Origin of the sequence: Streptomyces sp. NBC_01006 (genome assembly GCF_045162725.1) — a bacterium.
Lineage (GTDB): Bacteria > Actinomycetota > Actinomycetes > Streptomycetales > Streptomycetaceae > Streptomyces.
On the sequence record NZ_CP108700.1, the window covers coordinates 8,377,348 to 8,490,731 of the forward strand.

A 113,384-nucleotide genomic window follows, 5' to 3' on the forward strand; every position below is an offset into this window, starting at 1 on the left:
GTAACCGAAGATCCCCAACCGGTAGTTGACCGTGACGACGACCGTGTCACCCCGGACCGCCAGCTGTTCGGCGCTGTAGTCGCTGCCGGAACCGCCCAGGAATGCACCGCCGTGCATCCACACCAGCACGGGCCGCTTCTGTCCGGCCGGCTTTGGCGTCGGCGCGGTGACGTTGAGGTAGAGGCAGTCCTCCGATCCGAGGACCGCGCTCGTACCTGGTGTCGGCATCTGCACGCAGCGTTCAGCTGCCTTCGTCGCATCCCGGACACCGCGCCACGTGTCGGCGGGCACCGGCGCGCGCCAGCGCAGCGGTCCGGTCGGCGGCGCAGCGTAGGGAATGCCGTCGAAGGTGGTGTACGAGCCGTGTGACACGCCGCGTACCAGGCCGTGGTCGGTTCGTACGACGGTACCGTTCTGCTTCGCGGAATGCGGGGAACCGGGTTGTGCGGCGGCCGCCGGCACGGCGGTGGCGGTGAGCAGTGCCACCGTGCAGAGCACGGGGAAGAGCACCCCGCGGATCCTGGCTCTTCGGCATGGAGGCGGTGCTGTCATGGTCGGGGACATACGTACCACCGTTCTTGGTCGGGGGACGGGATCGGAAGGGCCGCACGAGGCCGCTCGGGCCGCAACGAGGCATGAGCGGCGGGAGGCTGGTGCGGACCGGCCCGGTCAGTGCTCAATACGCTAGGACCTCCCGCGCGCTGGAGGTTCAAGAGGCTGTGACGCAAGACACGTGGAGCATCGGTGAACTCGCGGCCGGAACGGAGGTTCCGGTGAAGACCCTCCGCTACTACTCCGACAGCGGTCTGCTGCCCGTGGCGGGCCGAAGCGCCGGTGGTCATCGGCGCTACGGTCCTGAGGCGTGGGAGCGGATCCGTCTCATCAGACGCCTACGGGCGCTGGACACCCCGATCGCGACCATCACCCAGGTGGTCACCGGTGAGTGCTCCCTTGGTGAACTGGTGGCAACCGAGCTCGAAGTGGTGCAGGAACGACTGACCGAACTGCGGTGGCGCCAGGCCACGCTCAAGTCCCTGGACGAATGCACGAGCGAGGAGCGGCTCCGGCGTCTGGAGATCCTCTCCCGCGTGCAGCGGCTCCCACAGGCGCACCGCACTCTCACCGATCACTGGTATCGCGAGCTGTCCGCGGCCATGCCCAAGCGCCGACTCGACATCATGATCGCCATGCTGTCACCCGCCCCACCGCAGGACCCCGATCCCGCTTCGGCCCTGGCCTACGCAGAGCTTCATCTCCTCATCGCCACGCCCAGTTTCACCCGCTGGACTCAGGACCACGACGAAGAGATGAGGGACGCCCCGGCCTTCTACGGGGAGATCGACGATGCTGCCGTTCTGACGGCCGCCGCTCTGGCCCAGGGTCTCCCGCCCAGCGCCGGGGATGCGGTGAACGCGTTCGTATCCGCCCACGCGCGAGCCCGGCGGGAGTCGGACACCCCCGCCTTCCGCGAATACCTGCACGGGCTGGTGTCGAAGTCATCCGGCTTCGACCCCCGCCTGGAACGGTATTGGGCCCTCGTCGGCACCGCCACCGGCGGGCGCGTGCTGAACATGACGGTGGCTCATCGATGGCTGACCGACGGACTGTCGATCTCGATAGCCGAGAATGGGCCTTAGGCGTCGAGGGGCCCGAGCTCCAAGACGAGCCACGAGGGCGGGCGCGCTGACCTGCGCGTTTTCTGGCGCTCTAGGTTTCCATGTGACCAGGTGGAGTCCTGCGACTCGCAGGGGCTGCACCGGGGATCAGCCGTGTTCGAGTGCGCGGAGCAGTTCTTCCGCGCGAGGCCACGGGCCATGGCCGGAGGCGGGGTTGAGGTGGCCGACAGCACCGAGTTCCACGAGACGGCCGCCCCAGTTCCGGGCCGGCTCGGCGACTCGCTCGACAGCGCCCAGCGGGTCGTTCGAGCTGGCCGCGACGATGCTGGGGAAGGGCAGCGGCGAGCGGGACACCGGGATCCAGCCGTTCTCGTCGATCACCTCGGGGGTGGGGTAGCCCTCCGGCAACGGCTGCTCGAAGTCCGGCGGCGTCACCAGCAGCGCCCCCTGCACCTGCACCTGCGCCGGGTGCCGCCGGGACCAGTGGACGGCGATGACAACGCCGGCGCTGTGGGCGACGAGTACGACGGGCCCCGCGATCTGCACCATCACCTTGTCCAGTGCGGCGACGCGGGCTTCGCAGCTCAGCCGGTCCTGCGTCAGCGGGGGAACGGTGCGGACGCTGCGCCCGGCCTCGGTCAGCCGGTCCGCCAGCAGGGTTTGCCAGTGCTCGTCGACGTGGTCGCGCAAGCCGGGGACGATCACGACAACCGGCTCGGTGGTACCGCTCATGAGGGCACCTCCGTCTTCTGCGGCTCCGCCTCCGGGGCGACCCCGGTCAGGCGGCGTAGATCACGGTCGTAGGAGTGGCGGCCGATCAGGAAAGCCGCGGTGGCCGCGATCGCCACGAGCGGGACGAGCCGGAGAGCGCCGAGCAGACCGAGCCGGTCCGCGAGCATTCCGGTGACCGCGGGGCCGGGGGCCAGTCCGAGCAGGCTCTGGGCCAGCGTGAGCGTGGCGAACGCGGTCGCGGCGATGGCCGCGGGGGTCAGGTTCGCCACCATGGCGGCCCCCGGCCCGGCCGTTCCGGCGCACAGCAGGGCTCCCAGCGCCAGCACCAGCAGTTGTACGGGACCGGCCGGCAGGCGCAACGCGGTCATCAGCAGGACGAGGGAGCCGACGCTGCAGCTGATGGCGACGGCCCACTTGCGGATCGGGACGCGTCGGCTGATCCGGTCCGAGGCGATGCCTCCGGCGATCATGCCGATTCCGATCAGCAGGGCGAAGAGCCCGGCCGTCGAGCCGGCCTTCGCGGTGGGCATGTCGTAGTAGCGGTTGAAGTAGCTGGGCAGCCAGGCGATCAGGGCGCCCGCGATGAACAGCTGGAGACCGCTGCCGATGTAGGCGCTGACCACCGAGACGGAGGAGAACAGCCGCGGGAGGAGAACGCGGAGACGGTCGCGTTCATCCGGGCCGACCCCGTCCTCCGCCGGATCCTGCCGCGGGGCCAGTCGCTTCTCCGTGACCACCACGGCGTAGATGCCCGCGAGCACCAGGCCGAAGACGCCCATCACGCCGAACGCCCAGCGCCAGCCGTACGCCTGGGCCACGGCGCCGCCGACGGATATGCCCAGGACCGAGCCGAAGGCCCCGCCGGCGATGAAGGCCCCCGAGAGCGTCGCCCGCAGGGCTCGCGGGAAGACGCTGAGGACCACGGCGATGCCGACACTGCCGTACGCGGCCTCGCCGACGCCGACGAAGAGCCGGCCGGTGAACATCTGGTCGTAGCTCGCCGCCACCGCGCAGCCCAGGGTTGCCAGGCTCCACATCGTGGCCGCGAAGACCAGGGACCTCACCCTGCCCCATCGGTCGGCCAGCAGCGAGAGCGGGAGGGTGAGCAGACCGACCGCCAGCGCCACGATGCCGCTGAGGGAGCCCAGTTGGGCGTCCGAGAGCAGCCAGTCGGCCTTCAGCATCGGGAAGACGACGTTGAGGACCTGCCGGGACATGTAGTCCGAGAGCAGGAGTCCGAAACTCAGTGCAAAGACCACCCAGGCGTAGCGCCGGGACACGGGCCACTCCGAGGAACCGGAAACGGTTCTGCCCGGGGCGGGTTCCGCGGTGGTGAGAAACCCCATTGTCATCACCTCAACTGCTCTTGGCGGAAAAGGAAAGGGTCAGAACGGTCTGTCGCCGATGATTCCGGCGCGCTCCATCCTGCGGACGGCGGGCCAGTAGTCCTGGACCGCGTAGTGCTGGGTGGAGCGGTTGTCCCAGATGGCGACGCTGTTCGGCGTCCAGCGCCAGCGCACCTGGTACTCGGGGACGGCGGCCTGACTGATCAGGTAGTTCAGCAGGAGGCCCGCGCCGGGGGCGTAGTCCGTCCCGAAGCGCACGTTCTCAGGGGTGTGGTAGTTGACGAAGTGCGTGGTGAAGGCATTGACGAAGAGGATCTGTTCGCCCGTCTCGGGGTGGGTGCGCACCACCGGGTGCTCGGCGTCGGGGAACTGCGCCCTGAGCGCGTGACGTTTTTCCTGCGGCATGACGGCGCCGAAGGTGGCTTCGATGCTGTGCCGGGCCCGCAGCCCCTGGATCTGGTTCTTGATGTGCTCCGGCAGCCGGCGGTGTGCCTCGGCCATGTTGACCCAGATCGTGTCACCGCCCACCGGGGGTGACTCGATGCAGCGCAGCACGGCGCCCATGGACGGGTTCTCGCGCCAGGTGCCGTCGGTGTGCAGCGCGTTCTCGTATTGCTCGGGCGGGCTGTCCAGGTCCTTGTAGATCCGTACCAGGCCGGGGTTGTCGGGGTCACTGCCGGCGACCGGGTGGGACTCCAGCGGGCCGAAGCGCTCGGCGAAGGCGACGTGTTCGGCCCGTGTGATGTCCTGGTCCCGCAGGAACAGCACCTTGTACTGCACGAGCAGGGCTTTGATCTCGGCGAACAGCTCGTTGTCGCGCAAGGCGTCGCCGAGGTGCACTCCGGAGAGTTCGGCGCCGATGGTGCAGGTCAGCGGCTCGACCTTGATCGAGCCGCGGGAGTGGGCGCGTACCGACGCGGGCGCGCCTTCCGGCGAAGCGACAGTCTTTTCCATGGTGCTTCCTCCTGGAGAGGGTGGAGATGCGCGTGATCCGGCAGGGGCTCAGAGGACGAAGACGGACGATCCCGTGGTCCGTCCCGACTCCAGCTCACGGTGTGCCCGTACGGCGTCGGCGAGCGCGTAGCGCTGGTTGATCTCGATGGAGATGCGTCCGGAGGCGACGTGGTCGAAGAGCTCGCCCGCCAGTGCTGCCCGCTCCGCAGGGTCGGCTATGTAGTCGGCGAGTGCGGGACGGGTGACGAACAGGGAGCCGCTGACCGCCAGTTGCATGGCGTCGATGGGCGGGACCGGGCCGGACGCCGTACCGAAGCAGACCAGCAGACCGCGGCGCCGCAGCGAGGCCAGCGAGGCGGCGTAGGTGGACCTGCCGATGCTGTCGAAGGCGACCGGGACGCCGGCACCGTCCGTCAGTTCGCGGACCCGCTCGGCCACGTTCTCGCGCTGGTAGTGGATGACGTGGTCGCAGCCATGGGCGCGGGCGAGCTCGGCCTTCTCCTCGGTGGAGACGGTGCCGATGACGGTCAGCCCGAGCAGCTTGGCCCACTGACAGACGATCAGGCCGACGCCTCCCGCCGCCGCGGTCAGCAGGATGGTGTCCCCGGCCTTCAACGGGTGGATCCTGCGCAACAGGTAGGCAGAGGTGAGGCCGCGCATGGTCATCGCGGCTGCGGTCTCGAAGGATATGCCGTCGGGCAGCCGGATCAGGGAACCGGCGGGCATGACCCGCTCGGTGCTGTAGGCACCGAGCGGGCTTCCGGTGTACGTGACCCGGTCGCCCTCGGCGATGTGGGTGACGCCTTCGCCCACCGCCTGGACCACTCCCGCGGCCTCGACGCCCAGTCCGGCGGGCAGAGGCGCGGGATACAGGCCGCTGCGGAAGTAGGTGTCGGCGAAGTTGAGTCCGACGGCTTGGTGCCGGATCCGTACCTCGCCCGGGCCGGGGTCGCCGACGACGACCTCTTCCCGGCGCAGGACGTCGGGACCGCCGGTCTCCTTGAAGCGAATGGCGTGAGCCATGGGTGTGCTCCGTTGTTCGGGGGAGGTGGGGAGAGGAGGAAGGGGCCGCCGGTACCCGCCGGTGCAGACCCGGCAGCCCCGTGGGTTCGCGGGGACCTGCAGACATACGGGCGTACGGACGCGTGGACGCGCGGCGCCGCGGTGGTCCCGTGCGGCGATCAGACGAGGCGCAGCATGGAGCCGCGCTGACCGGGACGGCGGTTCGGCACCATGCCGAGACGGGCCAGCGTCTCGTCGGCCCCGGAGTAGTACTCGCCGAGCTTGTAGATCTTCTTGGCCTCGGCGCCGGTCGCGATGTCGCGGCCGAGCGCCTCGGAGATCTGCACCATCTGCTCGATCTGCTCCACGGTCGTCATGCGCTCGCCCTTGCGCCGCCACAGATTGTCCTCGTTGCCCACGCGCACGTGCACACCGAGCGCGATGCCGATGGCGTTCATCGGCGCCACGGCGCGCATGGAACTCTCGATGGTGAGGACGGCCCCGTCCGGGGTGCGACGGACGAACTCGATCAGGTCTGCCGGGTGCCGGCCCGCGAAACCGCCGCCGATGGCCACGTAGTTGAGGATCAGCGGGCCGGTGTGGACCCCGGCTCGGATGAGCCGCTCCACGGTTTCGAGCTGAGCCAGCGTGGCGAGCTGGAAGTGCGGCTGGATGCCGTTCGCGCGCAGGCGCTCCAGGTGCTCCAGGTAGAAATCGGGGCCCGCCTCGACGACCATGTCGCGGTAGGCCTTGTAGTACTCGGGCTTCGCGATCGAGGTGCCTGCCAGGTCGTCGTCGGTCATGACCTCGACGATGTTCATCTGGCTGGTGTTGATCGCGATCGTCACCTGGTCCGGCGCGGGGTCGAGGTCGGCCAGCAGGTGACGGGTGTCGTAGCTCAGCCACTTGGCCTCGCTGCCCTCGTCTTCCGGAGCGAACGAGATCGAGCCGCCGATCTGCAGGACCATGTCCGGCACGGCCTGACGCAGTCGGCCCAGCAGCTCGTTGAACATGGACATCCGCTTGGAGCCCTTGCCGTCGAGCTCTCGCACGTGGATGTGGAGCACGGTGGCCCCGGCGTTGTAGCAGTCCACGGCCGCCTGTACGTGCTCGTCCATCGTCAAGGGGAGGTCCTCGGCGTCCCCGGGCAGCCACTCCGGCCCGTAGGGAGCGGCCTGGATCACCAGCTTCTCCTGGTTCTCCGGGAAAAGTGAGTCGTCGTGAAAATGCACGGTCCGTCTCCTTCGTGCGATCGGTGATCACTCGCCGGAAGCTCGCCGCGTGTGGTGCAGGGGCGGCGATGTCCGGCGAGGAGGGATGCGGGTCACCGGGGGACAGCGGGTGCATGGTGGCCCTCGTACGATCGACCGGTCCGGAGGAAGCGTGCATAGGAGCCCGCTCCCTCCGGTGGCCGACCGCGTCTCTGCGGTGGTGCCAAGGTAGGGGCGGGCAAGGGCGATCGCTTGACTGTCCGGGACAGATAATTTGTCATTTGGGGACATCGTGTAAGCCGTGCCGAGTGAGCCACCCGGCGTGGCCGGGCCCGACGCGCCTTGTGGTGTCAGTCCTGGCCGGGGAGCTGGTGTCGGCTCCTGGCGATGCGCCATGCCCTGGGGCTGCACCCGAACTGCTCGTGGAACCAGCGCGAGAAGCCGCTCAGCGACGAGAAGCCCAGCAGATCGGAGATCTCCGTGAGTGAGCGGCGCGGGTTCGCGACGAACTGCTCCGCGAGGTGCCTGCGGGTGGCGCCCAGGAGCGAGGAGAACGTCTCGCCCGAGGAGGCCAGGTGCCGGTGGACGGTCCGCCGGTCGACACCCAGGCTGCGGGCGACCTGCTCGATCGAGCAGCGCCCCGTCGGCAGCAGGACCTCGATCAGCTCGCGCACCCGGTCAGCGGCTGTGGTGTCCCTGGGCACCGTGATCGCCTCGAAGTACTGGTGGGCGTACTCGCGCAGCAGCGGATCGGCCATCGCGTTGGGTGCGTCGAGATCGCCCGCGTAGAAGACGATGCCGTCGAACTCGCGGTCGAACTCCACGATGGGGCCGAACGTGCGCCGGTGCGTCGAGAGGTCCGCCGGCGCAAGGTGCCTGAACCACACGGAGAGCGGCTGCCACCGGGTGTGCAGGAAGTCGCGCAGGATTCGGTGGTAGGCGGCGATGGCCAGCTCAGTTGCCTGCCGGGTGCCCATTGCTTCACCGAGACGCAGGTCGACCTTCAACGTGGCCAGCCCGTCCCCCTCGGACAGCCGGGTGTCCAGGACCTCGTTGTACATGTGCTGGTGGCGGATCAACAGCCCCAGTGCGCTCCGCACATCGGGTTCCTCGCGGACGACCAGACTGATGGGGCCGAGGTTGGAGAAGCGCCGGAACTCCGCCATGCGCACTCCGAAGTCCTCGTGACCCGAAGCGGCCGCCGACAGCTCCAGCACCTGGACCACGGCGGCGCCGGAGATCCACCGGTCCTGGACCGCGAGGGCGGCGGTGTCCAGGCCCACGTGCTTCATCAGCGGTTGAGGGTCGATACCGAGCGAGCGGCACAGCTCGACGTAGCCGCTGAGGGCTGCGGTGCGGACGAGGGGCCTCATGTGCACGCTCCAAGACTGTCCCGAAAAGAAAAGTCTCATGTCACGCCAGGGCAAGCGCGGCGATGGGTGGGCAACCTAGCATGGCGCCGTGAACGGTGGGACGGACGCGGGTGAGCCGCGGCACGCGCCCTGCTCGGGCCCGTCGCCGTGGCGGAACACCCACACGATCACGCACGCGCGAGCCGACTTCGAGGACCACGACCGGCCCGAACCCGAGCGCCATCCAATTGCGGCCCTGGTCGGCCCAGCCGCTCCGTCCCGGTACCGGCCGTTCCCGCGACGGACACCCTTCGTGACGTGATCCGCCCTCGGGCTGCCTCGGCGCAGACCGAGACGAACGCAAGGAGATTGCCCACATGGCCAACCTCGCCACGTTCCTCGTGCACTCCGCCGCGGCCCAGGGTGATCGCATCGCCATCCGCCACGACGACAGCACGCTCACCTACGCCCAGTTGGACGACGCGAGCGCCAGGGTCGCCGCCCTCCTGCGCGACCGGGGCGTCCAGCCCGGCGACCGCATAGCGCTGACCATGCCCAATGTGCCGCTGTTCCCGGTCGTCTACTACGGCATCCTGCGGGTCGGGGGCGTGGTCGTGCCGATGAATCCGCTCCTCAAGGCCCGTGAGGTGGCCTTCACCCTGCTCGACTGCGGGGCACGGATGGTGCTGGTGTTCCCTCTGTTCGCGGACGAGGTCGCCAAGGCCGCCGCCGCGACCGGAACCGAATGCCTGGTGACGGAGCCGCTGGATTTCAACGGCATGCTGCGGGCCCACGAACCGATGCCCGGCATCGTAGAGCGTACCGATGGCGACTTGGCCCTCATCCTCTACACCTCGGGCACGACCGGCACACCGAAGGGGGCCGCACTGTCCCACCGGAACCTGGCCACCAACACCGCCACCGCGGCCGAGACGCTGCTCCAGGTCGGACCTGACGACGTGCTCTTCGGCGGCCTGCCCCTCTTCCACGCCTTCGGCCAGACCTGCGCGCTCAACACGGCCGTCGCCGCCGGCGCCACACTGACCCTGTTGCCGCGGTTTGAGCCGCAGCGCGCCCTGGAGATCATGGCCCGCGACGGGGTCACCGTGTTCCTCGGGGTGCCGACGATGTACGCGGCGCTGCTCCATGCCGAGCTCCCCGAAGGCTTCGACGGCCGCGGGCTCCGCCTCGCCGTCTCGGGCGGCGCCTCGCTTCCGGTCGAGGTGCTGCACGGCTTCGAGCGGCGCTTCGGCGCCACCGTCCTGGAGGGATACGGCCTCTCCGAGACCTCACCGGTCGCCGCCTTCAACCACCCCGACCGTCCGCGTAAGGCGGGCTCGATCGGACAGCCCGTCCGCGGAGTCGTGATGAAGCTCGTCGCCGAGGACGGCGGCGCGGTGCCCCCGGGCGAGGTCGGCGAGATCGCGATCCGCGGTGAGAACCTCATGACGGGCTACTGGAACCGCCCCGAGGAGACGGCGGAGGCGGTCCGCGACGGATGGTTCCACAGCGGTGATCTGGCCCGCGTCGACGAGGACGGCTTCTACTTCATCGTCGACCGGAAGAAAGACCTGATCATCCGCAGTGGCTACAACGTATACCCGCGAGAAGTCGAGGAGGTCCTGTACGAGCACCCGGCCGTCGCCGAAGCCGCCGTCGTGGGCGTGCCGCACTCGTTCCACGGCGAGGAGATCGCAGCGGTGATCACCCTGCGGCCCGGTGCCCGGGCCACGGCCGAGGAGATCCGGGACCACGTCAAGGAGCGGGTGGCGGCGTACAAGTACCCCCGGATCGTCACGTTCGCGGCCGAGCTCCCCAAGGGCCCCACAGGCAAGATCCTCAAGCGCGAGATCGTGGTCCCCGGTCGGTGAAAGAAGAGGAACGGCATCTCGATGCCGTGCGCCGCACTGTAGGGCAAGCCCGGGTTCGTCGGCAGACCGGTGAGGACAGGAGTCTCCGGATCCGTGAACTCGTAGCCGTAGAGGGGAAGTCAGGCTACCAGGGTGGCGCAATGTGAGGGGTCGGCCGATCGCAGGAACGGTTCGCGGCCGCCGACGTACGGGCAGGGGTCAGGACTTCGGCACGGTGTTGATGTAGTCGGTACCGGCACTGTAGAAGCCGTCCACCGTTTTCTGGACATCCGCCTGGGAAACAGCCTCGCCGGCCTTGTAGTAGAACCAGTTGACCTTCATGTCCCAGGTGCGCGTAACACCGTTGAAGGGAATGTCGATCAGCCAGTTGCTGAAGTGGATGTCCATCTTCTCGCGCGGCACGTACTTCCCGGAGCTGGTGAACAGCTCCTTTCCGTCAAGGGAGTAGGTTACCTTTCCGTTCATGGCGGTGATCATCATGATGTGCCAGCCCTCAAGGTGTTGCTTGAGCGCGTGAGTTACCCGGTCCGGCGGATCGGCCTTGTACCAACTCGTGGTGTCGAGTTGCGGACCCACCGAACCCCAGCCGCCGTTCGGCATGTACTCGTAGTCGAGTTCGCTGTAGTTCGTCGAGGAGTCCGAGGCGGAAATCGGGTAGAAGGTCTCGACGACGTGGTCGCCGTTGCGACCACTCGTGGGCTTGTCGCTGAGGTGGACCCGAGCGGCGAAGGTGCCCGTGAAGAGGGCGGTACCGGTGCTCTGCACCTCGACCTGCTTGGTGCCCTGCTTGGTGCCGTCGGTGGAGGCCTGCAGCCGCAGGACCCTGCCCCCCTGGGCGGTCGTGTCGGAGGGGAAGCCGGCACCGGCGGTGGACCAGGTGTCCTTGATCCCCGGGCCACCCCCACCGGTACGGACCTCCCAGCCGTGGGCGGCGAGCGAGGGGTCGTCGGGGCCGCTGTAGTGGAAGTCGTCGAACAGGGTTCCCGGCGGTCCGGACGGGGTCGGCGAGGCACTGGGGGCGGGCGCGGCGGCATCGTCGCCGGGGCCGCCGGAACACGCGGCGAGTACGCACAGGAGGGCAGGCAGGGTGAGCGCGGTCCACGCGCGGCGACGATGGGTGCGGCGGGGCTGGCTCACACGGGCTCCTTGGGGCGTAAAGGCGGTACCCGGACACGCCCTTTGCATGAGGATCAACGGCTGATCACATGAGGGGGTCATCTTAAGGTTCAAGGCGACCATCGGAGTGACCATAGCCAGCTCCGTCATCGCCGTCCCGGCGAAACGGCTCCGGCTGAATACGCGCCGATCAGCGCCCGGCGACCGTGGGGGCGGTCCTACTGGTCGGTACCGGCAATTGGTATTCCGATCCGATTACGACGCCTGAGCAGATCGCGCCAAATGCGTACATCGAGCCCAAGTCGATTCAGGCCTGTGCACTAGCGTTCGCCCTGCCTGCGATCTCGCGGTCTAGGTACTGCAATGAAGGCAATGAAAGGCAACGCAAGGTGCGCTCAGTGATCAATTCCGTCGAACGCGGATCGGCGCACCTGGCACAACCTGAAATTTCCGAGTCGGGCTTTGAGGAGCCTGCTCCCGCACCGATATTCGTCGACCGGTCGGGTCTGCGCGGGCGGCTGCTGCGGGGCTTCGGCTGGCCGGTCTCTGTGGTCGGCGCGATCCTGGCGGTCGCCATGGGCAGCAGCCTGATCGGTGTGCAGGCGGACGCCCCGGCGATGGGCATACCTGCGCAGCCCACGTGGGCGCCGGCCCCGTCGCCCTCACACGCGCCGTCGCTGTCGCCCACCCCGTCGCCCGTGCCGTCTTCGCCTCGGACGGCCAGGCGATCTGCCACACCCCAGACGAAGACCTCGGCCACCACGGCGAAGCTCACGGCCACCACGGCGAAGCCCACGACCACCGCGCCGCACGGGGCAAAGCCTTCGGCCAAACCGGCCAAGCGCCCCTGATCGCCCGCACCACCCATCTCCAGGAGCGTCATTGTCCCGCCACCAGCGCCGCCGGCAGTCCCTGCTGAGGCCGCGCCGACTGGCCGCGCCGCCGCTGCGCTTCTTCATGCCGCTGTCCCTGCTGGCTTGCCTGCTTGCGCTCCTCGTCCTGCGAGGCCTGGCGACGAACGAGGCGTTCCACGACTCCCGGATCGCGATCTCGGTCGACAAGACGACGGTGCCGGCCAACCTGCTCAAGGGTGGTCCGGTCATCGACGCGCGTGGCTCCAAGAACGCGAAGCCCGTGAGCTATCACATCCCCGATCACACTGCGGTTCTGAGTTTCGACGACGGTCCCTCGCCGCAGTGGACTCCGAAGATCCTGGAGGTGCTCGCGGCCCGCAAGGTCCGTGCGGACTTCTTCGTGACCGGCGCCATGACCACGCGCAACCCGGAGCTGATCCGGCAGATCGTCGCGGGCGGCCACGAACTCGGCGTACACACCTTCACCCACCCCGATCTGGTGTACCAGTCCCACGCCCGGATCAGCTGGGAGATGGCGCAGACGCAGCTGGCGCTGGCCGGCGTCGCGGGTGTCCACAGCGCGCTGTTCCGCCCGCCGTACTCCTCCGACGCCTCGGCGCTGGACGACTGGAACTACCCGGTGATCAAGTACGTGGGCGCGCGCGGCTACCTCACCGCGTTCATCGACCGCGACACCGACGACTGGAAGCGTCCCGGAGTCGAGGCGATCGTCAAGGCGGCGATGCCGTCCAAGCCGGGTGCGGGCGAGCTGATCCTGCTGCACGACGCGGGTGGCGACCGCACCCAGACCATCACCGCGCTCGGGCAGATCATCGACAAGCTGCAGGCCCAGGGCTACCGCTTCACCACCATCTCCGAGGCACTCGGCGCCTCCAGCGCCACCGTGCCGGTGCAAGGATTCCAGCTGTGGGCGGGCAAGGGATTCATCTGGGCCACCCACGTCGCCGTGCTCACCCTGCCGGTGCTGGTCGGGCTGCTGGCCGTCGTCGGCTTCCTCAACTTCGGCCGGTTCGCGCTGATGCTCGTTCTCGCACCGATCCACGCCCGCCGCTCCAAGCGGCGGGACGCCTGGGGACCGCCCGTCACCGAGCCGGTCACCGTACTGGTCCCGGCCTACAACGAGCGAGAGTGCATAGCCAACACCCTCGACTCCCTGGCCGCCAGTGACCATCCGATCGAGGTGATCGTCATCGACGACGGCTCCACGGACGGCACCGCGGACATCGTCGAGGAGATGGACCTGCCGTTCGTCCGGTTGATCCGCCAGGTCAACGGCGGCAAGTCCAGCGCGCTCAACACCGGTGTCGCGGCCGCCTCGCACGACATCATCGTGATGATGGACGGCGACACCGTCTTCGAGCCGTCCACCGTGCGCGAGCTGGTCCAGCCCTTCGGCGACCCGGCGATCGGCGCGGTCGCGGGCAACGCCAAGGTCGGCAACCGGGAGAGCCTGATCGGCGCCTGGCAGCACATCGAGTACGTCCTCGGCCACAACCTGGACCGCCGGATGTACGACATGCTGGGTGTCATCCCGACCATCCCCGGCGCGGTCGGTGCCTTCCGCAAGGAGGCCCTGCAGCGGGTCGGCGGGATGAGCGACGACACCCTCGCCGAGGACACCGACATCACCATCGCGGTGCTCTGCGACGGCTGGCGGATCGTCTACGCCGAGCACGCCCGCGCCTGGACCGAGGCTCCCGCCAGCCTCCAGCAGCTCTGGTCCCAGCGGTACCGCTGGAGCTACGGCAGCATGCAGGCGATGTGGAAGCACCGCGGCGCGGTGACCTCCCGCGGCCCGGCCGGGCGCTTCGGCCGACTCGGATTGCCGCTCGTCGTGCTGTTCGGCGTGGTCGCCCCGCTGCTGGCACCGCTGGTCGACCTGTTCCTGCTGTACGGCGTGCTGTTCGGGGACGCCCCGATCACCCTCACCAGCTGGGGCGGCTTCATCCTGCTCCAGGCCGCACTGTCCTGGTACGCCTTCCGGCTCGACCGCGAGAAGCCCTGGCATCTGATCAGCCTGCCGATCCAGCAACTGGTCTACCGGCAGCTGATGTACATCGTCCTGTTGCAGTCCGCGATCACGGCGATGACCGGCGGCCGACTGCGCTGGCAGAAGCTCCGGCGCACCGGCGAGGTCGCTGTACCGGTGGAGGCCTGACCATGACTGCATCCGTCGACCTCGGGCGCACCCAGGACACCGTCCAGTTGAGAGTCCCCGCCGTACTGCGACAGGAGCGGGCGCCGGAGCCGGAGGCACCGTCCACACGCAAGGGCGGCCGGGACCGCTATCTCGACCTGCTGCGCGCGCTGGCGCTGGTTCGCGTGGTGTTCTACCACAACTTCGGCTGGTTCTGGCTGCCCCTCGCTTTCCCGTCGATGGGCGTGATGTTCGCGCTGGCCGGCTCGCTGATGGCCCGCTCGCTCAGCCGTCCCGCTCTCGGCGTGATCCGCGGCCGACTGCGCCGGCTGCTGCCGCCGATGTGGCTGTTCGGCGCCGTCATGATCGCCCTCCAGATCCTCGACGGCTGGGGCCCCCACTCCGACGGCCACCCCACCTGGTGGTGGACCAAGCTGGCGTTCTGGATCCTGCCGCTGAGCACTCCGCCGTACGCGGACGACCTGCCCGGTTTCCACCACCACGTGGAACACGTCTGGGCCGCGCAGATCACCGTCCCGCTCTGGTACCTCCGGGCCTACCTTTGGTACGTCCTGCTCTCACCGCTGATGCTCCGGGCACTGCGACGGTTTCCGGTGGTGACGCTGTTCACGCCCCTGGCACTGACGATCGTCATGAACACGTTCTTCGCCGACCAGGAATTCATCTACAGCCGGGTTTGGGAGACCGTCAACGACTTCACCATGTTCGGCTCCTGCTGGATCCTCGGCATGGCCCACCAGGAGGGGCTGCTCAAGAAGATCCCGCAGTACGTACTGCCGTCCATCGCGCCGCTGATCATGGTGGCCGGCCTCTGGTACCTGCAGACCCGGCCGGTCGATCCGACCGAACCGACCGACATCGAGTCCTGGCCGATCGCCCAGGCCCTGTGGTCCCTCGGCTTCGTTGCCATCCTGCTCCACGTCAGCCCGTCCTGGGAGCGGTGGCCCAGGCCGCTGGAACGGTGGAACGGCCTGGTCAGCCTGCTCAACGCACGCGCTGTCAGCGTCTACCTCTGGCACGAGACCGCGCTGGTGGTCGCCGTCCCGCTGATCGACCCCCTCTGGAGCGTCCACTTCATCTACAAGAACCTCCAGTGGCTGTTGGCCAGCCCATGGTTCACGCTGCTGGTGGCGATCCCGCTGCTCGGCCTGCTGGTGCTGACCTTCGGCTGGGTCGAGGACGTGGCCGCCAAACGGTCACCACGGCTCTTGCCGTACCCGCGCCGTCGACGGGGCAGGCGCCGGGCCGCGGACTGACGGCGGCCGCGGCTGGATCCAGGGGCCGTTTCGGAGTGATCCGAAACGGCCCCTGGTCGGCGGGTGGACAGAGTTCCTCACCGATCCACGCCTCTGCGCGGCCGTCGTCGACAGCCTCACCTTCAACGACACATCATCGAGACCGGCACCAACTCCTACCGGCTCGTCTCAGGGCCGCCCTGAGGAGGAGTCACTTTCGCCAGAGCAGGTGGTGCGTCACCCCGCTCGGACTGGGAATGACCTCCAGGTGGAACCGTTCGCGCAGCTCATCGGGGGATTCCCAGAGCCGTAGTCCGGACCCGAGCTTCACCGGCGAGACCGCCACGTGCAGGGTGTCGACGAGGTCGGCGTCGAGGAACTGTCGGATGGTGGTAACCCCGCCGCCGAGTCGGACGTCCTTGCCCTGCGCCGCCTCCCGGGCCTGTTCGAGGATCGTGGCCGGGTCGCCATCGACGAAGTGGAACGTGGTGTCGGACAGCGTGAGCGACGGACGCTTGTGGTGGGTCAGGACGAACACCGGGGTGCGGAACGGGGGCTCGTCACCCCACCAGCCCTGCCACTCATGGTCCTGCCAGGGCCCGCGCTGGGGACCGAACTTGTTGCGGCCCATGATCTCGGCGCCGATGTTGCGTGCGTAGTCCCGCGTGAAGTAGTCGTCCAGGCCCCGGCTCCCCCCGGGGTCGGTGCGCATGGGCCAGCTCGCCGTGGCACCGGCCCAGGCGAACAACCTTTCGGGCTCGACATGGCCGAACGGCCTCTCAAGGGTCTGGTCCTCACCGGCACCGATCCCGTCACTCGAGACGCTGAAGTTCTGGACTCTCAGTAGCTGCACCACGTGCTCCTCCTGTGTTGTCGACAACGATGGTGAGACTTGCCGGGCCGGGAAAACTCATCGCCGCGTCCGTGATCGGTCAGAGACTGGGCTACCCAGCGTCCCGAGCTGTGAGGCTCGCCCATTCGGGGAGGCCCCTGTGGTGACGGCGTCCGTCCCTCCGTGGTCCTTCACCGTCTGCTCGGTCATGGAGGAGGCTGAATCAGCTGGCACAGAGACCTGAGCCGCAGACGCTTTGCCTGCGCATTCCGCTGGGCGAACTCGGCCCGGCGGATCTGCGAACCCTCATCTCGCAGCAGGTCGCGCTGGCGTACGTCCTTCCGCTGGCCGTGCGCTTGCTGCTCGAGGAGCCGCTGCTCGACGCCTACTTCTACGCGGGTGACCTCCTGCTCGCCACCGCCAACGCCCCCGCTGTGGCCTGGTCCCTGCTGCCCGACCTCGCCGCGCGGCTCCGTGCCGTGATCACGGCATTGCCGGAGGAAGTCGTGGCAGGCCTGCCCGGCCGCGCCGCCGAGGAACTCGCCCGATTCGTCGCGCGGGCCGAATCGCTTCGTTCATGAAGGCGCGGTGAAGGAATCCCCGTCCCCGCTCTTGAGGATCAAGGCGGAGGTCATGACGGCGATCGTAGGGCCCTCCGTCGGTGGGCGCTCACGTCGGCCTGCCGCGGCGGCCCTCACCCTACAGAACGGCCGCCGACCGTGTTGAACGCCGTCATTGGCGACGGCCAGGCACCGGGACCGGGCCGGATACGGCCAGTTGATCGATCGTAAACGGCAATCGCTCGCGGTTCCGGCCATCCACGTGGCGAGGGGTGCGGCCTCGTCGTCGGCGTGCTGGTGGTGGCCCCGGTGTTCTCGGGAACGGTTGATGCGGAACCGCGGGCCGCGGCCGCGAGCGATTCGGGTGGGCTACCTCGGGCTGATCGTGACCTTGTAGGTGGCTCCGGCCCTGCCGTGGGTACTCACGGTGACGGTCTGGGCGTGGCCGTCCCAACTGGCCTTGCTGCCTTGGATATCGACGCGGTAGCCGCCTGGGTACGTGTCTCTCGGCACGGTGATCTGGGTGGGGCCCTCGGCGTTTTCGCGGGTGCGGAAGGTGAGCGTGTAGGTGCGTGTGGCCGGGTCGTACGCGAACGCCAGCGGGTCGCCCGCCACGGCCCGCGCGTACGGCTGGACGAGCAGCCGGGCGTTGGGCTTCGCGGCGCCCGTCTGGTCCAGGAAGCAGTAGCCGCCGCCCCGGCACCACTGCCACCACGTCCAGCCGCTGGAGAAGCGGTCCATGGAGGCGGTCATGTCGGTGACGAACTGGCTCGCGTGCGGAACGTAGGGGTTGCCGCCCCACTCCCCGACGATCACCGGCATGCGGTTACGGGTCGGGTAGTCGCTGATCGCGGCCTCGTAGGCGGGGACGAACGTGCCGTTGGGGTCGTAGTCGGAGCCGGTTTCCATCGCCGTCTCGTAGAAGTGCGGCGCGTAGCCGGCGTGCGGGTCGTCGATGCGGCCAATGCGGGTGGGGACGCCGAGACCGACGATGACGGTGGGTTCGACGAAGACCCACGACGCGTGGTCGACCAAGCGGATCGCCCGGGCAAGGCGGTTCCACAGTTCCGTGAGCTCGGTGGCCTCGAAGCGGGCCGCGGCGGTGGGGAGGTCCTCGCCTTCGAGGAACTTCGCGAACGGCTCGTTCATCAGGTCGTAGCCGAGCAGCGCCGGGTGCCTGCCCAGGGCGGAGGCGACCGTCATCCACATGCGGGCGTGCGCGGCGCGGAGGTCGGCGTCCTTGTACAGGTGGTCGAAGGCGGTCTGTACGGAGGGCTCGAAGTATTCGGAGAACCAGTCGTCGGGTATCGGCGTGAACGGCAACCCCTCGTCGCGGGTGGCCCAGTCGGGGACGCCGCGAGAGCCGAAGTGGGGCCCGTACACGTCCTGGTGGGCGTCGAGGATGACCTTGATGTGGTAACGGTCGGCCCAGTCGAGGATGCGTCGCATCTTGGAGAGGTAGCCGCGGTCGTAGTGCCCGGGGCTGGGTTCGAGGTCGTCCCAGAAGAACGCGAGACGCGCAAGGTTGAAGCCCCGGGCGGCCATGCCTTCGAGGTCGCTCTCGTGGATGTCGGCGAACGCGTTGGTGCCTCGATTGCTCTTGTCGGCGAGGTTGAATCCGCGCCACTGGAGCGCGCGGCCTTGGCCGTCGGCGATGAAGGTACGGTCACCGACCGTGACCCGGTCGGGGGAGCGGCCGGGCCGGGCTTGAGCCTGCGCGGGGAGGACGCCGAGCAGGAGGGCGGCCATGGCCACGGCGAGGGTGACGGGGGCGACGCGGGAGGTCAAGCGCATGCAGGAGACCCCTTCGAGGGTGGCTGCTCGGACAGCGTGCTACTGGCCGGTCGGATGTTACTGGCGAGTGGGTCAACTTCCCAGCAGTGAGTGGGAGTTGACGAGACTTCCTTCGGGCGGAGCAGGCCGTTTCGGGTGAGCACCCGGTGGAGCGGGATCCGTGGTACGGCCGCGCTCCCTTCAGGGGGCGGTTCGCGGGCGCCCGCCCCGCGCCCTCGACCGTCGACCGGACGGCGCAGCACCGGAGTTGCGCGAGACCGCTCGCCGGACGGGGGTGGTTGCACAGGGCGCCGCGCCGGTACTTCCCCACGCACCGCTCCTTGCTGTCCGCGGTGGCCCGCCGCGGCCTCGCGGACCACGCGCGGCCGGGGTCAAAGGCCGAGATCACCGGCACGCATTCCCCGCGGGCCCAACTCCGCGCCATTGCACAGGTGTACGTCGGGCGACCTGCAACTCACCTTCGGCACCCCGGAACCGGAGAAGGCACCGGGTGGCGACCCGCTGGACCTGATCATCACGGCGCGCCGAGCGCACATCCGGGACCGGTCCGTGCTCGCCGCCCACACACAGAACAGGTGACATGAAGCCCCATCCCGCAGTCGACCACAGCACCGCGTGCGACCGGTCGCCGACCGAGGGAGTTCCTGATGCAGATACCGCTTCACCGCGCGCCCCGGTCCGGTGCAGCACACCCTCCCGGCCGGGTCTGCCTCCTCCTTACCACTGCGGTGGCGAGGTGCTGCGGTTACGGTCCGTCCCCCCGGCGGTTCTGGGAACTGGCGGTACAAGGTCGACGCCGCCTGGAACGCCGGGCGAAGGCGCTGCTCAAGGCGGACGGCGCCGACGAGCCGGTCCGTTACGAAGTGCGGGAGTTGGCCCGGGGCGGGTCGTTCCACGACATGGATGACCCCGAGCATGTGATCCGCGAACGGGGGATGAATCAAGCCTGCCTCGCCGGCGCGCAGTCTCGCGATCGGCTTGCTCCTCGCCGGCGGCCCGGCTCCTGCCTGGCCTCTGCCCGTCGAGCTGCCCACGGCACCGCGGCCTGCGCGGTGCCGTGGTCCCCTTCGATGCAGGCCACGCCGACATCGAATGCAGGGTGGATTCTGCTCCTAGCGCTGGGCCTCGGCCTCGGTCTCGGCGTCGGCGACAGCGATGGCGATGCCGAGGGCCGAGGTGAGGTTGCCCGCCGCCGTCATGACGCGGGCGGTGCCCACGATGGGGGCGATGGCGACCAGGACGTCCTGTAGCTGCTCGGAGGTCACGCCCGCCCTGAGGGCGGGGTCGATGTGGGCCAGGTAGGAGATCGGCGGAGCGTCCGAGGCGGCGAGGGCCGCGATGCGCGTGAGCATGAGCATGTCCGGGGCCAGCCCGCACCGTTCGATCGAGTCGATCGTCATGGCGGCAAGGGTGTCCAGGACCGGGGTTTCTGATGCAGTGGCCATGCGAGATGCCTTCCGGTGTGCCTCCGACGCCGAGTCGGGATGATGGCGGAGCATCGGGCGTCCGCGAGCGCCGGGCCTCCCTTTCACCCTAGATCCGCCCTGGGCAGCCCGCATGGCAGCGAAGGTCCCCCAGCGCCCCGGAGCGGCGCAGGTGCCGGGCGCGGCCCTCCCGCTTCCCCGGAACCCTCCCTGAGGCCCTGGGCTCCCGGAGGCCCGGATTCACGGTCGCCGCAGCGGTGGGCGAAGGAACCGAGCCGACAGCCGTGCAGCAGGACGCTGAGGCCGATCGCGACCGACAGGAACGGTGCGCCGCCCTGGAGCTGGACGGTCGCCTGGCTCGTGACGCTGTCCGGGACCGCCGGGTTCGCCCCGACGCTGGTCAGGAAGGAGGACGTGAGCGCGGCGATCATGATCGATTCGGCGAGGGCGGTACCGATCGAGGCGCCGAGGTTGGTGACGGCGTTCTGTACTCCGCCGACCTCCGCGCTCTGTGACTGCGGTACCGCGGAGACGGTGACGATCGCCGCGTCGGCGTCCGCGTCGAGGGCGGCCATCAGAACCACCGCTCCCGCGAGCAGCGCGAGAATTCCGAGCCGCACCACGTGCCGGGGGTAGACGTCCGGGAGGTAGCGCGGGATCAGGGTGGCGGCGGCCAGCAGGCTCACCGAGAGCGGTAGGAGGCGGACACCGGTCGCCAGCGCCGACAGCCATCATGCCAAGTTGAGGGACGCGTTGTAGAGCCACCCGAGCCCGCGTGCTCGACCGACAGCATCGTCTTGCCGACTCCAGCCGGGTCGACTCCGCGTTCGGAGCTTCGGCAGCCGCACGCTCGGCGTGGCGGCCCGTGTGGGTCCGGTCAGGCGTAGCGGCAGACCGTCACGCCGGCTGCAGCACCGCACCCCATCTTCGTGTAGTTCTTCTGGACCATGTTCCAGTAGTGACCCCAGTTCCTGTAACTGGGGTCATCCGTGTTCCAGTTCGGGCCAGCCGCGTCGTAAGCGGCCTTCTCACCGGCCCATTGCGACACAGCCTGGGATGGCTCGGCCCCCGACATGTTCTCGGCGCCGTTGTTGAAGCTCTCGTCGTGCTGGAGGCCACCGGCGAGGGAAGCGGGATTGTCGGCCCATGACTGCGAGCCGGAGGCGAGGGCCGCGTCCCAGGCGATGGGTGGCGCGCCTTCCGTCTGACGTATTGCATTGGTGTCGTTCAGCATGGCCGTCTGGTCGGCGGGGCTGACCTCGGCGGGAAGGCCGGACGACACGGCGGCGGACGCCGTTGAGCCCGCCCCCAACACCATTCCTCCGGCCATCAGTGTTGCCGCAATGGCAACGGCCCGACGGCGTGTACGAGAAAGTCTTCTCATTGCGACTCCCTGGTCGCAGGGAAATAGCGGAGAGTGCCGGCGCGGTTCACCACCGTCAACCGTCAGGGGAGGGGCAAACACGGCCGGCGAGCGCGATGGTGATTGAGCCATCGGCAACGCGGTGCTTCTTGTAAGGGCGGCCCAAGGCCGCCTGCCCTACGGTCAGCGTATGTCCAGGTGACGGGGGTAGCGACCGGGGCTGCGGGACAGGCACCGGGCAAAGACGAACGAGACTGCGCAAGTGGAGTGAGGAAGGGCTATCGGCAAGGCTTCGCCTCGACGGAATCAAGAGCATGACTGCTCTTGCGTTGGCGGGCCCGTCAGAGGCTTCACCGAGGTACGCCAGAAACAGGTGCATGTCCCGCCGGGCCCCGGCGCCACACCGCTCACGGGGAGGCCGCGCTTGTGACCTGTACGGTCACCGTCGGCTGGCCGCTTGGCCGTCTTCCGGCTGTGCTCACTGGCGGCGGGCTGGCCCAAGCCCCCGGGCAACTGATCGCGGCCCGCGCCGGTCAGGGGATGGCTGCCGCCGCGGCCGCCCCGGCCGCGCTGGGGATGCTCACCAGTCTGTGGGAGAGCCCATTGGCACGACCTCAACGAACTGGACCAGTTGGGTCTCCGCTACTACTTGTTCTTCGCTCAGATCCTTCTCGGAGCCGGGCTGGCGGTCTGCCGGGCAATCTGGTTCGGACGCGTACGCGCCATCGCCGAGCTGGTTCATCCCCGTCGCGAACCTCTTCCTTCCCAAGCAGATGGCCAGCGACATCTGGCAGACCTCGACCCTGCCCGGCGAGGGCGAGGGCGGGGGGCGTCGGTCAGCGGCACCGGCACGGCCACTGCACAGCTCCCCAAGCAGCAGACTGAGGAGCCTGTCCTTGATCCGGTGCAGCAGCAGATCCCCACCGTCGCCGCTTGGCTCGCCGAAGCCGGAGACAAGTGGAGTAAAGCTGTCCGGAGCAGAGGTGGCACGCCGCCTGGGAGTCTCACCCAAGACCGGCCGGCGCCGAGTGATTGACGCAGGCAAGTACCTCACCGAGCAGCGCCGGCAGCAGGGGCGCGCCCACGTCCGCTCGGTCTGGAGCAGACCGCCCCGCGTGACTGCTCGATGCTTGGTGACCGGTGAGCGGTCACAACCTGGCCGTCCTGGGCGACGTCGTGACTTGTGGGGGCGCCTTGGGATCAGACAGGAGCGAAAGGGCGGACGCAGCAGCGGGCCACCCGTCGCTCGGCCTCAACTCACCTTCCTTGCTGAACAATCCATAGTCCACTGCAATGCGATAGCAGATCGCATTGACCTTGAAGCGAAAACCGCGGTCCAAGCAGCCTTGAAGTCATTCTGGGCGATCCGCAAGAAAGCCCTGGAGCGGCCGGCGGCACACCGGACCAGAACCGCGCCCCGTATGCCGTCGGGCCGGTGCCATGGCGGGGCGGTGCGCCCCGTGGCCCCGAACCTGCTGTTTGGTCGCTCAGCCGACGCGTTCGATGCGGGCGCGGCGGATCAGGTTCTTGCCGGGTTCGCGTACCTTGTCGAAGGCGGCGTTGTTGAGGAGGGCGCAGCTGCCGGACGGGCCGTTGACCGTGACGGTGGTTGCTTGGCCGTTGTCCAGGTTCGTCACCTTCAGTTTCGTTCCCGGCGGGAACGTTCCGCTGGTCGCCGCCGGCGGTCCCGCTTCACCCGACAACGTGACCGTCGACCCCTGACACACCACCTCCCCGGTGGCCGGCGGCGCCTGTCCCCCCGCCGCACCGGAGGTCCCCGCCGCACCGGAGGTCCCCGTCGCGCCGGTCTGTGCGTTGCCGCCGCCCACGCGTTCGATGCGGGCCCGGCGGATCAGGTTCTTGCCGGGCTCCCGTACCTTGTCGAAGGCGGCGTTGTTGAGGAGGACGCAGCTGCCGGACGGGCCGTTGACCGTGACGGTGGTTGCCTGGCCGTTGTCCAGGTTCGTCACCTTCAGCTTCGTACCCGGCGGGAACGTTCCACTGGTCGCCGCCGGCGGCCCCGCTTCACCCGACAACGTGACCGTCGACCCCTGACACACGACGTCGGGGACCGAGGCATTGCCGGTCGCCACCGTGGCGATGACCACTCCGGCCACCATGGCTCCCGTGGTGACAGAGAGCACGAGCTTCTTCGTAGAACTCATAGTCCGTTTCCGGGACATTGGAACTCCTCGATCCGAAATTCGATGGATGCTGTACCCCGCGTCCTGGATACGCCCTATGTCACGAGCGAGTTCAGTTCTTGTCGCGGCATTACAAATCCGGCGGTGAAGAGGATTCGCCTGCTGCGTGGTGTCCTGCCGCGGTGGCTCACGGTCTCCGGAGCGCGTTCGAAGGTGCAGGTGGGGGCCCCGCAGATCGGGGTGATCGACGCATCCAGCGTTCGGTCCGATCGTCTCGACCGAAGCATGGACCATAGGGAGCCTTAAGGTTCCGTTGATCCACCCTTAAACTCTGATTCGTCAGCGTGGTTCAGCCGCGGCCCCGCCGGTACCGAGGGCCCTCGGTACCCGAGGACCCCGCCCCCGGGGAGCGCCGTCGAGGGATCCGGCCAGACCGTCAGGCCATCAGCAGGCAGTCCCAGAGCCGCACCGGACGCACCCGTGAACAAACCGGCGTCGCGGCTGTCAGAGCCCGTCCGCCGCTCCCGTGCGAGCGGGTGCGTGGTCCGTTCGGCGGCCGCGCCGGCCAGCTCCGTACAGCGGACGCGCAGCGCGGCCTGGAGCACACCGGCGGCGACGTGGCAGAGGCCGGAGCCGCGTGCGTCCCACGAGTCCGGATGCCGGTCCGCGAGCGCATGGAGGGAAGCGTGGCAGGCGTCCGTGTACCGGTCCCGTCCGACGGCGGACGCGGCGAAGTCCAGGGCACGCGCGATGCACGGCGTCGATGGTGATGCCCTCGACGGAGGCGTCCGCGGAGGTGGTCAGCCCCGGGGTGTCGTACGGCGGCCCGGGGGAGGGGCCAGAGCTGCTGGGGGTGTGTGGCAGAGGAGGCCGAGCCCCTCTCGACGCTGCCGACCTGGACGGTGGGCGGAGGGTTCCGGCTGTCGAAACCGCAGTCCAGTCCGTCGAGGTCCGGCCCGGAGGCCGCCGCACCGGCCATGAGGGAGGCGACGAGCGCGACCGTGGCCGCTGAGGCCTCGGTCAGGCGGGCGTGAAGACCTCCTCGTGCGCGTCGTCCAGGATGAGCCCGAGGTCGAAGCGGACACGGACCGTGACCCGCTGCCTCTGCTCCTGATAGGCGATCCACTGCGGTTCCAACGAGGCGATCTGCTCTTCGAGTTGCTTCCTGCTCCCCGGAGGCATGTCCCGGCCGAACGCGTCGAGCAGCGACGAGAGCCGTTCGTACTCGCGCGCCTCCTGGCTCTGGTACTCGTGCTCGATCACGCGCTCGACGGTGCCCTCGATGCCCGCCGCCAGCAGGAGAGATCCGGCCACGACCCCCGGCGACGTCGGGGAGTCCTGCGTCATCGCAGCCCAGTCGGTGAGTCTGGTGTCCGCGGCCAGCTTCACCCGCTGGCCTTCCTTCAGCGTCATGGACTCTGCTCTTCATCTCTCGGATCGGTACGGGCCTTCGCACGCGGAGGCCCAGGGGTGGTGCCATTATCCGCGTCGGCCCCGGTCTCCTGACGGCCTCTGCCGCCCGTCATCCGCCGTGTCACGGTGAGCGGTACCGAGTGACCGGGGACCGTGGCGGACCCGAGGGGGGGAACAGACGCCTCGGGCGGCGGCCCGACCGGCGGGCCGGTAACGCGCCCGTACGTTGCTGAAGTCCGGTCATCTGCGCGGCCATCCATCGCTGGTGTGCCTGGCGGGCTACGGCGAGGAGGGTCCTCTGAACCCGGTGTCGGTAAGTCGCCGACCAACGGACGGCGGCGGGCTTCCTTCGCGAGCAGGGCCGGCGCGGACGCACGGACCGTGAGACCGCTCAGGGGGCAGCCCGTCGTCCGGCAGGCCGAGGACCCCTTCGCGCGACTTCCGTTGCTGCCGGGGCAGTGCCCCGGGCAGGCCTCTTTTCGTCCTCTTGACGATATGAATCGGGGCTTGTTATCGTCATCTTGACGAAATGAAGGGGGTTCGCCATGGCCGACATCACCCGGCGCTTCGGCTGGCGTCATCTGCGCTCCGCGCCCACCGCCCACATCCGCCACCACAAGCGCGGACGACTCGCCCACGACGGGCTTGGGCTCAGTTTCTGGTACCGGTCGCTCTCAGCGGCTCTGTCCGAAGTGCCGGTCGATGACCGGGAGCTGGCCATGGCGTTCCACGCTCGTACGTCCGACTTCCAGGACGTCGCCGTGCAGGCCACCGTCACCTACCGGATCAGCGACCCGGCCGAAGCCGCGGCCCGACTCGACTTCTCCGTCGACCCGGACACCGGGAGCTGGCGCGGAGCCCCCTTGGAGCAGATCGCCACTCTCCTCACCGAGACCGCGCAGCAGCACACGCTGGACGTACTGGCCCGGACGCCGCTGGCCGCCGCCCTGGTGGACGGCGTCGCCTCGGTGCGGGGGAGCGTCACCGCCGGTCTCGCCGCAGAGCCCAGGCTTCCGGCCACCGGCATCGATGTAGTGGCCGTGCGGGTCGTGGCGATCCGCCCGGAGGCCGAGGTGGAGCGTGCCCTGCGCACCCCGGCCCGCGAGCAGATCCAGCAGGAGGCGGACCGGGCCACCTACGAACGGCGGGCTGTCGCCGTCGAGCGTGAGCGTGCCATCGCCGAGAACGAGCTGGCCAGCCAGATCGAACTGGCCAGGCGCGAGGAGCAGCTGATCGACCAGCGCGGCACCAACGCCCGTCGCGAGGCCGAGGAGAAGGCGGCGGCGGACGGCATCCGGACCGAAACCGAGGCGGCCCGCAAGGTCCGCCTGGCCCGTGCGGACGCCGAGGCGGTGCGCGAGACGGGCGCGGCGCGCGCCGAGGTTCAGGCTGCGTGGCTGCGCGTCCACGACGAAGCCGGCCCGGGCACGCTGCACGCCCTGGCGGCGACCCGGCTGGCGGAGAACCTGCCGCGGATCGAGAGCATCACGCTCTCTCCTGACGTCCTCACCGGGCTCCTCGCCAAGCTCGGACGTCCGGAAGGCGGCGCGGGCGCGTGAGCCTGGCCCCGCGGGCGGTGCTCGTGCACCGCAGGACCGAGTACGAGGAGTTGCTCGCCCGGCACGGAACGCACGGGCAGGCCGCGTTCTTCCTCTCCAGCCGGGGCCGGTCGATCGACGAGGTGGTCCGCCGCCACGAGCGCACGCGGCAGGCGCTGCGGGAGGTGGCGGCGGCGGTGCCGCTCACCTGGCGCAGCGCCCGGGTGGAGCGGGCGGACCTGGACCGTTTCCTGTTCGCCCCGGAGGACGTGGTGGTCGTGGTCGGCCAGGACGGCCTGGTGGCCAACACCGCGAAGTATCTGCGCGGACAGCCGGTTGTGGGCATCGACACCGATCCGGGGCGAAACCCGGGGGTCCTGGTCCGTCATCGCTGCGCCGACGCGGCCTCGCTGCTGCGTGCGGCAATCGCCGCCGGGGGCCGGGCGGAGGAGCTCACCATGGTCGAGGCCGTCGCCGACGACACCCAGCGACTTCTCGCCCTGAACGAGATCTATCTGGGCTCGCCCGGTCACCAGACGGCCCGCTACCGCCTGGGTTCCGACGGCGACATGGACCCGGGTGAGGCCCAGGCATCCTCCGGAGTGCTGGTGGGCACCGGCACGGGCGCCACCGGCTGGCTGCGTTCCCTGTGGCTGGAGCGCGGCAGCTCCGCGGGGCTGCCCGCACCCTGCGAGCGGAGGCTCCTGTGGTTCGTGCGCGAGGCATGGCCCTCCCCAACGACCGGAACGACGAAGGTAGCCGGTGAGCTGGGGCGGGGGCAGGGGCTGCAGCTGACCGTGGAGTCGGACCGGATCGTGGTCTTCGGCGACGGGATGGAGGGCGACGCCCTGGAGCTGACCTGGGGACAGAGCGTACGGCTGGGCATCGCGGGAACGTCGCTGCACCTGGTGACGTGAGAGCCCTGCCCGACCGGCTGCCGCCGCTGCAGACCCACGAAAGGGCAGGTGGGCGTGGGCCTGTAGCGGCCGCGGCCGCCAAGTCGCGGAGGCTGCCGGCGAGCTTCTTCGTGGCATCGGCCGGCCGTACGGTACCGCTGCGCCCTGTCCGGTTCGGCCGACTGGTGAGCAGCTGACCGCAGTCGACCCCGGGCTGGCCTGGACGGGGTGCGGTACACGGTGGCGTGGGGAGTCGTGCGTCCCGGGCGATTTGAGTGTCGACGGGGCCGTTGCCGGCGCTGCCTGCCCGAACCCGCGCCGCCGCTGGTGACGCCTCGTCCCACTCTTGAAGGGAGGGCCGGGGGAGTGGGTGTACGGGGCGGTGTTCCGCTCCTCGCCTTTTGCGACGGCCCGGATTCGTTGTTCAGCTCTTGCGGGCCAGCGGTTGCCCGGCGAAGCTCACCCCTGTCAGGCCATGGGCCATGAGGTTGCGAATGTTGCCGTGATCAGTGTCGGTCGGCGTCGCCAGCACACTGCGATAGTGCTCACCGAATGCCTGCAGCGCCTCTTGGTCGCTCAGCCCTTCCAGCAGGGCCAGTCCCAGCGTCTTGCAGGAACCCTCGTTCTCCCCTGCGGCATTTTCCAGTTCCCCGTTGCGGAACGCCTGCGGCTGATACTCGTAGTGCGCGGAGATGAAGGCCAGGGTGTCGGCGAACTCGTGCTCACCGGTCGCCAGGCTCGCCCGCAGCGAGTTCAGATCAGTCATGGTGGTTCCCCTGGGTTGAACGGACGATCCCATTGCCGTCCGTGACCGGACGACGATATCTCCCTATGGCCGGCCGGTAGGAAGCCGGCCACATGTCGGAACGGCGGTATCTCCGCAGGTCACGATGTGCGACTGGGCGATCCACCGGGAGCTGGTTTCGGTCCGGGCGATCGGCCGGGAGGGTGGTGCCGATCAGCAGCTGTTGCCGTTCCGGCCCTCTATCGCGGGGCGGATCGGTTGTGTGCCGCGGCAAGGCGGGGTCGGGCGGTGGCGTTGTCAGTCCGGGGCAGGATGATGACCTGCATGACCGAAAACAGTGCCCTGCTCTCTCCTGCCGCCTACGTCGAGGCCGTGACCACCGCCGCGGCGGCGTCGGCCGCGTACTACGGCGACGGGACCACCCCGCTCGGTGACGACGAGTACGACGGGCTGCTGCGCGCCATCGCAGCCTACGAGGAGGCCCACCCGGACGAGGTGCTTGCCGAGTCGCCGACCGGGAAGGTGGCGGGCGGGGCTGTGCAGGGTGACGTGCCGCACTCGGTGCCGATGCTCTCCCTCGACAACGTCTTCGACGCCGACGGGCTCGCCGAGTGGGCGGCAGGGCTGGAACGGCGTCTCGGGCACCCTGTGGCCGGGTGGTGTGTGGAGCCGAAGCTCGACGGCCTCGCGGTGGCCGCCCGGTACCGGGGTGGCCGGCTCGTTCAGGTCCTCACCCGTGGCGACGGCTTGGCCGGCGAGGACATCACCCACGCCGCCGACGCCGTCCTCGGTCTGCCCCCGGTACTCACAGAGCCGATCGACGTCGAGTTGCGCGGCGAGGTACTGCTGACGACCGCGCAGTTCGAGGAGGCCAACCGGATCCGGCTCGCCCACGAGGCCACGCCCTTCGCGCACCCGCGGAGCGGAGCGGCCGGCACCCTGCGGGCCAAGGACCGCCCCTACCGGATCGAGTTGACCTTCTTCGCCTACAGCGCGATCGGCCTGGACGACCTCGGCCACGTCGCTCTGCTGGAGAACCTGGCCGCGCTCGGCGCGAAAACGGCCGCCAGCACGGCCGCCGCCCCGATGCGATGCGAGACCGTGGAGCAGGTGCAGGAACGTATCGACGTGATCGCCGGCCTGCGCGGAGACCTGCCGTTCGGGATCGACGGTGTCGTCGTCAAGGCCGACACGGCCGAGGACCAGCGGCAGGCCGGCAACGGCTCGCGCGCCCCGAGGTGGGCGGTGGCCCGGAAACTGGCGGCCGAACACAAGGTGACGCGCCTGCTGGCGGTGGAGTGGAACGTCGGCCGGACCGGAATCATCGCCCCGCGCGCTGTCCTGGAGCCCGTGGTCATCGACGGGGTGACGGTCACCTACGCCACGCTTCACAATCCGTCCGACATCACCCGCCGCGGGCTCATGATCGGCGACCAGGTGTTCGTGTACCGGGCCGGCGACGTGATCCCCCGGGTCGAGGCACCGCTGGTCGACCAGCGCACCGGCGCCGAGAGCCCGATCGTCTTCCCCGAGGCGTGCCCTCGATGCGGCGACGCGATCGACACCTCCGAGCAGCGGTGGCGGTGCGTGCGCGGCCGGAACTGTCAGGCCGTGGCCTCGGTGATCTACGCGGCCGGCCGGGACCAGCTCGACATCGAAGGCCTCGGCGGCACGCGCGCGATCCAGCTGGTGGAGGCCGGTCTGGTCAAGGACGTCGCCGACCTGTTCACGCTGACCCGCGAGCAGCTCCTCGGTCTGGAGCGGATGGGTGAGACCAGCGCCACCAACCTCCTGGCCGCGATCGAAACCGCCCGCGGGGCTGCGTTGAGCCGCGTGTTCTGCGCCCTCGGTGTCCGCGGCACCGGGCGCACGATGTCCCGCCGGATCGCCGCGCACTTCGGCTCGATGGCCGCGATCCGGGCCGCCGACGCGGACACGCTGGCCGGGGTCGCCGGCATCGGCACCGAGAAGGCCCGCGTCATTGCGGCCGAACTCCTTGAACTCGCCCCGCTCCTCGACAAACTCCAGGCCCAGCAGGTCGGCACGCAGGTCACCGAGCCGCAGAAGCCCGCGACCGACGACGGAGACGACGGCGAGCACTCGGCGGGCGGCCCGCTGGCCGGACAGGCCGTCGTGGTAACCGGCTCCATGACCGGCCCCCTTGCGGTGTTGTCCCGGAACGAGATGAACGAGCTGATCGAGCGAGCCGGCGGAAAGGCATCGTCGTCGGTGTCCAAGCGCACCACCCTCCTGGTGGCGGGCGAGAAGGCCGGCGCCAAGCGCACCAAGGCCGAAGAACTGGGCATCCGCATCCTCGACCCCGAGGAATTCGCCGTCCTCGTCGCCGGTCTCCTCCCCACCACCTAGGCATCGCCGCCCGCCAGCCCTCGGCGCCACTGTCTCTTCCGACCCCAGACCCGCTCAAGCTCGTGCAGGCCGCCAGGGTCCTGCGCAACGAGGCGATCGCCGTCCTCCTGGCCCGCCTCGTCGGAGGCAGCAACCCGCCGCCCCCATCGCGTCGGGCATCCCCCGCCTTCATCCCCTTCGGCAACAACGGCTCCAGCGTTGCCCACTGCTCGTCCGTGGGATCTCCCCGACCCATGAACCGTGATCATTCACAGCCCAAGATCCACTTTCCATGCACGGCCTAGGCGGAACTGGTGGTGCTGGTCGGCAGGGCCTGCTGATAGAGCGCCACCAACACGCCGTGCACGGGCTGGTCCTCTGCATCTTCCTCGGCCTCGTCGACCAGTTTGGCGAGGGTCTCGCCGAGTTCTCTTGCCTTCGCGGGGCTGAGACGCAGGTGGCGCAGTGTCAGGTGGGTCTCGGCGGGTGAGAGGTCCAGCTCCTGGGCGAACGCGGTGAGCATCGCGGTCGTGCCTGCCGCCTGAGGTTGGGCGACGACCATGTGGCGGGCCGTGCGCTGGTAGTACTGCTCGGTGCCGCCGCGGACCTGGCGGGTCTCGGCGATGTGGACCAGCCCGGCTTCGCGGAGGACTTTGAGGTGGTGGGCCAGGTTGCCCTTCTTCGCGTCGAGCTGCGCCGCAAGCTGGCTGGTGGTGGCAGGCCGGTGGCCCAGGGCGAAGAGCAACCGCTGACGCAACGGGTGGGCGAGTGCTGCGAACTGCTCAGGCGCACCGATCTCCAGGACGTCCTCAGGGGGTGGCAGATAGGGAGTCTGATCGCGCATACCGAAAGTGTCTAAATTCGTTGACGCTTTTGCAAGGGCAGTGCTCTACTCCCTGCCATGACGACTCCAACGAAGCTTCCGTCGGCCCCTGTCATCAACGAGACGGCCCGGCTCCTGACCGAGCACTACGTCTTCCCCGAGATAGCCGAGCAACTCGCCGGCCTGCTGCAACGGCGCCTCGCCGAGGGCGCCTATGACGTCGACGGCGCCGAGGAGCTTGCCCGGCTGGTCACCACGGACCTGCAGTCCGTCAACGACGACCGGCACCTGAGGCTGAAGCACCACGCCGACCCGGTGTCCCCGGAGCAGGGGGCGGCCACCTTGGAGGCCATGCGTCGGGACTTCGACACCTCGCTGGGCGGTGCGCCCCGGGTGGAGTTGCTCGACGGAGGGGTCGGCGTGGTGGAGCTGGCACCGATGTTGTTTCCGCTGGAGTGGGCTGCCGAACCGCTGGGCGCCGCGCTCACCCTGGCTTCCCGTGCCCAGGCGCTGATCGTGGACCTTCGTGCCAACCGGGGCGGCGATCCGGACACGGTCGCCTTCGTCTGCAGCTACCTACTCGACGAGCGCACCCACCTCAACACCATGCACTGGCGTGGCGGCGGGCGCAGCGAGCAGTCCTGGAGCCTGCCGCATGTTCCCGGTGCGCGCTTCGGTGGCAGCAAGCCGTTGTATGTGCTGTCGAGCGACAGCACCTTCTCTGCCGCTGAAGAGCTGGCGTACGACCTTCAGCAGCTCGGCCGCGCCGTAGTCGTCGGCGAGCGCACCCGCGGCGGTGCACATCCGTGCAAGGGCTGGACGGTGCACCCACACCTGGAGGTCACCGTCCCCGTTGGCCGCGCCGTCAACCCCGTCTCCAACACGAACTGGGAGGGCACCGGTGTGCAGCCGGACATCCCTTGCGCTGCTGCCGACTCCCTCGCCCACGCACACGCGCTGGCCCTCGCCCGACTGGCAGGCTGACCCAGTCCAGGGTTTCGTGGCGGGCTTCGGCGGGGTGGCCCCGCACGGGCGTTCCTCGGCTCTGCGCTGGGGTGCCGGCTGGGCGTGCCCGGCTTTCGCCGGATGCCTGCCGGGTGGCCGCCGCGCGGCGAGGAGCGGAGGCAGGGACCAGCGGCGCTTGCCGCCACCGTGCCGCGGCCGGCCCCGGCACTGGCCCCGACGGCCCCGCCGGGTCCTCAGATGGGCGGCTGCGACGCCCGTTCCGCCGGGCGGCCTCGGGCTGTCCCGGCCGACCCTGGAAGGGGGCCAGCCATGCGGAGGCCCCAGGATGCTCAGGCCGCCGAGTCCGTGCCGGGTCCGGCCGCGCTGAGGGCGGGGGAGGTGTCCGAGCAGAAGCTGGACGCCCACTGGGCGCTCGTCTTCACCGCGGCCGACCCGGACCGTCCCCTTCTGGCCGTGAGTTACCAGACGAGCAACGTCACCGCCCGGTGGGGACTGCGAGCACCACTGCGCGCGCTACCTGACCAGAAGGGTCCTCCAGGACTATGGCGAGCGCTACGGTTCGCCCACCATCCCAGAGAACGCCGTCCCGACCGGAGGCTGCCACCGATGACTTCCCGTCCCGAGACCGCCCGCGCCCTCGACCTGGAACCTCACCCCGAGGGCGGCTGGTACCGCAGGATCTACACTTCTCCCGTCACCGTTCCGCATCCGGCCGGCCGCGGTCAGCGGCCGTCGGCCACCCTCATCCACTTCCTGCTGGCACCGGGGGAACGGTCCCAGTGGCACACGGTGGCCAGCGACGAGATCTGGCTCTGGCGCGACGGTGGCCCCCTCACCCTGTACATCAGCCCGCCCGGGCCGACACCGACGACGGTCACCGAGTACCGCCTGGGATCGCGCCGTTCCCCCGGCACCGAGCTTGAGGTGTGCGTGCCCGCCGGCCACTGGCAAAGCGCCTGCCCCGCCAGTGATGAAGAGGTCCTGGTGAGCTGCCTGGTGACACCCGGGTTCGACTTCGCCGACTTCACACTCCTCACACCGACGTAGGACTCGGCAGGGCCCTCTGGCCGTATCCACGCGCCATACATGCCAGGCCCCGAGCGGCGGTAAAGGAGGCCATCCCCGGTTGGTCACCCCGCCCTTCGAGCCGATGCTCGCGCAGGCCGCCGAGTACGTCCCCGGCTCCGGCGTCCTGGCGAGCGGCTTCGCGGCGGAGCCAGAAGCTCGACGGCCACCGGGCCATCCTCTTCACCCTTGCCGGTCCGGACGGCCGGCTGCTCCAGATCCGGCGTGGCTACCTGGTCCAGGACGGCTTCCCGGCCTGGTCGCAGCCGCCGAGCAGCTGCCCGATGGCCTGGTCCTCGATGGCGAACGCGTCGTTTGGGACACCGCAGCCGGACGGCTGCCCTTCGAAGCGCTCCAGCGCCGAGCCGCTGCCCGCGGCCACGCCTCCGCCGCACTGGCCGCGAAGACCCCAGCCTTCTTCATCGCCTTCGACACCCTCCGGCAAGACGGCACCGAACTCCTCACCCGCCGAATTTCGACACCGGTTCCGTGATCGGCTCGCGCGCAGCCCGGAAGGCCATCTGCAGCCTCGGCAAGAAGGCGGCATCGCAGGGGCCGGCGGCCTGGCCCGTCGGCTCGGGGATCATGCCTCCGACGCTATGGCATTCCATCGACAGCACCCAGCCTGGACGGTCTCCTTTGATCATGCCTGACCGGCGCCGCCCGGCACGGTCGGACGAGTCGGCTCAGGCCGTCTGCCGCCAGCCGCCGCTCTCCACGGCCCAGCCTGTGATCTCTGGCTTGACGGGAGGGAGCGCCCACGGGTCCAGGGCTCCGTCGCAGAGCTCCGCCAGGAACTGGACCATTCCACCCTCGTAGTGCCACCAGGGGCCGTTGCGGGAGCAGATGGTGACTGGCCAGTGCTCCGGATCATCCCCGAGCACACTCCAGAAGAACCGGTCACCCTCCGCCGAGTCCCCCCAGGGCATCAGGCTCGTCGACACGAGCTCCAAGGGACGCAGTTCGGCGGGGTAGTCGGAGTCCCATCCCTTCGATTCCGTGCCCTCCGCCTTGGCCCGGCCGATGTCCTCCCCAGGCCAGGGGAGCATGATGGCCAGGAAGTCGTCCAGGTCGAAGGCCGGGTACCACTCGGCGAGCGACTTGAAGTCGGACGGCAGAGCCCTGCCGGCTCCCTCCTCGACCGCCCGCCAGTCGAAAACGGCCGGCTCCTGCCGGCGCAGTGCCACCAGCCCGGGGACAGCGCGTTCCAGTGCGGCGATCGCCTCGTCGGGGTCGAGGATCCTGCGCATCGGCTTCTGGGTTCCTATGAGCTCTTCCACGGACGCAGCCTGCCAGACGGGCCCGACGATCTCGCTGCTGGGTGATCCGCTGGTGCGAGCCACGACGCGGAGGCAAAAGCCACCCTTCGGACCCCACCTCGCCGCCATCTCGATCGGCCCAGCGGGGTGATCCGAAGGAAACACCCTTTGGCCCAGAGCCACCTCCACCGGCCGTGTGGGCTGAACCCCTCCTCCCTCCATCGCTGCGGCGGCTACCGTGGCGGTACAACCTGCCTGGAGGAGCCCGTGAGCGCTCAACCCGCCGACCACGTACCCGTCCCGCCGTACGCGCCCGCGCCGGGCGCTGCGGCCGAACTGCTCGCGCAGCTGCGCGCCGACCGCCGCGCGGAGCGGTGGGTGCCGGCGTTCGAGCGGGACTGGGTCAAGGCCCTGGAGGACGCCCGCGACTCCTTCAGCCTCACCCCTTTGCACGAGGTGGTGCGTACCTGGCAGTTGCGCGTCGCCGCGGCCCCGGCCGTCGACGCCTTCATGGACTCCGGCCGCGACGAGTCCGGCTTCGTGGACCTGGACGACGTCCTCGGTCGTCGCCGGTGACCGGTCAGCCGTGGGCGGTGCGTCTGTCCCCGCAGGCCGCGAAGACGCTCGCCGAGCTTCCCGACCCGGCCAGGGAGATGGTCCGCGACGTCCTGGACATCGCGGTGCGCTCCCCGTGGGGCTGGCCCCAGTGGAACGCCGGCGATCCGGAGGGCGAGGACGTCCGCGCCGCGTCCGTCGGGCAGCTGTCAGTCGTCTACGTGGCCAACCGCCTCACCCGGCACCTGTCCGTACTGGACATCGTCTGGCTCGGGTAGCAACGCCTTGCCCTCGGCCGTATCAAGGGTCAGCCGATGCGGACGGTGGTCTCGGGGAGGGGTATGTCGGAAAGGTTCAGCTGGAGCCCGGTCAGGGTCAGGTAGGTCTGCGAGTCGGTCAAGGCGGAGGTGTTGGACGGCGTCTGGGTCTTCCCGCGCGTGCTCACCAGCAGGTACCAGCCCCCGCGCTTGTAGCTGCGGGAGGCATCGGGGCGGTCGCCGTTCGGGTTGAGCGTCCAGCCCTGGCGCTCCAGGTCGGCGCAGATCGCGTTCATCTCCGACTGTGCGGCGGTCTTCTCGCGGACGGCCATCCAGCCCGTCCTGTTCGAGTCGGCGCCGGCCGCGCCGGTCGGGCGGCCCTGCGCCGGGTCGAGGCCCGCCGCTCTGACCGCGGTCCGGATCACCTCGTCCACGGCGTCCCGTGTGAGGGGCGGTGACGTGGACTCCGGTGTGGGCGCCGCCGTGGATGGGGACGGCGTGGGCGCGGGCGCGCCCAGGTGGATGCGTCCGTCGTCGTTTATCTGGATGCGGTCCGGCAGGACCATGGCGGCCAGACTCACGATCAAGGTCGCGGCCAGCCCGATCCACACCCTCTTCAACAGCGCGTTCAACGCGAAACTCCCCCCGAGTGATCATTCAGAGGGAGTCTCACACATGCTGCCCGGCGCCCGGCAGCCCTTAAAGGGCGGGGCCCGATACCTCGTCTTCTCGGAGACTTGCGGGTCGCTTTGCCCCACCCGGTCGGGACGAAGGCGGCGGCCGCTCGCTCGTCGTCCGTCTCTCCGCCCCAGGTGCCCCAGAGCCCTCGCACCCGCACCCGCGCCTGCCCCGGCTCCCGGACCGCAGCCGGCCGCCCCGGCACCCGCTCCCGCCCCGGTGCCGGAGGCGGTGGGCCGGAGCGAGGATGGCAAGCGGTACTACGGGCCGCTGACCGAGGGGTTGGTGGGGGATCCGTCCCCGGGGCGAGGCCGTGCGGCCACTGCCACTCGGACGGATCAAGCAGTCGGGCATCGGCGAGCTGGCGATAGGGGCGGCCCGGGCTCTCGTGGAGGCCGACGGCCTCCCGCGTCTCTGCCCTCTCCATCAAGGCGAAGAAGGGCCTGAAGGCGGGGGCGTGCCATGCCAGGGCTTCGGCACCTTCAGGATCGCCGGCCGCCTTCCGTAGCCGTGCCAAATGGGCCAGTGCTTGCGGGTCTCCGGCGTCCGCGGGTTCCTTGAGGAGCTCTTCGGCGGCCGCGAGGTCCGCGGTCTTCTCCCGCTGCCGCGCCACGCGGAGCAGACTGTTCAGTTCCCCAGCGGCGGCGGCTTGAAGGGACACCTGGCTTTATTCACGGGTTGCGAAGCCCGTTCTTCATGACTTCGGGTTCTGGCTCAAGTCCTGTGGCCCTGTTGAACCGGTTGCCGGTGCTGGGAAAAGGGCTCGCTGCGCAGAGGACGATCCTCTACCTTGAGCCGGAGCGGGATGGCGCGCATTCCCGCAGGCTGCGGTGCCGTGGCAGAGCGGTCCATTGCGATCGACGTGAGCGAGGTCCCGCTCACGTCGACTGACGGAGACGGGGCGGGCCTGCCCCTATCTGTCCGCGGGTTCAAATCCCGTCGGTACCGCAGCCGACCTGGAACTTTGTCCAGCGCAAGCACTGCGACGTCGGTCCAGGTCCGCAGAAGTTGAGCCAGAACCTGACTTCGGGGAGGCACCCGCAGAGGCGGGATGTCGATGTTCACGAGAACGGAAGCAGCGAACCACAGCGGGCCTCGAGACGGCGTCGAAGCCGTGCCTCCGGCGTCCGCCGGATCCAGCCGTCCTCGCAGGCCGGCTCTCGGCGCGACACACCCGGGCCGACCGCTGGTGGAGCGGGCGGCCCGGGTAAGCCGGCCCGGCATCAGCCGGGCCTGTCGTGAGACTCGTGGTGCGGGGTCGTCGTGAGCCCGTCTCAGTTGCCGATGCCGGAGCTGCCGAGGCCCGAGTTGCCGATGCCGTGGCTGCCGACGCCCGTGTTGGCGATGCCCGCGTTGCCCAGACCCCAGTTGAGGATGCCGGCGTTGCCGACGCCGTCGTTGAGAGCGCCCGAGTTGCCGACGCCCGAGTTCCCGAAGCCTGAGCTGCCCACTCCGTCGGCGCTGGCAGCGCCGGCGCCGCAGATGGCCAGCACTGCCGCGGCTCCCAGCGCGGTCGTCACACGGAGAAGAGTTGTATGCATCGTTAGATACCTCCTGTTTTGGTGGTCTTTGCCCGCTATCCCTAGCACACAGTCGCCCCCGTAGGCCGGACCCCGGCCCCTAGGGCGTGTTCGCAATGTCAGGTCGGGAGCCATAGCCGCAGGCAGGCGAGGGTGACCAGGGCCTGGTAGTGGCGGGCTCGGTTGTCGTTGCGGGTGGCGAGGGCCTTGTTCTGCTTGAGCTTGTTGAAGCAGCGTTCGACGAGGTTGCGGCGGCGGTAGGGCTCGCGGTCGAGGCGGCAGAGGCTCTCGCCGCGTCGCAGGCGGCCGCTGATCTGGTCGACGCGTTCGGGGATGGTGCAGGCGATGCCGCGTCTGCGCAGGTAGGCGCGGATCTCCCGGGATGAGTAGCCCTTGTCGCCGGTCACCCTGGCCGGGTGGGTGCGGGGCCGGCCGGGCCCGCACCGCTTGATACGGATGCGGGCCATCACGGGCTCGAACTGGGTGCGGTCGTTGACGTTCCCGCCGGTGACGGTGAACGCAAGAGGGCGTCCCTGGCCGTCGCGGGCGAGGTGGATCTTCGTGCTCAGCCCGCCGCACGAGCTGCTCGGCGTGCTCGGCGAGGACCTCAAGCGGTCGGCGGGTAGAGGGGCCCTGTGCTGACCCCGCGGCAGTGTGAGCAACGGGGGTCGCCTCATCGGGGGAGCGTATGCCACGGCCACGGCCACGGCCACGGCCACGGCCACGGCCACGGCCACCGGCGACCAAGGGAGCGACCAAGCCGCCGGCGGCCGTGCCGCAACGGGACGACCATCGGCGCCGCCATCGGCCGCACGCCCGACCCCCACCCGGCCCTGTCGGCAGTCGTGTTGGACCACTGGTAGGAAACTTTCCTATCCGATACGCTCCCGACGGCGGCTTGGCGCGGTGCCCGATGACAAAGGAATGGCATGGGCATGACGTGCTCAGTGAGAGCTCTGACCCGGCCGCCGTGACGCTGTCCCCTGCACGCCCCCATGCTCCCGGGGAAGGGGGATGGCGTTCTCCGCACCGGTGTCCAGCTCTCGCCGTCCCCAGGCCAAGGAGTCAGGCATGCACCTGCACGCCTCCACCCCACCAACCCCCACCACCAGTCGTCTTCGGCCCGTCCTCCTCGTAGTGACCGCGGTGCTCGCACTCGTCGCCGGGCTCCTCCTCGCCTGGCCCGGCCGGGCGGGAGCCGCGGCCGACCCGCTCATCTCACGCGGCAAGCCCGCCACCGCCTCCTCCGCGGAGAGCTCCTCGCTCGGCGCCGCCAACGCCTTCGATGGCGCCGCCTCGACCCGCTGGGCCAGCGCCGAGGGCAAGGACCCGCAGTGGATCCGCGTCGACCTCGGGGCCGGCGCCACCGTCTCCCGGGTCAAGCTGACCTGGGAATCCGCCTACGCCAAGGCCTACCGCGTCGAGGTCTCCGCCGACGGCACGACCTGGACCAGGATCGCAGAGGAGAAGGCCGGCAACGGCGGCACGGACGACCTCGCCGGCCTCTCCGGCAAGGGCAGGTACCTGCGCGTGTACGGCACCGCGCGCGGCACGGCGTACGGCTACTCCCTCTTCGAAGCCGAGGTGTACGGCACCGTCGACGGCGGTCCGCCCCCCGGCAGCGGCGCCTTCACCGTCGTCGCGGCCGGTGACATCGCCGCCCAGTGCACGGCCTCCGACAGCGGCTGCGCACACCCGAAGACCGCCGCCCTGGCCCGGCAGATCGACCCGAAGTTCTACCTGACGATGGGCGACAACCAGTACGACGACGCCCGGATCGCCGACTTCCGCGCCTACTACGACAAGAGCTGGGGCACCTTCAAGGACAAGACCCACCCCGTGCCCGGCAACCACGAGACGTACGACCCGGCCGGCTCCCTCTCCGGATACAAGGCGTACTTCGGGAACATCGCCTACCCGCAGGGCAAGAGCTACTACAGCTTCGACGAGGGCAACTGGCACTTCATCGCCCTCGACTCCAACGCCTTCGACCAGGCCGCCCAGATCGACTGGCTCAAGGCCGACCTCGCCGCCAACGGCAAGCAGTGCATAGCCGCCTACTGGCACCACCCGCTGTACTCCTCGGGCGGACACGGCAACGACCCCGTCTCCAAGCCCGTCTGGAAGATCCTCTACGCGGCCAAGGCCGACCTGGTCCTCAACGGACACGACCACCACTACGAGCGGTTCGCCCCGCAGAACCCCGACGGCAAGGCGGCCGCCGACGGGATCGTGGAGATCGTCGGCGGCATGGGCGGCGCCGAGCCTTACCCGATCGAGCAGGTGCAGCCCAACAGCCAGAAGCGCATCAGCGGCCAGTACGGGGTCCTGAAGCTCGACTTCACGGACTCGGGCTACAGCTGGACCTACGTCGCCGCCGACGGGGTCAAGGACACCAGCCCGAAGTACAGCTGCCACTGATGTACCTGGCCAACACCGGCCGCCCGGACGCGCCGCCCCGCCCTCTCGGGGCCCGGCGGCGCGTCCCCGCAACCGTCATCGCACTGGGCGCGGTCAGCCTCGTCACCGATGTCTCCTCAGAGATGGTCACGGCCGTGCTGCCGCTCTACCTCGTCCTGGGTCTCGGCCTCTCACCCCTCCAATTCGGCTTCCTGGACGGCATGTTCAACGGAGCCACCGCGCTCGTACGACTCCTGGGCGGCCGACTCGCCGACCGCGGCGGCCGTCACAAGCGGGTCGCCGGCGCGGGCTACCTGCTCTCCGCGCTGTCCCGGCTCGGCCTGCTCCTCGCCGGCGGCGCCACCGCCGGAATCGCCGCCTCGCTCGCCGCCGACCGACTCGGCAAGGGCGTGCGCACCGCCCCGCGCGACGCGCTGATCTCGCTCAGCGGCCCGCCGGAGACACTGGGCCGCGCCTTCGGCGTGCACCGTGCCATGGACACCACCGGCGCACTCCTCGGTCCGCTCGCGGCCTTCGCCGTCCTGTGGGTGACCGCCGACGCCTACGACGCGGTCTTCGCCGTCAGTTTCTGCGCGGGCCTGCTCGGCGTGCTCCTCCTCGTCCTGTACGTCCCCTCCGCCGCCCCCGCACCACCGATCCGGTCAACGCCCCTCCACCGTGGTGCACTTCGGGACCTCGCCTTCCGCCGGATCCTGTTCGCCGCCTCCCTGCTCGGAGCCGCCACCATCGGCGACTCGTTCCTCTACTTGCTCATCCAGCGCGGCCTCGACCTGCCGCCCGCCCTCTTCCCGCTGCTGCCGCTCGGCGCCGCCGCCGGATACCTGCTGCTCGCCATCCCGGCCGGCCGCATCGCCGACCGCTTCGGGCGTCGGCTGCCGTTCCTGGCCGGACACGCCGCACTGCTCGGCGCGTACGCCGTCCTGCTGCTCCCGGTTGCCTGGCCGACCGCGGTCGTGGTGCTGGCACTCCTCGGCGTTTTCTACGCCTCCACCGACGGGGTCCTGATGGCGCTGGCCGGTCCGCTGCTGCCCGCCCACCGCCGGGCCGGCGGGCTCGCGGTGCTCCAGACCGGGCAGGCACTGGCCCGGCTGCTGGGCGCGGCGGGCTTCGGGGCCGCCTGGACCTTCTGGGGGCAGGGGCCCGCCCTGTGGACGGCGGCGCTCGGGCTCGCGGGCGCGCTCGCGGCCGCCTGGCACATCCTGCCCGCCTCGGCTCCCGATCCGGCTGCCGCATCCCCCGTCGACGCCCTGGAGGCGCCGTGAATCACCGCCCGTCACAACTGCGCCGCCTCGCCCTCGTCGTGCTCGCCGTCCTGCTGCTCGGGGGCGGCTCCCTGGGCTACGTACTGCACGCCAGGCACCGCGACCTCCCGACGGCCGCCGGGGACGGATCGTTCAGCCTGGCCGCCCCCGGGCTCTACTACCGGGACTCGGCCACTGGACACGTCGCCCGCCGGAGCGGCACCGGCGGGCCGCCCGCCACAGGAGGACCCGCCTGCGAGCGCTTCTACACCGCGGGGGAGCGCGCCCTGTGCCTGCGCAAGCTGCCCGGCATCCCGGCCCGCACCCAAGCCCTCGTACTGGACCGGCAGCTCCGCGAGGTCAAACGCGTGACCGTACCCGGAATCCCCAACCGGGCCCGCGTCTCGGCCTCGGGGAACGTGCTGTCGTGGACGACCTTCGCGGTCGGCGACTCCTATGCCACGACCGCGTTCTCCACCCGGACCTCCATCCTCGACCTGCGCACCGGCTACCTGATCAAATCGATGGAGGAGATCCCGCTGACCATCGACGGCACCCGCTACCACGCCCCCGACGTCAACTACTGGGGAGTGACCTTCGCCCGCGACGACAACCGCTTCTACGCCACGGTGTCGACCAAGGGCCGCACCCACCTCGTCGAGGGGGACCTGCGCAACTGGTCGGCGAAGGCTTTGCGCGAGAACGTCGAATGCCCGTCGCTGTCACCGGACAACACCCGCATCGCCTTCAAGAAGAAGGTCTCCGACAACCCCGCCGCACCCTGGCGGCTGTACGTCCTGGACCTGGCGGACATGCGCGAACACCCGCTGGCGGAGACGCGCAGCGTCGATGACCAGGCGGCCTGGCTGGACGACAAGACCGTCGGCTACGCCCTCCCGGGAGGCGAAGGCCGCGCCGACGACATCTGGTCGGTCCCGGCGGACGGCACGGGCGCCCCCCGCCTCCTGATCCCCGGCGGCTCCTCCCCGGCCGCCGCGAACTGACCGCAACCACATCCGACGCCCGGTCGATCCGCTCGCGCCGGAGGAAGCCGGCCTTGGGCAGCGCTTCAAGGACCAGGTTCCTCCAGGCCACGGGGACCGAAGATTTGTTCCTTGAGGCCGGAGGAGCATGTGGATGCGTGTCTGCGGGATGGGGTCGGGCATACCACCGAGGTCGAGGCCACCTCCATTCCCCTGCCCGGGGCGCCGGGCACCATCTGACCCCGCCACGGTCCGCGGCCGCGCCCACCGGTGAGTCGGCCGGGCTCGGTGGTGCAACAGGCGCAGACCCGTCCTGGCGAGCGCGATGCCGTGCTCCCGGCAGGCGTCTTCCTCGGTCTTCAGGCAGCCGAGCACCCAGGGTTCGGCCGCCGGCTCGGCGAGGTCGAGCGCGTCGCGGTTGGCGAGCCGATGCCCTTGCGGCAGTACGACGTGCAGGGGGTCTTCCAGGAGTGGCGTCCACGCCAGGCTGGAGCTGGGGCCTGGTCCTACGGGCAGCGGCCGTCGAAGTGGTAGGCGAGGGCGAGGTCCACGGCGCCCCGGCGGACGAGCGGCAGGGTGTCCTCGGGTTCACGGCCGGCCTGACGAATCCTTCGGACGCCTTGCTCAGCGTCGGGTCCAGATGAGGAGGGCAGCCAGGTGGAGGGCGGCTTGGTAAGCGATGGCGAGCTTGTCCGTCCGCATGGCGAGACCGCGCCACTGCTTCATGCCGCCCGCTTCCAGGCTGGACGACACGAAGTTGGTGCAGTTGCCGGAAGCCCCGTGGTCCAGGTCGTCCCTCTTGTCCCAGTGGTCGAGTGCGTACCGCACCATCTCGACGCGGTCGATCTTGCCGTCGGGACCGCGGAGTTCGCGCCCGACTTCGGGTGGCAGGCCTTTGAGGTCGGCGAGGGTCTTTGCCAGCTTGTCCAGCTCGGCGGAGGCCTTCGCGTCAGCCTGCGATGCCTCGCGCAGGGCCTCATCTATCAGCCCGTTGACCGTGCCTATATGCCCCTGCTCCTCGGTGCAGGCGTCGCGCACGTTCGGGCGTGGCTCGCTCACCTGGTCGAGGAGGGTGTCCAGCAGATCGAGTGTCTCTTTCATGCCGGGATCAACGCCGTTCACGCCCGTACGTCACCTTGGCCGGATGCGGGGCTGTTCAGAGCGCGTTGAATGACCAGAAGACGCCGACCTCGTCCGCGCTCACTGCGATCAGGCCGAGGTCCATCATGTAGCCGGTGAAGGCGCGACCGCCGGCGAGTTCGCCGGCCAGGAAGTCCGGCGAATCGGAGGTCAGGGCCAGGTCGGAGGAGGTACGGAAGGCGGCGCTGGGACCGAACCGGCCGAGTACCGTCCGGGCGTCGGCCACCACCTCGTCCCGGTTCGCCCGCGCCCGGACCGGGGAGGGCTCGAAGAACCACTCCTGGGCCAGCGAGGCGAGCAGCTCGCCGGCGGCTCCTGCCGTGACAGGGTGGGTCCAGGCATGCACCTCCTCGGCCGTCAGCGGCAGGAACGGGTAGGAGGGATGGCCGTTCTCGCGCCACTCAGTGCCGAAATGCGACTCCCGCACCCGCCAGCCCCGGGGATCGGCGACCGCTCGGTGCATGAGGGCCAGGACGTCTCGTGCCCAGTCTTCGTGCAGCCGTGGCCCGGTCATCGCGAAGGTGTGGACGTCTTCGAGGAGCCGCATCAACGCGACGTCCCAGGTACTGCTGTCGAGGGGTTTCATCTGGCTTCCGGTTCCGTCGGTCACAGAGCGGGCGCGTCCGTCCGCGCAGGGCGGGTCGATTCCGGCCTCGTACGGCAGGGCAGTTTTCACGCGGGGTCCAGGACGTCGTTTTCGGCGAGAACCACTGGGACGCCCAGAGGGGGTTCAACGCAGGGGTAGGGCCGGCCCGTTGGGACGGCCCTTCGCTCAGTCACCGTCCACGGACCGGCGGCGTGTCCCCGCCTGCCGGTCGGAGTCGAGGTATCAGTCGCCTCCGCCGCCACCGCAGGAGGAGTCTCCACCGCAGGACGCACCGTCCCCGCAGGAGAAACTGACGCCGTCGTTCTTCCATGACCGGGAACGACGTTGGCGCTGAGATGGCCTGCCGCCGAACGCGCCGCCGCGCCAGGCCTGGAAGAGCCCCCAGGCGAGACCGATCCCCACGACTACCAGGTATTCCATGTCCATTACCCCCGTTCCCTTCCATTCTCGCCTGTGCGGGGGATCCGGCGCTCCGGTCGGCACGGCGGATGGCGCGGGCCGTCGGCCTCCGCGACGAGGCGGCAAGCCGTCGCGCAGCGCTGCACACCGGACGCCTTGGCAGGAGCCCGCGCGTCGGTTCACCCGGCCTCAGCCACCGCCCTGATAGGCCCACAGTACGAAGGCCACCACGTACAGAGTGAAGGTCGCCAGGTGCGCGTATACCAGGGCCACGAAGGCGCCCACCCCGCCCAGGACCAGGCCGCGGGCCTTTGCGTGCGTGCGGGACGGTGGCCGCCAGGAGGCTGCCACCAGTGCCGCCGGAACGATGTACGGCAGGGCCAGCCACGCCGAGGTGTGAACGAACGGGGAGGAGAGGTAGCCCCACGCACCGCCCAGTGCCGCTGCCACGGTGAACAGGGCAGGGGCCAACCACCACGGCGGGGCAAGGATTCGCGCGGCCGGAGGCCTCGGGGGAGAAGTCGCGTTCATGGGCCCATTGCACCGGCCGGGGCGCCCCGTTCGCATGGGCGCACGTACTCAGACGGCCTGGTCCGCGTACCCAGCACAGTGCTTCGGGGCACGACCTCTCGGCCCCAAGGCGTCGACGTCGCCTGCGGTGCGGGGCCCGGCTGGGCAGCCCCCCGGGCCCCGCTTGTGGCCGCGGGCCAGAACGACTCGGGGAGCTTCGTGTCGCTCTGGCCGCCGTACCCGTACGGGTTCAGCACCTTGCTCGTGGCACCGACGACGAGCTGCACGCTGCTGTGCGACGACGGCGTGTCCGCCGAGGCGGTGGCTACCGCGTTCGGGCCCACCTAGGCCGTCTCTTGCGGATCTTGCCTGACCAGCGGCGCCTGGCACTGCATGCTTAACCGGCCTGATCCGAAGGAGACGGCCTAGCGGATCTGGTCGGCCGCCCACGCGGCCCACTCGCGGCGCATCACGTTGAAGCGGAGGCCGTACTCCAGGGCGATCTTGCCGTTCACCGAGAGCGGGTCGTCGCCCCAGTCGATGGAGTCGGCCAGTCGGCGCAAGGCCTGGTGCTCCTGCTCCGACAGCTCCATGAGTTCGGTGAGGTAGCTCCGCGCCTGGTCCGGCGTGACCACGTTGAGGAAGAACACCCGCAGCAAGATGTCGCTCCGGGTGTTGCGTTGGGGCTTGATCTCCGTCAGCCAGTGGCGCAGCTCCGCCAGTCCCTCGTCGGTGAGGGTGTACTCCTTGCGGCCGCGCGGGCCCTGGGCCGAGACGCTGATCAGCCCGTTGTCGGCGAGCTTGGACAGCTCCGTGTACATCTGGCTCTGCGTGGCGGGCCAGACGTTGGCCAAAGAGGTCTCGAAGCGCTTCAGCAGGTCGTAGCCGCTGGCGGGGCGCTCTGACAGGAGTCCGAGGAGGGCGTGTCGAAGGCTCATGCCATCACTTTACCTTCCACTGTTGACATGTCGAGGGTGGAGATTCTAGTTTCTACATGTCAGAACAGGAACGTCAGTAACTCGGGGGTCTTCGATGTCGTACTTACGCACCTTCCTTCCGTGGATCGTCTTCGCGGTGGTCCCGTCCGCCCAATGGCAGTGGGGGGCGCTCGCTGGTCTGCTGGTGGCGGTGGCGGTGATCGCCCAACAGCGGCGTACGGGAGTCGGCTTCGACGCGCTGATCATGGAAGCCGGCTCGGCCGTCTTCTTCGCGGTCCTGGCGGCCGTCTCCTTCGCAGACCCCCATTCGGCCGTACACGCCTACTCGGCTGCGCTCTCCTCGGCCACCCTGGCCCTCATCGCTGGGGCCTCGCTGGTCATGGGCAAGCCGTTCACGCTGGGCATCGCCAAGCGCACCACCCCACCCGAGGTCTGGAGCCTCAAGCCCTTCGTCCGGGTCAACGTGGTCATCACCACCGTGTGGACGGCCGCCTTCGCCGTGACGGCGGGCGCCCTCGCGGCCCTCGCCCACGCCGGCCAGGACCACTCCACGACGGCGACACTCGTCCAGGCCGCCGGGTTCGTCGTCCCCATGCTGTTCACCGTGCGCTACGTCGCCACCGTTCAGGCCAGGACCAAGGCCAACGGCTAGGACCAGGGCCAGGCCCAGGACCAGGGCTACGACCAGGGCCAGTCGGTACCTGGTACTCGGCGCCGGACGTTCCGCTCAGTCCATCGCCCGTCACGGATCGGCCATCCGGGGGGATCGTCATGACCAGGACCGCTCGCTCGACCACTGCCGTCGCCCACTCGCTGAACCTGCCCGTTGGCTCAGGAAGACCGGCCGGGGCGGCGAGTCGAGGCCCACCAGGGGGTTCACGGGCGTACTGCCCACACGCACGCCGACCGGCATCGGCATCCCACCTGCCGGGGGCCGGTGGCGGGGGTGGCTGACTGCCACTCACCTTCGCGGCGCGGACAACGCGCTGGAACATCCCCGCCCTGAACCGCACCACATCGCACCGCATGGCGCCGTATTGCACGGCCCCGCACGGCCCCGCACCGCACCGCATTGCCTCGTAGCGAAGTTGACCCCCGGCGCCGGCTCGGGGCCCCGGCCCTCGGCCCCGGCTGTCATTCCGCCCCTGGGGTGCAAGGTCCACCACCGGCCTCCGGCGCGCCGCCGAACGGGACGTACCCCCGACTGAACCCCTGAGAGCGGCAGTCGGAGTCCCGAGCCGAACCCCGGCCCGACGAGCCGCCCCGCGCCGCGCCCTCCGCACGGCACCGCTCCGCGCCCACCGCACCGCCAGATCGCCGCGCCGCCCGTGCGGCAGCGATCCCGTTCGCCCTCTTCACGGTTTCAACCCCTGGTCCTCCGGACCCGGAGAACCCCTGCGCTTCCACCTCATCAGGAGAATGTCATGAACATGATCACCCGTCTCGCCCTGTCCGTCGCCGTCGTCGGCGCGGTCACCGCCACGACGCTGGGTCAGGCCGTCGCCGACACCCCGGCGCCGTCCGCCGCCGCGTCCAGTGCGGCGAACCCGGGCTTCCTGACCCACTTCACCCCGACTGTGCCCAATCCGACCACCGCCTCGGCGGCGCAGCTGGCCGCAGGCCGGCCGGTCGGTGCCTTCGCCACTCTGACCGGGGATTCCTCGGCAGGGGGCAGCATCAGCAGGGCGGAGGTCATTGCCCGGGCCCAGTCATGGGTCGACGCGGGCGTGCCGTACAGCATGACCAGCTACCGCACCGACGCCAACGGCAAGTACCGCACCGACTGCTCCGGCTTCGTCTCCATGGCCTGGCACCTGGACTCCTCCAGTGGGAACAACTGGGGCGAGACCACCGGCACTCTGCTGAACTACACCTCCTCCATAGCCAAGGAGTCCCTCAAGCCGGGTGACGTCCTCCTCAACCCCGACTCGGGCGCCAGCGGCCACGTGGTCATCTTCAACGGATGGACCAGCTCCGATCACTCCACGTACGACGCGCTGGAGGAGTCCGGCAGCAGCGGCGCCGTCCACCACAGCATCCCGTACCCCTACTACAGCGGCCACGGCACCTTCAGCCCCCGCCGCTACGACAACATCCAGGACACCAACAACCGCGCGGACGTCACGGGTGATGGCAAGGCCGATCTGATGGTGTTGAGCACCGACGGGACGATCGGGCTCCGTCCGGGTTCGGGGACGAGTTTCGGTGCCAGCACCACGGTCAGCGCGGGCTGGCAGAACTTCCTGGGCGGCGCCGGTCAGGGCCGCCTGTACTACGCCGACATCAACGGCGACGGCAACAAGGACCTCCTGGTCCAGGGCACCGACGGCACCATCGGCGTGCATTTCAACAACGGCTCCGGCACCAGCTTCGGCGCCAACGTCCCCCTCTCCTCCGGCTGGCAGAACTACCTCAGCCAGCCCGGCCAGGGCCGCCTCTCGTTCCCCGACATCAACGGTGACGGCAAGGCCGACCTTGTCATCCAGGGCACCGACGGAACCATCGCCACCCACCTGGGCTCCGGCACCAGCTTCGGCGCCAACGTCCCCCTCTCCTCCGGCTGGCAGAACTACCTCAGCCAGCCCGGCCAGGGCCGCCTCTCGTTCCCCGACATCAACGGTGATGGCAAGGCCGACCTTGTCATCCAGGGCACCGACGGAACCATCGCCACCCACCTGGGCTCCGGCACCAGCTTCGGCGCCAACCAGCCCCTCTCCAGCGGCTGGCAGAACTACCTCAGCCAGCCCGGCCAGGGCCGCCTGACCTTCCCCGACATCAACGGTGATGGCAAGGCCGACCTGGTGATCCAGGGCACCGACGGAACCGTCGCCACCCACCTCGGCTCCGGCACCAGCTTCGGCGCGAACGTCCCGCTGTCCTCCGGCTGGCAGAACTACCTCAGCCAGCCCGGCCAGGGCACCCTCTCCTTCGAGTAGCGCGGCCCGTGCTCCGGGGGGACCGCATCGGTCCCCCCGGAGCACCGCCATGCCTTGAGCCACCCCGCGCACTGCTCTCTGATGGGAAGACCCCGTGTCCATATCACCCCGCGTCCGCACCACCGTATTCACCCTCGCCGCTGCTCCGCTCGCCTTGCAGCTGCTCCTCGGCACCTGGACCGCGCAGGCCGCGTCCGTGCCCACCTGGGACAAGGTCGCCAGCTGCGAGAGCGGCGGCAACTGGTCCATCAACACCGGCAACGGCTTCTACGGCGGGCTGCAGTTCACCGCAAGTACCTGGAATTCCTACGGCGGAACGAACTACGCCGCCCGCGCCGATCTGGCCACCAAACAGCAACAGATCCTCACCGCCGAGAAGGTGCTCGCGTCGCAGGGCCCCGGAGCGTGGCCCACCTGCGGCCCCCTGGCCGGACTCGGCAACGACCACGCGAACCCGTACCCTCCCGCCCCCATCCGTGCGGACGTCACGGGTGATGGCAAGGCCGATCTGATGGTGTTGAGCACGGACGGGACGATCGGGCTGCGTCCGGGTTCGGGGACGAGTTTCGGTGCCAGCACCACGGTCAGCGCGGGCTGGCAGAACTTCCTGGGCGGCGCCGGTCAGGGCCGCCTGTACTACGCCGACATCAACGGGGACGGGAACAAGGACCTCCTGGTCCAGGGCACCGACGGCACCATCGGCGTCCATTTCAACAACGGCTCCGGCACCAGCTTCGGTGCGAACGTGCCGCTGTCCTCGGGTTGGCAGAACTATCTGAGTCAGCCGGGCCAGGGTCGCCTGACCTTCCCGGACATCAACGGTGATGGCAAGGCCGACCTGGTGATCCAGGGCACCGATGGGACGATCGCCACCCACCTCGGCTCCGGGACCAGCTTCGGTGCGAACGTGCCGCTGTCCTCGGGTTGGCAGAACTATCTGAGTCAGCCGGGCCAGGGTCGCCTGACCTTCCCGGACATCAACGGTGATGGCAAGGCCGACCTGGTGATCCAGGGCACCGATGGGACGATCGCCACCCACCTCGGCTCCGGGACCAGCTTCGGCGCGAACGTCCCGCTGTCCTCGGGTTGGCAGAACTATCTGAGTCAGCCGGGCCAGGGTCGCCTGACCTTCCCGGACATCAACGGTGATGGCAAGGCCGACCTGGTGATCCAGGGCACCGATGGGACGATCGCCACCCACCTCGGCTCCGGGACCAGCTTCGGCGCGAACGTCCCGCTGTCCTCCGGCTGGCAGAACTATCTCAGCCAGCCCGGCCAGGGCACCCTCTCCTTCGAGTAGCGCGGCAGAGCAGCTACGCCGTAGAGGGCCCAGGTCGTTTCCTTCGGATCGTCGGATCGTTGGTTGATGTGTGTCGTTGACTGATGCCCAGTGGGCACGGATCGAGCCGTTGATGCCGGATCGGGCGCCCAAACGGGGTGGGCGGTGGCGGGATCACCGGCAGGTGATCGACGCGATCGCGTTCAAGTACCGGACCGGGACACCGTGGATGGACCTGCCCCAGCACTTCGGGTCGTGGAAGGGTGTCCACGATCGGCTGCGGAAGTGGGCCGCCGACGGGACCTGGGAGAAGGTCTTCACCGCGCTGCTCGCCCAGGCCGACACATCGAAGGCGACCTCGACTGGGTCGTCGCGGTCGACTCCACCATCGTCCGTGCCCACCAGCACGCCGCCAGGGCCCGGCCAAAGGGGGCCCAGGCCGGCGAGCCCAACGACCATGCCCTCGGACGTTCCCGCGGCGGACTGACCACAAAGATCCACCGGGCCGCCGACAGCCCTTGCCGACCGCTGGCCTTCGTCATCACACCTGGCCAGACCGGTGACGCACCCGCATTCCCCGAGGTCATGGCCCGGTTACGAGTGCCCCGGCCGATCGGCCGGGGCAGGACCACACCGGACGTGGTCCTGGCAGACAAGGCGTATTCGTCTCGGGCGATCCGCAGTCACCTGCGACGGCGCGGAATCCGGTCGGTGATCCCACAGCCGGCCGACCAGGCCGCGAACCGCAAGCGGCTCGGCCGGCGCGGCGGCCGTCCGCCAGCCTTCGACCGCGATACCTACAAGCGGCGGACACGGTCGAACGGTGCATCTACAAGATCAAGCAGTGGCGCGGTCCGGCCACCCGATACGACGAGACCGCCACCATCTACGTCGCCGGACTCCACATCGCCGCCATCTTCATCTGGTCGGAAAGGTGATCCGAGGAAGACGGCCTAGTCTTGCGGTGCCAAGGTGCGCAGGACGTCGAACTCGTTGCCCTCGGGGTCAGCCATGACCACCCAGTTCCGGTCTGGGCCCTGCCCCACGTCCACCTTAACGGCGCCGAGACCGAGCAATCTGGTCACTTCTTCCTCGGTGCTGCCGTCGATCGGGCTGACGTCGAGGTGAAGCCGGTTCTTGACGGTCTTGCCCTCGGGCACACGGATGAACACCAGGGTGGGTGGCATCTGGCGGGCCCGGACCTCCTCGACGGTCGGCATCCAAGAGCCGATCTCGACCTTGCCCTCGCTCCGGTCGATCACCTTGAAGTCCAGGACCTCGCACCAGAAGGCCGCGAGCCTCTCCGGATCATGGCAGTCAACGGTCAACTCGGTGAACCTGCTTGTCATGCTTCTCCCAGATAGTGCGGACGGGGCCAGCGTAGGTCGCCCGCCCGACAGACCCGAGAGCTTTTTGACCAGGGACGTCAAACGGGCTTGATGCGGAGGAAACCGCGTGGCGGCGTAGGTGTTCCAGGGCGGTCAACGCCTCTGGGCGAGGTCCATATGGACGAGCCGAATAGCCCGCACGGCTGCGTGCGCTCCTCCCGCCTCATGAGGACCGGGTGGGCTCGAGGAACAGCAAGGGCGTACCCACGAGCAGCACCACGACACCGAGAACGGCTCCCCATCCGGCGTGGAAGAGGCTGGACCAGAGCACCCACAGGCAACTGAGCCCGAAGAGCGCAGGGGTCACCGGATAGAGAGGCACCCGATAGTGCGGCGCCGCGCCCGGCTCCCTCCTGCGAAAGACGTAGAGCGACAGGGCCACCGGGAACATGAAGAACCAGAACACCGGCGCGGTGTAGGCGACCATCGCTCGGAACCCCACGCGCGTGACGGCTCCGAACACGACCAGCGCCGCGGAGACCGCGCCCTGCAGCACGAGCGCGTTCGCAGGGGTCGAACCGCGCTCCTTCCAGGTGCCGATCGAGCGCAGTGCGGCCACGTCCCGGCCGAGCGCGTAGTACGAGCGGGCCCCGGTGATCATCAGGCCGTTGAGCGTGGTCAAGGTGGAGAGCATGACGACGACGCTGAGGACCGTCGCCCCCGCGTCGCCGGCGACGGCGCGCATCATTTCGGCGCCGACGGCATCGCTGTCACGGACCCCTTCGAGCCCCAGCACGTGCAGATAGGCCAGATTGATCGCGAGGGTCACGGCGATGACGACGAGCACGCCGAGGACCAGGGCGCGGGCCATGTTGTGCCGGGCGTCCTGGAGTTCGCCCGAGAGGTAGGCGGCCTCGTTCCAGCCGCCGTAGGTCAGGAGGATGTACATCATCGCGAGGCCGATACCGGCCACTGACGTCTCCTGCGGGGTGCTCGGGCGAGGCGCGGGAGCCGTCGTGGCGAACGCCGAGACGACGATGGCGATGAGCGCGAGGACGACGACGACCTCGACGAACCGCTGGGTCAGCTTTCCGGGTGTGATGCCCACCCGGTTGACGAGGGTGAGACGGTGATCGCGACGAGGGCGTACAGGCCCGGACCGTACGGTCCGAGCGGCAGGGCCGTGTTCGCGTAGTCGCCCATCACGAAGGCGGCGGCCGCGATGGCACCTGGTTGGATCACCGCGCAGCGCGCCCAGGCGAACAGCAGGGCGACCTTCCGCCCGTAGGCCTCGTTCAGGAAGGCGTACTCGCCGCCCGCGTTGGGGCGCGCGCTGCCCAGCTCGGCGTAGCAGACCGCACCGATCAGCGTCACCAGCCCGCCCAGCAGCCACAGCGACACGAACACGGCCTCGTCGCGCGAATACTTCGCGACCAGCGCCGGGGTCGCGAAGATGCCGAAACCCAGGACGATTCCGACCACCATGATCGCGACGTCCGCGGGTGTCAGCGCGGCCCGGGGGCCCGCGCCGGAGATTTCGGACATGGCACACCTCGGGACATCGCAGGCCGCGGGAGGGCAGAACAGGACATCGGGGACGCCCCTGACGGGATGCCAGGCGAAGTAGGGCCGGGCGGCGATGACGCGGGCCAGCGCGTGTCTCTTTGATGGGTTGGTCAGTTGATCGGATGTGTCTGCCCGAATAGTGATCACTGATGCGATGTGGGACCGGATCGAGCCGCTGATGCCGGCCGATCCGGTCCGCGGACGACGATGGGCCGACCACCGTCGAACGCTTGAGGTCATCGCGTGGAAGTAGCGCACCAACTCGCCCTGGCGGGACCTGCCCGACGAGCTCGGCCCGTTCCAGACCGCTCACAAACGGCTGATCAGGTGGGGATTCGACGGCACTTGGGAGGTGATCACCGCCGCTGTCCTAGCAGCGGCAGACACTGACGACGAGATCAACTGGACGGTTTCGGTCGACTCCACGATCGTGGCGCGTGTGGTGGTGGAGTCGATGCTGACCAGGGACAGGTCCACCTCGCCCCGCTTCGCCGCCTCCGCGATCAGGTCCTCCAGCCGAGCTTTGAACACTCCGGCGTAACGCCACTGGCGGTAGCGGTTGGAGACGGTTGACCAGGCACCGAACTCGCTCGGCATCTCCCGCCACTGCCCGCCGGTCCGGAACCGTCAGATCACGCCCTCGAACTGCTGCCGCAGGGTCTTGGGGTACGGGCCGTACTCGCCGATCGGCAGGTGCGGCTCGATGAACTCCCACTCTTCGTCCGTCAGTTACGCGCGTGTCACGCACGACGGTCTACCGGGCCAGGGCCTGGGACGGGGCGAAACCAACGGATTGATCACGGCCCGATCCGCGCTAGGCGGGCTGCGGGGCGGGCGTTTCCGGAGCGGACGCGACGTTGCGGGTCTCGCGCATGATCAGCAGGCCGTTGACCACCATCAGTGTCGCGGTCAGGCAGTGGACGCCGAGCGCGGTGGCCACGGAGCCGTGGTGGGCCAGCACGTTGGTCATGTCGCCGTACGCGGCGAGTGCTTCCACCAGCAGCACCCAGCCCAGCGCCCGGCGGTGACCCGTCACCAGCAGGATGCCCAGAACCAGGGCCAAGACGACGTCGCGGATTCCCTTGATGATCAGGAAGCCGTCGCCGTCGCCGGACGGCCAGCTCGGCAGGCCGTAGCCCGGCGCCGGCGTCTCCGGGCTCAGGATGTACTCCGTCCCGAACCAGAGGATGAAGAGGATGAAGGCGGCGGTCAGGACAGTGTTGATCTTCTTCAGCGACATTGTTCTTCTCCATGCGAGTCTTTGGCAGCTTGGTGAGCTTCGTGGAGCTTGCTGAGTCGTGTGGGGCCTGATCAGGCCGCGTGGACGCGGCAGATCGAGGGGCGCAGCTTGCCGGGATCGCAGTTGTGGGATCTGAGCGGCAGCTGCATTCCCGAATGCCGGGATTTCGGTGGTCGGCCGCCCCCGAGGATTGAGGATTGGCCACCAGCGCGGCCTCGGCCTGCGGGGTCAGAAACCCGATGCCCTTTCCGGCGCACCCCGATGGGGCAAAAGCCGTCGATATGCAGGGTCGAACGAATGCATGTCGGGGCAGCGGTGGTATCAGGTGAGGGCGGTGACCAGCAGGGTGAAGGCGGCGATGATGACGGCGACGCGGATGTGGTGGTAGCGGTCCCAGCGGTTCATCTGCTCCTTCCAGTCGGCGGGCCGGTTCTCGGGGGTCCAGGTCTTGCTCTGGTTGTTGATCGGGACGAGCAGCAGGATCGACATGATCACGCTGAGGATCAGCAGTCCGGCGGCGGTGATGACGAGGCCGGTGCCCGGGTGGTGCCATCCGGTGATGGCCCAGGCCGCGGCGAGGACGAGCGAGGTGATGTACCAGAGCGGCATCACGGCGCCGAGCATCCGGCCTCCGTGGGCGCGGCCGAGCTGGCCGCTGTCCCCGGGGAGTGCGTTGAGGATCCGGTTGATGACGAAGGCGACGGAGAACTCCACCCCCACCATCACGCCGACGACCACGGTGGTGATGACCTGGAGTGCGTTGGGCATGATGACCCCTCCTGGGATCTAGCGTCGCTAGGTGTTGAGGCAACGCTAGTACTACTGCCGCTCGATTGTCTAGCGGTGCTAGGATCGATTCATGTCGGTACAGGAACGCAAGCAGCGCGAACGGGCGGACCGTGAGCGCCTCATCGTGGCGACGGCCCGCGAACTCGCCGAGCAGCAGGGCTGGGACGCGGTCACCACCCGCCGGCTCGCCGAGCGCATCGAGTACAGCCAGCCCGTCCTCTACAGCCATTTCCGCGGCAAGCGCGAGATCATCGGCGCCGTCGCCCTCGAAGGTGCCGCCGAGATGGCCGGGGCACTGCGGGCCGCGACCGCCGCCGCGGACGGCCCGCGTACCCGGGTCACCGCCCTCGCCCGCGCTTACCTCGACTTCGCGGAGCGCAATCCGGCGGTCTACGACGCCATGTTCCAGCTCGACGGCGGCCTGGCGTTCGCGCACGAGGACACTCCGGAGCCGTTGAAGGACGCCTTCGCCGCCCTGCTCGAGTGCCTCGCCGAGGTTGCCGGGGACGGCGTCCACCCGGGACTGTTCACCGAGGTGTTCTGGGCGGCCCTGCACGGCCTGGCCACCCTGACCCGGGCGGGACGGCTGCCGCCGGAGGACACCGAGCGGAGGGTGGAACTGCTGGTGGACCGGCTCGCCATCATCTGACACACCAGCCCGGCGGGCACGCAGCCGGGGCCCGCGGGCCCCGCCGCCGCCTGCCTGCAGCAACGCCTCTGGAGTGCGGCAGCCAGCGCGGCCCACACTCCGATCCGGGCCGGACGCGGCCCGTGTGGGAGGGAGCCGCGGACCGGAACCGTCTCGGGACGCGGGCGGCGCAGCGGCTGCGTGGCCGCCGAACGGGATGCCGGCCGGACGCGGCGGAGGGGGACAGGAGTCATCGGGGTGCCTTCCGTGGGGTGCTGGTTGTGCATGCACTCCACGGAACGGCCACCGCCTCACCGCCCGGCTCACCGTCACCAGCCCTGCGCCGTCACGGGACGGCAACCCTTTTGACCGGTGAACTCACCGGTGACTCACCACTGCCGTGGTGGAACCTCTCCACCGCAGGTGACAGTCCGGAACGCGGGAGAATCGCCAATTCCTGTTCCTGGAACGGCGGGACTTCGCCGCCGCACTCACCGGTTGCAGCCAGCTCGGTGAGGGCTTGCAGGCAGTTGTGATCAGAGGGTGGTGCGGTGCTGTCCGGCGGCCTGTCCGGTGCGTCGCGGCACAGGGCGGTGAGTTCGAGGTCGGCAATTTTCGGGGCGATCTGCCGTCGGCCGCGAAGCGGGTGGCGAGGAATTGTCCAGGGCCCGCAGAGGCTCGCTTCGGCGGAGGCGGAGTTGGCGGCAACGTGATGGAGCTCGCCGGGGCTAATCGGTACAACGACGGCAGGTCCTTCTCGGGCTGTCGGCCCGGCTGCAGGCGTCCAGCCCCCGGCCCGTCACTCCGTCGAGCAGCACGCCCAGCTTGCGGTAGTCATACAGGCCCTGGATCTGCTGCCCGCGCTCGCCGTCGCCGCTGCGGCCCCGGCGGGACGAGCTCGGATGAAAGCACGACCTGCCGCCCTCCCGCCGTGCGCCCCCCTGTGGCGCCGGTCCCACCGAGGGGTCGCTGTAGCAGAACGAGTCCTAGCCCGCGCCGCCGAGCGAGGCTCCTACGCCCGGGCGAGGTCGAAGTGCGATCGGACCGTGCCCAACCTCTCCAGGTCTGTCACGGAGGGGCAGAGGCCGCGGGGGTGGTGGGCGGGGGCGGCTGCCGGGTGATGTCGGCGGTCATCCAGGTGCCCGAGCCGCCCAGGCGTGCGGCGAAGCGGCGTAGGCCGCCGTCGGCGTCGATCCAGTAGCGGGTGCGCCCCGGAGTCCCGGGTGCGGACGGTGCTGCGGTGGCGGGCACATCGCCGGTGCCGGTGCCGGTGCCAGTGTCAGTGCCGGGGCCGGAGAAGACCGTGACCGGCACCCCGGAGAGCTTCTCGTGGCCGACCACGCGTGCGCTGCTGCGGACGAGCAGCTGGGCGTTCTCGGGCCGGTCGGAGCCGAGCGAGAGCAGCAGGATCAGGGTGCTGTCCACGGTGGCCGAGCGGGGTTGCAGGAGGCGCTCGTTCCAGCCGTCGGCCGGCGGCTTGTCGGGGCGCGGGCCGGTCCAGTTGAAGCGGGCCGAGACCGTGGTGCGGTTCCAGCGGAGCAGGTGGCGCCAGTGCGTGGCGGCTCCGGGGGTCTCGTCGCGCAGCTCCGCGTAGCCGGTGTGCGCGCGCCAGTCGAGTCGGCCGTCGAGCCGGAGGGTCCGGCCCGGCACCGGGATGGTGGCACTCACGATTCCGGCGGCGCTGCGGTAGTTGGTGAACCGGGCCAGCGCGAGGAGCTCGGCCTGCTGTTCCGTCAACAACGCCCGGTCCTCGGCAGGCCGGTCGGCGGCGGGCCCGGTGCAGCCCGCCGAGGCGAGCAGCACGGCCAGCAGGAGGGCAGCCCGGACGGGCATGCGGGGGGCGCGCGGCGTCATCGGGCGGCGGTCGTCGGCCGGCTGCGGTCGGCGAACAGGTCTGCGCCGGGCAACGGCACCCGGTCGGGATCGACGGGCCCCGGCAGTCCGTCGGCGGGGGAGGCGGGCGCGGTCGCGGCATCCGGGAGCTGGGGCTGGTCCGGCGGCGGGGCAACGTCCAGGAAGGGGATGCCGGGAGGGGCCGGATCGGTGCGCGGGGACGGGCCGGCCGCTTCGGGCTGGCCGTCCGGGCAGGCGGCGACGGCCTCCAGGTCGGCGGGAAGGGTACTGCTCAGGGTGTTGCCGTCCAAGCAGTTCCCGCGCCCGGGCGCTCGGACGGAGGCGCGGTAGGCGACGTCCACGCCGTTGCCGGTGAGCGTGTTCTCGCGGAGGCTGTTCTCCCGCGGGGCGAGGTCCTCGTTGGAGGCGAGTTCGACGCCTGCCCGGGGGTTGCCGGTGATCCGGTTGCGGAGGAGTTGGTTGCGCTGCCCGCCGGCGATGCCGATGCCGATGCCGAAGGCGCCGTCGGCCTGTTCGGGGGTGGCGGGGTCCGCGTTGTCGGCGATCAGGTTTCCGGCGATGGTGCCGCCCTGCTGGGGGACGTACGCCTCCAGGTAGTCGGAGTTGACCGTCAGCCCGACCCGGTTCCCGGAGAAGCGGTTGCGCAACACCCAGATCGGCCCGCTGGCGTTGGTCCCCTCGTAGCCGATGGCGTTGTGCTCGGAGACGTTGTCGCGGACGAGGATGTGGCACGGCTTGCACTGGCCGACGTAGAGCCCGGAGTCGGCGCTGCCCGAGGCGTGGTTGTGCTCCAGGACGCCGTGCTGGGCGTTGAACGCGTAGATGCCGTAGAGGCCGTTCGCGTGAGCGGTGACGTAGCGAACCCGAAAGCCCTTCAGCGGGGGGAACTCGGCCGGATCGAGGTGCCGATATCCGTTGCTGCCCCGGGCGAGGCCGCCGTTGCCGTCGCTCATACCGGTGACGAGTACGCCGTTGAGCAGGTGGTTGCGGACGGTCAGGTTCTCGACCGAGACGCCGGGAGCGGTGACCGTCACGCCGTTGGCGCGCCGGCCCTGGCCGTCGATGACCACTGATCCCCGGTCGGTGCCGCGCAGGATCACTCGTTCGGTGCGGATCCGGACGCTCTCGTGGTAGACGCCGGGCGAGACCAGGACGAGGTCGCCCGGCCGGGAGCGGTCGAGCGCGGCGTTGATGGTGGCTGCCTGGGACGGCACCCGGATGGTCGCGGGAGCGGTGTTCTTGGCCGATGTCGGGTCCGTTGGCAGAGCCTGGCAGCCCGCGCACAGCAGCGCGGTGGCCAGCACGGCGGTGGCCGGGGCGAGGCGGCGGCGGCCGGCGGAGCGGCGGCGCAAGCGTGGCATCACGAGGGTCTCTTCCGGTTGTTTGCGGAGTCGATGATCACCCTAGAGTGCTCGTGTGGACACTGATCGTGACGATGTGATGGATCCGGAACCGTCGCCGTTGGTCCGGCGCCGGCTCCTGGGGGGCCTTGCGGTCGCGGTACCGGCCGTGGCGGCGGGGTGGGCGGTCGCGGGCCGGGACCGGCGCCCGGCCGCCAGGACCCCGGAGACGATCGCGGGCGCAACCGGGGCGGCAGCAGCTGCGGCCGTACCGACCGAGGGGCCGCGGCAGGCGGGAGTCGACCGCCCGGCGCAACCCCAGCAGAACGCGGCCCTGGCGGTCTTCGACCTTCCGCCCCCGGGCGGTGCGGCAGCCTGGACCTCCGGCGAACAGCCCTTTCTCGCACGGCTGCTGTCCGATCTCGGCCGTCGGATCACCGCGCTCTGCTCCCGCACGGGACCGGAGCTGGGCGGGCTCGCACCGGGGGACCTGAGCGTCACCGTCGGAGTCGGCCCCCGCCTGGTCGCGTCGGTGGATGGCCGGCTGCCCGGGGCGGCAGGGCTCCCGGAGGATCTCGAGCGGGCCGTGCCCGACCACGCACGTCAGGGGGACCTGATGGTGCAGCTCTGCGCCGCGGATCCGCAGGTGGTGGCGCACGCCGAGCGGGTGCTGACCGGCTGGCTCGGCGAGCGGTCGGCGCGAGCGCGCTGGTCCCAGGGCGGCTTCCGTCCGCCCGCCCGCGAACCCGGCCCCGTTCGCAACCTGTTGGGCTTCCTGGACGGTGTGTCCGTCCCGCGGACGGAGCGGGAGCTGGCCCGGGAAGTCTGGCTGGCCGGGCCGGAGCGGGTCCGCGGGGCCACCATCGCCGTGGTCCGAAGACTGCGCCTGGACGTGGCGGGCTTCCTCGCCCAGGACATCACCGGGCAGGAACGGGTCATCGGCCGACGGAGGTCCGACGCGGCGCCGTTGAGCGGCGGCGGACCTACGGCGGCCGTCGACCTGGGAGCCAAAACGGCGGACGGCAGATACCTCGTTCCGTTGATGTCGCATGTCCGGCGGGCCCATCCGGCCGCGACCGGGAGCGGGCTGATGCTGCGCCGCGGCTACAGCTTCTCCAACGGAACCGGGGACCAAGGCCTGCTGTTCATCGCCTTCCAGCGGGATCTGCGGACGTACGTGGAGACCCAGCGGCGGCTTGACGACGGCGACGAGTTGTCCGCCTTCGCCACGGCCACTGCCTCCGGCACCTTTCTGGTGCTGCCCGGGTTCTCGGCGGGGCGCCCGCTGGGCTCTTCGGTGTTCGCCTGACGGCCGCGCTCCGGAGAACTGCCGGGAGGGACCCGTCGGGCCCCTCCCGGTCTGCCGGTGCGGTGTCGGTGTCGGTGTGCGGTACGCGCTCACCGGGTCATGGGGTCACGGGGTCAGCTGGCGACCCACAGACCCGCGTCGATGTCGTGGTTGATGGTTCCGGGCGGGCCGGTGGTGACGGCTGCGGTCGCGGTGTCCGCCTCGGGGTCGCCGCCGTCCGGTTCCGCGTCGGAGTTGGTGACCTGGTTGGGGCGGCCGTGCGGGGTCCACTGGAGATCGGCCGGACCGTAGTCGTTGGTCGGGTCGGCCGTCGACTTGTCGAACTCCAGCGTGTACGCGGTGTTGGGGCGCAGCCCGTCGCGGTGGTCGAAGTAGTACTCGCCCTTGGCGTCGGTCTTCTTGCGCGCGATCTCCTGACCCGTCGCGTCGCGCAGGATCACCGTCACACCGGGGATGCCCGCCGTCTCGTCATAGCTCTGGGTGCCGTCGGCCTTGTCGCGCCACACCCGGTTGCCGATCTGGACCGGAGGCTCGTCGCAGAGCAGCTCCAGGTCGCCAAGGCCGTTGGCCTTGCCGAAGCCGCCGTCGTTGGCGTAAGCCAGGCCGAGCCCCTGCTGTGACGGGTCGGCGCCGCGGTCGCCCTGCCAGCGGTCGAAGAAGGCGACACCGGTGGAGTTGACCGACCGGACCGGGTCCATCGCGGTGGCGGCGAGGCGGTCACCGCCGAGCGGCAACGCCAGGGCGCCCTGCACGGTCTCCAGGTGTCCGCCGCCCGTGTACCACTCGTCGCCCTTGTAGAACTCGCTGCCGGTGCGCGGGCAGGCCGCGCCGCCTTCCCACTCGTACGTGCCGGTGGTCGTGCGGCAGACCCTGTAGAGGTCGCCCCCGGTCGCGATGCTCTCGATGACGTTGGCCTTGGCCGGGTTGGCATTGGGGATGACCAGTCCGGACTGGTCGCCCATGCGGTCGCGGAAGCCCAGGACCAGTGATCCGTCGCGCTCGATTTCGATGTCGCTGAGCATCGGTTGCGGGTAGGCCCACTGGGCGTTGCCGCCGTCGGGGAACTGCGTCAGGTCGTCCTTGGTCCAGGGCTTCCAGTTCCCCGGGGTCGGGGCGACAGCAGGGTCGCGGGGGAAGTCCAGCGGCTCGTTGACGACCGGCGCGGCGCCGAACGTGCCGGTGGCCGGGTTGAACGTCCAGACCACGGCCCGCAGTCGGGTGACGTCCTGGGTGCTCTGTGCGGAGCAGACACCGCCCACGTACAGGACCCCGTCGCGCATGCCCAGGCCCATGGGCCGCCAGTCGGCCGCCGGGGTGCAGGCGGTGTCCGGGATGGGCAGCGGTGCGCCGACGGGCGCTGCCGTGGTGGTGTCGTAGGTGTAGAGGTTGCGGTCCTTCATGTTGACGACGTAGAGCCGGGAGCCGTCGGCCGAGATCTCGATGTCGCCGAGCGACTCCTGGCCCACCGTCGCCGCGAAGTCCGCGTCGACTCGGTCTGTTTGGTTGTGGGGGGTGGTGCCGGCGTTCGGAACGATGGCGAACTGGGTGGTCGCGCCGGTGCCCCGGTCCGTCACGTAGATGGCGCCCGGACCGCCGGGGCCGTAGTCGCCGTGCCGCTTGGCGTACGCGCCGGTGAAGATGCGCCGCTTCTTCTTGTCGTACGCCAGCCCGTAGGCGGTACCGGTCTGCGTGCCGTTGGCGAGCTCCGTGGGGTTGTTGGGGTTGCCCTGGGTGTCGCCGCGGGAGGTGTACGGGAACGTCACCAGGGTCTTGCCGCCGGGCTTGGTGGCGGCCTGCTGGCAGGGCGTGGCCAGGTCTGGGTTGTCCTGGCAGTAGTCGTCCGGGTTCCACACCCCGAAGTCGAGGGTGGCGTCCTGGCCGGCCCTCAGGTCGACGAAGGCGAGGTGTGACGAGAGCCCGGGTCCGGCGAAGGCCGGCTGGAGGAAGCCCTGCCCGGTGGCGGGATCGTACTTGTCAGCCCAGTTCAGCAGTTCGACGCTGTACCGTCCGGGGGAACCGGTCCACGTGGTGGTGTCGATCTCAACGGTGCCGTCGGCGCCGATCTGGTAGGTCCGGCACGGCGCAGGGCGGGTGAGCCGCTCGCAGAGCCTGACCGTCCCCGGGCCGTGCGGTACCTGGATATTCGGGTTCCGGTCGCCCTTGGCGGCGAAGTCCCGCAGGAGGTTGACGGTCAACTTGCCTTCACCTGGCGCGGCACCTGCGGAGCCCGGAGCCCCCGTCAGGGTGAGCGCGCAGGCCAGGGCGAGCGCCCCCAACCACTTTGTCTTCCTGATCACTTGCATCCCCATGCTCGTCGGAAGTGTGGGACGACGACCGTGAACCACTGCCAGTGCCAGGGCAGCCCGACGGACCCGCTGACCTGCGTGCAGTCATCGTCCATGACACAGAGTAGCCAGTTGATCGCGTGGCGCGCACGCCTGTTGGGGGCCGGACATCCCGGCTGACGCCTGATATCCGGGGCTTCTGCAGGGGCGCGACGGGCGCGGCGGTTCACTCTCGTCGGGCACCGGCGGAGTGGAACACGGCTCAGGGGCGGCCGTCTCGGCGGGTTGACCGGGCGGGCGATCCCGCTTCCGCTGTGCGGCACAGCCGGGGGTCCGGTATCAGGCCCTGGGGGGTGTTCGTTTCTGGGGAATGACGAGGCGGCGCGCCCGAGTTCGCCGCGCAGCGAGGCGAGGCCCCTCACCCCCGTATCTCCATGCTGCCGTCCGGGAGGCAGCCCGTTGCCGCCGGCCCGGCCGCACGCCGAGCTGGGCGCGGGCGAGCCCCGCGCCGGCTGGGTGCCCCGAAGTGGGCTACTTGAGGGGCACTTCGGGGCCAGTGGCCGGAGCGGTGCTCGCCCAGACCGTCGGGGCCTCGGCCGCCATGGCGGTGGGGTCGGACAGTGCCCGGTGCTGACACGGAGCCGTGGGGTGCCGCTGAATACGGAGTGATCGTTTCGGCAGGTGAAGGTGTGGGGCCATCCGGGTGATGGGTGTGACTCCGGCTTCCTTCCTGTAACGGTGTGTGACTACAAATGCGCTGTGGCCCCGGTTCGTGGCCACCGTCGCGTGTGTCGTAACTCCCGTCCGCTGTGGCTGTGATGCGCGGTGGTGGCGGCCGGCGGTCGAGTTCGGCCGCCCTTATCCGGAGTTGCTCTTCTGTGGCGATCACGACGCCCCGACGTCTTCTTGCCACGGCCGCGGTCGCTCGGGCGGCCCTTGCTTGTTCGACGGTGTCGGGGCAGGCGCACGTCCGCGACTCCGGCCGCCGCGGGGGCCGACGCCATCCGGGGTCGGGCCGCCCGCAGTCACGGTGTCATCGAAGCCCTCGCCGACGCCGGCGTGAAGTGCTGGGCCGACAAGGCGTACCTGGGCGCTGGCGGTACGGTCCGCGCCCCTTGGCCAGTTCTTGGCCTCGGCTGTCCTGGGACGGCGGAGGCTGATGCCCAGTTCATACCCGGTGCGAGGTGAGGCGAATGACGGCTACGTCCGGCTGGAAGACGTGGATTCCGATGAACTCCAGGCCTCGGTCAAAGGCCTCGGCGTTTCATATCAGCGGCTCCTCGAAGGAGCTGGATCCGATGAACGTGAACAGCCACTCGCAGTAGGGAAGGTCGAACTCCCGTTCGGGTTCGTCCGCCCCGTCGGCCACCCCTCGCCTTCACTCAACACGGCCCTCGCGGAATCACACTGCGTGACATCATCACCAAGGCGCTCCGCCGCGCCCGCTAGAGCTTCGCGACGTCCTTGTGCATCACGCCGTTGCTGTCGGCGTGGTACGAGGCCAGGCGCACCTTGAGCGGGTGGCCCGCCGGAGCCTTGATGACGACGTTGAGCGTCTCGATCAGGCCGATGCCGTGACAGGAGGGCTCGGAGTCGAGGTTGGTCCAGCCGTCCCCGGTGTTCTTCGGGTCGTTCCACTGCACCCAGGCGCAGTCGGGTTCACCGCTGGTGACGTCCACCGAGATGATCTTGACAGTGTTCACGGCGCCGTCGACGCGCTCGTAGGTCACTGTCGCGGTGTTGTGGTGGAGGTTGAGACCGGCGTCCAGGGTGACCACGTTGGCCGGGGTCTCGGCGGCGGCTGGGGCCGCCGCTCCCGCGAGAGTCGCGGCCGTCAGGACAAGGGCGGCGGGCAGGGTGGATATGCGCATCTTCCGTCTCCATGAGGGTAGTTGGGGTGGTCGCACTCTATCCCGCCGGCTGGACCCCCTCCCGTCCGCGGCCTGTCAATTCGGGTTGTGGACAGGGGAGTTGGCGCGAATCAGCGCTTGAGCGTGAAGGTGAAGCCACCGGACAGGATGCCGCCCAGTCAGACGGCCTGGACGAGACTTCCCTCCGAGATCAGCCGCTCGACCTCGGCACGGGAAAGCCCGCAGCCCCTCCGCGACCAGACGCACCGGCCGCACCGGGACCCGGGCCACGGAGCGGACCGAGGTGTGGCTGGGTCGCGCAGCGGTTGGAGGGCGTTTGTGTGGAGGACCGCGTCCAGCAGACTGCGCAGATCGTGGTCGGGCGGTCGGCCGATTTCCAGGCCGCGGCCGCGGCGCTCGGACTGCCACGTGGTCAGGACCGGCTCGATCAGCTCCCACCTGGCATCGGACAGATCGCTCGGGTATCGGCGGCGTTCAGGCATGATTCCGGGCTACCCAGCCGGCCCAGGCGGGCGGACAGGCGCCCGAAGCACACGGCGCGAAACCCGGCGCCTTGGGATGAAACAGGAGGAGGCAGAGCAAGACGCCTGCCTGGGAGCCACTTTCACATCATGAACCACACCAACCGCAGCAGCCTCGAACGACCACAAGCCCATACCAGCTCAAAGGCCGCAATAAAGCGCTATACACCCTCTTGGAGCATGTATCGAAAGTGCTGCCATGCGTCTGAGCTGTGTGGCGAAGGCTGAGCGTAACTCGGTGGCGTCTGGGGTGGAAGTGAGGAAGGCTCGCGCGCATGGTTTCGGTATTGCAGAACGTGGCGATTGACTGTGCGGATGCCTACGAGCTGGCTCGGTTCTGGAGCAGAGTGACTGGCCGTCCACTGCATCCGGAGGACAAGCCGGGTGACCGGGAGACTCAGGTGCTGCTGGCGGAGGGCCCGGTGCTGTACTTCAACCAGGTGCCCGAGTCTAAGAAGGTCAAGAACCGGATCCATCTGTGTTTGCGCCCTGAGACATCGCGTGAGCTGGAGGTGGAACGGCTGCTCGGCCTCGGTGCCACCTTTGTCACCGATCACCGGAATCCCGATGGCTCTGGCTGGGCAGTCCTTGCTGACCCCGAAGGCAACGAATTCTGCGTTCTTCGCAGCGAGTCCGACCGAGCCGCGATGGGTTCCTGACGCCCATGCGCCGTCCTGGCCGGTTTCGTATGACCGCTGGTCACAGCCACTCGCTGATGGCCGCTACGAGGACGGTCGCCTCGTAGTGGACCGCGAGCCTGTCGTACCTTGTGGCCACGGCGCGGTGCCTTTTGAGGCGGTTGATGCCGCACTCGAGCGCGTGGCGGGCCTTGTAATCCTTCGGGTCAAACTTCGGCGGACGGCCGCCGCGGCAACCAAGCTTCTCCGGTTGCGGGCTTGGTCGGCCTTGTCCGGGATGGTGCAGCGGATTCCTCGGCAGCGCAGGTAGGCGCGGTTCTTGCGGGAGGCGTACGCCTTGTCGGCCCGAACGTGGTCGGGGCGGACGAGTGGTCGGCCCGGCCCGGTGCGGGGCACGCGGACCTTCTCCAGTACTGGTTCGAACTGCGGCGAGTCGCCGCGCTGCCCGGCCGTGACCACGATCGACATGGGCTTCTGACCCTGCTCAACGGCCAGGTGCAGCTTGGTGGTGAACCCGCCGCGCGAGCCTCCCAGTCCGTGATCGCGGGGCTCGTCAAAGGTGCCGCCCGGTGGTTTCTTCTGCAGGTCACCCTGCTTACGGACCCGCTGCATGCTGATGGGCTCGGCACACCGTTGAGTCGACCCTCAAGTCCCACGTGATCGCACCCTTCGCGTCGGCCAGGGACTGGAGGTGGGTGAGGATCCGGTGCCAGGTGCCGTCCCGCTGCCAGCTACGGAATAGGTCGTAGATCCGGCCCCACGGCCCGTACCCGCCGGGCACGTCCCGCCACGGAATACCAGTCCGGACTGGAACGTGTGCCGTCGATCGACTGCCGCCGAGGCCGGACGGACGGCCGCCCCACCTTCGTCCCTTTCGGCAACAACGGCTCCAACACCACCCACTGCTCGTCCGAGAGATCTCTCCGACCCATGAACCCTGATCATTCACAGCTCAAGATCCACTTTCGATACACGGCCTAGCGCCGAGCATCCCGCGTTAGGAGACGGGACGTCTCGTCGTCAGTGCCGGCGAGTAAGTTCTGTTCGTTCGGCCCGACCGGCGGGCCACCGAACCGGGGGACTCGTCGCGGTGAGCATCCACCTACACCTTCGCGCGTCGCGGATTCCGAGATCAGGGACGACCACACCTGGCTTGCGACGTTCATGTCAGAGGCTTGGGACAACCACCCCGACGAGTACGCGGCAGGTATCGCCGACTCGATCGAGAAGGTCTTCAACTCCGTCAATGACCTCTACCCCGCGACCGACGTCCTCGATGCAGGTGCCGACAAGCCCTGGACGCTGCCGATCTACGGCGGCCGCCCCGTGGCACACCGCGCTGACGCCGCCCCTCCAACCCGCCCCTGATGATTCTGGAGCCGCCTGGGGTGTCACAGGCTGCAGACTTCCTCGCGACTGTCTATTTCGACGAGCTGTGGAACGTTGCTGGCGCCAGGTTCGGCGGCCGCGGCCGTGAGGTGGTGCAGGCCAGGCAGGAGTTCCTCGACCATCACAGGGACCTCCAAGGGTTCTACGGGCGGGCGGCTTCGGCGGGCCACGCCGTGGTCAATGCGGTGTGGGCTTGAGACGTGGTTACGTGCCGGTTGCCCGGACCGCACGGATGCGGACCGCACCGAACGGGACTTCGAAAAGGCCCTTATGAGAGGAACCCCTGTGGCCATCGGAATTCGGCTGCCACGCGGCTTAGCTGCCATGAACACCGTTCTGCTCGCCCTCGCCCTCGCCCTCGCCGCCGTCGTCCCGCTGACGGCGTCCAGCGCCGCGGCTGCGTCGCCCATCTGCCTGAGTGGCAAGCTCCAGTTCGACTACCAGTCGGCGGAGGCCGGCCGGGGCAAGCCCACGCTGACCAAGCCGGTCCGCAACGCGAACGTCCAGCTGTGGGGCAAGGAGAAGTCCACCGACGCCCCGCGCCAGCTCACCGCCGACTACCAGTACACCGCCGTCGCCGACGTCGGCTTTGGTGACCTCAATCATGGGCTGCACTCCTTTCTGGTTCGCTGCCCCAGATGACGAGTCGCGTGAAGGTGGCTATCATGGATACAAGACGGACGCAACTGCGAGATCCGCACTCTGGCCCGCAGCGATGCACGAGGCTTGAGAATTTGCGTTCCAGTCCAGAATGTCCGTGGCCCGACGAGGTCACGTTGACGGCGGATACGCGCACATCACATTCATCTGGCGACCGGAAAGCTCTGTCCACGTTTTGCGAGAGGAGGCAGAACGACTTCGTGCCGCAGTGAGTGGCACAACTGCGAGAAGGGTTCTAATCATGCAGGCAATCAGAGTGAAGCGGCTCTTCGCGGTGTCCGCCATCGGTGTCCTGATGGCCGGTGGCGCCGCGCTCGGCGCCGCGGGTACTGCCTCCGCGGCCATGCCCACACACCCCGTCACCTCCGTCACCTACGTCCACGGCGGCGGTTGGGACGACGACGACAACGGCTACGGACACAACGGCGGTGGGTACGACAACGACGACGACTGGGGCGGAGGATACGACGACGGCTGCTGACGCGCCGAATCATGCTGTGTGGTCCGCCGATCCGGCGGTCCGCACAGCGTTACGTTCGCCGGGGGATACGAGGGATCGGGCAGGAGCAGTTGCACAACGCACTAACCGTATAGCGGTGCCGACGGAGGCGCGGGGCGGGGCTGGGTGCGAACCCGGCGGTCGCTTGCATTGGCGTGGGCAGGCAGTAGACGGGCGTCAGGGCACTGCTACAGGGCGGGTTCGTAGACGACGGCGGTGGTGGGGCAGTCCTCGGGGAGGCCTGGGACTCGCTCTCGTCTACGGCCAGGTCCCAGCGCGGCTTTGTATCAACCCAGCTCGCGGCGTAGGTGCAGTGGTAGGAGCCGTCCGAGGGCAGCCACTCCGCCGGGTCCTTGCCGGCGGTTTCCCGTCAGCTGCAGGCCCTCGGCCTGGGCCCGGGCCACGAGCTCGTTCAGGAACCGGTCATCGACAGCCGTCGGCGAGGCCCCCGCCTCAGACGCCATGGCTATGTTCTCGCTGGTCACAGGTGCAATCCTTCGTGATCGGAGTTACACCGTTCCTTTACAGTCCCACCAGATGCCTCAGACTCCCCCAGTGATGGCGCTGAGAACGTCGATTGTGCGCCTTACGTTTCGTCCGAATGCGATGAGGAAGGCAGCAGCCAGTACGAGGGTGTAGACGTACGGTTCGGCATTTTCTGGGACAACGCCTGTGAGTGCCAGCCCGGTCACGCCACCAGCGCCAACGGCGTAGGCGGTGAGGAGCCGTACCACGTCCCAGTTGCGCTGGGGCTCGATGTCGTTGAGTTGATCCTCGTCCAGCAGCTCGCCGAGACGGGTCTGGCAGTATCGGTCAGAGATCGTTAGGAGCGCTTCAGCGATGTCGTGCAGTGCTTCGTTCGGGGCATGGTCCAGTTTGATTTCAAGGACGCGCAACGCCCCGGCGACCTGCCGTTCGTGGCGCTTCAGGGGCTTTGTACGGTGGGACCAGCGGGTCACGGTCCCGCGGCTGTGGTGCGCGTCCAGCACGCCGCGCTGGACAATCTTCAGCTCCTTGGAGAGCTTTCTGAGTCGGGCCGGCCTTTGTTCCCCGCTGCGCCGGGCCTGTGCACAGGCGTGAATGGCCGCGGCGCACTGCGTGACGAGGGCATATCGGCGCGCTACGAGGAGCCTTGATGCCCGGGAGGCGACGCGCATGGGCTCAAGTAGCTGATCGGCGTACAGCTCCAGCCCTCCGAGAAGCAGGAAACCAATCAGCGCTGTCAGAGTCAGGATCGACACGGTCTGCTGCCAAGGATTTGATGCTGTGAGGTCAAAAGACCATACGGATCCCTCCTGCGCCGGCCGCGGCCTCCATCCAAGTCTCCACTGCAGCAGGGTCATGCCCCACGCCAAGCCGCAAAGAGGAGGGAGGAGAAGCAGCAGTATGAGGGCGTTGCGCTTCCAGCGCTGGAGGTGGAGACGTCGTCTGAGCGCGACCCTGACCCGGAGAGGTACCTTGCGTTCAATGCCGAGCGCGGTGCAGTCCTGTATGAGCCGACGCACCGCCTCCTCGAAAGGGCGGTCTGCATCTGGCAAGGCGTCAGAGCTCCCAGGCCTTGCATGTAACGACGTGATCTCCAACTGTTCTGATCGGGTAGTCATGGCGGAGCATCCTGCCAGATTTGCGTTAGGTGATGCCTGTGCCTGCTGCTACCGACGTTGGCCTCACCGATACGGGGAGAGGACCAGGTGGTGGCCTGCGCTTCGCACACTACGACGTTCCGCTCGGTCTCTCGGCGAGGCACACGCCCGCGCGGCCAAGCATGGGCTGCCGTTGTCACTGAAGACGCGGTGAATGGGTACCTTTGTACGCTCCTCCTCCTCGGCCCTGGCGTGGGGCGGTGAATGACGAGAAGGAGAAATGACGATGGCGACGATCCACTGCCGCCCGGGAGTCGGCCTGCGGCCGTCGGCCCCGCCGCTCGCCGCGCTGGACGTGGGGAAGCCCCGCGCTGGCTGGGCGAGCCGAAGTGGGCTCCTTGAGGGGGCACTTCGGGCCCTCCTTCGGGATCCACTTGGGGGCCCGGCGCCCTCCACGACCAGCCAGGTCCAGCTCACGGCGGATCGGTGCAGCTGGTCGCGCGCGGCGAAAGGGTGGAGGTGATGGCTGGCAGGCGGCTGACTAATCCGGCGGAGTCCTCGAACGACCTGCGGGGCGATGTGCTGCGCGTGCTCGGGGTACTGAAGGTGGCCACCGTCGACCAGATCCAGCGGATCGCCTCACCCCATCTGACCTACCGGCACACGAGTAAGCCGACCGCCTCAGAGCGGAAGACCGAACGTACCGCGTCGCACGTGGGTGCGCTCTCCGATCTGCGCAAGCACGGTCTCGCCGAGAACGGCGGCACCAGCCGGGCGGGGGAGTCGCTGCGCTACCTGACCACCAAGGGCCTGGAGGCCGCCTCCTGCGAGCTCGGCCGCCCCCTCACGGAGATGGGCTCCACCGCGCGCGGTGCGGGCTCCAGCGGGGCCACCCACCCCATGGCCGTCAACGAGACTGTCATCGCTAGGCTCCGCCCCAAGCCCGACCTCCGGCTGCTCACCGGGGAGCCGGCGGAAGCGAAGGCGGCCGCGCAGGCGGCTGTCGAGGCTCCGGCCGGTGTCGGCACGATCGCCTCGTACGCGACCGAGGTCCCGCTGCCCGCCACCGGCACCTGGGCACGCCGGACAAGGGCGGCGCCCAGGCCGACATCGTCCTCACCGCCCCGCAGGACGGGATCCCGCTGTTGTTCATCGAGGTCGACAACTGCCACGAGACCGCAGAGGAGATCGCGGCAAAGCTGCTGAAGTACTCCAGGTTCTTCAAACGAACGATCAAGGACACCGACGGCAAGGACAAGCCGATGTGGCGCACCCGCTGGATGGCCCGCGTCGCGGAGTGAAGGGGGGCCCCGCACCCGCCCGTGCTGATCGTCTTCAACCGCATCGGCGCCCGCGACCCCAACCGCACCGTCCCACGGCTGCAGGAGCTGACCCGGCCGCTGTGGGCGGGCGAGCCGGCCGATGGGTTCAGCAGCTACGACCGGAAGACCCCGATCATCGCGACCGGCCTGCGGAAGACGGTCAGCCCCAGCCCCAAGGCCGGCTTGGGCGCCGCAGGCGACATCAACGGGGCGTGCCGGCGCTGGGAATCAGCGCGCGGGTCCTTCACCCGGTCAGTTCGGGTGAGGATGAGAGTCGCAGGATGGGCGTGGCTCCAAGTCGGGGAAGAGGTCGCGCCATTGGTCCGGGGCGACCCCGCTAGGGTGGTTGGCGCACATCCGCTGGTAGACCTTGTCCGGGTCGAGTTCCACCAGGTAGGTCGAGTAGTACGCGCCGCCACCGGTATCCATCATCTTGAGCGCCGCGTAGGTCTGACCGGGGAGGAAATCGATCCCCGCCGCCTGACCGAGCGTGGCGAAGGGCTGAGCGCCCCAGCGGCCGTCCTTGCCCACTTGCCACAGTTGGAAAGGCTGGGACGTCACCGCCCACCTGTGGTCGGAGTTGTCGGTGAGGGTCTTGACGCCTCGGTCCAGCCTGCGGCTGTCGTACTCAACGGGAGCTTGGGGATCGCGGACGTCCCAGAACTGGATCAGTCCGCTGCCCAGTGCGGTGACCAAACGGTGGCCACCTGCCTGGTAATAGCCGCCGCTCGCGGCGGGGAGCCGCTTGGCCTTGCGCGGATGGGTCATGTCGGACAGGTCCCACAGCTGCAGGTTGCCGCCTCCGGCCTCGGTTATCAGGATGTGCGCGGACCGGAGGTACGCCGAACCGTCCAGCCCGCCGCCGGGGACCACGGCAGCTTCCTTGGGATGGGAGGGGTCTGAGAGGTCCCAGAGTTGCAGGTCGTTGTTCTTCAGAGTGGCCAGGGTCGTGGCGTCCAGGAACCACAGAATGCCTTTGCTCAGTTGGAGCGGCACTTGCATCTCGGAACGGCGTACGGGGTGCAGCGTGTCATGCAGGTCCCAGAGCTCGACATGTCCCGTGTTCTGGTCTCCGATGGCGAGGAGCCGGCCGTCCTCGCTGACGCCGGTGAGGACGTCGGAAGCGGTGAACGGGATGTCCGCACCGGGTACGGGCTCCCGTTCGGGGTTCTCGAATTCCCATACTCGAAAGATGTGGTCCTTGGTGTCTTCGGTCCAGCGGTGGGCGAGGAGGGCGGACTTGGAGTGTTCCGGCAGGAAGTAGCGGGCCTCCCAGGGAGCAGGCACTTGGAAGCGCAGGCGCGGGACGTCAGGGTGGCGGACGTCCCATACGCGGGTCTCCTCGCGCGTCGTGGGCAGGTAGGTGCGGGTGATGAGCAAGGAGCCGTCGTCGCTGAAGGGGCTGGTGCCGGGGTCGGGCCTGCCGAGCTCGCCCGGCAGGAGAGTGGCATCGGGTCGTGTGGGCCAGATCCTCACTTCTCCCTGGAAGTCGCCTGCGGCGAAGGCAGCGCTGTCCGGGCTGTAGGCCACCGATTGCACTTCGTCGCCGGCCTCGGGGTCCTCCTCCCCGCTGCAGATGTCTTTACCCGCTTTCACCGCCTCCTCGGCAGAACAGGTCAGGACGTGCCCGGTCGCCGTGTCGGCGGCCGCCAGGGTCAGCCCGTCGGGTGCGAAGACCATGGACGGGATCTTGTTGTGGGTCCACCGCCGCCCAGGGATCTCGGGAGGAGGTATCTGCTTGAGCCTGTGGTCCGCGTCCAGGGTCCAGGCGTACAGCCCTCCGGCCCCGGCAGCCGCCAGGATGTCGCCTTTGGGGTGGAAAGCTACGGTCATCACGGAGTCCGCAGTCCCCGTGTCGAGGAGGACCGGTTGCGCGGGGTCGCCGACGTCCCAGAGCCGCACCTCGGCGGGACGGCCGTCAGCCGGGATGCCGTTTCCGGCTGCCAGCAGCCTGCCGTCGTGATGGAAGGAGATGGAGATCAGGGTCGTGTCGACCGCGTCCCGCGTGGCGCGGAGTACCGGGTGTGCCGGGTCGGCGATGTCCCACAGCCGCAGCGCGCCGTCCTCGGCGCCAGTGGCGAGCAGGGTGCCGTCCGGGCTGATCCGGGCGTCGTAGACCTGCCCGCCGGCCGTGGGAACGTCGGCGAGCTGACGTGGCCGGGCAGGGTCGGCCACGTCCCACAGACCGAGCCGCGTCCGGGTCTGCGCAACGAGCAGCGGACTTCGCGGGTGGAAGGCGATGGCGGCGCTGGCGTCGAGGCGCAGGGCGGCGGCTCGTACGGGCTCCTGCCCTGTCCCCGCGCTGCTCCCCAGACGCCACAACGCCACCTCGCCGCCTTGCAGGCTGGTGGCCAGGGTGCGCCCGTCCGGGCTGTAGGCGATTTTGAGGACGGGCTGGTGGGTGCCCTGGAAGGTGGTCGGCGTGCGGGCAGTGTACGCGGTGTACAGTCCCGATCGTGTCTCGGGGATCTTGGCGAGCCGGTAGGCGGCCAGGCTGAGGCGGAGCGCCGTCTGTGGATCTTTTGCGCGGAGGTCGTCCGCCCTGGCCACGAGCTGCCGGGCAAGTTCCACGGTCTCCTTGCGGCGAGCCTCCGCATCGACCCGGCCGCCCCACACCAGCGCCCCCGTCAAGGTCATCGCCAGTACGGCGACGACCGCGATGACAGCCTGCGCCCAAGTGCGGCGGTGCCGCTCTGCCGTGATGCTCGCGGCCAGGAAATCACGGTCGACCTGCCGTAGTTCGCTCCCGTGGGGGTCGGTGGCGGTGACGGCCCGCACGGCGGCCAGGTGCTTGCGGGAGTACAGGCCGCTGCTGGACCCGGCTGCAGCCCACGCGTCCGCAGATTCGCCCAGGCGGCGGCGGACCAGCAACGCGTCCAGATCCTCTTTGATCCATTCGTTCAGGGTGGACCACGCATGGAGCAGCGAGTCGTGGCAGAGCTGGGCCCGGCCCATGTCGTCGACGACGACGAGCCGTTCCTCCACCAGCCTGGTCAGGAGCGCGCTGTGGCGACGTCGTCCTTCCTGGTCTGGGGCCGCCGTCAGGTCGTCCACGCTCATGCGGCGGCGTACCGCCTTGCCCTCCTCGTCGACCAGACGGACCATGCGCAGCAACAGGCGGCGCAGGGCCTCCTTTTCGTCAGCGGTGGCGGAGGCGTGGATGCGGTCCGCGGCGCGGGCGACCGATCCGCGGATGCCGCCGGTGGCGTGGTAACCGGAGAGGGTGAGCCTGCCTGCCTGGCGCCGGGTCCAGGTCTGCTGGAGCGCGTGGGCCAGGAAGGGCAGGGCCACGACCTCGGCCGTGTCGGCGTTCTGTGCCCGTAGGTCCCGCAGCAGGAGTTCGGACAGTCCGGGCTCCAGCGTCAGGCCGGCCTGGCTGGCCGGCCCTTCTATGGCCTGGCGCAATTCGGCGTCGCTCATCGACGGCACGGTGACCTGCCCCTTGCGCAGGAGCGGGCCGAGGTGCGGGTTGCGCAGGCAGTGCGCGTAATAGTCGGCACGCAGGGCGAGGACGACACGGGGCGTGTGCGCGGAGTCCTCGGCGGCAGTGACCGCGCGTACGAAGAGCCCGTACTCCTCCGCTTCCTCGCGGTGGGTGAACAGTTCCTCCACCTGGTCCACCACGAGGACCTTCGGGGCCCTCCTGCCGTTCGTGGGCGGGGGGAAGCGGCCCGCGCCCAGTTCGGAGGCCACTTCGCCGAAGGGTCTCCCGACGGCCCCCGCCCAGTGCGTGACCAGTTCCCGGAAAGGACGGGCGCCGGGGGCCGGGACGAAGAGGACCGGCCCGCGTTCCTCGGAGGGAGCGGACAGAGCCGCTTGGAGCAGCGAGGACTTGCCGACACCAGAGGGGCCGACGAGGATCACGGGGCCCGGGGGCGCGGTGGGCCCGACTCGGTCCCTCAGCGCGCGCACGAGGTCGTCGCGGCCGAAGAAGAGGCCGCTCTCCTCCGGGAGGAAGGGCCGCATTCCCGGGTAGGGGCACGGGCTCTCGTCCGCTGCCACGACCGCCGGGACCACTGGTCCGGGCGATGGGGCGTACCCGGGGTTCGCGGCGAGGACCAGGTCTCCCATCCGGCCGACGCTGTCGGCGTGGGGGCGGCCGCTGCTGTGGCGCAGCCGCTGGTCGAGGTGGCGGTAGACGTCAGCCAGGGTGAAGCGCGGTGGTCCGTCGGCGGCACCTTCGGTGAGCAGCCGCAGCAATTCCCCGGTGAAAAGTGTGTAGGGGGCGCCCTCCGGCGCGAAGGAGCTGGCGTAGTGCGTCGCCGAGGTGAGCAGGTAGCTGCCCGAAGGCCGGGCGGAGACGTACGGGTCTCGGCGCTGGCCGTGTGCGGTGGCCGCCTCGGCGAGGCCGGAGAAGCAGCAGTCGAGGATCACGACAGGGCGCGCGGAGGCCGAGCTCAGTTGGTTGCGGATCTCGGCATACGGAACGGCCCGCACGGTGTCGTCGGCGGAAGTCGTCGAGGAGGTGGCCAGATACAGATGGTCCTCGGGGCCGAGCAGGCCGTGCCCGACGAAGCAGAAGAGGACAACGCCGCGCCCGGCGTTCTCGATCGCCTCCTTGACGGCGACCAGTACCTCGGTCGACGCGGCGGGGTCCAGCAGCAGCTGGATGTTCTCGCGGGGCATGCCGCAAACCGTGTGGAGCGTTTCCGCGACAGTTTGAGCGGACCGGCCGGCGGCGGGCAGCCGGAGCAGTGTTGCGTCCGTAGGGTGTCGGCCGGTCCCGATCACGACGGCGCGGCAGTCCGGACCGGACAGGCTGCCGGGCGTCCTCTCCAGCGGCGCCACCGCTCAGACCGTACCTTGGGCAGCCTCCGGGGACTGTTGCCCTGTTTCCGGAGGGGCCGGGATGGCCTGCGACCCTCCGTTGTGCAGGGCTGCGGCGATCTGCCGGGCGACGTCGCCCGCGTCCTGCGCGCTCAGTCCGCAGACGTTCTCGGAACTCACCGTGATCTGGGTGGAGTCGGGCAAGGTGACGGTGACGGTCTGATTGCCGCGCCGATTCTGCAGCCATGCCACGAGTGCGGCACCCAGGGCCGCCGTCAGGCCTCCCGGTGCGAGCAGGACGGGGAGCAGTTCGCCGACCGCTCCCATCTCGCCGGCGGCCGGCTCTGCGGAGTGCATGCGGCCGAGCCGGTCGCGTAGCTCGGGGTGACGCTGCAACCAGCGACGCAGGTCGGCGAGCGCGGCGGTGGACGCTGTCTGGCTGCCGGTGCCGTCCAAGTCCGATGAGGTCACCGATAACGCGAGCTGCATGCTGCCCCTCCACCCCTTGGAACGACCGTCCACCCGGGCGCGAGGTTACATCGGCAACGCTCTGTCCGTGGCCACATTGCGAAGGCTCGTGAGAAGCCGGCGTTCGCCGCAGCGTGCGACGTGGTGTCCGCCCGGACCGCTCAGCGCGCGGGGCGTCGTCCGTCCCGGTCCCCGCCGGAGCGGCGTCCCGGCGGTTCCTCGGGCATCTGCGGGCGTTATGGCGATGACGAAGGCCGCCGAGGTCGGCATTACGACCGGATGGTCTACCAGCGCGGCCGCCGCGATGCAGGCCATCCCCATGGCACGAGGCACAGTGCGGTGACGCAGCCGAGAAACTCGTCCGGGTTCGGATCACGATTAACCAGTCTGCGGCTGATCTGATGAGTAAGTAGAAGGCTCCGCGAGTATCTCCTCTGAGGGTCGCGAGCGGCCCGCTATGCCCCGGCGGCGGAAAGCCCTGTGGGGGCACAGGCTTCGTCCTGGTCAGGCCCGAATTTCGTTGACGAGCATGCGCAGGGTCAGGCTGTGCTTCCCGGGTGACAGGGCGTCCATGGCGGCGGTGCCGTGCGATCCCGCCGGTCTTGTCGCCGGAGCGGGCGAGCGTGAGTCCTCGGTGGAGTTCCAGGTGCGTGGCGAAGCGGGGCAGGCTCGCGGGGAGCTCGGCGAGCGCCTGGTCCTGCGCGTCGGATGCGGCCTTCTCTTCGCCGAGGCGGGCCAGGAGCAGGGAGCGGAACACGTTGAGCCGCCACCGCGGCACGGCGTAGTCCGAGGTCTGCTCGTACGATCCCGCCGCGTCGAAGATGCGCCGGCCTTGCGCGTCGAGGGTCAGGGCGGTGTTGCGGTCGCCGCGGAGGGCGGCGGCGTGGGCTTTGCCGTAGATCGCGTTCAGCAGGCCGAGGGACGTTTGTCGGAGAGGGCGAGGGCCTGGTCCGCGAGGACGTCCGCGACGCCGAGCGAGGCCCCCTCGTACCCGAGGGCGATCGCCGCCCGTCCCCGCACCCACACCCGCGCGCCCGGGTCTTCCGACTGGTCGGCGGCGCTCGCGGCCATCCGGTACCAGCGCACGGCGGCGGCGCCGTCGGATCCGGGGAACGTTTTGGCGTACAGGGTCATGAGTCGGGCGGCCGCCGACCACAGCCGCGGCCGGTCCAGCTGCTGCTGGATGACGACGAGCTCCCCGGCAACACGGCGCTGGATGTCGGCCGCGCCCATGGACATGTAGTCGCTCCCGTACGCGTCCAGCTTCGCCTCCCACGCGTCCGCCGAGGGCCCGCCCGCGAGGCGGGCGGCGAACCCGCGCGCCAACAGGTCGGAGGCGATGACGGGGGCTATGGCGGCGCCGGTCACGTCGGTCAGGAACTCGCGTCGCATCATGGGGTCCTCCAGGACGGCTAACGGCACGTCGAGCGCGCTCGACAGTGCGGCGAGGTAGAAGCCGCGCGGGGTGATCTTCCCGCGCTCCCACCGCGCGATGTACTCCCTCGTGAGTGTCGTCCCGTGGCGAGTGTTGATCTCGTCGGCCAGACGGGCCTGGGACCAACCGTGCGCCGTGCGTAGCTCCCGGACCAACTCCCCGATGTCCATGACCCCCATCTAGCCGCTTGTTGTCACTGGCCGTGGAGTGCCGTTCGTGCTGGTGATGCTCGACGTGGCGGGCTGGTGACAGGTCGTTGCGGTTTTGATGGTGACAAGCTGCGATGCGCCGGTTTGGTGTCAGTGCCGGTTGTCGGTGACGGTTCGTCAGTTTGATGGTTTTGTGCTGGTCGCGTGTGGTGGTGGCGTGAGTTTCCATTGACGCGGACGTGGTCTGTGGGCGGTTGCTGCTGTCACGGGCTGTTACACCACCTGGTGTCGGGCGCTGCTACGAAACCGGTACTTTGCACCCCACGGACGACGGTTCAGGAACCGTAGGTGATGGACACCTGCGCCGATCCGGTGGCGGGGCCGGAAGTGCCGCCCGCCGGGACGAGGTTCGACCCGCCACCGCCGCCGCCGGGCCCGGCGGTGCCGTCGGCGTTGACCAGGAAGCAACCGCCGCCTCCGCCGCCGCCGTGCCAGCCGCTGCCACCACCGCCCCCACCGAATCCGCCACCGCCTGTGCCGCCGGTACCGGGCGTGCCGTCGGTGCCGGCCCTGAAGCCCTCGGGGCAGGCGGCTCCGCCCTTGCCGCTGAGGGTCTGGGTGCCGCCGCCACCCCCGCCGCCGCTGTCCGGTCGCTCGCCGCCGGGCTTCCCGGTGTCGCCCGCGTCTCCGCCGGTGGCCTCGCGGACGGGGTATCCGGTGAAGCTGGAGCCGCCTCCGCCGCCTCCGCCGCCGGCGGCGACGATGAGGCGGGGGTCGGTGCCGGGAACGCCGGTCAGGGCACAGCTCGCGCGCGCCGAGCTGCAGGTGCGGACGTCACTGGCGCCGCCGCCGCTGCCGCCGGGGCGCTGACCGGTGACGGCTCCGCCGCCCGTGTCGACGTTGACGTAGTAGATGGTGCCGGGCACCACGGTGAGGGTGCCGGTGACGGTGGCGCCGGTCCCGCCCGCTCCGCCCTCGATGGCGGACCGTCCCGGCTCGCCGGTGGCGGTGACGGTCAGTCGGGTGGCGCCGGCCGGGACGACGAACCGCTGGTTGGCGCCGGCGTTGAAGGTCTTGGTCACGGGCGCCGCTGCGGCGGGCGCCGCGGGCACCACCAGGGCCGCCGGCAGCGCCGCGGCGGCGAGCAGGAGCGCGGCCCGTCGGGCCGTGCGCCGAGGGCGTTCGGATCGCTGTGGGGTCAAAGTCACGATGGGGACTCCTGGACAGGGCCGTGGCACCCACCCCCCGGGGCGCGGGCGGACGTAGGTCGATGGTCCGGCCCCTGCGCGGGACCGTCCGCCGCGGACCGTCCGGGCCGCAGCGGTCAGGCGTCACGCTCTCCCTCAGTCTCCCCGTTTCCCGGTCCGCCCGCCTCCCGGCGTCCCGGTCCGTCCCGGCGTCCCGGCCCCCCGCAAGGACGGAGCGAGGACGCTCCAAGGACGCCCCTCTCTACGTTGATCAAGTCCTCGGCTTGGCGCCCATGCGTATTCCGACCGGCAGAGGTCGGCTGCGATCTCTCGGTTTCGTGTCAGTGAGATGGGTGTCAGTGGTGGTTGGACCTGAGAGTGGGTTGCGGCGCCAATCGGAGTGATGTCGTGCCTCCCGCGCCACTGTCGTGGACGTGAGAGATCAGGCCGAGGTCGCCTGCACCGTGCCACCGTGCCACCGAGCACCCGCATCTGGCCGCTGAGCTGGCGACCGCGGTGTTCACCGCTGCCTCCACCACCCAGCTGTCCACCGCCCACGTCCACGACCTGGGCCCCGAGGCCTCCACCATCACGCTCCACGACGACGGACTCCGCCAGGGCTGCATGACCCACCACGTGGGCGCGTCCGTTGCTGATGGCGGCTCGCCGCTGCTGGGACATCGCCACCGGCACCAGCGGTCCTCTCTTCACCGACCCGCTGGGCAGCACCGGCGCCTTCCCTATCTGACCGCCTTTGCCGAAAGCTGCAAGCTCCTGCCTCCCCAACCGCCCCGGCCGGCACCACGCAAGCAGAAAACGGGTACGGCCCCGCGCCCGACACAGCAGCAGAAGGCCGTCTGGCCGGTGTGCACCGTCCACTACGGACTCGCCTGGGCGATGCGCGAACCCGACCTGATGCGAGGCTGCCCGTACCCGCCACCCCACACCTCCAAGACCATCGCCAGGAGGAAGAACGGGTGGCTGCCACCGGACTATGGCCTGCGCGAACTCCAGCCCCCACGCTGAGAATTAGGGCATGTTTCGTAAGTGGATCAAGGTCTGCCGTGATCCACTTATGGGGCGTGGAGATCTGGCGAGGGAGCAAGGGGCCAGGCTGGAGCCACTGTTGCCGGTGGGCAAGAAGCCAGGGCGGCCTCCGGTCTGGTCCAAGCGGCAGCTGATCAACGGCATACGCTGGCGGACGCGGACCGGTGTGCCCTGGCGTGATGTCCCCGCACGCTATGGAGAGTGGGAGACCGTTTACGGTCTCTTCCGACGCCGGCAGTGCGACGGCACCTGGAGTCGGATCCTCACCCAGTTGCAGGCCGAGGCCGACGCGAAAGGACTGATCACCTGGTACGTGAGCGTGGACTCCACCGTCGCGCGAGCGCATCAGAATGCGGCCGGCGCCCGCAAATGGGGGATCTGCAGCGGGACAAACCAGTCGGAGTCGTGGTCGAGCCCGCCGACCACGGGCTCGGACGCTCACGAGGTGGACTGACCACGAAGGTGCATCTGGCGGTCGAGCACGGGCAGAAGCCGCCGTCCTTCCTGGTCACCGCCGGCCAGCGGCATGACAGTCCCCAGTTTCAGCCGGTCCTGGAGCGCATCCGGGTGCCCCGCGTAGGCGTCGGCAGGCCACGCTGTCGACAACGAGTGGCTGTGATCGTTACGACGATCCGTGAATCTCTGGGCCAGCGTGTGACCCTCCAACCCGGAAGGCCAGCGCCTTCTGTCTCCCTCCCAGCGACCGCCGCATCGCATTGACCAGTCGCATCTGCGCCTGAGCCACCCCCGCGCTGGCCTCCCGGAACTCCTCTTCGCCCAGTGGCGTACGGACTGGATCGACTTCTCGCGCCACGCGGTCCCAAAAGCGGTCGACCGACTGACCAAAGCTGTCGACCTCTGCCGCAACCTCTGCGGGAGCGATCAAGCCGACCCGTGTCAGAACGGCGCTCCACTCGGCCCAGTCGTAGTCCCAGCCGCAACGGTCGGCGTGCGCGCGCTTGATCACCATCGTGAACTTGGCGTAGTGGCTGAGGAGTTCCTGGTAAGCAACCAGCTGCTGATCCCGCGACCACTGATGGTCCTGGCCTCGTCTGGTGACGATCCCGCCCACCAGCACTCCCACGGTCGCCGAGGCCGCTCCCGTAACGGTCGTGATCAGCGCTTCCAGCAAAGCCACCCCAGCCCCGTGCCCAGCAACTGCCGTTCGATCCGCGATGGGAACATAGCATCGGTGCTGTTTGAGCGTCAGAGCATGCGATGGCCTCGTAGCAGACGATGACGTCGGTGGCTGGCCGACGCTTCTGAAACATGCCCTGGTTCGCCCTCCCGATGCTGACCGGCGGGCTGCGCGTCCGGCGACCGTGAAGCATCACGTCGACATCCGAGTCTGACGCACGTCCGCGAGCGCGCGGGGACCTGCCGCGGCGAGCCTCCCGCCCCGTCGACCCCGACGGCCCGCGGGACGCCTGGGGTCGCCTGGGCCGGCTCGTTCCCGAATGGGCCTTCATCAGGACCGGCCCCGGGCACACGACGGCGTGGGCCGCCACCGGGTGTGGTGGCGGCCCACGCTGGGGTTCGTCAGCTGTGGTCTCTCAGACGGAATGCCGCAGGCGTCCTTGAGGAACCGGGTTCGGGATCGGGACGCCAAGCCCTGCCCCTCACCCGCAACACCGCGAGAGGCACTGCTCGGCTCACGTCAGGAGCAGGGCGTGGTGATCGAGCTCGCGTCTGACGTGACGTTCCCCGAGTAGATCCAGCCGTACGGAGCCGCGCCTCCGACGCTGACGTAGTACCACTTGTTCCCCGATTCGTTGTACGTGTAGCACCAGCCGCCGAGTCGTGTGCCCACTGTGAGCGTGTAGTTGCTGGCGTTGCCGCAGCCCGACCCGGGCCCGTTCCTGAGCCAGATGGCGTTCTTCACGCTGGTGCCCCCAGGACCGTTCACGACGTTTGCGTCCCAGCAGCTCATGGTGGTGCCGCCGATGTTCGACGGTGTCCAGTTCGGCGCTTCGCTCGCCGACGCGTCCGCCGATGCGGCGGGGGCGGCATTCGCGGACATGGGCTGCACCGCCAGTACGGCGATGACGGCGGCACTGCCCATGAGGATGCGTTTGATGTTCACGGTTCTCCCTGATCTCGTAGATGACCTCGTCGCCGCGTCGGCGACAGGACTGTGCGGCGTTGCTGCGCGTCGTCGTCAGCCTCGCCGCGTTTCGGTCGCGAGGCCCTGGTGAATACACATGGGTTCTCCTTCTTGCGGTGGCGATGGGGTTCCGGCGGGATGTAGGTCGTGGCCGGGGCTGAAGCATCTGCCTCAGCCCCGTCCCTGCCTGGCCTCGTGCCACCAGCAGGACCTCTCCGGAGCGGCCCCCCGCCGCTCACATCACCGATGTTCAGCGGTTGCCGCATTGTTCAGCAGGGTCGTTGCGGGGGCCGAACAATGGCCGGGACGCGTTCTTTCCAGGGCAGTGAGGGGTGCCTAAGTTGGTCGCCGGGTCCAGGCAGCCGTGGGGGTGGGAGTGTGGCGGGACGTCGTGAGGTGCCGGTGGATCCCGGGGCCGGTCCGGTACAGCGGTTCGCGTCCGAGCTGCGCAAGTTGCGCACGGAGGCGGGAGGCATGACCTACCGCGTGCTGGCGCAGCGGGCGGGGTACTCGGTCACGACGCTCTCACAGGCGGCGGCAGGTGAGCTGTTGCCGACGCTTCCGGTGGTGCTGGCCTACGTAGCGGCGTGCGGAGGCGACCCCTCCGAGTGGGAGGACAAGTGGAAGGAGGCGGTGGAGAAGGCGGCCGCCTCGGCAACGGGGGACGCCGGCGAGGACGCGGATCCTCCGTACCGTGGTCTGGCACGGTTCGAGGCGCATGATGCCGACCGGTTCTTCGGTCGTACCGGGCTCACGGCCGATCTGGTCGACCTGATGCGCCGCCGCAGGTTCGCGGCCGTGTTCGGCCCGTCCGGCAGCGGCAAATCCTCCCTGCTGCGCGCTGGACTGGTCCCCGCTCTCCGGGCCTCCCGGGACCCGGCCCTACGTCCTTCCGCGATCCGGATCCTGACCCCGGGCGAGCGACCGGCACGGACCCGCGGTCCTCTTCTCGCCGCCGACACCGATGGTGGCGACATCTCCGGCAGCAGCGACGGCGCCGGGCAGGACACGTTGGTCATCGTCGACCAGTTCGAGGAGGTCTTCACCCTCTGCCGGGATCCGGCCGAGCGCGGCCGGTTCATCGACCTGCTTCTGGCTGCCCGGCATCCCGAGAGTCGATTACGGGTCCTCCTCGCCGTCCGCGCCGACTTCTACGGTCACTGCTCTGCCCATCCGGGGTTGGCCGCCGCGCTCCGCGATGCCCATCTGCTTGCCGGTCCGATGAGTCCGGCGGAGCTGCGCGACGCCATCATCAAACCCGCCTCCGCTGCCGGGCTGACCGTGGAGCGCGCGCTGACCGCCCGGCTCGTTCAGGAGATGTCGAGTGCCCCGGGCGGTCTCCCGCTGTTGTCGCACGTGCTGCTGGAAACCTGGCGGCGGCGCCGGGGAAAGACGCTGACTCTGGCGGGCTACGAGGCGGCCGACGGGCTGGAAGGGGCGATCGCGAAGACTGCCGAAGCGGCCTACGCCGGCTTCACCGAAGCACAGGCGGCCGCGGCCCGCCTGGTGCTGCTGCGTCTCGTGGCCCCCGGGGAGGGGACGCCCGACACCCGGCGGTCGGTCCGCCGTTCGGAGCTGGAGGCCTCCGACCTCGACGAGGAAGCCGCGCACGTGCTTGAGGTGCTCACCCGGACACGCCTGATCACCCTGGACGACGGCAGCGTCGAGCTGGCCCACGAAGCGGTGCTGACCGCGTGGCCGAGGCTGCGCGCGTGGATCGAAGAGGATCGCGAACGCCTGCGCGCACAGCGCAAGCTGACCGAGGCGGCGCGGGCCTGGCACGAGTTGGGCCGAGATCCCGGCGCCCTCTACCGTGGCAGCCTCCTGGAGACGGCTGTCGACCACTTCGGCTCCACAGGGACCGGGGGCAGGGGCGGGGGCGGTCTGACCGGCCCCGAACGAGCCTTCCTCACCGACAGCATCGCCCAACGTGACCGGGAGGCCCGGGCGGCTGCTCGTACGATCCGCCGCCTGCGACGGATGAAGGCCGGCGTGTCCGTCGTCGCGGCGCTCGCGCTCGTCGCGGGCCTGCTGGCGTGGCAGCAGAGCACATCCCAGGAGCGGGAGCGGCTACGGGCCGAGGCACGCCGTGTCGCGGCACTGGCCGTCAGCCTGCGCGGAAGCGATCCGATCGCCGCCCTGCAGCTCAGCATTGCCTCGTGGTCCTTGGCCGACCTTCCCGAGACCCGTTCGGCATTGATGAGCGCCGCGGCGCAGAAGGAGCAGGACGCCTTCACCGATCCCGACGCCGATCCCTCGGCCGTCCGGAACCTCGGCCAGGGAGGTCGCAGCCTGCTCAGCGTCGGCGCACGGCAGACCGTGCAGTGGGACGTACGCAGCCACCGGCAGACGGCGTCGTACCCGGGGCTCGGCGACCGCCTTGCCCAAGCGGCGGTGTCGAGCCCCGACGGGCGCACGGTGAGCCTGGTACGCGAGGACCGGCGGGTCGAACTCTGGGATACGGAGGCGGGCCGGGTCCGAGAGGGCCGCCAGTGGGACGGCGACGGGGTCGAGTGGAGTCCGAGCGGACGCATCCTGGTCCTGTACCGCATGACTGACGGCCCGGACATGGTGGTGGAGCTGCGGGACGTGGAGACCGGAGGGGTGCTGTGGGAGCAGCAGGCGGAGCGCCACCTGCCCCTGCCCGGACCCGGGGAGTCGTTCGAGATCCCGTCCTGGACGAACCGACGGCTGCGCCTGCAACGCAGGCTGCCCGGCTACCCCTTTCCCGACGTCCAGGTCAGCCCGGACGACGCCAAGGTGGCGCTCTGCCTGCCCGGGGCCGCTTTCCAGCTCTGGGACGTAGCCCGGCACCAGCTGCTGCCCACACCGTGGGCTCCCACCCCGACCGCGGACAACTGCGCCCAAGAGGACTTCCAGTTCACCTCTGACAGTCAGCAGCTCGTGCTGCGAGATCCTGCCGGCGTCCGGAGGTGGGACATCGCCTCCGGGACCGAACTGCCGAAGATCCTGCACGAGGGGTTGAGGGAACTCCGATTCAGCCCGGACGGACGTTTCATGGCGGCGAACGACACCGATGAGGTGATGCTCTGGAGGGTCGACGAGCCGGCCCTGCCGATCTTGCGCAATCCGGCCTCCGACGAGGTGGTCACCGACCTCGCGCTCGACATGGACGAGCGCCGGATCCGCTACTTCGCCGGCCGGTCCCAGACGGTGGTGCGGTCCCTGTCCCTGGACGGGGTGGTGGATGCCCCCTGGCAGAGCAGCGCGGCCGCGGCAGCCTCCTTCAGCCCGGACGGCGCCACGCTCGCCCTCGCCCACCGCGACACCCCCGACGGCGATATCCGCATCCGGTTGCACGACGGCCGCAGGGGCGTCGTACTGGCCGATCTGCCTCCTGCTCACTGCCCGGTTCACGCCGGGAGACCGAGCGCGCAACCATGCCCGGTCCACATGGCCTTCCACCCCGACGGAGGGGTCTTCGCCTACGGGGTCAGCGACCCCACAACGTCCATACCGCCGGAAGTAGTGTCCCTGTGGGACGTCGCCGCCCGTCGTGTGACCGATTCCCTGGACGTGACGCGCACCAACACCGCCCCGGCCGGGGCAGCGGCGGACGTCGTACCCTTCAACGCCGTCAACGCGATCGTCTTCCATCCGGACGGCAGGTCGTTGATCGCCTCCCGCATACCCGAGGGCGAAAGGATCGAATTCTGGAACGTGCGCGACCGGACGCTGGCACACGAGGTCCTGCGGGTCGGGGGCCAGGCCCTTGCGGTGAAACCCGGTGGACGGATCCTGGCTACCGACCACGGCCAGTTGCTCGACCTCCAGACCGGACAGGTCACACGACGGACCCTCACCCCGGATGCGACGACGGCTCTGGCCTTCAGTCCTGACGGCAAGTACCTCGCCGCCGGCGACGAAGCGGGCCAGGTCACCGTATGGGACAGCGCCGCCCGCCGATCGCTGGGCGGCCTGCCCCCGACCGCCGTCGGAGACGGCCGCGCCGCCCGCCGCGTCTCGGCGCTCGCCTTCTCCCCGGACGGGCGAACCCTGGCAGCAGCAGGGAAGGACGGCACACTGCGCCTGTGGGACACCGGCTCCGCCAGTGCCCTCGGCTCCTCCCTCCCCACAACGGGAGGTCCGGTGCTGTCCCTTGCCTTCAGCAGCGACGGCGCGCAGCTCTACGCGGCCGCGGAACACGTACCGCTGCAGACCTACGCCGTGGCCCCGGAACAGGTCGCCGCCCAGGTGTGCAGGCGCGCAGGAGCGCCCCTGCCCGCCGATACGTGGCGGGCCCTGGTCCATGGCGAGCCTGACCGGCGCGTCTGTCCTTGATCGGCCGGCCGGATGCGGCTGCCGCACGCGTGGCACGGACGCTGTTCGATCTGGTGCAGCACTGGGCGAGGGCCGCCGCTCCTGGGCCGCCACCGTCGCCGCAGGGCCTGCCGCCGCTCGCCCGGCCAAGTCCGCATCAGAGGGCGTACCGGCTGCGCCCCGGGAACGCGAGGCCCTGCTGGCCTGGTTGGCCGCCTCGACGCAGGCGCTGCTGGACGCGCTGCGGGAGGCCAGTGCGGGTGGAGTGGCTGCCGCCGGTCTTCTACCGCGTGTGGCGGGATGTGGGGGTGCGGGGTTTCGATGGGGCGGGCCCGATCGGCCGACGGCTCCTGCGCATACGCGACTCCTGACCATGCGGGCCTACCAGTCACAGGCCGGGATGGCGCCCCGCAATCGGCTGAACCCGGACAAGCGGTCAGCGCCGCCCCCTGTCCACAAGATCCCTTGTCGCTAGTTGTCGTCGGTTGTCCTCCCTAAGGGGGAGGGGACTACGAGTGGACGGGCGGGTCCGTCCCGGAAGCCCCGGCGGATACGCGGATCTTGGGGATGAGTCTCGGCCACGTGTCCGGGATTTCAGGTGGTACGTGCGGGGGACGGAAGGTCGTTCTTGGGAGGGTTCCGGTCTGACCCGCTCGTCCAACACAGTCGAGGCGCAAGCGATTTCACCCGACGAAGAAACGGGATCACGCGCATGAAACGTCTCGCACGACTGCTCGCCACCTCCGGAGTCCTCGCCGCCGCCCTTCCCGGGCTGGCGACGCCATCGGCCTCCGCCGCCCCGACCCCCGCGTACCTGCGACAGACGCCGGCCTGGCACCGCTGCAGCCCCGATCGGCCGGCGGCGTACGAGTGCGCCACCCTCAAGGTACCGCTCGACTACCAGCGTCCCGAAGGGCGCACCCTGAACCTCGCCATATCCCGGATGAAGAGCGAGAACCCCGCCAAGCGGCGTGGCGTCCTCCTCCTCAACCCCGGCGGCCCCGGAACCTCGGGGCTCTACCGGCCGATACGGACGAATGCCGAGATGCCCAAGGACGTCCGCGACCGCTACGACCTCGTCGGCTTCGACCCGCGCGGCGTCGGCGAGAGCAGCCCGATCGGCTGTGGTGATCTGAGCGAAGCGGAGGTGGGCGTCGGCGGGGCGTACCGGCCCGAGACCTTCGCCTCGGACGTGTCCTGGGCGCGCGGAATCGCCGACAAGTGCCGTGAGAAGTCGGGCGATGTGATTCCGTACATCACCACCCGCAACACGGCGCGCGACATGGACGTCATCCGCGCCGCACTAGGCGAGCGGACGGTCTCGTACCTGGGCTACTCGTACGGGACGTACCTCGGCGCGGTGTACTCCCAGATGTTCCCGGAGCGCACCGACCGGTTCGTCCTGGACAGCGGCGTGGACCCGGGGCGCGTCTGGCGCGGCATGATCCAGGCGTGGGGGACCGGAGCCGAGCCCGCCTTCGAGCGGTGGACGCGCTGGGCGGCGGAGCGCTCGGACACCTACGGGCTCGGCGCCACGCCCGAGGCGGTCTCGGCCACCTTCTGGGCGCTGGTGGCGCGGGCCGACCGGGACCCGATCATCCACTACGGGGAGAAGATGACGGGTGACGACATCAGGGCCGACCCGTCGCTCTTCTTCGATCCCCACGGTGCCTCGGCCGTCGTCAAGTCCATCAAGGCTTCGGCCGACAAGGCGCCCCAGCCGCCGGGTGGCACCGATCCGGGCGCGAGCGGGAAGGGCGCCGACAGGAAGGGGCCCGGCGCGCAGTCACCGCTCGGCGGCGTCCGGGCCGCCGGCCCGGGCGTCGACGCGGGAGGGACGTCGGAAGGTCCGGACGCCATTCCCGCCAGCAACGTCACCGCCGTGTACTGGGCCGTGGTGTGCGGGGACACGGACAGCTGGCCCCGCGATCCGGAGCAGTACGCGCGGGACGCGGCGCGGGACAAGGTGAAGCACCCGCTGTACGGGGACTTCGCGTCGAACATCAAACCGTGCGCCTTCTGGCAGCGGCCGCTGGAGCCCGCCACGCCCATGAAGACCCGGGCCGATGTCCTGACCGTGCAGAACGAGTGGGATCCGATGACCCCGCTCGGCACCGGCCAGGGGCTGCACCAGGCTCTCAAGGGGTCGCGGATGGTGCTGGCGCTGGGGGGTGAGGGGCATGGTGTGTATCTCTCCAACCCCACGGCCTGCGCCAACATACCCGTCAACGCGTACCTGTCGACGGGACGGCTGCCCGCGAAGGACGTGACCTGCCACAACCCGCCGCCCACCCCGGATCCGGAGGGTGCCGGAGCCCGCTGACGACAGGGCCCGGCCGCCCGGCCCCGCTGCAATCGGCTGAACCCGGTCAAGCGGTCAGCCGCGAACCCTGTCCACAAGATGCCCTCCACCCCGGAAACGTCGGTCCAGGTCTGAAGCCGCTCCCGGGCCTTGGCCAGGTCGGTGGTCATCGGGCACAGCGTCCAGGGGGCCGTCAAAGCATGGTCGGTAAACAGCTGCTCCAGGAGCGCGCCGCTCCTTGTACGGGCGGTTCAGCAGTTCCTGGCCGTCCAGTTGCAGGACGTCGAACGCGACGAAGTGGGCCGGCCACCGGACGGCCAGGGCTGGGGCGCCGCGGGCGCGGGCGGCGGCCCGTCACTGCAACGCCTCGAACGACAGCCGGCCCTCTTCGGTGTCCCAGACGACCAGTTCGCCATCGAGGACCAGGCCGTAGCGCAACTGCTGCTCGGCGGCCGCCACGAGGTCCGGGAACCGGTCCTGGACCAGCGAACCGCGCCGGGTCTGCACCAACACCCGCCCGCCCGGGCCGGCCGCAGTGAACACGAGCGCCGGGTGGCCGTCCAGCTTCTGTTATACGCTGGTGGACAGTCCGCCGCTTCGGCATCGAGTCGCTCGAACCGCGCCGTGCGGAACCCACTCGCCTCTGATCAAGGATCCTGGCACTCTGCCCCTCATGCATGCAGACCCCACCGACCAGGCGCGACGTCTCATCCGCAGCCGCTTTCCCGATGCGCTCTCCGTGGTCCTCGCAGGCTCCACGGCTACCGGACTCGCCACTGCCAGCAGTGATCTGGACATCGCGGTGCTCATCGACGACGGCGGCGTGACCTGCCGGGAAACGATCCGGTTCGAGGAACGTGTCGTTGAACTCTTCGTCCACACCCGTACCGGTCTCCTGGAGCTCTTTGCTGCGGACATCGCCGCACGGCGGGCGGTCCTTCAGCACATGTATGCCTCCGGTCTCGTTCTGGTCGATTCCAATGGCGAGGCCGGGCGCGCTCGCGCCCTGGCCGAAGCAGATCTTCGTGATGGTCCGCCTGCGCTGGAACCGGAGACCGTCGATACAAGACGCTATGGTCTGACGGACGCCCTGGACGACCTCACTGACGCGAGTGACCCCATCGAGCGTCTGGCCGTGGCCGGGTACGTGGTCAATGCCGCCGCCGATCTGCTCTGCGACCACCATCACGCGTGGATCGGCGGCGGGAAGTGGTTGCCCCGCCGCCTGTTGGAAGCCGACCCACAGCGCGGAGCGGCCCTCCTCGAAGGACACCACCGCTTGTGCGGGTCAGGCGACCCCGCAGCACTGATCAGCGCAGCGTTGAAGGTGCTCGACCTCGTCGGCGGCCCTCTCCGCGAGGGATACCGCAGGACCTGGCACGGCACCATCGACTCCTTTGCCGCGGCACGCTGACACAGAACGCCAGCGCCGCAGCCGACAACGGACAACTAGCAACCCCGCCCATGACTTCTGCTCGTACGCCATCCCGGCCCGCAGCGCGGCCGGGCCCGGCATCGACTCGGCGGCCTGCGCCAGCATCGGCTCGACCGGCGGCCTGAGCATCCTGGGCCTCCCTCGCGTGCCCCCTCCTTCCAGGGTTGGCCAGGCCAGCCCGAGGAGTCCCGGCGCCGCGGCCGCCACATCCACCATCCGAGGGGCCCGGCGGGGCGGATCAGACTGGGTGCCGGGGCCGGCTGCGGCACGGCGGCGGCATGCGCCGCTCGTCCCTGCCTCTGCTCCTCGCCGTCCTCCTCGCGGCTTTCCGGACGCGCGTCAGCCCGATGAACGTGGCGAACCACTGCCACGAGCCCTGGGCGAGCGCGAACGTCAGCAAGGCGGCCAGTCCGATGCCGATGGCCCCGGGAGCGGGAAGGCCGTCGCCGGCACACCTTGAGCGCGTGCCATCGATGACCCGTGACTGGTCCTTTCGTGACAGCGAAGGTTCATCGCCCTGGTGGGGCCAGGCGATCAATCCTCGTACGCGGCCCTGTCGGTACGGCCAACTAGGGTGATCGCTTCGGTGGGTGCGGATGGAACGACGGTCTGTGCCCGTGAGGGGGGAGGCGCCATGAGTGGCGGCATTCAGTGGCTTGTGGATCAGGACGACTGGCAGCACGGCGTGGTCTTCGCGCGCGGCATCAAGCCGGAGGAGCTCGGCATGCGGATGGGCGGCACACCGGGATCCGTCGTGTCCCCGATCACGGACACAGAGGCATGGAACATGGTTCTGGACCTTGCGACTGACGACGATGACGTTGTGCGGGTCGGTGCCTGCGGTGGCTGGTCCTTTGCCGTTGAATACGGGATGGGCAACGGGGGTGACATGCTGGTGGAGATCTCCCGGAACGGCGTGGAAGCCATCCACCTGGATCCTTCCCCGGACCATCCGCCGGCGATGTTCTCCTATGCCAGGGACGGTGCGGACGTCTGCAGTTTCGGAATCGGCGAAGAAGTCTGGCGATGGGGTGAGCAGCCGGACCTGCTACTGCCGGAGCTGATAGCGGCTGGTGTGCTGCACCCGGACGGCGAGTACGCACGACCGGACGGCGAGTCCTACCTCGACCGCGACCGCCACACACTGGCGCTCATAGAGACCCGATTCGGTCTGTTCCTCCCCCGCGACGAAGTCGTGAACCAGCGCCTGCCGGCCTTCCTCATCTGAGTGACAACCTCGGATCGAGGCTCAACAAGCGACACCCGCGAGCTGATCGACGGCATCGCCGGGCAGGCCACGCTCGCCGACATCCGCCTCAACTCACACGTCACGCGAGTCGTCCAGAGCGACGGCGAGGTACCCGTCGAGCTCGCAGGCGGCGACACGATCACCGCACCCACAGCCGTGATCGCACTGCCCATGAACGTCCTGAACTCGGGAACGTGAGTGTCCTCGCCCCCGAGTCCTATGCTGTCAACTGGGTGGTCACCTACGCCCACGGCGCGGAAGGGACCTGGGTGATCGCGTTCTCCAGCAACCCGGACCGCCTGCCCATGACCGCCTTCGACGACACCGCAGGCATGCAGGAAGCACTACAGCCCCTGCTGCCCGGCGTCGAGGTCGAATCCATGGTCGGATGGGACTGGTCCAACGACCCGCTCTCCCTGGGCACCTGGTGCATCTACCGGCCCGGACAGCTCGCAAGCATCCTGCCCGACCTGCGCACCACCGAAGGGCGGCTGTTCTTCGCGGGCGCCGACTCCGCGATCGGATGGCGCTCCTTCATCGACGGGGCGATCCAGAGCGGCTACCACGCCGCCCGCCACATCGACGACTACCTCACCACGGGCAGCCGGTAGACCAGACCGGCGGCACCGTTCGGAGAGGCCAACGGCATATCGGACAACTGCTTCCCTACCCCGCTCAGGCCTGAGGCCGCAGGCCTGAGCCCATTCGCCTCGCGGTCACCGGGGTGCCGGCGTGCTGTCGCTGTCGTGGGGGCCGTGGCGTTGCCGGCCTCGCTGGACCGCGTTGGCCAGGAGCCGAGCGGCGACACCGAGCAGAAGGAGATTCAGCGTGATCTGTCCCGTGGTCAGCAGCCGGGCGGTCTCGCTGCGCGCGGTGATGTCCCCGAACCCGACCGTGCTGAACACGGTCATCGCGAAGTACAGCGCGTCCGTACGGGAGAGGGGTTCGCTGAAGCTTCCAGGCGCGCTGTGCTCCATCAGGAAGCAGGATGTGGCATACAGCAGGACGAACATTGGCACGGTGATCGCCACCGCCTCCATGGCCTTCAACCCGGGCCGCGGAGACAGCGTGATCTGGTAGATCTGCCAGGCAAGGAGCCCCACCAAAGCCGCGATACCACCGACGAGCGCGAGGACGGTGGTGGCCGTGAAGGCCGAATCCATGGGAAGCAGGTAGTAGGCGCTCACGAGGAGTGCCGTCGTTACCAGCGAACGCACTGAGGCGAGCAGTACCTGCCGACGGTGAAGACCCGAGTTCCCGTTCACTCCACCCCCACCGCAGTGCATGCCCTGACCTACCCCCAACCTGCCCGGTGGCCGGGGTGCTGCGCGGCAGGCGCACCAGGAGATCACCGGCATGGCCGCTCGCGCGTCCGCGATGACTGCCGCAACAACGGCTCACGCCTTGCCGGCCCCTGCCTCCTGAGGGGGGATCACACCCAGGAGCGCCTCGGGGGCGGAGCCACAAGGGTGGTCGGGAGCGGGACCCGCGAGGGCGCACGGCGCCGCCAACCAGGTCCGGGGCGATCAGCGTTCGAGCATGAGAACAGCACGTACGGCCGCATACCCTTGCGAGGAGTGGGTGATGACCGATTCCGGCTCCGGCCACGAACCCGCCTCGTCCAGCGGGTGGGACGTCCGCCTGTACCGGCGGTGGATCGGCTACAACACGCTCGCGTTCATCACCGTTCTGACCGTCGGGTTTCTGCTGGTCCTGCTGGGCAACGACGTCCTCCACATGAACCTGGCCAGCCACAACGTGATCCTCGCGCTCCTGATCGCGACCCTGGGAGCCGCACTGTTCGGCGGAGTCCTCGGAGCACTGCAATGGCTGGTCGTCAAGGAACGGGTCCCCGTCCCCCGCAAGGTGTGGATCACTTCCAACGTCGGTCCGGCACTGCTCGCATGGCTGCTGGTGATCATGCCCGCCGTGATCAGCGCGCAGGATTCCCACGAGACGGTCTCGACCGCCTACCTGCTGGCGGCCAGCCAGAGCCTGGCCCTCGGGCCGCTGCTCGGCCTGTCGCAGTCTCTGGTCCTCCGCAAGGTCACCACACGCTGGAAATGGTGGATCGGAGCCAACCTCGCCTCCTGGCTCATCGTCGACGCCGTCATCTACCTCCTCTCCCGATGGACCGACGACCTCAACGTCCTCACCGGCGACGGATCTCTCATCGAGGTCTACCTGACCCTGATCGCCACCACACCCCTCACTGGCAGAGCCCTCCTCTGGGTACTCGCCCCCACAGCCCTGACCACCCCCCGTTGAAGCCGGATCACGCACAAGAGAGCCGCCACCCCTTCACGGGCGGCAGCCCTCGCTCCTGCTGCGCCTGGCCTCCGGCGCGGGGTGGACTCCACCTCCGGGCCGCCGCGAAGGAGGTGCAGTCAACACGCCGGCGCGAGCATGGTCCGGTTCGGCTGGGCGCCCAGGTGACGGGCTGGGGTCTGACAGGGGTTTCGGGCACTGCCTCCCCGGCGGCGGCTGGGGAGACTGACGCTGGTGGGGGGTCAGGCGTACGCGTACGAGCTCGACGAGTACTCGGAGTACGAGCCGTTCATCTTCAGGCGCGGGACGTCGTGGCCGCACTGGGCGCAGGCCACCGGGCGGCCGCCGTCGCGGCCGCGGATGGTGATCCATTCGCCGTTCTTGCCCGTCAGTACGTCGCGCAGGGCTTCCTTCGCGTGCATGCCCAGGTCCACCGCGGTCTTCGCGAAGTCGAGGAAGGTGATGCGACGCCCGCAGGAGGAGCACGTGGCGTCGAACACCTTGAAGGGGCCCTTGAGCGAGCCCGGCGAGGTGTCGAGGTAGTCGGCCAGTTCCTGGATCTCCGACGCGCCCAGCAGCCGCATGTGAGGTGGCTCGGTCAGAGGGAGGGCGGCGATCACCCCCTGCGGGACCTGGTAGGTGCGCGTCGTGTCCGGCCTGTTCTTGACGTATTCGAGCACCTCGTCGAGCGTCAGCTGTGCCTGTTCCACTTCGGGTACCTCTCTCCGGTGTCGTGAGATGGCGCGGCTGCCACGCTTCCAGCCGTGGTCGGGGTCCACCACTCCGTTACGCCGACCGGCCCGGTGACCACCCGGTCCAGCTCCTCGCGCAGGCGCGTGCCGATGCCCGCCCTGCTCCAGTACCAGCGGCACAGCTCCGGCGCCGCGCCGGAGCTCGCGTCGTACCAGGTGAACGACGCCCTGTGAGCCGCGTGGGCGTGCGCGCCGAGCGCGTTGAACTCGGAGAACCCGCGCGGCGGGCGGCCCGCCACGTACCGGTCGAGCGGGATCCCGTGGCGGTCCGCGCACAGGGCGCGCAGCTCCCCGTACAGCGCGCGCGGATAGGTGAAGGGCGGGTGCTGCATGAAGTCGAAGAACACCTGGTGGCCGAGGAAGTCCTGCGTCGGTGCGAGCCAGGGCCGGTGCCGGCCGAGTTCGGTGACGGGGCGGCGGACGATCCACGGACGCCCGTCCACGAGGAGGTCGGCGGGGGTGACGGGGCGGAAGAAGACCATATCGGAGTCGACGTGGCAGATGAGGTCGGCATCGGTGAGCTGGTCCGCGTACAGCTTGCTGACCTGCTGGCCCAGGTAGTCGTCGCGGTGGTCCGGGCCCACCTCCAGGCGGACCCCGTCGCCGACGGACCGGCGCACGGCGGCCGCCCCGGTCCGCGGGGTGACGACGACCACCTCCGAGAAGCCCCGGCACCACGTCCGAATGGCGGCCAGCGCGTAGCGCAACCAGGCGACGTCACCGTGGTAGGTGCGGATGAACAGCGCGGTCCGCTCACTACAATGGAAGCCGTGGTCGAGGCTGTGCCCGCCTTCTGGTGCCGGGCTCCCAGTCAGGGCAATGTCGGCGACAGGCTCACTCCCTGGCTGGTCCGGCGGATCTGCGGCGCCCCGGCCCGGTGGGTCGCGCCGCACGCGCCGGGGCGCAAGCACTTCGTCACCGGCAGCGTGGTCTCCCTCGCGGGACCGGGCGCCGTCGTCTGGGGAGCCGGGGTGATGTGCGCCGGTGAGGACATCGACCCGCGGGCCGATCTGGTCGCCGTACGCGGCCCCCTCACCCGGGAGGCGGCCCTGCGCTCCGGGGCGGCCTGTCCGCCGGTCTACGGTGACCCCGCCCTGCTGGTCCCCCGTTTCCTGCCCCGTGGTGGCCGGGGTACCGGGCGGCGTCCCGCCGTCGTGCCGCACTTCGCCGACAAGGCTGGTGCGCGGCTCGGCACTCCGGCCGGCTGGCGGCTCGTCGACGTGCAGCGGCCGGTCGAGGAGGTCGTCGAGCAGCTCGTACGGGCGCCTCTGATCGCCTCGTCGAGCCTGCACGGGATCATCCTCGGCCACGCCTACGGGATCCCCGCCGTCTGGATCCGCTACCGGGACCTGCCCAGCGGTGACGGGAGCAAGTTCCACGACTATTTCCTTTCGGTCGGGGTGCCGGTCCCGCCGCCCGTGTCCGTCGGCCGGACAGGCGCGGGGCTGGATTCGGCGGCGCTCGCCGAATTCGCGACGCTTCCGGCGCGACTTCCGGACCTCGACCTGCTCCTGGAGAGGTGCCCGTTCCGTTGACAGCACACGAAGACGATGTGGGCCAGGGCCTGCGCCAGATCCTCCACGGCATCCGGGACGCCAACTACCACCGCCCCGGCATCCGTTGCCTGCGGCTGCTGGAGGCCGGACCCGACACCGCCGCGAGCCTGGCCGCCGAGGTGGCGCTGCTGCGTTCGCGGCAGCGCCCTTCGTTGGCCGGCGCCCCCGGCCATGTGACGGCGTGGACCGGTCCCCGCGGCCGGGTCGAGCAGTTCAGCCTGCTCAACGCCTCCGGCCGCTGCGACGACTTCTCCCGCGACCACGACCTGTCCTGCTTCGGCAAGCGCTTCCACCACGGCGCGCACCACCCCGCCCTGGCCGCGCTGATCGGGTCCCTGCCGCACCTGGTCAACTTCCGGGTCAACGTGCTGGGGCCGGGTGCTTCGCTGTCCCCGCACGAAGAGCACAGCGTCGTACGGGCGCGGTCGGGCACGGTGGGTATCCGGGCACGCTTTCACCTGCCCTTGACCACCCATCCCAAGGCGACGCTGACGCTGGACGGGGACGTGCACCACTTGGTGGCCGGATCGGTGTACCTCGTCAACCACGGCTGCGTGCACGCCGCCGAGAACGGCGGGCCCGCCGAACGTGTCCATCTGGTCTGGGACATGCTGCTGACGGCGGATGCGGCGGCTGCCGTGTTCGGGCCAGGCCCGGCGCCGGCGGGCCTGACCCGGACCCGCCGGCGCACCCAGCCGCCCGTCGGACGCCGCACGGTCACCGGGTGGGAGCGCATCGCGCCGCAGGTCCGGGAAGCCGAGGCTCGGAGCATCGGCCTGCTCGGGGTGCAGTAGCAGTAGCAGTAGCCGTAGCAGGAGGCGTTTCAGTACAGGGTCCTGCGGAACTCGGCGGGAACGTAGTGGAAAAGCAGCGAGGTGTGCGTGCTCCCGTCGGGCAACGGCGGGCGCCCGTGCGGCACCGTGGTCCCCCTGAAGAGGACGGCCTGACCGGGCCGCTGGACGAGGCTGACCTCGCCCTGCGGGGTTCCCAGGTGCAGCGGCCAACCGCCCTCGATGCCCGGGCCCGACTCCCCGAGCAGCAGGGACACGGTGTACTCGCACTGCTCCCGGTCCACGTGGCGACCCAGGACCGCGCCGCCGCGGTACGCCGAGACGTAGGAGTACGAGGGGCGTACCGGCCGGCCCGCGATCCGTCCCACCAGGGCGCGGAACTGGTGGTGGAAGAAGCGGGACAGGGATTCGTTGTACCAGCCGTAGCGGCCGGCGACCTGGGCGTCCCCCAGCGGCCACGAGCCGGTGGCGATGAGCCGCTCGTAGTAGTCGAGCAGGGCCAAGCGGTGCCGGGGGTGGACCATACGGTCGATCCGGCACACGGCGTTGCGCTCGAAGTCCGCGGCGGCCGCGGCCCGGGCGGTGTCGGCCCTGGTCGCGTCCCGGGCGCGCAGATCGGCCGACCCGAGCGCCCCGGCCCGGGCGAGGGCGGCGCGCAGCCGCGCGGGGAGCGCCGGTGAAAGGGGCCCTCCCGGGACCAGGGTACGCAGCGCCCAGAAGTCTTCGAGGAAGACCCAGAACGGGGTGAGCGCGCCGGTTGACGGGTCGTCGGTCCACAGGATCGGCCGGTCGGGCAGGAACCGGTCCCTGAACCGGGCCCGGCCCGCGAGGCCCAAGGGGATGGTGACCCCGTCCTGGAGGACCACGGCCGGGTCGAGGAACAGGTGTTCCGGCTCGGGGCCGGGCGTCGGGGCCGAGGCGTCGTCCACGGAGCCGGCGACCGGGAAGCCGTAATCCGCGGCGCCGTCGTCGAGCCAGCACACGTAGGAAGGGCGCCGGGGCAGGCCGCGGAGGGTTCGGGGCATGGGCGGGGTACGTCCGTTCGTCAGACGCCGGCAAGTGGACGCAATGGTGTCGAGGGCCGACGGGTCGAAGCCGGGTGTACTGCGCCACTTGCCGGGGCGCGGAGGCGTGATCGTCGTCGCGGAGAGCGGGAGGTCCCGGCCGGGCGGACCGGCGGGCAGCCCGAGTTCACGCTCCAGCCACCGGATCGTCCGGGCCGGAGCCGCGCTCAGCTCGGCGTAGTCGAGATCCACCCAGCGGATGTCGGGCGGCCCGGCGGCACGGCTGTCCAGTACCGCTTCCGTGGCGGCCGCCCACTGGCGGGACGCGATCCGGGACAGATCGTCGCCGAGCCCTCGCCGCCAGCCCGGCGGCAGCAGCAGGTGCCAGGCCCGCCGGGGCCAGCCGGGCAGGTCCGGGATGTTGACGAACCCCGGATGGGTCCAGGCCCGCACCATGCTGGCCACGGTGTCGCGCGGGTCGCGGTGCAGGTGTACGACGGTGGCGTCCGGGAACAGCCGCAGCAGGAAGGGCAGCCGCAGGCAGTTCTCCGGGGTCTTCTCCAGCAGCCTCGGCGGCGGATCCTGGGGGCCGCCGCGGTCCGGCCGGTTCCGGCCCCGCGCATCGCGCAGCCCGGCTAGGAAGCCCGCGCGTACGGCCCCGCCGTGCAGGTCGGCGTGCGCGGCGTCCAGGGCGTGCGAGGCGTACCCGCCGGCCGCCGGATGGAGCCCCGGTACGCCTTCGATGACGCCCTCGCTCTCCCCGCCGACCGTCCACAGGCCGGGGTGCCGGGCGAGGGCTTCGTACAGAGCCGTGCTGCCCGAGCGCGGCGGCGCGACGATGATTACGGGCGCGGTGACCGTGGTCGGCGCCGCCGCCGCGGAGACCGGCCGTACGGCACCGGTGACGGGCGGGCCCAGACGGCAGAGTGCCGGGTCGTGCGCGGCCCGGAACGCCGCTGCCGCAGGCTCGGATGCGAAGAGGTACCGGGCGCGTACGCCGCCTGCGTCGGGCCGCACTGCGCGCGCGAGGAGTCCCGTGACCCGGGGGAAGAGGGCGTGGTGCAGGGCGCGGGCTTCGGGGCGTGCCCGGCCGGAGGGGAGCGCCACGCGGGCGACCACGGCCCAGGCGAGGGCGTCGGCACCGGCCTCGGCCCGCCCGGCCTGGTCTTGGGCCCGGGTCCGTGTCGCGGCCCGCGCCGCCCCCGCCCGGGTGGCGCCGGTCTCCCGGTCGCTCACTGCCGGTGGATCCAGCCCGTGACGCTGAAGCGGCCGTCCGCGAACGCCTTGCTCGGCACTCGGATCGGGAGTACCTCGTGGTCGTGCCTGCTCGGGAAGAACATGGCGAGGTTGGCGCGCGGCACGATCGTCTGGCTGCGGTCCGTGGCGACCACCCTCCCGTCCTCCGGGACCGTCTCGAACACCCGCAGCTCCCCGCCCGAGAACCTGCGGGGCTCTCCGGAGAAGAAGTACACGAAGGTCAGCTCGCGGGTGTCCCCGTCGTCGCTGTCGCGGTGCATTCCGAAGTAGTCCCGGTCGCCGTTGGCGGTCACCTGGAGTTCGATGCGGCCCAGCGGGAATGCCGGAAGGTTCAGCCGGCCGCTGATCTGCTGGACGTGTTCCTTGATGCGCTCCGTGAACAGGGCTTCGTAGGGGCCCAGTTCGTCGAGGACCAGACTGCGGCGCACCCGTTCGTCCACCACCGCCGAACCGCCGGACCCGGACATCCGCACCGTGGCGGGCTTGAAGTCGGGTTCCCGGTCCAGCACGTACGCGCGGAACTCGTCGTGTTCCGATGCGCTGAGGAACTCCCGTACGCCCTGGGCCACCTCGGCGACCGGATCCCGTTCGTAGCGGCCGGTGCCCGTCGGCACGCCGGCGGGCTTGCTGTAGTGGCCGCCGCGGACCAGCCGGGCGATCTCGGACGGGACGGAGGTCCGGTCAACCACCCATTCCGCACGCGAGCCCAGGTAGACCGTGTTGTGGAAGGCGGCGTTGAGCGCGAACACCTCGTCGTCCAGGGCGCCCGCAAGTACGTCGACCGTGTCGGCCTCGGCCAGGCCCAGCCGGTTCAGCAGCTCACCGGCCGGGGCGCGGTACGTGAGGTAGCGCGCGGCCTCGGTGAGGAAGGCGTCCTCCGTCCGCTCGAAGCCGACGCGGCGCAGCGTCAGGTCCGCCAGCCGTGATTCCTCGGCGACGAGGTAGTGCACCTCGGCGTTCGGGTCGACGGCCAGCGTCTCCAGGGCTTCCTTGTACACGGCGGCGCACAGTCCTACGTTCGTCAGGTCCTCGTCGGCGACGTGCACGGGGCTCACGCCCCAGCATCCGTCGCCGACCAGGTGGGTCTGCACGAAGGCGACGATGTTGCGGGCGCCCAGCCCCCACGGTGGCCAAGGCCGGTCCCGGACAGCGGCGAAGACCTGCGAATCGCCTTCGCAGAACAGGGGCAGGACGACCTCGTCCATCAGGTGGGGTGCGCCGACCCTCCGGAAGAACGTGTACAGGGCCGCCTTGGCGGTCTCGCTCAGCTCGTCGAAGATCTCGATCCGCGTGCCGCCGTTGCCATCCGTGTAGAAGTCGCGTCTGATGGTCGGGATCATGGCCTCTCCTGCCGATTCGAGTGGGGGGACGACGGTTGGACCTTGCTGCGGGTACGGGCCTCGACACTGGCGCGGGCACCGGCGTGGGCGCGGGTCCGGGCGGGGACACGCCCTTCATGCGGGTGACCGGGCCGGGTGGCGAACACCTGCCGTGGGTCTTGGTCCGCGCGCCCGTCGTGACGCACGCACACCACCTGCGGCTGGCCGCACTGGCCCGCGCCGGCGTCCGGTTCGCCGGAGTCACCAGCTATCTGGGGTTCCCCGCCCCGCCTTGGCGGGATGAGCGCGACTACGGGCTGCTGTGCGAGGCGTGGTTGCACTGCTTCCGCGATCCGGAGCACTTTCTGCCGCCGGCCGGCCCCCGGCTGCTGACGAGCGAGTCCGACTTCACGGACCCGCTCCGCGTGGATCCGGCCCGGGTGGCTGCCGGGGCTGCCGGGGCTGGGACGGAGGGGGCGGCAGGCCCCGACATCGTGCACGTGTCCGGCCGGGAGCCGTGGCGGCAGGAGGCGAAGAACTGGCCGCTCGCCGCGCGCTGCCTGCGCAGGCTGGCCCGGGAGACGGGGCTGCGGATCCTGGTGGTCGACGCGCCGGCCGGGGTGGAGCCGATCTGCGGCGTACGCATGGTCGGGCCGCTGCCGTGGCGGCGGCTGCTCGCGGTCATCGCGGGGGCACGGGCCCTGTTCGTACCGGCCGTGCTCGACGCCTCGCCACGGGTGCTCGCCGAAGCCCTGTGCCTCGACGTGCCGGTCGTCGTCAACCGGGCGATCCTCGGTGGCTGGCAGTACGTCAACCCGTTCACCGGGGTGTTCTTCGACGGGGAGGACGACGCGGTGGCGGCGGTACGGGCCGTGCTCGACGCCCGACAGCGGCCCCGGGCCTGGTTCGCGGCGCACCACGGGCCGGCCCGGGCCGGGACCCGCGTCCTGCGTCTGTTGAGCACCCTGGACGACTCCTTGCCGGGCTCCCTCACGCACGTGCTGCTCACCCCCGACCAGGGACCGGGGACACGTTGAGCACCAGCCGTGCCATGCCGAGCATGGGAGAGCGGTGGATCCACACGTCGGTCACCGGATGCACGGACCAGTGCCGTCGTACGTCGAGGTGCCGGAAGAAGACGGTCGCGTCGGCCGGTACCCGCCGGACGACGGCACCCGGTCGCAGGAACGACGGGCTCCCGTCCATCGCGCACAGCTCGGCGAGGGCGGTCCCATCGGGTCTGTCGGCCCGTCGCTCGCGCTCCGCCTGCCGCGACAGCCGCTCGCGGCGTGCCAGGTAGGTGTAGAACTCGGCCATGCCGAGGACGTCTTCGCATGCGACGTACTCGGTGGTCGGGCCGTTGTATACCCGTACGGCCCCGACCGTGGGACTCTGCGGCGGCACCGTGTCCACGTGGAAGCCGCACCGCCGCGTGGGGGCCTCAGTGAACACGCGCACCATCGCCTTGTCCGTCCCCGCCGTGTCCACGACCCGGGCCAGGATCCCAGCCATGGCATCGACGAGGGGAGCCGCAACGGAGGCGGGAGCAACGGCCAGTGCGGTGTGCGCCCAGCCGGTGAACTCGTCGGGCGTGACCGAGGGCAGGGTGGTGCGGGGGATGACCAGCCGTTCCCCGGCCACGAGCTCGGCCAGCTCCTGCAGCCACGGCTCGCGGCGGCCGTCGGGGACGATGACCGCGCTCAGCGCGGGATCAGCCGCGAGACGGGCGGCATCGGCTGCCGTCGCCCCGTGCAGGACACCGGCGACGGCCGTGTTCCGGGAGCTGGAGACCACGAACGGCAGGCTACTCGGTGCCACGGCGGGCGCCCGCCCGACAGGCTGGTCCGGCGGCGGCGGAACCCGTACGGTCGAAGCCACGACCGCGACGGGCACGTCTACCCGGGTTCGAGGCTGCCGCCCGCTCGCGCCCGAACAGCCCGTGCGCGGCATCGTGCTCGTCCTGCCCGTCGAGAAGGGCGACGGGACAAGTACGACCACGCCCTGGACGAGATCCGCAGACTTTCCGTAGACCTGCGCGACGGGAACCTGGGGCATCTGGTCCCCGTCCTGGCCTGGGGCCAGGTGGACTTCAGGTACTACCGCTCCGGCATGTACGCCCACATCCTCGGACGTGTGCTGCTGGTCCCGGCCTTCTTCCGATTCCCTCACCCGAGCGCGGCCCCTTCCCGTGAGTGGTGGGGACGCTGACACCTGACCCCGTCACTACGTGAGGAGCGCCTGCGCCATGTAGAGCTCGCTGATCGTGTGGCCTCCGGACGGCAGTTCCCGGGTACTGGCGGCGACGAGTTGCTCAATGAGGGGAACGTCCTCGGGGACGCCGGCCCGTTCCGGGTAGGAGGCGTTCTCCCACAGCTCCCGTACGTACCGCCACAGGGCGTTCGCCTCGTCGGACTCCTGTTCACCTTTGTGTACGGCGATATCGGCGATGGCCGAGGAGAGGAAGCCCTCGCGGCGGGCGGCGGCGGCCTGCGCCGCCCAGGCCTGTCGCGTCTTGATCCTGATGGCCAACTTGCCGGCGAACGCCGCCGTCGGCGCGCTGAGTTTCCCGTTGCCCCCGATCGCCGCTTCCCGGTCCCAGACCAACGCCTTGGGGACCCGGCCGACCTGGTTGATCAGCTGCCACATGCCCGAAAGGATGTCGCCGGCCTGCCTTGAGGGGATCATCACCGCAGACAAATGGCGGGAGAATCCCAGGGTCATGACGAGTACCGGCACCACTCGCTCCTGCCCGGCGCCGACCTGGACCTTCGTCTCCGGGAACCACAGATCGCATCCGCTCGGCGATCACCGGCGCCGGCATCGTCGGCCACTCCTGCAGCATCGTGGCTCGAACGGGCATTTTGAGGTCGCCTGAGGTTCAATGAAAGTACAGGTCCAGTCACCTGTCGTGTGGCATTCAACTCAGCGACTCCTATGGAGGGCGTGAGATGCCGGTAAACATTGTGGACATCGGCCCACCTTCAACTATCGCATCAGGACGATCGCTCATCGAGACCTACTTTTTCGGGGATTTCTACGACGTTGGCGTGTGCTACGGGACGCTGGCGACGGAGCCGAAATTCCTGGCCTGGCTCGATGTCACAGACCAGGGCAGGGTGGGATCCATCCGATCCATCGGCGGGGTTCCGCACCTGGACCTGAGGAATTGGCAGTACACCATGACGGTGACGAACCGATCCAACGCTACGGTCTCCTACAATATTCGGATCGCGACCTTGACCGGCGGGTGAGTGCGATGCCCAGAGTGAGACTTACTGTCATTACGGACCCGGACGGGACGGTCGTCGGCACCAAGCAGGTGGTCGAGCCGGGCGATTCCCTGGCGCCGCAGTTCTCCTACCGGCCCGCCACACAGCCGGGAGGGGAGGGACCGGAAGTCATGATTCCGGTGTACTCCCAGATCGTCGCGGGACCGGACCAGGAGGCGCACGTGTTGGACGTCGACCTGCCCGAGCAACTCTTCGTGTCCCTGGACCCGGCCGCACTGCACGAGATAGTGCAGACCAGGATCAACCAGGTGAGAGGCCGTGAGGCCTGATCGCGGCATCTGCCGCTTCCTCGGCCTGGCCCTCGACCGGCTGGCAGCAGGCCGATGAGCCGCACCTTCCAAACACGAGACCGGGCACTGGACACACGGCGCAACCAAGTCGCGGTCGTCACCGGACAGATCCTCGACGCCGGAAGCGTGCTGCGCGGCGAATACAACGGCGGCACCTGGTCCGCGCCTACCCGCACCCTCAGGCTGCGGAGCGGGTTTGCGGCGGCGTTTGCGTGATGAGTGTGCCTTCTTGAGGTAGTCCTCGAAGTCGGGCATGCCGTCTTTGGGGGCGGCGGTCGGCAGGATGACCTCGAATCGGTTGCGCCGTGCACGGGCGGGCCCCTCCAGTCTTCCTTCTGGAGTCTTCTTGGCGCGTTCGGCTTCGATGTGCCGGTCGACGCGTGACCAGGCGTCCAGCCAGGGAGCGTGGCGGGCCGCGGGGAGGTTGTAGGCGAAGAGCAGGGCCGGCATCTGCTCGGCGGTACGGGGGATCTTCTGGCGGGCGATGAAGAGATGGGCGGTTGTTTTGGGTATCTGCACCACCCCTTCCGCCTTCGACGTGCGCTTCTCGACGTCCCGGCAGGCTGGCGCGCCCGCCTGGACGTGCAGCGTGCTCAGGGCCGCTCCCATGTCTGCCTCATCGCGGATCTGCCGGATGTTGGGGGCGGCGGAGCCCGGCCGGCCCCGCCGCTTGTGTTCCTTCTCGATCCTTTGCCTTCTCCCACAGTGTGAGGAGAGGGCGGGGTCGACGCCGCAGGCGTGCGCGTACGCCCGCACCACCCGCTGCCGGGCAACGACTTCTGGCTGATCGACGGCCGGCTGATCCGGGGAACCACTTCACCGGCAACGGCGCCCCCACCGGCGGCGAGATGTCCGACGACCGGATTCAGCACCTCACCGAGGAGATCGAGGCTCTGGCTCCGAGCGTGAGCAGAGTAGCTGTCTCAGTCCCCGAGGAACCACAGGTAGAGGTGCTGTCCGTCGAGAACTGTCTGGCCCAGGTCCCAAAGCTCTCGGGCGAATTCCTCCGTGACCACGCCCGGAGGCAGACGCGGTACTTCCGCCAGCAGAGTGACCACCTGGCGGCTGTTGAAGACAGTGTCCGCGTACGGCAGCAGGTGCCCCAGCATCGGAAACACCGACTGGTCGAGAGCGGCCGGCTCCGGCCCCCAGACCACACCGTGCTTGGCGCGAGCCTCGATCGTGCCGGCCTCGCCCCGGACCTGGAGATTAATCATGCTTCGACCCTAAGGCCCCCAAGATCCGCCGGACAGAACCCAAGCCGACGGCGTGGTCGGCCGGCATCTCCGGACCTCTTGCGCGAGTTCGGGTGACGGGTGAGCAAGAGAGTGCCGCCAGATCCCGAGGGCGACCACGGACATCTCTCGCACGGGTAGTGCGCTGTCGTGCCAACTTCTGGGCACGGGGAGGAAAGTCGGTCGGTCGGGTCGGCCCTAGTTTTCGGGTGTGCCGAGCCTTGAAACGCGAACGGCACGCTACCGACTGCTCCGAAAGGACCCCTCATGTTCGACGTCACCAAGGTGCAGGCCGCCCCGAGCGCGGACCTGCTCACGCCCGACAACGCCGTCATGCTCTTCGTGGACCACCAGCCGCAGATGTTCTTCGGCACCGGGAGCGGCGATCGCGCCGCGATCATCAACAGCACGGTGGGTCTCGCCAAGGCGGCTCAGGCGTTCGACGTGCCCGCCGTGCTGACCACGGTGGCCGCCGAGTCGTTCTCCGGGCCCCTGCTGCCGCAGCTCGCAGAGGTGTTTCCCAAGAACGAGGTCATCGACCGCACGACGATGAACGCCTGGGAGGACGAGGCGCTCGTGGCGGCGGTCAGGGCGACCGGACGCAAGAAGATCATCCTGTCCGGCCTGTGGACCGAGGTCTGCCTGGTGCTGCCCGCGCTGTCCGCGCTGGAGCAGGGGTACGAGGTGTACGTGGTCTCCGACGCCTCCGGCGGCGTCAGCCCGGCCGCCCACGAACACGCGCTGCAGCGAATGATCGCCGCCGGCGCTGTGCCCGTGACCTGGGTGCAGGTCCTCCTGGAGCTGCAGCGCGACTGGGCGCGCCAGGAGACGTACGGCGCGGTCATGGAGATCGTCAAGGCCCACGCGGGCGCCTACGGCCTGGGCGTCGTGTACGCGCAGAGCGTCATCGGCGCGCACGCGGCCGGCTGACCTCCTTGGACACCGGCATTCTGATCCTGCGTCTGCTGGTGGGCCTGCTCGTCGCCGGCCACGGCGTGCAGAAGATCAGCTCGCACCTGGGCGGCAAGGGACTTGAGGGCGGAACGCAGGAATTCCGCGCCGACGGTTTCCGCGGCGGAGCCCTGACCGCGCTGGCGGCAGGCGGTGGCCAGATCGGATCGGGTCTGCTGCTCGCCTCAGGCTTGCTGACCCCGCTCGCCGCCACCGGGGCCATCGGGGTCATGACCGTAGCCCTCACCGTGAAATGGCACAACGGCCTCTGGGTGCAGAACGACGGATACGAGTACCCGCTCGTCCTCATCGGCACAGCCGCCGCTCTGGCCGCCACCGGACCCGGCGCCTGGTCCCTCGACGCGGCCCTCGGTCTCAGGCAGTACCCGCTGTGGTGGACGGCCCTCGTGCTCGCGGCGGGCGTCGGAAGCGGGCTGCTCGCCCGGCTCCTACTGCACCGGTCGGCCCCGGCAGCCCGGTCAGACCCGGCGGCGCCGCAGACCACCGGCCGCGGTGAGCGCTGACCACGAGCCACGCAGACCGGGTCCGGCCGCTCCGTGCCCCGACCGGACGGCCGGGCCTCCCACCTTCCAGGAGAACTCGATGGAAACCACGACCACCACAGCCCCGCGCGGCGGCGGCCAGCCGCTGCTGCACCAGAAGGGCGAGGAGACCCAGACGTTCGGCACGCTCAAGCAGCTGCCGATCGGCCTCGGCCACGACACCCGCATGTACGCCTGTCAGCGGCTGAACCGCGTACTCGCCGACACGCAGATCCTGTACTCCCTCTACAAGAAGCACCACTGGCTCATGCGCGGGGCGACCTTCTACTCGCTCCACCTCATGCTGGACAAGCACGCCGAGGCCCAACTGGCCATCGTGGACGAGCTGGCCGAGCGGATCCAGAGCCTCGGCGGCGTCGCGGTCGGAGACCCGCGCCACGTCGCCGAGCTGACGGCGATTCCCCGGCCGCCGGACGGCGTGGAGCCGGTCCCCGTCATGCTGTCGCGGCTCCTCGACGCGCACGAGCGGATCCTGATCGACGCGCGGGACGCCGCCGCCCGGATCTCGGCGGAGGGCGACGAGGGCAGCACCGACCTGCTCGTCTCCGGCGTCATCCGCACCGGCGAGGCGCAGGTGTGGTTCCTGGCCGAGCACCTCGTGGACACCCCCCTGGTGCGCGGCTGATGGAGGACACGTACGACGTCGTCGTGGTCGGCGGCGGGCCGGGCGGCGAGGTCACCGCCGACCGGGTCGTCCGATCAGGGCTGACCGCCGTCGTCGTCGAGGCCGAGGCGGTCGGGGGCGAGTGTTCCTACCGGGCATGCGTGCCGAGCAAGGCCCTGCTGCGACCCGGCGCGGCCAGGAAGGTCGCACGGTCGGTCGACGGGGCACGGCAGGCGGTGACCGGGACGCTCGACCCGACGCAGGTCCTGGCCCGCCGCGACCGGTTCACTGGTCGAGGCGACGACACCGGCCAGGCCGACTGGCTGAACAGCGCCGGCATACCCCTCGTACGAGGGCACGGCCGGCTCGCCGGAGAGCGCCGCGTGGAGGTGACCGGGGCCGACGGCACGGTCCGCACCCTGCGGGCCCGGCTCGCGGTCGTCCTCGGCCCCGGCACGGAACCCGCGCTGCCTTCTGTCGAAGGCCTCGACCGGATCGGTGTGTGGACCAACCGGCAGGCCACCACGGCCGATGCGGTGCCCGGGCGGCTGGTCGTCATCGGCGGGGGAGTGGTGGCCTGTGAGATGGCCACCGCGTGGCGCTCACTCGGCTCCTCCGTCACCCTGCTCGTCCGCGACCAGGCCCTGCTCACCGGCTGGGAGCCGTGTGCCGGCGAAGAGGTCACCCGGGGGCTCACAAGCCTGGGCGTCACGATCCGCTACGGGGTCTCGGCGACCCGGGTCGCCCGTGACGAGACCACCCGGACCGTGACCGTGGAGACCGACGACGGCGCCACCCTCGTCTGCGACGAGGTCCTTGCCGCGGTCGGCCGCCGACCGCGCACCGCGGACCTTGGTCTGGGTACCGTCGGACTGCCGGCCGGCGACTGGCTCCCGGTCGACGACACCTGCCGCGTCACCGCCCTCGACGGGGACTGGCTCTACGCCGTCGGCGACGTGAACCACCGTGCGCCGCTGACCCACATGGCCAAGTACCAGGCCCGCGCCTGCGCCGCGGCGATCGCCGAGCGCGCCGCTGGCCGCCCCGCCGGCACCGGCCGCCCCCAAGCCTGGAGCGCGGAGGCCGACCATATCGCCGTCCCGCAGGCAGTCTTCACGTACCCAGAGGTCGCGAGCGTCGGTCTGACCGAACGCGCGGCACGCGATGCGGGTCTCGCGATACGTGCGGTCGAGTACCGGATCGACGACGTCGCTGGAGCCGCCCTGTACGCGGACGACTACCGCGGCCACGCCAAGCTCGTCGTGGACGAGACCCGGGGAGTCGTCGTCGGCTGCACACTCACCGGCCCGATGGCGACCGAACTCATCCACACGGCCACCGTCGCCATCGTGGGCGAAGTCCCGCTCGAGCGTCTGTGGCACGCCGTACCCGCCTTCCCGACGGTCAGCGAAGTCTGGCTGCGCCTCCTTGAGGCGTACGGCCTCTGAGGGGACCGTCGCCCGTCCCTCCGCACCAACACAAGCACCCGACAAGGAAGCGCACATGCGTCCCACGAAGCGTGCCCTCACGCTCGCCCTCGCCCTGCCCGCGACGCTGGCCTCACTGATCGGTGCCGCACCCACGAGCAGCACTCCTGCCGCCGGCAATGACCGGACGGCGCCCAAGCCCACCGTCGTCCTGGTCCACGGGGCGTTCGCCGCCGCATCCAGCTGGAGCGGCACGATCAAGCGACTGCGCCGCGCGGGCTACCCCGTCGTCGCCACCGCCAACCCGCTGCGCGGCCTCGCCGACGACACCGCCTACCTCCGCGGCGTGCTCGCCGGCGTCGACGGCCCCGTCGTCCTGGTCGGCCACTCCTACGGCGGCGCCGTCATCAGTGGTGCCGCCGCGGGCGACAGCCGTGTGAAGGCCCTCGTCTACATCGCCGCGTTCACCCCGGACAAGGGCGAAAGCGCCGCCCAACTGGCCGCCAAGTTCCCCGGCTCCACCCTCGGCGACACGGTGAACCCGCAGCCGTACCCGCTGCCCGGCGGCGGCACCGGCACCGAACTCTTCATCGACCAGGCCGAGTACCACCGTCAGTTCGCCGCAGACGTCCCCGTCGCCGACGCGGCGGTCATGGCCGCGACCCAGCGCCTGGTCGCCACCGCCGCGCTGGAGGAGAAGGCCGGGGAAGTGGCGTGGAAGACGATCCCGTCGTGGGCGCTGATCGCCACGGCCGACAAGAACATCCCGCCGGCGGCCGAGCGGTGGATGGCACGGCGCGCCGGCTCCCGCACCACCGAGGTGGACGCGTCGCACGCCGTGGCCGTCTCCCGCCCGGCCGTGGTCACTGACGTGATCCTCGACGCCGCGCGCGCCACCCGCTGAGCACCACCCACCCGCAGGACCTACGAAGGAGAACCCTCATGCCGGACACACCGATCCTCGAACCCGCCGCCCAGGCCTTCGCCGACGCCACCGCCCAGCCGCCGTTCCTCTACCAGATCCCCGTGGCGGACGGCCGCAAGGCCGTGGACGGCGTCCAGAGCGGTGAAGGCGTCCCGCTGCCCGCCGTCGACGAGGAATGGGTCACCGTCCACGGCGGCCCGACCGGCGACGTCCGCGCCCGGATCGTCCGGCCGAGCGGCGCCACCGGACCGCTCCCCGTCATCCTCTACATCCACGGCGTCGGCTGGGTCTTCGGCAACGCCCACACCCATGACAGGCTCGTCCGCGAACTCGCCGTCGGCACCCGTGCGGCCGTCGTCTTCCCCGAGTACGACCTCTCGCCCGAGGCCCGCTACCCCGTCGCCATCGAGCAGAACTACAGCGTCGCCCAGTGGATCGCCCGCGAGGGACACCACAAGGACCTCGACGGCACCCGGATCGCCGTCGCGGGCGACTCGGTCGGCGGCAACATGACCGCGGCCCTCACCCTCATGGCCAAGCAGCGCGGCGACGTCCGGCTCACCCACCAGGTCCTCTTCTATCCCGTCACCGACGCGAGCTTCGGCACCGACTCGTACCACCAGTTCGCCGAGGGCTACTTCCTGCGCCGTGACGCCATGAAGTGGTTCTGGGACCAGTACACGGCCGAAGAGGCCGAGCGCGCGCAGATCACCGCCTCGCCGCTGCGCGCCACCACCGAGCAGCTCACCGGACTGCCGCCCGCCCTGGTCGTCACCGCCGAGGCCGACGTCCTGCGCGACGAGGGCGAGGCGTACGCGGCGAAGCTCCGCGCCGCCGGTGTCCCCGTCACCGCCCTGCGCGTCCAGGGGGCCATGAACGTGAACCGCGGGCCGCTACCCCGCCTGCTTGACGCAGGTCCGGTCCCTCGCCGGCAGCTTGCCGGTGGCCAGGTACCGGTTGACCTGGTCGTCCACGCACGCGTTGCCGTAGCGCCCGAAGAGGGCGTGCCGGTTGGCGCCCTCGAGGGTGACCAGCCTGGAGCTCGGCAGCTGCTTGTGCAGCTCGACGCTTCCCTTGTACGTCGTACGCGGGTCACCGGTGGCGGCCACGATCAGTGCAGGGGCATCGCGCCGCACCCGGGTGGGCTCTTCGCGCGGCGAGTCCCAGAAGGCGCACGGGTTGATGTTGTTGGTCAGAGCGCCGAACAGCGGGTGCGCGATGCGGTTGCGCTCGATGTCCCGCCAGTAGAGCTCGGGATCGCGCGCGGCGGCCACGTCCCCGCAGATGACGGCGGACTGCGCGCCGGTGGGCTCGCCCTCACCGCGCAGCACGTACCGGAGCTCCGGGACGAGCATCGGCGGCACCGTCGTCGGCCGGCCCTCCGCGGCTTTGGCCAGTACGGAAAGCAGCTCGCCGAACGACGCCCGCGCCGGGGCGGTGTCGTCCGCGATGCCCGAGAAGAGGAGGAGCGGCACCTGGCTGTCGTCGATCCGGAAGGCATCGGCGCCGGCGCCGATGGTCAGCGGACCGCGCGCGGCCGCCGCGACGATGCGGTCGACGGCGGCGAGCACCTCGGCGCGGCTGCGGCCGAGGCCGTAGGTGTCGTGGTGCGCCGCGGCCCAGGCGGCCCAGTCGGACAGCGCCTTCTCGTTCTCGCGCTCGGTGCCCTTCAGCAGCCGGGGGCGGTAGTCGCTCGGGTTGATCGCCCCGTCCAGCACCATCCGGTCGTGGCGGCCGGGGAACATCTGCGTGTAGACCGTGCCCAGGTAGGTGCCGTACGAGTAGCCCAGGAAGGAGATCTTCCGCTCGCCGAGCGTGCCGCGGATGACGTCCATGTCGCGGGCCGTGTTGCGGGTGGTGATGTGCGGGAGCACCGCGGCGTCGGTGGCCCGGCACTTGTCGGCCAGGCTCTTCTGCAGGGCGACCTGGCGTATGAAGCCCGCCCGGCCGGTGCCGGCGGACAGCCAGGTCATGCCGACGGGCAAGCCGCAGTCCAGCGCGGTGCTGCGCCCGATGAAGCGCGGGTCGAAGCCGACGATGTCGTAGCGCGCGCCGACCTCCTTCATCGACGCACGGGCCTGCGGCGGGGACTGGAGCGCGGGACCGCCCGGACCGCCGTTGTTGAGGAGGATCGCGCCGATGCGGTGGCGGGTGTCGGTGGCCTTGAGCCGGGAGATCGCCACGGTGATCGTGCGCCCCCGGGGGTCGGCGTAGTCCAGGGGCACGGTCACGTCCGCGCACTGCACGCCTGCCTGGTCCAGATCGCGGCCCGTGGTGTCGTCGGGGCCCTTGATGCAGCTGCCCCAGCCGAGGTGCTGGCGGTAGTACCGGTCCAGTCCGGCCCCGGAGCTGTCCTGGGCGGGGGTTTCGGCGGCCGTGGCCAGGACGGGGGAGGACGTGAGGCAGGCGGCGAGGGTGAGGCCTACGGCAAAGGCGCGGCGTGCGGCGGGGCTGACAGTGGTCACGGGGTCTCCTTGAGCATCGTCCGCTTCGTGTGATCGCATGCCCCGAGGCTAGGAACCCGCCCTGGTACGGCACATCGCCCAAAGGCACGAGGACCCCGGTCCCGTCCACCCCTGGTCCGGGACCTGCGGCCCGGTCCGGCCTCCTCCTCCGGGAGGAAACCGTCGGCGGGGCTGCGCTGAGGGCCGTCCCGGCCACGCGCCTGCCGTAAGGGGAGATCGCCGCACTGGCATGCTGTCAGGAGTTCTTCGGCTCCAGAATCGAGACGACCCTGTGTCTGCTTCCCAGATCCTCTTGCTCTTCGCGTCGGTTTTCACCGCCGCGGGGTCGGTCATCGGCGGCGTCGCCTCCCGTCGGTGCCCGCGTCGAGGTCCGATACGACCAGGCAGACCCGTCACGCTGGACCCTCCCGGCCGAGGGCACCGCCTTCTGGCGGCTGTTCAGCGCACTGGGCGCGTTGTTCGTCGCGATGGGGCTGGGGTTCGCCCTAGTGCTGTGACCGGGAACGTTCACCGGGTTGCATGGCTTGGGGACGTGTATGAGTAGTGTCTGTTGGATGGACAGCACGATGAATCTGCCGACGGAAGAAGATCTGGAGCTGGTCGAGTTCGCCCAGCGCGTTGTTGAGGCCAACGGTGACGGTGAGGTGCACACCGTCGGGGCAGCCGTGCGAGACGCACAGGGCCGGATGTTCGGTGGCATCAACCTTTATCACTTCACGGGCGGACCTTGCGCGGAGTTGGTGGCGCTCGGGCATGCGCGTGCTGCGGGAGCACGTGACCTGGCGGCGATTGTTGCCGTCGGTGACACGGGGCGCGGCGTGCTTGCGCCGTGTGGTCGGGACCGGCAGGTCCTGCTGGACTACCACCCAGGCATCCGAGTCCTGGTACCGGTGGCTGGCGGCATTCGCAGTGTCGCGATCACCGACCTTCTGCCTCATGCTTATGTCTGGGGGGAGCAGTCCGCGGGGTCCGACAGCGCGCTGCGCTCGGCCGTGATGCAGTCCCTACATTTCCACCCCGCCTATCTCGATGCTGTACGCACTGGGCGGAAGACGACCACGGTGCGGTTCCGAGACCCAGTGGAGACGGGCCCGGTGAACATGGTGTTCGAGTTGGATGACGAGGTAGTGCTGCCCGGTGTGGTCACTCAGATCACTTCCAAGAGGGTTGCCGAGTTGACCGAGGCGGACGCTATCGCCGACGGGTTCCGCGATCTTGCCGAGCTGCAAGACAGGCTGCGGTTCCACTACCCCGACATCAAGTCGTCCGATGACGCCACCATCGTTCACTTCCGTTTGACGAGTTGACTGCATCCGCCATCGAGCGACCGAGGCGATCAGC

The 113,384-nt window shown here is 69.9% G+C and carries 100 protein-coding genes, 1 tRNA gene and 14 pseudogenes (1 of these 115 running past the window's edge); 59 read left to right on the plus strand and 56 right to left on the minus strand.

The window, feature by feature from the left end; all coding sequences use genetic code 11:
- Positions 1 to 510: the beginning of a carboxylesterase/lipase family protein gene (locus tag OG509_RS38180; protein ID WP_406187155.1), read on the minus strand. The gene continues 1,128 nt to the left of window position 1, outside the view; the window shows 510 of its 1,638 coding nt (coding positions 1-510); it begins with the start codon at positions 508 to 510; the stop codon falls past the left edge of the window.
- 125 nt (positions 511 to 635) lie between these two features.
- On the opposite strand from OG509_RS38180, the gene OG509_RS38185 reads away from it, so the two are divergent.
- Positions 636 to 1,637 (plus strand): MerR family transcriptional regulator, encoded by a 1,002-nt coding sequence (locus OG509_RS38185; RefSeq protein WP_406187156.1) that lies wholly within the window; start codon positions 636 to 638, stop codon positions 1,635 to 1,637.
- Between the two features lie 126 nt (positions 1,638 to 1,763).
- On the opposite strand, the gene OG509_RS38190 is transcribed toward OG509_RS38185, so the two are convergent.
- From OG509_RS38190 to OG509_RS38215, 6 genes are all read right to left on the minus strand, one after another.
- Positions 1,764 to 2,348 (minus strand): RBBP9/YdeN family alpha/beta hydrolase, encoded by a 585-nt coding sequence (locus OG509_RS38190; protein WP_406187157.1) that lies wholly within the window; start codon positions 2,346 to 2,348, stop codon positions 1,764 to 1,766.
- A complete protein-coding gene (locus tag OG509_RS38195) occupies positions 2,345 to 3,628 on the minus strand; it encodes an MFS transporter (protein ID WP_406187159.1) in 1,284 nt (427 codons plus the stop codon). The genes OG509_RS38190 and OG509_RS38195 overlap by 4 nt, the downstream gene beginning before the upstream one ends.
- 105 nt (positions 3,629 to 3,733) lie before the next feature.
- Entirely contained in the window at positions 3,734 to 4,648 is a 915-nt protein-coding gene (locus OG509_RS38200; protein WP_406187160.1) for a TauD/TfdA dioxygenase family protein, read from the minus strand.
- A 48-nt stretch (positions 4,649 to 4,696) separates the two neighbouring features.
- Entirely contained in the window at positions 4,697 to 5,671 is a 975-nt protein-coding gene (locus OG509_RS38205) for a quinone oxidoreductase family protein (RefSeq protein WP_406187161.1), read from the minus strand.
- A 158-nt stretch (positions 5,672 to 5,829) separates the two neighbouring features.
- Positions 5,830 to 6,882, minus strand: a complete 1,053-nt coding sequence (locus OG509_RS38210; protein ID WP_406187162.1) for a 3-keto-5-aminohexanoate cleavage protein — start codon at positions 6,880 to 6,882, stop codon at positions 5,830 to 5,832.
- 329 nt (positions 6,883 to 7,211) lie between these two features.
- Positions 7,212 to 8,234 carry an AraC family transcriptional regulator ligand-binding domain-containing protein gene (locus OG509_RS38215; protein ID WP_406187163.1) on the minus strand — a complete coding sequence of 341 codons (1,023 nt, stop codon included), beginning with the start codon at positions 8,232 to 8,234 and terminating at the stop codon, positions 7,212 to 7,214.
- Positions 8,235 to 8,590: 356 nt separating this feature from the next.
- On the opposite strand from OG509_RS38215, the gene OG509_RS38220 reads away from it, so the two are divergent.
- A complete protein-coding gene (locus OG509_RS38220) occupies positions 8,591 to 10,084 on the plus strand; it encodes a long-chain-fatty-acid--CoA ligase (RefSeq protein ID WP_406187164.1) in 1,494 nt (497 codons plus the stop codon).
- A gap of 198 nt (positions 10,085 to 10,282) precedes the next feature.
- Here the strand turns inward: OG509_RS38220 and OG509_RS38225 are convergent, their stop codons facing one another.
- Positions 10,283 to 11,221, minus strand: coding sequence for a glycoside hydrolase family 16 protein (locus tag OG509_RS38225; protein WP_406187166.1), 939 nt, complete (start codon positions 11,219 to 11,221; stop codon positions 10,283 to 10,285).
- 377 nt (positions 11,222 to 11,598) lie between these two features.
- Between OG509_RS38225 and OG509_RS38230 the strand changes: the two genes are divergently transcribed.
- The 4 genes and pseudogenes from OG509_RS38230 to OG509_RS38245 form a co-directional block, all read left to right on the plus strand.
- The gene (locus tag OG509_RS38230) at positions 11,599 to 12,051 is read left to right on the plus strand and encodes a hypothetical protein (RefSeq protein WP_406187167.1); all 453 of its coding nucleotides are present in this window, start codon (positions 11,599 to 11,601) and stop codon (positions 12,049 to 12,051) included.
- Positions 12,052 to 12,145: 94 nt separating this feature from the next.
- Positions 12,146 to 14,233 (plus strand): bifunctional polysaccharide deacetylase/glycosyltransferase family 2 protein, encoded by a 2,088-nt coding sequence (locus OG509_RS38235; protein WP_406187825.1) that lies wholly within the window; start codon positions 12,146 to 12,148, stop codon positions 14,231 to 14,233.
- A gap of 2 nt (positions 14,234 to 14,235) precedes the next feature.
- Complete coding sequence (locus tag OG509_RS38240; RefSeq protein ID WP_406187168.1) at positions 14,236 to 15,489, plus strand: acyltransferase; 1,254 nt, start codon at positions 14,236 to 14,238, stop codon at positions 15,487 to 15,489.
- Positions 15,490 to 15,547: 58 nt separating this feature from the next.
- Positions 15,548 to 15,672: pseudogene (locus tag OG509_RS38245) on the plus strand (AAA family ATPase); the annotation flags it as partial.
- Between the two features lie 7 nt (positions 15,673 to 15,679).
- Here the strand turns inward: OG509_RS38245 and OG509_RS38250 are convergent.
- Positions 15,680 to 16,324 (minus strand): dihydrofolate reductase family protein, encoded by a 645-nt coding sequence (locus tag OG509_RS38250; protein ID WP_406187169.1) that lies wholly within the window; start codon positions 16,322 to 16,324, stop codon positions 15,680 to 15,682.
- Positions 16,325 to 16,572: 248 nt separating this feature from the next.
- Here OG509_RS38250 and OG509_RS38255 point away from each other — a divergent pair, with 248 nt between their 5' ends.
- Positions 16,573 to 16,881, plus strand: coding sequence for a contact-dependent growth inhibition system immunity protein (locus tag OG509_RS38255; protein ID WP_406187827.1), 309 nt, complete (start codon positions 16,573 to 16,575; stop codon positions 16,879 to 16,881).
- A 348-nt stretch (positions 16,882 to 17,229) separates the two neighbouring features.
- Here the strand turns inward: OG509_RS38255 and OG509_RS38260 are convergent, their stop codons facing one another.
- The 6 genes and pseudogenes from OG509_RS38260 to OG509_RS38285 form a co-directional block, all read right to left on the minus strand.
- Positions 17,230 to 18,654 carry a cellulase family glycosylhydrolase gene (locus OG509_RS38260; RefSeq protein ID WP_406187170.1) on the minus strand — a complete coding sequence of 475 codons (1,425 nt, stop codon included), beginning with the start codon at positions 18,652 to 18,654 and terminating at the stop codon, positions 17,230 to 17,232.
- Positions 18,655 to 19,766: 1,112 nt separating this feature from the next.
- Positions 19,767 to 20,099, minus strand: a complete 333-nt coding sequence (locus tag OG509_RS38265) for a carboxymuconolactone decarboxylase family protein (RefSeq protein ID WP_406187171.1) — start codon at positions 20,097 to 20,099, stop codon at positions 19,767 to 19,769.
- 287 nt (positions 20,100 to 20,386) lie between these two features.
- Positions 20,387 to 20,806, minus strand: a pseudogene (locus OG509_RS38270) (MFS transporter); the annotation flags it as partial.
- Between the two features lie 149 nt (positions 20,807 to 20,955).
- Entirely contained in the window at positions 20,956 to 21,312 is a 357-nt protein-coding gene (locus OG509_RS38275; protein WP_406187172.1) for a CAP domain-containing protein, read from the minus strand.
- Positions 21,313 to 23,264: 1,952 nt separating this feature from the next.
- A pseudogene (locus OG509_RS38280) lies at positions 23,265 to 23,510 on the minus strand (hypothetical protein); the annotation flags it as partial.
- A 1,095-nt stretch (positions 23,511 to 24,605) separates the two neighbouring features.
- Positions 24,606 to 24,998, minus strand: coding sequence for a hypothetical protein (locus tag OG509_RS38285; protein ID WP_406187173.1), 393 nt, complete (start codon positions 24,996 to 24,998; stop codon positions 24,606 to 24,608).
- Between the two features lie 545 nt (positions 24,999 to 25,543).
- Between OG509_RS38285 and OG509_RS38290 the strand changes: the two genes are divergently transcribed.
- Together OG509_RS38290 and OG509_RS38295 are read left to right on the plus strand one after the other, a co-directional pair.
- The gene (locus OG509_RS38290) at positions 25,544 to 26,557 is read left to right on the plus strand and encodes an SPFH domain-containing protein (protein WP_406187174.1); all 1,014 of its coding nucleotides are present in this window, start codon (positions 25,544 to 25,546) and stop codon (positions 26,555 to 26,557) included.
- Positions 26,554 to 27,453 carry a hypothetical protein gene (locus tag OG509_RS38295; RefSeq protein ID WP_406187175.1) on the plus strand — a complete coding sequence of 300 codons (900 nt, stop codon included), beginning with the start codon at positions 26,554 to 26,556 and terminating at the stop codon, positions 27,451 to 27,453. Before OG509_RS38290 ends, OG509_RS38295 begins: the two co-directional genes overlap by 4 nt.
- 403 nt (positions 27,454 to 27,856) lie before the next feature.
- On the opposite strand, the gene OG509_RS38300 is transcribed toward OG509_RS38295, so the two are convergent.
- Complete coding sequence (locus OG509_RS38300; RefSeq protein WP_406187176.1) at positions 27,857 to 28,198, minus strand: HopJ type III effector protein; 342 nt, start codon at positions 28,196 to 28,198, stop codon at positions 27,857 to 27,859.
- 294 nt (positions 28,199 to 28,492) lie between these two features.
- Between OG509_RS38300 and ligA the strand changes: the two genes are divergently transcribed.
- Positions 28,493 to 30,544 carry an NAD-dependent DNA ligase LigA gene (ligA, locus tag OG509_RS38305; protein ID WP_406187829.1) on the plus strand — a complete coding sequence of 684 codons (2,052 nt, stop codon included), beginning with the start codon at positions 28,493 to 28,495 and terminating at the stop codon, positions 30,542 to 30,544.
- A 280-nt stretch (positions 30,545 to 30,824) separates the two neighbouring features.
- Here the strand turns inward: ligA and OG509_RS38310 are convergent, their stop codons facing one another.
- Complete coding sequence (locus OG509_RS38310; protein WP_406187177.1) at positions 30,825 to 31,367, minus strand: ArsR/SmtB family transcription factor; 543 nt, start codon at positions 31,365 to 31,367, stop codon at positions 30,825 to 30,827.
- Positions 31,368 to 31,424: 57 nt separating this feature from the next.
- Between OG509_RS38310 and OG509_RS38315 the strand changes: the two genes are divergently transcribed.
- The 3 genes from OG509_RS38315 to OG509_RS38325 all read left to right on the plus strand — a co-directional run bounded on the left by OG509_RS38315 (position 31,425) and on the right by OG509_RS38325 (position 33,870).
- Positions 31,425 to 32,330: a S41 family peptidase gene (locus tag OG509_RS38315; RefSeq protein WP_406187178.1), complete on the plus strand. Its 906-nt coding sequence runs from the start codon at positions 31,425 to 31,427 to the stop codon at positions 32,328 to 32,330.
- A gap of 588 nt (positions 32,331 to 32,918) precedes the next feature.
- Positions 32,919 to 33,359, plus strand: a complete 441-nt coding sequence (locus OG509_RS38320; RefSeq protein ID WP_406187179.1) for a cupin domain-containing protein — start codon at positions 32,919 to 32,921, stop codon at positions 33,357 to 33,359.
- Between the two features lie 103 nt (positions 33,360 to 33,462).
- Positions 33,463 to 33,870: a hypothetical protein gene (locus OG509_RS38325; RefSeq protein WP_406187831.1), complete on the plus strand. Its 408-nt coding sequence runs from the start codon at positions 33,463 to 33,465 to the stop codon at positions 33,868 to 33,870.
- Here the strand turns inward: OG509_RS38325 and OG509_RS38330 are convergent.
- Entirely contained in the window at positions 33,839 to 33,964 is a 126-nt protein-coding gene (locus OG509_RS38330) for a hypothetical protein (protein ID WP_406187866.1), read from the minus strand. The two genes, OG509_RS38325 and OG509_RS38330, sit on opposite strands and share 32 nt — an antisense overlap.
- A gap of 99 nt (positions 33,965 to 34,063) precedes the next feature.
- On the minus strand, positions 34,064 to 34,720 hold the full coding sequence (locus tag OG509_RS38335) for a hypothetical protein (RefSeq protein WP_406187180.1): 657 nt from the start codon (positions 34,718 to 34,720) through the stop codon (positions 34,064 to 34,066).
- 183 nt (positions 34,721 to 34,903) lie between these two features.
- On the opposite strand from OG509_RS38335, the gene OG509_RS38340 reads away from it, so the two are divergent.
- Together OG509_RS38340 and OG509_RS38345 are read left to right on the plus strand one after the other, a co-directional pair.
- Positions 34,904 to 35,212 (plus strand): DUF6247 family protein, encoded by a 309-nt coding sequence (locus OG509_RS38340; protein ID WP_406187181.1) that lies wholly within the window; start codon positions 34,904 to 34,906, stop codon positions 35,210 to 35,212.
- Complete coding sequence (locus OG509_RS38345) at positions 35,209 to 35,469, plus strand: hypothetical protein (RefSeq protein WP_406187183.1); 261 nt, start codon at positions 35,209 to 35,211, stop codon at positions 35,467 to 35,469. Before OG509_RS38340 ends, OG509_RS38345 begins: the two co-directional genes overlap by 4 nt.
- 29 nt (positions 35,470 to 35,498) lie before the next feature.
- Here the strand turns inward: OG509_RS38345 and OG509_RS38350 are convergent, their stop codons facing one another.
- On the minus strand, positions 35,499 to 36,080 hold the full coding sequence (locus tag OG509_RS38350; RefSeq protein WP_406187184.1) for a hypothetical protein: 582 nt from the start codon (positions 36,078 to 36,080) through the stop codon (positions 35,499 to 35,501).
- Positions 36,081 to 36,955: 875 nt separating this feature from the next.
- Between OG509_RS38350 and OG509_RS38355 the strand changes: the two genes are divergently transcribed.
- Positions 36,956 to 37,074, plus strand: a tRNA-Arg gene (locus OG509_RS38355).
- 326 nt (positions 37,075 to 37,400) lie between these two features.
- Here OG509_RS38355 and OG509_RS38360 read toward each other — a convergent pair.
- Positions 37,401 to 37,646 (minus strand): hypothetical protein, encoded by a 246-nt coding sequence (locus OG509_RS38360; protein WP_406187185.1) that lies wholly within the window; start codon positions 37,644 to 37,646, stop codon positions 37,401 to 37,403.
- A 119-nt stretch (positions 37,647 to 37,765) separates the two neighbouring features.
- A pseudogene (locus tag OG509_RS38365) lies at positions 37,766 to 38,227 on the minus strand (IS5 family transposase); the annotation flags it as partial.
- Between the two features lie 490 nt (positions 38,228 to 38,717).
- On the opposite strand from OG509_RS38365, the gene OG509_RS38370 reads away from it, so the two are divergent.
- Genes OG509_RS38370 through OG509_RS38380 form a run of 3 tightly spaced genes read left to right on the plus strand, consistent with a single transcriptional unit; the run spans position 38,718 to position 42,312 of the window.
- Positions 38,718 to 40,067: a discoidin domain-containing protein gene (locus tag OG509_RS38370; protein WP_406187186.1), complete on the plus strand. Its 1,350-nt coding sequence runs from the start codon at positions 38,718 to 38,720 to the stop codon at positions 40,065 to 40,067.
- A complete protein-coding gene (locus OG509_RS38375) occupies positions 40,067 to 41,329 on the plus strand; it encodes an MFS transporter (protein ID WP_406187187.1) in 1,263 nt (420 codons plus the stop codon). The genes OG509_RS38370 and OG509_RS38375 overlap by 1 nt, the downstream gene beginning before the upstream one ends.
- Positions 41,326 to 42,312 (plus strand): hypothetical protein, encoded by a 987-nt coding sequence (locus OG509_RS38380; RefSeq protein WP_406187188.1) that lies wholly within the window; start codon positions 41,326 to 41,328, stop codon positions 42,310 to 42,312. Before OG509_RS38375 ends, OG509_RS38380 begins: the two co-directional genes overlap by 4 nt.
- Positions 42,313 to 42,666: 354 nt before the next feature.
- On the opposite strand, the pseudogene OG509_RS38385 reads toward OG509_RS38380, so the two are convergent.
- From OG509_RS38385 to OG509_RS38400, 4 genes and pseudogenes are all read right to left on the minus strand, one after another.
- Positions 42,667 to 42,807 (minus strand): annotated as a pseudogene (locus OG509_RS38385) (LysR substrate-binding domain-containing protein); the annotation flags it as partial.
- Between the two features lie 108 nt (positions 42,808 to 42,915).
- Positions 42,916 to 43,392 carry an amidase domain-containing protein gene (locus OG509_RS38390; protein WP_406187189.1) on the minus strand — a complete coding sequence of 159 codons (477 nt, stop codon included), beginning with the start codon at positions 43,390 to 43,392 and terminating at the stop codon, positions 42,916 to 42,918.
- Positions 43,393 to 43,447: 55 nt separating this feature from the next.
- Positions 43,448 to 44,017 (minus strand): hypothetical protein, encoded by a 570-nt coding sequence (locus OG509_RS38395; protein ID WP_406187190.1) that lies wholly within the window; start codon positions 44,015 to 44,017, stop codon positions 43,448 to 43,450.
- Between the two features lie 609 nt (positions 44,018 to 44,626).
- Complete coding sequence (locus OG509_RS38400; RefSeq protein WP_406187191.1) at positions 44,627 to 44,887, minus strand: hypothetical protein; 261 nt, start codon at positions 44,885 to 44,887, stop codon at positions 44,627 to 44,629.
- Between the two features lie 279 nt (positions 44,888 to 45,166).
- Between OG509_RS38400 and OG509_RS38405 the strand changes: the two genes are divergently transcribed.
- A complete protein-coding gene (locus OG509_RS38405) occupies positions 45,167 to 45,295 on the plus strand; it encodes a hypothetical protein (protein WP_406187192.1) in 129 nt (42 codons plus the stop codon).
- 77 nt (positions 45,296 to 45,372) lie between these two features.
- On the opposite strand, the gene OG509_RS38410 is transcribed toward OG509_RS38405, so the two are convergent.
- Positions 45,373 to 45,885: a PadR family transcriptional regulator gene (locus OG509_RS38410; protein WP_406187193.1), complete on the minus strand. Its 513-nt coding sequence runs from the start codon at positions 45,883 to 45,885 to the stop codon at positions 45,373 to 45,375.
- A 94-nt stretch (positions 45,886 to 45,979) separates the two neighbouring features.
- Between OG509_RS38410 and OG509_RS38415 the strand changes: the two genes are divergently transcribed.
- From OG509_RS38415 to OG509_RS38430, 4 genes and pseudogenes are all read left to right on the plus strand, one after another.
- Positions 45,980 to 46,537 (plus strand): hypothetical protein, encoded by a 558-nt coding sequence (locus OG509_RS38415; protein WP_406187194.1) that lies wholly within the window; start codon positions 45,980 to 45,982, stop codon positions 46,535 to 46,537.
- Positions 46,538 to 47,309: 772 nt separating this feature from the next.
- Positions 47,310 to 48,821 (plus strand): FG-GAP-like repeat-containing protein, encoded by a 1,512-nt coding sequence (locus OG509_RS38420; RefSeq protein ID WP_406187195.1) that lies wholly within the window; start codon positions 47,310 to 47,312, stop codon positions 48,819 to 48,821.
- Between the two features lie 94 nt (positions 48,822 to 48,915).
- Entirely contained in the window at positions 48,916 to 50,121 is a 1,206-nt protein-coding gene (locus OG509_RS38425) for a transglycosylase family protein (protein ID WP_406187196.1), read from the plus strand.
- A 112-nt stretch (positions 50,122 to 50,233) separates the two neighbouring features.
- Positions 50,234 to 51,038: pseudogene (locus tag OG509_RS38430) on the plus strand (IS5 family transposase).
- A gap of 15 nt (positions 51,039 to 51,053) precedes the next feature.
- Here the strand turns inward: OG509_RS38430 and OG509_RS38435 are convergent.
- The 3 genes from OG509_RS38435 to OG509_RS38445 form a co-directional block, all read right to left on the minus strand.
- The gene (locus tag OG509_RS38435; RefSeq protein WP_406187197.1) at positions 51,054 to 51,449 is read right to left on the minus strand and encodes a VOC family protein; all 396 of its coding nucleotides are present in this window, start codon (positions 51,447 to 51,449) and stop codon (positions 51,054 to 51,056) included.
- A gap of 202 nt (positions 51,450 to 51,651) precedes the next feature.
- A complete protein-coding gene (locus tag OG509_RS38440) occupies positions 51,652 to 52,536 on the minus strand; it encodes an APC family permease (RefSeq protein ID WP_406187198.1) in 885 nt (294 codons plus the stop codon).
- Complete coding sequence (locus OG509_RS38445) at positions 52,512 to 52,973, minus strand: amino acid permease (RefSeq protein WP_406187199.1); 462 nt, start codon at positions 52,971 to 52,973, stop codon at positions 52,512 to 52,514. The genes OG509_RS38440 and OG509_RS38445 overlap by 25 nt, the downstream gene beginning before the upstream one ends.
- Positions 52,974 to 53,118: 145 nt before the next feature.
- Here OG509_RS38445 and OG509_RS38450 point away from each other — a divergent pair.
- Positions 53,119 to 53,424 (plus strand): annotated as a pseudogene (locus OG509_RS38450) (transposase); the annotation flags it as partial.
- A gap of 5 nt (positions 53,425 to 53,429) precedes the next feature.
- Here OG509_RS38450 and OG509_RS38455 read toward each other — a convergent pair.
- From OG509_RS38455 to OG509_RS38465, 3 genes and pseudogenes are all read right to left on the minus strand, one after another.
- Positions 53,430 to 53,723: pseudogene (locus tag OG509_RS38455) on the minus strand (transposase); the annotation flags it as partial.
- 85 nt (positions 53,724 to 53,808) lie between these two features.
- On the minus strand, positions 53,809 to 54,234 hold the full coding sequence (locus OG509_RS38460; protein WP_406187200.1) for a DUF4267 domain-containing protein: 426 nt from the start codon (positions 54,232 to 54,234) through the stop codon (positions 53,809 to 53,811).
- Between the two features lie 321 nt (positions 54,235 to 54,555).
- The gene (locus OG509_RS38465) at positions 54,556 to 55,002 is read right to left on the minus strand and encodes an anthrone oxygenase family protein (RefSeq protein WP_406187201.1); all 447 of its coding nucleotides are present in this window, start codon (positions 55,000 to 55,002) and stop codon (positions 54,556 to 54,558) included.
- Positions 55,003 to 55,093: 91 nt separating this feature from the next.
- Here OG509_RS38465 and OG509_RS38470 point away from each other — a divergent pair, with 91 nt between their 5' ends.
- On the plus strand, positions 55,094 to 55,672 hold the full coding sequence (locus tag OG509_RS38470; protein WP_406187202.1) for a TetR/AcrR family transcriptional regulator: 579 nt from the start codon (positions 55,094 to 55,096) through the stop codon (positions 55,670 to 55,672).
- 1,047 nt (positions 55,673 to 56,719) lie between these two features.
- On the opposite strand, the gene OG509_RS38475 is transcribed toward OG509_RS38470, so the two are convergent.
- On the minus strand, positions 56,720 to 57,505 hold the full coding sequence (locus OG509_RS38475) for a hypothetical protein (RefSeq protein ID WP_406187203.1): 786 nt from the start codon (positions 57,503 to 57,505) through the stop codon (positions 56,720 to 56,722).
- Positions 57,502 to 58,866 (minus strand): nitrous oxide reductase family maturation protein NosD, encoded by a 1,365-nt coding sequence (locus OG509_RS38480; protein WP_406187204.1) that lies wholly within the window; start codon positions 58,864 to 58,866, stop codon positions 57,502 to 57,504. Before OG509_RS38480 ends, OG509_RS38475 begins: the two co-directional genes overlap by 4 nt.
- Positions 58,867 to 58,921: 55 nt before the next feature.
- On the opposite strand from OG509_RS38480, the gene OG509_RS38485 reads away from it, so the two are divergent.
- Positions 58,922 to 60,154, plus strand: coding sequence for a Dyp-type peroxidase (locus OG509_RS38485; protein WP_406187205.1), 1,233 nt, complete (start codon positions 58,922 to 58,924; stop codon positions 60,152 to 60,154).
- A gap of 113 nt (positions 60,155 to 60,267) precedes the next feature.
- On the opposite strand, the gene OG509_RS38490 is transcribed toward OG509_RS38485, so the two are convergent.
- From OG509_RS38490 to OG509_RS38500, 3 genes and pseudogenes are all read right to left on the minus strand, one after another.
- The gene (locus OG509_RS38490) at positions 60,268 to 62,451 is read right to left on the minus strand and encodes an SdrD B-like domain-containing protein (RefSeq protein ID WP_406187206.1); all 2,184 of its coding nucleotides are present in this window, start codon (positions 62,449 to 62,451) and stop codon (positions 60,268 to 60,270) included.
- Positions 62,452 to 63,884: 1,433 nt separating this feature from the next.
- The gene (locus OG509_RS38495) at positions 63,885 to 64,310 is read right to left on the minus strand and encodes a hypothetical protein (protein ID WP_406187207.1); all 426 of its coding nucleotides are present in this window, start codon (positions 64,308 to 64,310) and stop codon (positions 63,885 to 63,887) included.
- A gap of 314 nt (positions 64,311 to 64,624) precedes the next feature.
- Positions 64,625 to 64,792: pseudogene (locus OG509_RS38500) on the minus strand (transposase); the annotation flags it as partial.
- 314 nt (positions 64,793 to 65,106) lie between these two features.
- On the opposite strand from OG509_RS38500, the gene OG509_RS38505 reads away from it, so the two are divergent.
- Positions 65,107 to 65,490, plus strand: a complete 384-nt coding sequence (locus OG509_RS38505; protein WP_406187209.1) for a VOC family protein — start codon at positions 65,107 to 65,109, stop codon at positions 65,488 to 65,490.
- Between the two features lie 40 nt (positions 65,491 to 65,530).
- Here OG509_RS38505 and OG509_RS38510 read toward each other — a convergent pair.
- Positions 65,531 to 66,401 (minus strand): annotated as a pseudogene (locus OG509_RS38510) (IS5 family transposase).
- A gap of 232 nt (positions 66,402 to 66,633) precedes the next feature.
- On the opposite strand from OG509_RS38510, the gene OG509_RS38515 reads away from it, so the two are divergent.
- From OG509_RS38515 to OG509_RS38530, 4 genes are all read left to right on the plus strand, one after another.
- Entirely contained in the window at positions 66,634 to 66,837 is a 204-nt protein-coding gene (locus tag OG509_RS38515; protein WP_406187210.1) for a hypothetical protein, read from the plus strand.
- On the plus strand, positions 66,837 to 67,055 hold the full coding sequence (locus OG509_RS38520) for a hypothetical protein (RefSeq protein WP_406187211.1): 219 nt from the start codon (positions 66,837 to 66,839) through the stop codon (positions 67,053 to 67,055). The genes OG509_RS38515 and OG509_RS38520 overlap by 1 nt, the downstream gene beginning before the upstream one ends.
- Before the next feature lie 127 nt (positions 67,056 to 67,182).
- Positions 67,183 to 67,500 (plus strand): hypothetical protein, encoded by a 318-nt coding sequence (locus tag OG509_RS38525; protein ID WP_406187212.1) that lies wholly within the window; start codon positions 67,183 to 67,185, stop codon positions 67,498 to 67,500.
- Between the two features lie 259 nt (positions 67,501 to 67,759).
- Positions 67,760 to 67,999 (plus strand): hypothetical protein, encoded by a 240-nt coding sequence (locus OG509_RS38530; protein ID WP_328764361.1) that lies wholly within the window; start codon positions 67,760 to 67,762, stop codon positions 67,997 to 67,999.
- Between the two features lie 560 nt (positions 68,000 to 68,559).
- On the opposite strand, the gene OG509_RS38535 is transcribed toward OG509_RS38530, so the two are convergent.
- Positions 68,560 to 69,621 (minus strand): hypothetical protein, encoded by a 1,062-nt coding sequence (locus tag OG509_RS38535; protein ID WP_406187213.1) that lies wholly within the window; start codon positions 69,619 to 69,621, stop codon positions 68,560 to 68,562.
- A gap of 501 nt (positions 69,622 to 70,122) precedes the next feature.
- Here OG509_RS38535 and OG509_RS38540 point away from each other — a divergent pair.
- Together OG509_RS38540 and OG509_RS38545 are read left to right on the plus strand one after the other, a co-directional pair.
- Positions 70,123 to 70,806, plus strand: a complete 684-nt coding sequence (locus OG509_RS38540) for a hypothetical protein (protein ID WP_406187214.1) — start codon at positions 70,123 to 70,125, stop codon at positions 70,804 to 70,806.
- Positions 70,746 to 70,901 (plus strand): hypothetical protein, encoded by a 156-nt coding sequence (locus OG509_RS38545; RefSeq protein ID WP_406187215.1) that lies wholly within the window; start codon positions 70,746 to 70,748, stop codon positions 70,899 to 70,901. Before OG509_RS38540 ends, OG509_RS38545 begins: the two co-directional genes overlap by 61 nt.
- A gap of 273 nt (positions 70,902 to 71,174) precedes the next feature.
- Here the strand turns inward: OG509_RS38545 and OG509_RS38550 are convergent, their stop codons facing one another.
- From OG509_RS38550 to OG509_RS38565, 4 genes are all read right to left on the minus strand, one after another.
- Positions 71,175 to 75,710, minus strand: coding sequence for an AAA family ATPase (locus tag OG509_RS38550; RefSeq protein ID WP_406187216.1), 4,536 nt, complete (start codon positions 75,708 to 75,710; stop codon positions 71,175 to 71,177).
- A gap of 3 nt (positions 75,711 to 75,713) precedes the next feature.
- Complete coding sequence (locus OG509_RS38555) at positions 75,714 to 76,178, minus strand: hypothetical protein (protein WP_406187217.1); 465 nt, start codon at positions 76,176 to 76,178, stop codon at positions 75,714 to 75,716.
- Between the two features lie 885 nt (positions 76,179 to 77,063).
- A complete protein-coding gene (locus OG509_RS38560; RefSeq protein ID WP_406187218.1) occupies positions 77,064 to 77,771 on the minus strand; it encodes a multiprotein-bridging factor 1 family protein in 708 nt (235 codons plus the stop codon).
- 305 nt (positions 77,772 to 78,076) lie between these two features.
- Complete coding sequence (locus OG509_RS38565; RefSeq protein ID WP_406187219.1) at positions 78,077 to 78,949, minus strand: hypothetical protein; 873 nt, start codon at positions 78,947 to 78,949, stop codon at positions 78,077 to 78,079.
- 495 nt (positions 78,950 to 79,444) lie between these two features.
- Between OG509_RS38565 and OG509_RS38570 the strand changes: the two genes are divergently transcribed.
- Both OG509_RS38570 and OG509_RS38575 read left to right on the plus strand, forming a co-directional pair.
- The gene (locus OG509_RS38570; protein ID WP_406187220.1) at positions 79,445 to 79,954 is read left to right on the plus strand and encodes a hypothetical protein; all 510 of its coding nucleotides are present in this window, start codon (positions 79,445 to 79,447) and stop codon (positions 79,952 to 79,954) included.
- 49 nt (positions 79,955 to 80,003) lie between these two features.
- Positions 80,004 to 80,429: a transposase gene (locus tag OG509_RS38575; RefSeq protein ID WP_406187833.1), complete on the plus strand. Its 426-nt coding sequence runs from the start codon at positions 80,004 to 80,006 to the stop codon at positions 80,427 to 80,429.
- A gap of 168 nt (positions 80,430 to 80,597) precedes the next feature.
- Here OG509_RS38575 and OG509_RS38580 read toward each other — a convergent pair whose 3' ends face one another.
- Complete coding sequence (locus OG509_RS38580; RefSeq protein WP_406187221.1) at positions 80,598 to 81,113, minus strand: hypothetical protein; 516 nt, start codon at positions 81,111 to 81,113, stop codon at positions 80,598 to 80,600.
- 519 nt (positions 81,114 to 81,632) lie between these two features.
- On the minus strand, positions 81,633 to 82,058 hold the full coding sequence (locus OG509_RS38585; protein WP_406187222.1) for a hypothetical protein: 426 nt from the start codon (positions 82,056 to 82,058) through the stop codon (positions 81,633 to 81,635).
- A gap of 423 nt (positions 82,059 to 82,481) precedes the next feature.
- Here OG509_RS38585 and OG509_RS38590 point away from each other — a divergent pair, with 423 nt between their 5' ends.
- The 3 genes and pseudogenes from OG509_RS38590 (at position 82,482) to OG509_RS38600 (ending at position 88,683) form a co-directional block, all read left to right on the plus strand.
- Positions 82,482 to 86,381 (plus strand): helix-turn-helix domain-containing protein, encoded by a 3,900-nt coding sequence (locus OG509_RS38590; protein ID WP_406187834.1) that lies wholly within the window; start codon positions 82,482 to 82,484, stop codon positions 86,379 to 86,381.
- A gap of 38 nt (positions 86,382 to 86,419) precedes the next feature.
- Positions 86,420 to 86,613 (plus strand): annotated as a pseudogene (locus OG509_RS38595) (maleylpyruvate isomerase N-terminal domain-containing protein); the annotation flags it as partial.
- A 459-nt stretch (positions 86,614 to 87,072) separates the two neighbouring features.
- Positions 87,073 to 88,683, plus strand: a complete 1,611-nt coding sequence (locus tag OG509_RS38600) for an alpha/beta hydrolase (RefSeq protein ID WP_406187223.1) — start codon at positions 87,073 to 87,075, stop codon at positions 88,681 to 88,683.
- 333 nt (positions 88,684 to 89,016) lie between these two features.
- Here OG509_RS38600 and OG509_RS38605 read toward each other — a convergent pair whose 3' ends face one another.
- On the minus strand, positions 89,017 to 89,205 hold the full coding sequence (locus tag OG509_RS38605; RefSeq protein WP_406187224.1) for a hypothetical protein: 189 nt from the start codon (positions 89,203 to 89,205) through the stop codon (positions 89,017 to 89,019).
- A gap of 130 nt (positions 89,206 to 89,335) precedes the next feature.
- Between OG509_RS38605 and OG509_RS38610 the strand changes: the two genes are divergently transcribed.
- The 4 genes from OG509_RS38610 to OG509_RS38625 all read left to right on the plus strand — a co-directional run bounded on the left by OG509_RS38610 (position 89,336) and on the right by OG509_RS38625 (position 91,957).
- Positions 89,336 to 90,076, plus strand: coding sequence for a nucleotidyltransferase domain-containing protein (locus OG509_RS38610; protein WP_406187225.1), 741 nt, complete (start codon positions 89,336 to 89,338; stop codon positions 90,074 to 90,076).
- A 655-nt stretch (positions 90,077 to 90,731) separates the two neighbouring features.
- Positions 90,732 to 91,325, plus strand: coding sequence for a DUF6461 domain-containing protein (locus OG509_RS38615; RefSeq protein WP_406187226.1), 594 nt, complete (start codon positions 90,732 to 90,734; stop codon positions 91,323 to 91,325).
- The gene (locus tag OG509_RS38620) at positions 91,326 to 91,544 is read left to right on the plus strand and encodes an FAD-dependent oxidoreductase (RefSeq protein ID WP_406187227.1); all 219 of its coding nucleotides are present in this window, start codon (positions 91,326 to 91,328) and stop codon (positions 91,542 to 91,544) included.
- The gene (locus OG509_RS38625) at positions 91,541 to 91,957 is read left to right on the plus strand and encodes an FAD-dependent oxidoreductase (RefSeq protein ID WP_406187228.1); all 417 of its coding nucleotides are present in this window, start codon (positions 91,541 to 91,543) and stop codon (positions 91,955 to 91,957) included. Before OG509_RS38620 ends, OG509_RS38625 begins: the two co-directional genes overlap by 4 nt.
- A gap of 105 nt (positions 91,958 to 92,062) precedes the next feature.
- Here OG509_RS38625 and OG509_RS38630 read toward each other — a convergent pair whose 3' ends face one another.
- A complete protein-coding gene (locus OG509_RS38630) occupies positions 92,063 to 92,611 on the minus strand; it encodes a potassium channel family protein (protein ID WP_406187229.1) in 549 nt (182 codons plus the stop codon).
- Between the two features lie 319 nt (positions 92,612 to 92,930).
- Between OG509_RS38630 and OG509_RS38635 the strand changes: the two genes are divergently transcribed.
- Positions 92,931 to 93,614, plus strand: coding sequence for a hypothetical protein (locus OG509_RS38635; RefSeq protein WP_406187230.1), 684 nt, complete (start codon positions 92,931 to 92,933; stop codon positions 93,612 to 93,614).
- Between the two features lie 242 nt (positions 93,615 to 93,856).
- Here OG509_RS38635 and OG509_RS38640 read toward each other — a convergent pair whose 3' ends face one another.
- Both OG509_RS38640 and OG509_RS38645 read right to left on the minus strand, forming a co-directional pair.
- The gene (locus OG509_RS38640; protein WP_406187231.1) at positions 93,857 to 94,324 is read right to left on the minus strand and encodes a hypothetical protein; all 468 of its coding nucleotides are present in this window, start codon (positions 94,322 to 94,324) and stop codon (positions 93,857 to 93,859) included.
- Positions 94,306 to 95,073 (minus strand): hypothetical protein, encoded by a 768-nt coding sequence (locus OG509_RS38645; protein ID WP_406187232.1) that lies wholly within the window; start codon positions 95,071 to 95,073, stop codon positions 94,306 to 94,308. The genes OG509_RS38640 and OG509_RS38645 overlap by 19 nt, the downstream gene beginning before the upstream one ends.
- A gap of 63 nt (positions 95,074 to 95,136) precedes the next feature.
- On the opposite strand from OG509_RS38645, the gene OG509_RS38650 reads away from it, so the two are divergent.
- Both OG509_RS38650 and OG509_RS38655 read left to right on the plus strand, forming a co-directional pair.
- Complete coding sequence (locus tag OG509_RS38650; protein WP_406187233.1) at positions 95,137 to 95,901, plus strand: polysaccharide pyruvyl transferase family protein; 765 nt, start codon at positions 95,137 to 95,139, stop codon at positions 95,899 to 95,901.
- The gene (locus OG509_RS38655) at positions 95,898 to 96,716 is read left to right on the plus strand and encodes an aspartyl/asparaginyl beta-hydroxylase domain-containing protein (RefSeq protein ID WP_406187234.1); all 819 of its coding nucleotides are present in this window, start codon (positions 95,898 to 95,900) and stop codon (positions 96,714 to 96,716) included. The genes OG509_RS38650 and OG509_RS38655 overlap by 4 nt, the downstream gene beginning before the upstream one ends.
- 29 nt (positions 96,717 to 96,745) lie before the next feature.
- Here OG509_RS38655 and OG509_RS38660 read toward each other — a convergent pair whose 3' ends face one another.
- Positions 96,746 to 98,953 (minus strand): sulfotransferase, encoded by a 2,208-nt coding sequence (locus OG509_RS38660; RefSeq protein ID WP_406187235.1) that lies wholly within the window; start codon positions 98,951 to 98,953, stop codon positions 96,746 to 96,748.
- Positions 98,950 to 100,314, minus strand: a complete 1,365-nt coding sequence (locus OG509_RS38665; protein ID WP_406187236.1) for a 2OG-Fe(II) oxygenase — start codon at positions 100,312 to 100,314, stop codon at positions 98,950 to 98,952. The genes OG509_RS38660 and OG509_RS38665 overlap by 4 nt, the downstream gene beginning before the upstream one ends.
- Before the next feature lie 35 nt (positions 100,315 to 100,349).
- On the opposite strand from OG509_RS38665, the gene OG509_RS38670 reads away from it, so the two are divergent.
- Positions 100,350 to 101,330 (plus strand): hypothetical protein, encoded by a 981-nt coding sequence (locus tag OG509_RS38670; RefSeq protein ID WP_406187237.1) that lies wholly within the window; start codon positions 100,350 to 100,352, stop codon positions 101,328 to 101,330.
- Here OG509_RS38670 and OG509_RS38675 read toward each other — a convergent pair.
- Together OG509_RS38675 and OG509_RS38680 are read right to left on the minus strand one after the other, a co-directional pair.
- Positions 101,299 to 102,087 (minus strand): hypothetical protein, encoded by a 789-nt coding sequence (locus OG509_RS38675; RefSeq protein WP_406187238.1) that lies wholly within the window; start codon positions 102,085 to 102,087, stop codon positions 101,299 to 101,301. The genes OG509_RS38670 and OG509_RS38675 overlap by 32 nt on opposite strands.
- 717 nt (positions 102,088 to 102,804) lie before the next feature.
- Positions 102,805 to 103,150, minus strand: a pseudogene (locus OG509_RS38680) (hypothetical protein); the annotation flags it as partial.
- Between the two features lie 91 nt (positions 103,151 to 103,241).
- Here OG509_RS38680 and OG509_RS38685 point away from each other — a divergent pair.
- The 4 genes and pseudogenes from OG509_RS38685 to OG509_RS38700 all read left to right on the plus strand — a co-directional run.
- Positions 103,242 to 103,544 carry a hypothetical protein gene (locus OG509_RS38685; RefSeq protein WP_406187240.1) on the plus strand — a complete coding sequence of 101 codons (303 nt, stop codon included), beginning with the start codon at positions 103,242 to 103,244 and terminating at the stop codon, positions 103,542 to 103,544.
- 14 nt (positions 103,545 to 103,558) lie between these two features.
- On the plus strand, positions 103,559 to 103,852 hold the full coding sequence (locus tag OG509_RS38690; RefSeq protein WP_406187241.1) for a hypothetical protein: 294 nt from the start codon (positions 103,559 to 103,561) through the stop codon (positions 103,850 to 103,852).
- Positions 103,853 to 103,906: 54 nt separating this feature from the next.
- The gene (locus OG509_RS38695) at positions 103,907 to 104,089 is read left to right on the plus strand and encodes a hypothetical protein (RefSeq protein WP_406187242.1); all 183 of its coding nucleotides are present in this window, start codon (positions 103,907 to 103,909) and stop codon (positions 104,087 to 104,089) included.
- A 546-nt stretch (positions 104,090 to 104,635) separates the two neighbouring features.
- Positions 104,636 to 104,733, plus strand: a pseudogene (locus OG509_RS38700) (DUF6879 family protein); the annotation flags it as partial.
- A 63-nt stretch (positions 104,734 to 104,796) separates the two neighbouring features.
- Here OG509_RS38700 and OG509_RS38705 read toward each other — a convergent pair.
- A complete protein-coding gene (locus OG509_RS38705) occupies positions 104,797 to 105,090 on the minus strand; it encodes a hypothetical protein (RefSeq protein ID WP_406187868.1) in 294 nt (97 codons plus the stop codon).
- A 285-nt stretch (positions 105,091 to 105,375) separates the two neighbouring features.
- Between OG509_RS38705 and OG509_RS38710 the strand changes: the two genes are divergently transcribed.
- The 6 genes and pseudogenes from OG509_RS38710 to OG509_RS38735 all read left to right on the plus strand — a co-directional run.
- Positions 105,376 to 106,038, plus strand: a complete 663-nt coding sequence (locus OG509_RS38710; RefSeq protein ID WP_406187243.1) for a hydrolase — start codon at positions 105,376 to 105,378, stop codon at positions 106,036 to 106,038.
- A gap of 5 nt (positions 106,039 to 106,043) precedes the next feature.
- The gene (locus tag OG509_RS38715; protein WP_406187244.1) at positions 106,044 to 106,583 is read left to right on the plus strand and encodes a DoxX family protein; all 540 of its coding nucleotides are present in this window, start codon (positions 106,044 to 106,046) and stop codon (positions 106,581 to 106,583) included.
- Between the two features lie 79 nt (positions 106,584 to 106,662).
- Entirely contained in the window at positions 106,663 to 107,247 is a 585-nt protein-coding gene (locus OG509_RS38720) for a Dps family protein (protein WP_406187245.1), read from the plus strand.
- Positions 107,247 to 108,674, plus strand: a complete 1,428-nt coding sequence (locus tag OG509_RS38725) for a dihydrolipoyl dehydrogenase family protein (protein ID WP_406187246.1) — start codon at positions 107,247 to 107,249, stop codon at positions 108,672 to 108,674. The genes OG509_RS38720 and OG509_RS38725 overlap by 1 nt, the downstream gene beginning before the upstream one ends.
- 55 nt (positions 108,675 to 108,729) lie before the next feature.
- On the plus strand, positions 108,730 to 109,557 hold the full coding sequence (locus OG509_RS38730; RefSeq protein WP_406187247.1) for an alpha/beta fold hydrolase: 828 nt from the start codon (positions 108,730 to 108,732) through the stop codon (positions 109,555 to 109,557).
- A gap of 38 nt (positions 109,558 to 109,595) precedes the next feature.
- A pseudogene (locus tag OG509_RS38735) lies at positions 109,596 to 110,456 on the plus strand (alpha/beta hydrolase); the annotation flags it as partial.
- A gap of 15 nt (positions 110,457 to 110,471) precedes the next feature.
- Here OG509_RS38735 and OG509_RS38740 read toward each other — a convergent pair.
- Positions 110,472 to 112,043 (minus strand): alpha/beta hydrolase, encoded by a 1,572-nt coding sequence (locus tag OG509_RS38740; RefSeq protein ID WP_406187248.1) that lies wholly within the window; start codon positions 112,041 to 112,043, stop codon positions 110,472 to 110,474.
- Between the two features lie 275 nt (positions 112,044 to 112,318).
- Here OG509_RS38740 and OG509_RS38745 point away from each other — a divergent pair, with 275 nt between their 5' ends.
- Together OG509_RS38745 and OG509_RS38750 are read left to right on the plus strand one after the other, a co-directional pair.
- Positions 112,319 to 112,540 (plus strand): DUF3592 domain-containing protein, encoded by a 222-nt coding sequence (locus OG509_RS38745; protein ID WP_406187837.1) that lies wholly within the window; start codon positions 112,319 to 112,321, stop codon positions 112,538 to 112,540.
- Positions 112,541 to 112,597: 57 nt separating this feature from the next.
- On the plus strand, positions 112,598 to 113,350 hold the full coding sequence (locus tag OG509_RS38750; protein WP_406187249.1) for an ASCH domain-containing protein: 753 nt from the start codon (positions 112,598 to 112,600) through the stop codon (positions 113,348 to 113,350).
- Positions 113,351 to 113,384 lie beyond the last annotated feature (34 nt).

Excerpts from the sequence above, each read along its gene's own strand:
- OG509_RS38575 (WP_406187833.1), top strand. The coding sequence starts at position 80,004 with ATGGGGCGTGGAGATCTGGCGAGGGAGCAAGGGGCCAGGCTGGAGCCA.
- OG509_RS38710 (WP_406187243.1), top strand. The coding sequence starts at position 105,376 with ATGTTCGACGTCACCAAGGTGCAGGCCGCCCCGAGCGCGGACCTGCTC.
- OG509_RS38600 (WP_406187223.1), top strand. The coding sequence starts at position 87,073 with ATGAAACGTCTCGCACGACTGCTCGCCACCTCCGGAGTCCTCGCCGCC.
- OG509_RS38480 (WP_406187204.1), bottom strand. The coding sequence starts at position 58,866 with ATGCCACGCTTGCGCCGCCGCTCCGCCGGCCGCCGCCGCCTCGCCCCG.
- OG509_RS38720 (WP_406187245.1), top strand. The coding sequence starts at position 106,663 with ATGGAAACCACGACCACCACAGCCCCGCGCGGCGGCGGCCAGCCGCTG.
- OG509_RS38390 (WP_406187189.1), bottom strand. The coding sequence starts at position 43,392 with ATGAAAGAGACACTCGATCTGCTGGACACCCTCCTCGACCAGGTGAGC.
- OG509_RS38560 (WP_406187218.1), bottom strand. The coding sequence starts at position 77,771 with ATGGGGGTCATGGACATCGGGGAGTTGGTCCGGGAGCTACGCACGGCG.
- OG509_RS38725 (WP_406187246.1), top strand. The coding sequence starts at position 107,247 with ATGGAGGACACGTACGACGTCGTCGTGGTCGGCGGCGGGCCGGGCGGC.
- OG509_RS38445 (WP_406187199.1), bottom strand. The coding sequence starts at position 52,973 with ATGTCCGAAATCTCCGGCGCGGGCCCCCGGGCCGCGCTGACACCCGCG.
- OG509_RS38420 (WP_406187195.1), top strand. The coding sequence starts at position 47,310 with ATGAACATGATCACCCGTCTCGCCCTGTCCGTCGCCGTCGTCGGCGCG.
- OG509_RS38285 (WP_406187173.1), bottom strand. The coding sequence starts at position 24,998 with ATGACGCTGAAGGAAGGCCAGCGGGTGAAGCTGGCCGCGGACACCAGA.
- OG509_RS38415 (WP_406187194.1), top strand. The coding sequence starts at position 45,980 with ATGTCGTACTTACGCACCTTCCTTCCGTGGATCGTCTTCGCGGTGGTC.
- OG509_RS38300 (WP_406187176.1), bottom strand. The coding sequence starts at position 28,198 with ATGACTGATCTGAACTCGCTGCGGGCGAGCCTGGCGACCGGTGAGCAC.
- OG509_RS38695 (WP_406187242.1), top strand. The coding sequence starts at position 103,907 with ATGAGCCGCACCTTCCAAACACGAGACCGGGCACTGGACACACGGCGC.
- OG509_RS38275 (WP_406187172.1), bottom strand. The coding sequence starts at position 21,312 with ATGCTGAACGACACCAATGCAATACGTCAGACGGAAGGCGCGCCACCC.
- OG509_RS38200 (WP_406187160.1), bottom strand. The coding sequence starts at position 4,648 with ATGGAAAAGACTGTCGCTTCGCCGGAAGGCGCGCCCGCGTCGGTACGC.
- OG509_RS38705 (WP_406187868.1), bottom strand. The coding sequence starts at position 105,090 with ATGATTAATCTCCAGGTCCGGGGCGAGGCCGGCACGATCGAGGCTCGC.
- OG509_RS38665 (WP_406187236.1), bottom strand. The coding sequence starts at position 100,314 with ATGATCCCGACCATCAGACGCGACTTCTACACGGATGGCAACGGCGGC.
- OG509_RS38460 (WP_406187200.1), bottom strand. The coding sequence starts at position 54,234 with ATGTCGCTGAAGAAGATCAACACTGTCCTGACCGCCGCCTTCATCCTC.
- OG509_RS38730 (WP_406187247.1), top strand. The coding sequence starts at position 108,730 with ATGCGTCCCACGAAGCGTGCCCTCACGCTCGCCCTCGCCCTGCCCGCG.
- OG509_RS38325 (WP_406187831.1), top strand. The coding sequence starts at position 33,463 with ATGCTCGCGCAGGCCGCCGAGTACGTCCCCGGCTCCGGCGTCCTGGCG.
- OG509_RS38750 (WP_406187249.1), top strand. The coding sequence starts at position 112,598 with ATGGACAGCACGATGAATCTGCCGACGGAAGAAGATCTGGAGCTGGTC.
- OG509_RS38370 (WP_406187186.1), top strand. The coding sequence starts at position 38,718 with ATGCACCTGCACGCCTCCACCCCACCAACCCCCACCACCAGTCGTCTT.
- OG509_RS38260 (WP_406187170.1), bottom strand. The coding sequence starts at position 18,654 with ATGCGCTTGACCTCCCGCGTCGCCCCCGTCACCCTCGCCGTGGCCATG.
- OG509_RS38610 (WP_406187225.1), top strand. The coding sequence starts at position 89,336 with ATGCATGCAGACCCCACCGACCAGGCGCGACGTCTCATCCGCAGCCGC.
- OG509_RS38320 (WP_406187179.1), top strand. The coding sequence starts at position 32,919 with ATGACTTCCCGTCCCGAGACCGCCCGCGCCCTCGACCTGGAACCTCAC.
- OG509_RS38465 (WP_406187201.1), bottom strand. The coding sequence starts at position 55,002 with ATGCCCAACGCACTCCAGGTCATCACCACCGTGGTCGTCGGCGTGATG.
- ligA (WP_406187829.1), top strand. The coding sequence starts at position 28,493 with ATGACCTGCATGACCGAAAACAGTGCCCTGCTCTCTCCTGCCGCCTAC.
- OG509_RS38615 (WP_406187226.1), top strand. The coding sequence starts at position 90,732 with ATGAGTGGCGGCATTCAGTGGCTTGTGGATCAGGACGACTGGCAGCAC.
- OG509_RS38525 (WP_406187212.1), top strand. The coding sequence starts at position 67,183 with ATGAACACCGTTCTGCTCGCCCTCGCCCTCGCCCTCGCCGCCGTCGTC.
- OG509_RS38470 (WP_406187202.1), top strand. The coding sequence starts at position 55,094 with ATGTCGGTACAGGAACGCAAGCAGCGCGAACGGGCGGACCGTGAGCGC.
- OG509_RS38190 (WP_406187157.1), bottom strand. The coding sequence starts at position 2,348 with ATGAGCGGTACCACCGAGCCGGTTGTCGTGATCGTCCCCGGCTTGCGC.
- OG509_RS38535 (WP_406187213.1), bottom strand. The coding sequence starts at position 69,621 with ATGACTACCCGATCAGAACAGTTGGAGATCACGTCGTTACATGCAAGG.
- OG509_RS38185 (WP_406187156.1), top strand. The coding sequence starts at position 636 with ATGAGCGGCGGGAGGCTGGTGCGGACCGGCCCGGTCAGTGCTCAATAC.
- OG509_RS38215 (WP_406187163.1), bottom strand. The coding sequence starts at position 8,234 with ATGAGGCCCCTCGTCCGCACCGCAGCCCTCAGCGGCTACGTCGAGCTG.
- OG509_RS38290 (WP_406187174.1), top strand. The coding sequence starts at position 25,544 with ATGGCCGACATCACCCGGCGCTTCGGCTGGCGTCATCTGCGCTCCGCG.
- OG509_RS38205 (WP_406187161.1), bottom strand. The coding sequence starts at position 5,671 with ATGGCTCACGCCATTCGCTTCAAGGAGACCGGCGGTCCCGACGTCCTG.
- OG509_RS38515 (WP_406187210.1), top strand. The coding sequence starts at position 66,634 with ATGTCAGAGGCTTGGGACAACCACCCCGACGAGTACGCGGCAGGTATC.
- OG509_RS38330 (WP_406187866.1), bottom strand. The coding sequence starts at position 33,964 with ATGATCCCCGAGCCGACGGGCCAGGCCGCCGGCCCCTGCGATGCCGCC.
- OG509_RS38495 (WP_406187207.1), bottom strand. The coding sequence starts at position 64,310 with ATGCGCATATCCACCCTGCCCGCCGCCCTTGTCCTGACGGCCGCGACT.
- OG509_RS38315 (WP_406187178.1), top strand. The coding sequence starts at position 31,425 with ATGACGACTCCAACGAAGCTTCCGTCGGCCCCTGTCATCAACGAGACG.
- OG509_RS38265 (WP_406187171.1), bottom strand. The coding sequence starts at position 20,099 with ATGGCCACTGCATCAGAAACCCCGGTCCTGGACACCCTTGCCGCCATG.
- OG509_RS38410 (WP_406187193.1), bottom strand. The coding sequence starts at position 45,885 with ATGAGCCTTCGACACGCCCTCCTCGGACTCCTGTCAGAGCGCCCCGCC.
- OG509_RS38220 (WP_406187164.1), top strand. The coding sequence starts at position 8,591 with ATGGCCAACCTCGCCACGTTCCTCGTGCACTCCGCCGCGGCCCAGGGT.
- OG509_RS38635 (WP_406187230.1), top strand. The coding sequence starts at position 92,931 with ATGACCGATTCCGGCTCCGGCCACGAACCCGCCTCGTCCAGCGGGTGG.
- OG509_RS38505 (WP_406187209.1), top strand. The coding sequence starts at position 65,107 with ATGGTTTCGGTATTGCAGAACGTGGCGATTGACTGTGCGGATGCCTAC.
- OG509_RS38435 (WP_406187197.1), bottom strand. The coding sequence starts at position 51,449 with ATGACAAGCAGGTTCACCGAGTTGACCGTTGACTGCCATGATCCGGAG.
- OG509_RS38310 (WP_406187177.1), bottom strand. The coding sequence starts at position 31,367 with ATGCGCGATCAGACTCCCTATCTGCCACCCCCTGAGGACGTCCTGGAG.
- OG509_RS38555 (WP_406187217.1), bottom strand. The coding sequence starts at position 76,178 with ATGCAGCTCGCGTTATCGGTGACCTCATCGGACTTGGACGGCACCGGC.
- OG509_RS38475 (WP_406187203.1), bottom strand. The coding sequence starts at position 57,505 with ATGACGCCGCGCGCCCCCCGCATGCCCGTCCGGGCTGCCCTCCTGCTG.
- OG509_RS38685 (WP_406187240.1), top strand. The coding sequence starts at position 103,242 with ATGCCGGTAAACATTGTGGACATCGGCCCACCTTCAACTATCGCATCA.
- OG509_RS38540 (WP_406187214.1), top strand. The coding sequence starts at position 70,123 with ATGGCTGGCAGGCGGCTGACTAATCCGGCGGAGTCCTCGAACGACCTG.
- OG509_RS38240 (WP_406187168.1), top strand. The coding sequence starts at position 14,236 with ATGACTGCATCCGTCGACCTCGGGCGCACCCAGGACACCGTCCAGTTG.
- OG509_RS38395 (WP_406187190.1), bottom strand. The coding sequence starts at position 44,017 with ATGAAACCCCTCGACAGCAGTACCTGGGACGTCGCGTTGATGCGGCTC.
- OG509_RS38375 (WP_406187187.1), top strand. The coding sequence starts at position 40,067 with ATGTACCTGGCCAACACCGGCCGCCCGGACGCGCCGCCCCGCCCTCTC.
- OG509_RS38530 (WP_328764361.1), top strand. The coding sequence starts at position 67,760 with ATGCAGGCAATCAGAGTGAAGCGGCTCTTCGCGGTGTCCGCCATCGGT.
- OG509_RS38520 (WP_406187211.1), top strand. The coding sequence starts at position 66,837 with ATGATTCTGGAGCCGCCTGGGGTGTCACAGGCTGCAGACTTCCTCGCG.